Annotated in this window: 90 protein-coding genes, 1 tRNA gene and 5 pseudogenes; 40 read left to right on the top strand and 56 right to left on the bottom strand. The window is 70.9% G+C overall.

The window, feature by feature from the left end; translation table 11 throughout:
* Window positions 1-96 precede the first annotated feature (96 nt).
* Window positions 97-1308: pseudogene (locus tag ABZ135_RS23210) on the top strand (helicase associated domain-containing protein); the annotation flags it as partial.
* Window positions 1309-1371: 63 nt separating this feature from the next.
* Here the strand turns inward: ABZ135_RS23210 and ABZ135_RS23205 are convergent.
* The 3 genes from ABZ135_RS23205 to ABZ135_RS23195 all read right to left on the bottom strand — a co-directional run bounded on the left by ABZ135_RS23205 (window position 1372) and on the right by ABZ135_RS23195 (window position 4226).
* A complete protein-coding gene (locus tag ABZ135_RS23205; RefSeq protein WP_356698135.1) occupies window positions 1372-2763 on the bottom strand; it encodes a TerD family protein in 1392 nt (463 codons plus the stop codon).
* A 131-nt stretch (window positions 2764-2894) separates the two neighbouring features.
* Window positions 2895-3434, bottom strand: coding sequence for a hypothetical protein (locus tag ABZ135_RS23200; RefSeq protein ID WP_356698134.1), 540 nt, complete (start codon window positions 3432-3434; stop codon window positions 2895-2897).
* A 363-nt stretch (window positions 3435-3797) separates the two neighbouring features.
* A complete protein-coding gene (locus ABZ135_RS23195) occupies window positions 3798-4226 on the bottom strand; it encodes a hypothetical protein (RefSeq protein WP_356698133.1) in 429 nt (142 codons plus the stop codon).
* Window positions 4227-4661: 435 nt separating this feature from the next.
* Here ABZ135_RS23195 and ABZ135_RS23190 point away from each other — a divergent pair, with 435 nt between their 5' ends.
* Window positions 4662-5627: a DUF4331 family protein gene (locus ABZ135_RS23190; protein WP_356698132.1), complete on the top strand. Its 966-nt coding sequence runs from the start codon at window positions 4662-4664 to the stop codon at window positions 5625-5627.
* A 62-nt stretch (window positions 5628-5689) separates the two neighbouring features.
* Here ABZ135_RS23190 and ABZ135_RS23185 read toward each other — a convergent pair whose 3' ends face one another.
* Together ABZ135_RS23185 and ABZ135_RS23180 are read right to left on the bottom strand one after the other, a co-directional pair.
* Window positions 5690-7531 (bottom strand): HAMP domain-containing sensor histidine kinase, encoded by a 1842-nt coding sequence (locus ABZ135_RS23185; RefSeq protein ID WP_356698131.1) that lies wholly within the window; start codon window positions 7529-7531, stop codon window positions 5690-5692.
* Window positions 7518-8336 carry a response regulator transcription factor gene (locus tag ABZ135_RS23180; RefSeq protein WP_356698130.1) on the bottom strand — a complete coding sequence of 273 codons (819 nt, stop codon included), beginning with the start codon at window positions 8334-8336 and terminating at the stop codon, window positions 7518-7520. Before ABZ135_RS23180 ends, ABZ135_RS23185 begins: the two co-directional genes overlap by 14 nt.
* Window positions 8337-8469: 133 nt before the next feature.
* Between ABZ135_RS23180 and ABZ135_RS23175 the strand changes: the two genes are divergently transcribed.
* From ABZ135_RS23175 to ABZ135_RS23150, 6 genes are all read left to right on the top strand, one after another.
* Window positions 8470-9594, top strand: coding sequence for an alpha/beta hydrolase (locus tag ABZ135_RS23175; protein ID WP_356698129.1), 1125 nt, complete (start codon window positions 8470-8472; stop codon window positions 9592-9594).
* Window positions 9595-9977: 383 nt separating this feature from the next.
* Window positions 9978-11303, top strand: coding sequence for an alpha/beta hydrolase (locus ABZ135_RS23170; RefSeq protein WP_356698128.1), 1326 nt, complete (start codon window positions 9978-9980; stop codon window positions 11301-11303).
* Between the two features lie 875 nt (window positions 11304-12178).
* Window positions 12179-12436 (top strand): hypothetical protein, encoded by a 258-nt coding sequence (locus ABZ135_RS23165; protein WP_356698127.1) that lies wholly within the window; start codon window positions 12179-12181, stop codon window positions 12434-12436.
* Window positions 12437-12524: 88 nt separating this feature from the next.
* A complete protein-coding gene (locus tag ABZ135_RS23160) occupies window positions 12525-12803 on the top strand; it encodes a hypothetical protein (protein ID WP_356698126.1) in 279 nt (92 codons plus the stop codon).
* A 294-nt stretch (window positions 12804-13097) separates the two neighbouring features.
* The gene (locus tag ABZ135_RS23155; protein ID WP_356698125.1) at window positions 13098-13694 is read left to right on the top strand and encodes a hypothetical protein; all 597 of its coding nucleotides are present in this window, start codon (window positions 13098-13100) and stop codon (window positions 13692-13694) included.
* Window positions 13691-14068 carry a peptidase inhibitor family I36 protein gene (locus ABZ135_RS23150; protein WP_356698124.1) on the top strand — a complete coding sequence of 126 codons (378 nt, stop codon included), beginning with the start codon at window positions 13691-13693 and terminating at the stop codon, window positions 14066-14068. Before ABZ135_RS23155 ends, ABZ135_RS23150 begins: the two co-directional genes overlap by 4 nt.
* A gap of 255 nt (window positions 14069-14323) precedes the next feature.
* On the opposite strand, the gene ABZ135_RS23145 is transcribed toward ABZ135_RS23150, so the two are convergent.
* Window positions 14324-15163: a helix-turn-helix transcriptional regulator gene (locus tag ABZ135_RS23145; protein ID WP_356698139.1), complete on the bottom strand. Its 840-nt coding sequence runs from the start codon at window positions 15161-15163 to the stop codon at window positions 14324-14326.
* A 504-nt stretch (window positions 15164-15667) separates the two neighbouring features.
* On the opposite strand from ABZ135_RS23145, the gene ABZ135_RS23140 reads away from it, so the two are divergent.
* A complete protein-coding gene (locus ABZ135_RS23140) occupies window positions 15668-17470 on the top strand; it encodes a SpoIIE family protein phosphatase (RefSeq protein WP_356698123.1) in 1803 nt (600 codons plus the stop codon).
* Window positions 17471-18219: 749 nt separating this feature from the next.
* On the opposite strand, the gene ABZ135_RS23135 is transcribed toward ABZ135_RS23140, so the two are convergent.
* The 4 genes from ABZ135_RS23135 to ABZ135_RS23120 form a co-directional block, all read right to left on the bottom strand.
* Complete coding sequence (locus tag ABZ135_RS23135; protein WP_356698122.1) at window positions 18220-18675, bottom strand: hypothetical protein; 456 nt, start codon at window positions 18673-18675, stop codon at window positions 18220-18222.
* Window positions 18676-19506: 831 nt separating this feature from the next.
* Window positions 19507-20436, bottom strand: a complete 930-nt coding sequence (locus tag ABZ135_RS23130) for a hypothetical protein (RefSeq protein WP_356698121.1) — start codon at window positions 20434-20436, stop codon at window positions 19507-19509.
* 27 nt (window positions 20437-20463) lie between these two features.
* The gene (locus ABZ135_RS23125) at window positions 20464-20724 is read right to left on the bottom strand and encodes a hypothetical protein (RefSeq protein WP_356698120.1); all 261 of its coding nucleotides are present in this window, start codon (window positions 20722-20724) and stop codon (window positions 20464-20466) included.
* A gap of 1426 nt (window positions 20725-22150) precedes the next feature.
* On the bottom strand, window positions 22151-22315 hold the full coding sequence (locus tag ABZ135_RS23120; RefSeq protein ID WP_356698119.1) for a hypothetical protein: 165 nt from the start codon (window positions 22313-22315) through the stop codon (window positions 22151-22153).
* Window positions 22316-22510: 195 nt separating this feature from the next.
* On the opposite strand from ABZ135_RS23120, the gene ABZ135_RS23115 reads away from it, so the two are divergent.
* Window positions 22511-23032 carry a hypothetical protein gene (locus tag ABZ135_RS23115; protein ID WP_356698118.1) on the top strand — a complete coding sequence of 174 codons (522 nt, stop codon included), beginning with the start codon at window positions 22511-22513 and terminating at the stop codon, window positions 23030-23032.
* A 357-nt stretch (window positions 23033-23389) separates the two neighbouring features.
* Here ABZ135_RS23115 and ABZ135_RS23110 read toward each other — a convergent pair whose 3' ends face one another.
* From ABZ135_RS23110 to ABZ135_RS23090, 5 genes are all read right to left on the bottom strand, one after another.
* The gene (locus ABZ135_RS23110) at window positions 23390-24493 is read right to left on the bottom strand and encodes a hypothetical protein (RefSeq protein ID WP_356698141.1); all 1104 of its coding nucleotides are present in this window, start codon (window positions 24491-24493) and stop codon (window positions 23390-23392) included.
* A gap of 205 nt (window positions 24494-24698) precedes the next feature.
* A complete protein-coding gene (locus ABZ135_RS23105; RefSeq protein ID WP_356698117.1) occupies window positions 24699-24968 on the bottom strand; it encodes a hypothetical protein in 270 nt (89 codons plus the stop codon).
* A gap of 536 nt (window positions 24969-25504) precedes the next feature.
* Complete coding sequence (locus ABZ135_RS23100; RefSeq protein ID WP_356698116.1) at window positions 25505-27025, bottom strand: trypsin-like serine protease; 1521 nt, start codon at window positions 27023-27025, stop codon at window positions 25505-25507.
* 304 nt (window positions 27026-27329) lie between these two features.
* Window positions 27330-28991, bottom strand: a complete 1662-nt coding sequence (locus tag ABZ135_RS23095; protein WP_356698115.1) for a trypsin-like serine protease — start codon at window positions 28989-28991, stop codon at window positions 27330-27332.
* Window positions 28992-29174: 183 nt separating this feature from the next.
* Entirely contained in the window at window positions 29175-29666 is a 492-nt protein-coding gene (locus ABZ135_RS23090; RefSeq protein ID WP_356698114.1) for a hypothetical protein, read from the bottom strand.
* Window positions 29667-30288: 622 nt separating this feature from the next.
* On the opposite strand from ABZ135_RS23090, the gene ABZ135_RS23085 reads away from it, so the two are divergent.
* The 3 genes and pseudogenes from ABZ135_RS23085 to ABZ135_RS23075 all read left to right on the top strand — a co-directional run.
* Entirely contained in the window at window positions 30289-34347 is a 4059-nt protein-coding gene (locus tag ABZ135_RS23085) for a DddA-like double-stranded DNA deaminase toxin (protein WP_356698113.1), read from the top strand.
* Window positions 34344-34829 (top strand): Imm1 family immunity protein, encoded by a 486-nt coding sequence (locus ABZ135_RS23080; protein ID WP_356698112.1) that lies wholly within the window; start codon window positions 34344-34346, stop codon window positions 34827-34829. The genes ABZ135_RS23085 and ABZ135_RS23080 overlap by 4 nt, the downstream gene beginning before the upstream one ends.
* 136 nt (window positions 34830-34965) lie before the next feature.
* A pseudogene (locus ABZ135_RS23075) lies at window positions 34966-35418 on the top strand (DUF1524 domain-containing protein); the annotation flags it as partial.
* A 587-nt stretch (window positions 35419-36005) separates the two neighbouring features.
* On the opposite strand, the pseudogene ABZ135_RS23070 reads toward ABZ135_RS23075, so the two are convergent.
* Both ABZ135_RS23070 and ABZ135_RS23065 read right to left on the bottom strand, forming a co-directional pair.
* A pseudogene (locus ABZ135_RS23070) lies at window positions 36006-36287 on the bottom strand (DNA polymerase III subunit alpha); the annotation flags it as partial.
* A gap of 118 nt (window positions 36288-36405) precedes the next feature.
* Entirely contained in the window at window positions 36406-36627 is a 222-nt protein-coding gene (locus ABZ135_RS23065) for a hypothetical protein (protein WP_356698111.1), read from the bottom strand.
* Between the two features lie 1135 nt (window positions 36628-37762).
* On the opposite strand from ABZ135_RS23065, the gene ABZ135_RS23060 reads away from it, so the two are divergent.
* Both ABZ135_RS23060 and ABZ135_RS23055 read left to right on the top strand, forming a co-directional pair.
* Window positions 37763-38248, top strand: a complete 486-nt coding sequence (locus ABZ135_RS23060) for a DUF2243 domain-containing protein (protein WP_356698110.1) — start codon at window positions 37763-37765, stop codon at window positions 38246-38248.
* The gene (locus ABZ135_RS23055; protein ID WP_356698109.1) at window positions 38245-39120 is read left to right on the top strand and encodes a cytochrome c oxidase assembly protein; all 876 of its coding nucleotides are present in this window, start codon (window positions 38245-38247) and stop codon (window positions 39118-39120) included. Before ABZ135_RS23060 ends, ABZ135_RS23055 begins: the two co-directional genes overlap by 4 nt.
* 323 nt (window positions 39121-39443) lie before the next feature.
* Here ABZ135_RS23055 and ABZ135_RS23050 read toward each other — a convergent pair whose 3' ends face one another.
* Both ABZ135_RS23050 and ABZ135_RS23045 read right to left on the bottom strand, forming a co-directional pair.
* Entirely contained in the window at window positions 39444-40304 is an 861-nt protein-coding gene (locus tag ABZ135_RS23050; protein WP_356698108.1) for a hypothetical protein, read from the bottom strand.
* Window positions 40305-40929: 625 nt separating this feature from the next.
* A complete protein-coding gene (locus ABZ135_RS23045; RefSeq protein ID WP_356698107.1) occupies window positions 40930-41571 on the bottom strand; it encodes a histidine phosphatase family protein in 642 nt (213 codons plus the stop codon).
* A gap of 290 nt (window positions 41572-41861) precedes the next feature.
* Here ABZ135_RS23045 and ABZ135_RS23040 point away from each other — a divergent pair, with 290 nt between their 5' ends.
* Window positions 41862-42437: a Rieske (2Fe-2S) protein gene (locus ABZ135_RS23040; protein ID WP_356698106.1), complete on the top strand. Its 576-nt coding sequence runs from the start codon at window positions 41862-41864 to the stop codon at window positions 42435-42437.
* Window positions 42438-43035: 598 nt separating this feature from the next.
* Here the strand turns inward: ABZ135_RS23040 and ABZ135_RS23035 are convergent.
* The 3 genes from ABZ135_RS23035 to ABZ135_RS23025 form a co-directional block, all read right to left on the bottom strand.
* Window positions 43036-43461: a hypothetical protein gene (locus ABZ135_RS23035; protein ID WP_356698105.1), complete on the bottom strand. Its 426-nt coding sequence runs from the start codon at window positions 43459-43461 to the stop codon at window positions 43036-43038.
* Between the two features lie 5 nt (window positions 43462-43466).
* Window positions 43467-43904: a hypothetical protein gene (locus ABZ135_RS23030; RefSeq protein ID WP_356698104.1), complete on the bottom strand. Its 438-nt coding sequence runs from the start codon at window positions 43902-43904 to the stop codon at window positions 43467-43469.
* Between the two features lie 583 nt (window positions 43905-44487).
* Window positions 44488-45501 carry an AraC family transcriptional regulator gene (locus ABZ135_RS23025; RefSeq protein ID WP_356698103.1) on the bottom strand — a complete coding sequence of 338 codons (1014 nt, stop codon included), beginning with the start codon at window positions 45499-45501 and terminating at the stop codon, window positions 44488-44490.
* 72 nt (window positions 45502-45573) lie between these two features.
* On the opposite strand from ABZ135_RS23025, the gene ABZ135_RS23020 reads away from it, so the two are divergent.
* Entirely contained in the window at window positions 45574-46254 is a 681-nt protein-coding gene (locus ABZ135_RS23020; RefSeq protein ID WP_356698102.1) for an NAD(P)H oxidoreductase, read from the top strand.
* A 405-nt stretch (window positions 46255-46659) separates the two neighbouring features.
* Here the strand turns inward: ABZ135_RS23020 and ABZ135_RS23015 are convergent, their stop codons facing one another.
* Window positions 46660-47163: a hypothetical protein gene (locus ABZ135_RS23015; RefSeq protein ID WP_356698101.1), complete on the bottom strand. Its 504-nt coding sequence runs from the start codon at window positions 47161-47163 to the stop codon at window positions 46660-46662.
* 4 nt (window positions 47164-47167) lie between these two features.
* Window positions 47168-47899 (bottom strand): hypothetical protein, encoded by a 732-nt coding sequence (locus tag ABZ135_RS23010; RefSeq protein WP_356698100.1) that lies wholly within the window; start codon window positions 47897-47899, stop codon window positions 47168-47170.
* 76 nt (window positions 47900-47975) lie between these two features.
* Between ABZ135_RS23010 and ABZ135_RS23005 the strand changes: the two genes are divergently transcribed.
* The gene (locus tag ABZ135_RS23005; protein WP_356698140.1) at window positions 47976-48146 is read left to right on the top strand and encodes a hypothetical protein; all 171 of its coding nucleotides are present in this window, start codon (window positions 47976-47978) and stop codon (window positions 48144-48146) included.
* A 594-nt stretch (window positions 48147-48740) separates the two neighbouring features.
* Here ABZ135_RS23005 and ABZ135_RS23000 read toward each other — a convergent pair.
* The 3 genes and pseudogenes from ABZ135_RS23000 to ABZ135_RS22990 all read right to left on the bottom strand — a co-directional run.
* Window positions 48741-48845: pseudogene (locus ABZ135_RS23000) on the bottom strand (transposase); the annotation flags it as partial.
* Window positions 48846-49340: 495 nt separating this feature from the next.
* Window positions 49341-49826 (bottom strand): RICIN domain-containing protein, encoded by a 486-nt coding sequence (locus ABZ135_RS22995; protein ID WP_356698099.1) that lies wholly within the window; start codon window positions 49824-49826, stop codon window positions 49341-49343.
* A gap of 596 nt (window positions 49827-50422) precedes the next feature.
* Window positions 50423-50509 (bottom strand): annotated as a pseudogene (locus ABZ135_RS22990) (MBL fold metallo-hydrolase); the annotation flags it as partial.
* A 211-nt stretch (window positions 50510-50720) separates the two neighbouring features.
* Between ABZ135_RS22990 and ABZ135_RS22985 the strand changes: the two are divergent.
* A complete protein-coding gene (locus tag ABZ135_RS22985) occupies window positions 50721-50948 on the top strand; it encodes a hypothetical protein (protein ID WP_356698098.1) in 228 nt (75 codons plus the stop codon).
* A 235-nt stretch (window positions 50949-51183) separates the two neighbouring features.
* Here ABZ135_RS22985 and ABZ135_RS22980 read toward each other — a convergent pair whose 3' ends face one another.
* Entirely contained in the window at window positions 51184-52911 is a 1728-nt protein-coding gene (locus ABZ135_RS22980; RefSeq protein ID WP_356698138.1) for a BCCT family transporter, read from the bottom strand.
* A gap of 151 nt (window positions 52912-53062) precedes the next feature.
* Between ABZ135_RS22980 and ABZ135_RS22975 the strand changes: the two genes are divergently transcribed.
* On the top strand, window positions 53063-53992 hold the full coding sequence (locus ABZ135_RS22975) for an ADP-ribosylglycohydrolase family protein (protein ID WP_356698097.1): 930 nt from the start codon (window positions 53063-53065) through the stop codon (window positions 53990-53992).
* Between the two features lie 827 nt (window positions 53993-54819).
* On the opposite strand, the gene ABZ135_RS22970 is transcribed toward ABZ135_RS22975, so the two are convergent.
* On the bottom strand, window positions 54820-55050 hold the full coding sequence (locus ABZ135_RS22970) for a hypothetical protein (RefSeq protein WP_356698096.1): 231 nt from the start codon (window positions 55048-55050) through the stop codon (window positions 54820-54822).
* 532 nt (window positions 55051-55582) lie between these two features.
* Between ABZ135_RS22970 and ABZ135_RS22965 the strand changes: the two genes are divergently transcribed.
* The gene (locus ABZ135_RS22965) at window positions 55583-56188 is read left to right on the top strand and encodes a dihydrofolate reductase family protein (RefSeq protein WP_356698095.1); all 606 of its coding nucleotides are present in this window, start codon (window positions 55583-55585) and stop codon (window positions 56186-56188) included.
* 124 nt (window positions 56189-56312) lie between these two features.
* Window positions 56313-56885, top strand: a complete 573-nt coding sequence (locus ABZ135_RS22960; protein ID WP_356698094.1) for an antibiotic biosynthesis monooxygenase — start codon at window positions 56313-56315, stop codon at window positions 56883-56885.
* An 80-nt stretch (window positions 56886-56965) separates the two neighbouring features.
* Here ABZ135_RS22960 and ABZ135_RS22955 read toward each other — a convergent pair whose 3' ends face one another.
* Both ABZ135_RS22955 and ABZ135_RS22950 read right to left on the bottom strand, forming a co-directional pair.
* A complete protein-coding gene (locus ABZ135_RS22955) occupies window positions 56966-57562 on the bottom strand; it encodes a DUF2165 domain-containing protein (RefSeq protein ID WP_356698093.1) in 597 nt (198 codons plus the stop codon).
* Between the two features lie 368 nt (window positions 57563-57930).
* The gene (locus tag ABZ135_RS22950) at window positions 57931-59187 is read right to left on the bottom strand and encodes an MFS transporter (RefSeq protein ID WP_356698092.1); all 1257 of its coding nucleotides are present in this window, start codon (window positions 59185-59187) and stop codon (window positions 57931-57933) included.
* A 153-nt stretch (window positions 59188-59340) separates the two neighbouring features.
* On the opposite strand from ABZ135_RS22950, the gene ABZ135_RS22945 reads away from it, so the two are divergent.
* Complete coding sequence (locus tag ABZ135_RS22945) at window positions 59341-60222, top strand: winged helix-turn-helix transcriptional regulator (RefSeq protein WP_356698091.1); 882 nt, start codon at window positions 59341-59343, stop codon at window positions 60220-60222.
* Between the two features lie 92 nt (window positions 60223-60314).
* Window positions 60315-60391: transfer RNA gene (locus ABZ135_RS22940), tRNA-Trp, on the top strand.
* Between the two features lie 72 nt (window positions 60392-60463).
* On the opposite strand, the gene ABZ135_RS22935 is transcribed toward ABZ135_RS22940, so the two are convergent.
* On the bottom strand, window positions 60464-60796 hold the full coding sequence (locus ABZ135_RS22935) for a helix-turn-helix domain-containing protein (protein WP_356698090.1): 333 nt from the start codon (window positions 60794-60796) through the stop codon (window positions 60464-60466).
* A 113-nt stretch (window positions 60797-60909) separates the two neighbouring features.
* Here ABZ135_RS22935 and ABZ135_RS22930 point away from each other — a divergent pair, with 113 nt between their 5' ends.
* The 3 genes from ABZ135_RS22930 to ABZ135_RS22920 all read left to right on the top strand — a co-directional run bounded on the left by ABZ135_RS22930 (window position 60910) and on the right by ABZ135_RS22920 (window position 63263).
* Window positions 60910-61314 carry an STAS domain-containing protein gene (locus ABZ135_RS22930; protein WP_356698089.1) on the top strand — a complete coding sequence of 135 codons (405 nt, stop codon included), beginning with the start codon at window positions 60910-60912 and terminating at the stop codon, window positions 61312-61314.
* 95 nt (window positions 61315-61409) lie between these two features.
* On the top strand, window positions 61410-62279 hold the full coding sequence (locus ABZ135_RS22925; protein WP_356698088.1) for an alpha/beta hydrolase: 870 nt from the start codon (window positions 61410-61412) through the stop codon (window positions 62277-62279).
* Between the two features lie 459 nt (window positions 62280-62738).
* A complete protein-coding gene (locus ABZ135_RS22920) occupies window positions 62739-63263 on the top strand; it encodes a peptidoglycan-binding protein (protein ID WP_356698087.1) in 525 nt (174 codons plus the stop codon).
* 174 nt (window positions 63264-63437) lie between these two features.
* Here ABZ135_RS22920 and ABZ135_RS22915 read toward each other — a convergent pair whose 3' ends face one another.
* The 3 genes from ABZ135_RS22915 to ABZ135_RS22905 all read right to left on the bottom strand — a co-directional run bounded on the left by ABZ135_RS22915 (window position 63438) and on the right by ABZ135_RS22905 (window position 68391).
* Window positions 63438-64430, bottom strand: coding sequence for a helix-turn-helix domain-containing protein (locus ABZ135_RS22915; RefSeq protein ID WP_356698086.1), 993 nt, complete (start codon window positions 64428-64430; stop codon window positions 63438-63440).
* A gap of 54 nt (window positions 64431-64484) precedes the next feature.
* Window positions 64485-67511 carry a BTAD domain-containing putative transcriptional regulator gene (locus ABZ135_RS22910; RefSeq protein WP_356698085.1) on the bottom strand — a complete coding sequence of 1009 codons (3027 nt, stop codon included), beginning with the start codon at window positions 67509-67511 and terminating at the stop codon, window positions 64485-64487.
* A gap of 196 nt (window positions 67512-67707) precedes the next feature.
* Window positions 67708-68391 (bottom strand): triacylglycerol lipase, encoded by a 684-nt coding sequence (locus tag ABZ135_RS22905; RefSeq protein ID WP_356698084.1) that lies wholly within the window; start codon window positions 68389-68391, stop codon window positions 67708-67710.
* 200 nt (window positions 68392-68591) lie between these two features.
* Here ABZ135_RS22905 and ABZ135_RS22900 point away from each other — a divergent pair, with 200 nt between their 5' ends.
* The 3 genes from ABZ135_RS22900 to ABZ135_RS22890 all read left to right on the top strand — a co-directional run bounded on the left by ABZ135_RS22900 (window position 68592) and on the right by ABZ135_RS22890 (window position 70557).
* Window positions 68592-69329: a VOC family protein gene (locus ABZ135_RS22900; protein WP_356698083.1), complete on the top strand. Its 738-nt coding sequence runs from the start codon at window positions 68592-68594 to the stop codon at window positions 69327-69329.
* 50 nt (window positions 69330-69379) lie between these two features.
* Complete coding sequence (locus tag ABZ135_RS22895; protein ID WP_356698082.1) at window positions 69380-69967, top strand: hypothetical protein; 588 nt, start codon at window positions 69380-69382, stop codon at window positions 69965-69967.
* 224 nt (window positions 69968-70191) lie between these two features.
* Window positions 70192-70557 carry a peptidase inhibitor family I36 protein gene (locus ABZ135_RS22890; protein ID WP_356698081.1) on the top strand — a complete coding sequence of 122 codons (366 nt, stop codon included), beginning with the start codon at window positions 70192-70194 and terminating at the stop codon, window positions 70555-70557.
* Window positions 70558-70575: 18 nt separating this feature from the next.
* Here ABZ135_RS22890 and ABZ135_RS22885 read toward each other — a convergent pair whose 3' ends face one another.
* The 5 genes from ABZ135_RS22885 to ABZ135_RS22865 all read right to left on the bottom strand — a co-directional run bounded on the left by ABZ135_RS22885 (window position 70576) and on the right by ABZ135_RS22865 (window position 75911).
* Window positions 70576-72135, bottom strand: a complete 1560-nt coding sequence (locus ABZ135_RS22885) for a phosphodiester glycosidase family protein (protein WP_356698080.1) — start codon at window positions 72133-72135, stop codon at window positions 70576-70578.
* Window positions 72132-72845: a peptidase inhibitor family I36 protein gene (locus ABZ135_RS22880; RefSeq protein ID WP_356698079.1), complete on the bottom strand. Its 714-nt coding sequence runs from the start codon at window positions 72843-72845 to the stop codon at window positions 72132-72134. The genes ABZ135_RS22885 and ABZ135_RS22880 overlap by 4 nt, the downstream gene beginning before the upstream one ends.
* Before the next feature lie 98 nt (window positions 72846-72943).
* On the bottom strand, window positions 72944-74167 hold the full coding sequence (locus tag ABZ135_RS22875) for an FAD-dependent monooxygenase (protein ID WP_356698078.1): 1224 nt from the start codon (window positions 74165-74167) through the stop codon (window positions 72944-72946).
* Window positions 74168-74492: 325 nt separating this feature from the next.
* Window positions 74493-74810 carry a hypothetical protein gene (locus ABZ135_RS22870; RefSeq protein WP_356698077.1) on the bottom strand — a complete coding sequence of 106 codons (318 nt, stop codon included), beginning with the start codon at window positions 74808-74810 and terminating at the stop codon, window positions 74493-74495.
* A gap of 81 nt (window positions 74811-74891) precedes the next feature.
* Window positions 74892-75911 carry a helix-turn-helix domain-containing protein gene (locus tag ABZ135_RS22865; protein WP_356698076.1) on the bottom strand — a complete coding sequence of 340 codons (1020 nt, stop codon included), beginning with the start codon at window positions 75909-75911 and terminating at the stop codon, window positions 74892-74894.
* Window positions 75912-76511: 600 nt separating this feature from the next.
* Between ABZ135_RS22865 and ABZ135_RS22860 the strand changes: the two genes are divergently transcribed.
* The 4 genes from ABZ135_RS22860 (at window position 76512) to ABZ135_RS22845 (ending at window position 82489) form a co-directional block, all read left to right on the top strand.
* On the top strand, window positions 76512-79844 hold the full coding sequence (locus ABZ135_RS22860; protein WP_356698075.1) for an ALF repeat-containing protein: 3333 nt from the start codon (window positions 76512-76514) through the stop codon (window positions 79842-79844).
* Window positions 79845-79958: 114 nt separating this feature from the next.
* On the top strand, window positions 79959-80339 hold the full coding sequence (locus tag ABZ135_RS22855; protein WP_356698074.1) for a hypothetical protein: 381 nt from the start codon (window positions 79959-79961) through the stop codon (window positions 80337-80339).
* Between the two features lie 65 nt (window positions 80340-80404).
* A complete protein-coding gene (locus tag ABZ135_RS22850) occupies window positions 80405-80908 on the top strand; it encodes a hypothetical protein (protein ID WP_356698073.1) in 504 nt (167 codons plus the stop codon).
* A gap of 69 nt (window positions 80909-80977) precedes the next feature.
* The gene (locus tag ABZ135_RS22845; protein WP_356698072.1) at window positions 80978-82489 is read left to right on the top strand and encodes a trypsin-like serine protease; all 1512 of its coding nucleotides are present in this window, start codon (window positions 80978-80980) and stop codon (window positions 82487-82489) included.
* Between the two features lie 148 nt (window positions 82490-82637).
* On the opposite strand, the gene ABZ135_RS22840 is transcribed toward ABZ135_RS22845, so the two are convergent.
* The 3 genes from ABZ135_RS22840 to ABZ135_RS22830 form a co-directional block, all read right to left on the bottom strand.
* Complete coding sequence (locus ABZ135_RS22840) at window positions 82638-83837, bottom strand: aromatic acid exporter family protein (protein WP_356698071.1); 1200 nt, start codon at window positions 83835-83837, stop codon at window positions 82638-82640.
* Window positions 83830-84093 carry an N-acetyltransferase gene (locus ABZ135_RS22835; RefSeq protein WP_356698070.1) on the bottom strand — a complete coding sequence of 88 codons (264 nt, stop codon included), beginning with the start codon at window positions 84091-84093 and terminating at the stop codon, window positions 83830-83832. The genes ABZ135_RS22840 and ABZ135_RS22835 overlap by 8 nt, the downstream gene beginning before the upstream one ends.
* Before the next feature lie 316 nt (window positions 84094-84409).
* Window positions 84410-84853, bottom strand: coding sequence for a VOC family protein (locus tag ABZ135_RS22830; protein ID WP_356698069.1), 444 nt, complete (start codon window positions 84851-84853; stop codon window positions 84410-84412).
* Between the two features lie 221 nt (window positions 84854-85074).
* On the opposite strand from ABZ135_RS22830, the gene ABZ135_RS22825 reads away from it, so the two are divergent.
* Window positions 85075-86226 carry a hypothetical protein gene (locus ABZ135_RS22825; RefSeq protein WP_356698068.1) on the top strand — a complete coding sequence of 384 codons (1152 nt, stop codon included), beginning with the start codon at window positions 85075-85077 and terminating at the stop codon, window positions 86224-86226.
* A 164-nt stretch (window positions 86227-86390) separates the two neighbouring features.
* Here ABZ135_RS22825 and ABZ135_RS22820 read toward each other — a convergent pair whose 3' ends face one another.
* Entirely contained in the window at window positions 86391-86735 is a 345-nt protein-coding gene (locus ABZ135_RS22820; protein WP_356698067.1) for a hypothetical protein, read from the bottom strand.
* Window positions 86736-86963: 228 nt separating this feature from the next.
* Between ABZ135_RS22820 and ABZ135_RS22815 the strand changes: the two genes are divergently transcribed.
* The 3 genes from ABZ135_RS22815 (at window position 86964) to paaI (ending at window position 90323) form a co-directional block, all read left to right on the top strand.
* On the top strand, window positions 86964-87179 hold the full coding sequence (locus tag ABZ135_RS22815; RefSeq protein WP_356698066.1) for a hypothetical protein: 216 nt from the start codon (window positions 86964-86966) through the stop codon (window positions 87177-87179).
* A 44-nt stretch (window positions 87180-87223) separates the two neighbouring features.
* Window positions 87224-89767, top strand: a complete 2544-nt coding sequence (locus ABZ135_RS22810; protein ID WP_356698065.1) for an NACHT domain-containing protein — start codon at window positions 87224-87226, stop codon at window positions 89765-89767.
* Window positions 89768-89957: 190 nt separating this feature from the next.
* A complete protein-coding gene (gene paaI, locus ABZ135_RS22805; protein ID WP_356698137.1) occupies window positions 89958-90323 on the top strand; it encodes a hydroxyphenylacetyl-CoA thioesterase PaaI in 366 nt (121 codons plus the stop codon).
* A 32-nt stretch (window positions 90324-90355) separates the two neighbouring features.
* On the opposite strand, the gene ABZ135_RS22800 is transcribed toward paaI, so the two are convergent.
* The 11 genes from ABZ135_RS22800 to ABZ135_RS22750 all read right to left on the bottom strand — a co-directional run bounded on the left by ABZ135_RS22800 (window position 90356) and on the right by ABZ135_RS22750 (window position 104474).
* Window positions 90356-91612, bottom strand: coding sequence for an AMP-binding protein (locus ABZ135_RS22800; RefSeq protein ID WP_356698064.1), 1257 nt, complete (start codon window positions 91610-91612; stop codon window positions 90356-90358).
* Complete coding sequence (locus tag ABZ135_RS22795) at window positions 91612-92484, bottom strand: SDR family oxidoreductase (protein ID WP_356698063.1); 873 nt, start codon at window positions 92482-92484, stop codon at window positions 91612-91614. The genes ABZ135_RS22800 and ABZ135_RS22795 overlap by 1 nt, the downstream gene beginning before the upstream one ends.
* An 83-nt stretch (window positions 92485-92567) precedes the next feature.
* Entirely contained in the window at window positions 92568-93875 is a 1308-nt protein-coding gene (locus ABZ135_RS22790; RefSeq protein ID WP_356698062.1) for an MFS transporter, read from the bottom strand.
* Window positions 93872-95089: an AMP-binding protein gene (locus ABZ135_RS22785; protein WP_356698136.1), complete on the bottom strand. Its 1218-nt coding sequence runs from the start codon at window positions 95087-95089 to the stop codon at window positions 93872-93874. Before ABZ135_RS22785 ends, ABZ135_RS22790 begins: the two co-directional genes overlap by 4 nt.
* A gap of 5 nt (window positions 95090-95094) precedes the next feature.
* Window positions 95095-96138 carry a hypothetical protein gene (locus tag ABZ135_RS22780; RefSeq protein ID WP_356698061.1) on the bottom strand — a complete coding sequence of 348 codons (1044 nt, stop codon included), beginning with the start codon at window positions 96136-96138 and terminating at the stop codon, window positions 95095-95097.
* 23 nt (window positions 96139-96161) lie between these two features.
* Window positions 96162-97574: a lysine 2,3-aminomutase gene (locus ABZ135_RS22775; RefSeq protein WP_356698060.1), complete on the bottom strand. Its 1413-nt coding sequence runs from the start codon at window positions 97572-97574 to the stop codon at window positions 96162-96164.
* Between the two features lie 14 nt (window positions 97575-97588).
* Window positions 97589-99295 carry a class I adenylate-forming enzyme family protein gene (locus ABZ135_RS22770; protein WP_356698059.1) on the bottom strand — a complete coding sequence of 569 codons (1707 nt, stop codon included), beginning with the start codon at window positions 99293-99295 and terminating at the stop codon, window positions 97589-97591.
* Window positions 99296-99627: 332 nt separating this feature from the next.
* Complete coding sequence (locus ABZ135_RS22765; protein WP_356698058.1) at window positions 99628-100938, bottom strand: FAD-dependent oxidoreductase; 1311 nt, start codon at window positions 100936-100938, stop codon at window positions 99628-99630.
* Between the two features lie 101 nt (window positions 100939-101039).
* Entirely contained in the window at window positions 101040-101336 is a 297-nt protein-coding gene (locus ABZ135_RS22760) for an acyl carrier protein (RefSeq protein ID WP_356698057.1), read from the bottom strand.
* A complete protein-coding gene (locus tag ABZ135_RS22755; protein WP_356698056.1) occupies window positions 101336-102928 on the bottom strand; it encodes an AMP-binding protein in 1593 nt (530 codons plus the stop codon). The genes ABZ135_RS22760 and ABZ135_RS22755 overlap by 1 nt, the downstream gene beginning before the upstream one ends.
* 340 nt (window positions 102929-103268) lie before the next feature.
* Window positions 103269-104474 carry a hypothetical protein gene (locus ABZ135_RS22750; protein WP_356698055.1) on the bottom strand — a complete coding sequence of 402 codons (1206 nt, stop codon included), beginning with the start codon at window positions 104472-104474 and terminating at the stop codon, window positions 103269-103271.
* Window positions 104475-104598: 124 nt separating this feature from the next.
* On the opposite strand from ABZ135_RS22750, the gene ABZ135_RS22745 reads away from it, so the two are divergent.
* A complete protein-coding gene (locus tag ABZ135_RS22745) occupies window positions 104599-105129 on the top strand; it encodes a DUF6584 family protein (RefSeq protein ID WP_356698054.1) in 531 nt (176 codons plus the stop codon).
* Between the two features lie 203 nt (window positions 105130-105332).
* Complete coding sequence (locus ABZ135_RS22740; RefSeq protein ID WP_356698053.1) at window positions 105333-106298, top strand: phenylalanine 4-monooxygenase; 966 nt, start codon at window positions 105333-105335, stop codon at window positions 106296-106298.
* 4 nt (window positions 106299-106302) lie between these two features.
* On the opposite strand, the gene ABZ135_RS22735 is transcribed toward ABZ135_RS22740, so the two are convergent.
* Window positions 106303-107666, bottom strand: a 1364-nt coding sequence (locus ABZ135_RS22735; RefSeq protein ID WP_356698052.1) for a hypothetical protein, incomplete at its 5' end; no start/stop codon positions are given.

Here is a 107666-nt window from a genome sequence, read left to right as displayed (position 1 = left end):
CACCCGTGAACACCCACTGACCAGCCCCGCAACACCCATCCCCGGACCAGCGCGACCGACTCTCACCACCACCGACACCAACCCGAGAGATCGCACCTGGTCGACGTCCTCCAAGCTCTGCGCTCGCACTCGGAACGCATGGTGGACCAGCTCGCCTCCCGCGCCCTGACCCGCGGTACCGAACGCCGGCGTATCCACGTCCGGCCCACCGGCGCGGCCGGCCCGGAGAACGGGGACATGCCCGAGGAGACCAGCCAGGCGCAGCAGGAGGTCGACCGGGTCACTGCGGTCGTGGTCAACTTCGCCTCCCCCCGCGACGCCGCCGACATCGCCGCCCTCACCCGCTGCCGCGTCATCCGGCCCCAGTCCCTCGTCTGGCTCGAGGGCTACCAGGCCCTGGTCCGGTGGCGTACCGAGAACAAGATCACCGGGTTGTACGCCGTTGCCTATGACGTCGCGACCGAGGTCGGGACGACGAAGGCGTTTCCGCTTGGGCGATGGGTGCACCAACAGCGAAAAGCACTGCGGGCCGGTGAACTCGACCCCCACCGCAAAGAGCTCCTCGACGAGGCCGGGATGGTGTGGGAGCCCGGCGACGAAGCATGGGAGACCAAACTCGCCGCACTCCGCGCCTACCACCGGGCCACCGGACACCTCGCACCCCGGCAGGACGCCGTATGGGGCGAGGGCGAGGCGATGGTGCCCGTCGGGCAGCACCTGGCCAACCTCCGGCGCAAAGACGGCCTCGGCAAAGACCCGAAGCGGGCCGCCGCACGCGCGGAGCAGCTGGCGGAGATCGACCCGGACTGGAACTGCCCCTGGCCACTCGACTGGCAACGCCACTACCGCGTCCTCGCGGACCTGGTCGACGCCGACGGCGTGCTGCCGGCCATCGCTCCTGGGGTGCTGTTCGAGGGCGACGACATCGGACGATGGCTCCAACAACAGCAGAAGCCAGGCACCTGGAAGCTACTGTCCACCGAGCAGCAGGAACGGCTGACCAGGCTGGGCATCAAGCCCGTTGAGGCGCCCTCTCCCGCCCCGGCGGCCAAGGGTGCGACGAAGGGCCCGAGCAAGGCGCAGCAAGCGTTCCAACGTGGTCTCGCGGCCCTCACCCAGTGGGTAGAGCGGGAAGGTGCTCACCGGCCGGTACCCCGTAGCCACGCTGAGGAGATCGCGGTTGACGGCGAGACGGAACCGGTGGCCGTCAAGCTCGGCGTATGGGTCTCGAACACCAAAACCCGCCGCGACAAACTCACCCAGGAACAGCGCGCCGCGCTGCGGGGGCTCGGCATGGAATGGGCATGATGCTGCATGCAAGGGGGCAGCGTCCGGGCGCTGCCCCCGTAGGGCCTGTCCGATCAGCGCCGCTCAGCGCCTCGCTCGGCGCAGCCAGCCCAGTGCCCCGCGGGGCGCGGGCAGCTTCGCCGGGCCGTCGGCGTCCTGGCCGCTGCTGTGGGGCTGCACGTCCTTCAGACGCGCGTCCCAGGGGCCGTCCGCCGCGGACAGATAGACGAGGAGCGGCCCCTCGGGCAGTGGCAAGGTCTCCCTGCGCGCGCCGATCTCGCTGACAACGGACCCTCCGGGCTTCGGAAGCGTGGTGGGGTCCGTGTGCCCCGCCAGCCTGTAGACGTGGCCGATGAAATTGCTGTCGCCCTTGTAGTGGAAGGTGACGTCGGCCGTACCTCCGGTGTGCAGCAGGACGTCGGGGCCCCAGCTCTCCAGCCGGTCCTTCGACAGGCGTCGGGCCTCCGCCAGCGGCAGGATCCGTACCTGCCAGGAGCCGCTCGCCTCCAGCCGCAGGCGCAGCCGTCCGTGCTCGGGGACGGAGGTGATCACCCGTCCCCGGAAGTCCTTCTCCGTGGTGCTGACGAGATAACGCCCCTTGGCGTTGGATTCGTCGAGGGGCCACAGACCCGTGTAACCGTCGCCCTTCAGGGTCAGTTCGACCATGACGGGGCCATGCGGGAGATCCTTCACGGTGATCACGTCGTTGTCCCGGCCGGTGACGGTGCGCGGCTTGAAGACGGGCCCGCACGTCCAGGCCGACGGGTCGGGCTTCGGCGCGGGCGGGGAGGACGCCGTCAGGGGCGCCTGGTCCGGTGCCTCGGCTCTGGCCTGCTTCTGGGCCAGGGCCAGGGCCCGGATCTGCTCCGGGGTCATGTCCAGGATCTGGTCCCGGGTGAGGCGCAGGCCCTGAGCCGGGGCCTCGGCCGGGGCGGGCGGGGTGGCGGGCGTCGGGATCCGTTCCAGAACCTCCTGTGGATCCTCGTCCACGTCCACCCCGTGGTCCACCGCAAGGCCCGTCAGCCCGTCCACGTACCCCTGACCGACCGCGCGGAACTTCCAGCCGCCGGACCGGCGGTACAGCTCCGCGAGGACCATCGCCGTCTCGCCGCCCGCGTCGGTCACCTCGTACCCCACGACCGTCGCGCCGTCCGGCCCGAAGACCTCCACGGACAGCCCGCGCACGTCCCGCAGCGCGCCCTCCTCCGTCGACGCGACGACGAGGACGCGGGTGATCTCCTCCTCTACCGCAGTGAGGCCTGTCTCCAGCCACACCGTGCCGTCCTCGCCGGCGGACAGCCGTACCGCGCCGGAGGGGTGCGCCGGAGCGCCGTCGAACACGATGTCGGCATCCCCCCGGACCCTGCCCTGTTCCGTCACGAGCAGCGCCGCGACGTCGACGCCGTTCCGGACGGCGACGCGCAGTGCCGCCGTCGGGACGAAGGCGTTGTCTCCCTTGATCAATCCTCTGAGCATGAGCGGATCTTGCGCACGACGAGGGGACATACGCAAGGCCTCAGGTGCGGACACCCGGGGCCTTGTGAAGGGGAACAAGATGAATTCCTGCAGAGCTACCCCGGCGCCGCCGGGTATGAGGACTTCGCGCGTCACCGTGGCCGCTTGACCCACTGCTGCGCCGGGTCTTCAAAGGCGCATTCGACGAGTTCCACGGCCGCGTTCTCCCGCGTAGCCGCCATACACGTCCCCTTCTCGGCACTCCGGTAGACGTACCGGTTTGAACCCACCGCGATCTCGTCCCACCACTTCGCGCCGATGGCGCCGCATGGCTGCATGGAGACGTCGGCCATCATCTCGTTGGGCCACGCGGCGGCACACAGCTCCTCGCCCCCGGACCACTTCCTCAACAGCACCGAGTCAGCTGCGGGCAGCACCTCCCACACCCCGTCCCGCCCACCCTTCCGGTGGTAGGCCCCTACGCCCGCGTTCACACCTCCACCGGTCTCTTCATCGAGAACGACGCCGGCACGGGCGGCATTCTCAAGCTTCACATCCTGCGCTGCTGCCTGCGTGATGTAGTCCTGGTTCTCTCCGAGGGTGACCGGGGAGGGGGACGCCGGGCCTGTGGCAGAGGCTAGACCGAGGAGCGCGACAGAGGTGACGAGGGCGACGCGGGGTGCAATGCGCATGGAGTGGTGCCTTTGTTTCGGGGGACAGCCCTGACACCGCAATGTTACTGATTGAACTTGAGCGATCACGCGCTGTCATTATGTCGTTGACGTGTCGCTGGGTAGCAGCTGGAGTTCCTCACGTCACGCTGGTGGAGCCCGAGCTCGTGGTGGAAGTCGGCGTCGACGCCGCCCGCGTCGCCTCCAGCCCCCAGCGGCACGCCGCACGCTGGCACCGAGCGCGCCCCGACCTCTCCCCTGCCGACGCCCCCCGCTTGCCAGCGAGCTGACATGGTCCCATCCGTCCCGCCCGGTGGCGCGGTGACTTCAGGATCGGTCCCACTGTGCGGCCTGGCGGCTGCCGACCGCACAGCGGGCACGCGATCAGGACCGCCGGCGAAACCAGCCGCGGCCCCGGTCCGGCTCGGGGCCGTCCTGCGGCTCCGGGGGCGCGGCGGCCTCGAGGCGGGCGGCTTCCTCGCGGGCGACGTCGTCGGCGCGGCAAGGGCCGCACACGGACGTGTCCCCGGCACGCACGGCGGTCCGGTGCACGGTGACCTCCTCCCAGCGCTCGTCGGTGAACTTCCGCCCACACCGCCTGCACACCGGCCGCCGCGCCTCCCGCTCAGCGGCACGGCGCCGCTCATCCTCCGCTTCGGCGCGCGCGCACTGGCGGCGGTAGAGGTCCTCGCCGTCGGGATTGTCGAGCGCGTCCGTCAGCGTCTGCTCCCCGGTCCGTCCCAGGCGCCGCCACACCGCCGCACCGGCGCCGTGCTCTTGGAGCTGCTCCAGGGCGGTGACGACGACGGGCACTGCCTGGCGGTAGTCCCACGCGGTGACCGCCTTCGGGTAGAGGGTGTCGTAACGGCGCAGTAGCGGCGGCCGGTTTGCTCAGGGTGGCGCTGGGCTTGTCTGCGCCGGTGTGCTTGGCCGGGGTTTGCCGGATCAGGTCCGTGCGAGCCTGCGCGTCGAGGTCCCACGCTGTCTCACCGCCGCCCGGCGTAGGGGCGGCCGCCCGTCCAGGTGACCGCCCCTCTGGTGTGCCGGACGAGTCGGGCAGGGGCAGAGGAGGACAGGGTGGGGTGGTCGATGTGGTAATGCTCGATCTCGATGTTGTACTCGCGGCTGAGCCGCGAGCAGGTCGAGTGCGCGTCGGTCCTCAGGAGTCGTACGGCATAAGGGTGGACTCGGGGTAGCGAGGCCTTCACCGCAGGTCGTGGGAGAGCCTGTACCGCTGATGCTGGTGGCATGTCTCACCACCTCAGCGGTCCCAATCTCCGCTCCCCTCTGGACGACGCCCGGCTGGACATGACGGACCTGTTCGCCTTCACCGTGCCCGGTGACCGGACCGTACTGATCCTGAACGTCAACCCGATCGCCCCGACCGGCGGCCGGGAGTTCCACCCGGACGCCGTCTACCGCATCAACGTCGACACCGACGGCGACCACCAGGCCGACATCGCGTTCAGCTTCGTCTTCTCCCCGCCCGAGAACGGTCGGCAGACCGTCACCGTCCACCGGGCCACCGGTGACCAGGCCCGGTCCCACGAGGCCGCCGGGCAGCAGATCTTCACGGACGTGCCGGTCGACCTCGGTGCGGAAACAGGCGGACCTACGACGGCGGAGAATGGACCGTACAAGCTTTATGCCGGGCTCCGCAGCGACCCCTTCTTCGCCGACCTCGACGGCATCGTCGCCAAGTTCCAATGGACCGGAGTGGACTGGGGAGCCGACAAGAACGTCTTCGGCATCGTCCTGGAGATGCCGAACACCGAGCTCGGCACCGACCCGGCGATCGGAGTATGGGGACGGGTGAGCCTACGCCAGGACGGACAGCTGAAGTCCGTCGACCGCGGTGCCCACCCCTCCCTGACCGCGTACTTCAACGCGGAGGACGTCAAGGACGCCTACAACGCCGGCGAGCCCGCCGACGACTGGACCACCTACAGCGAACCGTGGGCCGCCGTGCTGGAACACTTCGGCGGCTACGACCGCCAATCGGCCGAGCAGGCCCTGCGGACCGTGCTACCGGACATCCTGCGCTACGACCGCAGCAAGCCCGCCGCCTACCCCAACGGCCGCACCCTCACCGACGACGTCACTTCCGCCCGCCTCACCATGCTGACCGCCGGCAAGGTCCCCACCGACCACATCGGCCCCCACACCGACCTGCTCCCCGACTTCCCCTATCTCGGCACCCCTCACTCGAGCTGAGCGATCGTCCCATCTCCTGACACAGGCCAGGAGAGGGTGCGCTCGAAGCCCGGCTCGGACACTTAGGGACAAGCCCGGAAACCGTCGTACATTCCCGGCAGCCGTAGCTCGAACACGGCCCCCTGCCCCGGTTCGCTGCTCACGTTCACCATCCCTCCGTGCGCCTCGGTGAGTTTGCGCACGATGGAAAGGCCGAGCCCGCTGCCGCCGTACTGACGGGAACGGGATTTGTCCGCGCGCCAGAAGCGGTCGAAGACGTGGGGCAGGTCCTCCTCGGCGATACCGGAGCCGGTGTCACGGACCTCGATACGGATGCTTTCGCGGCCGCCGGTAGCTTCCTCGTCGCTGCCGTCGGAGCTTCCGCTCAGCGTGACCGTGCCGCCCGCAGGGGTGTGCCGGATCGCGTTGGACACCAGGTTGCCGACGATCTGCCGCAGCCGTACGGGGTCTGCGTCGAGCCACAGGTCGTCGTCCGCGTCGATGACGAGCGTGATCCGCGCGGCTTTCGCACGGGCCTGATGGCCTGCCGCGACCTGGTCGAGGAGGAGGCGTACGGGGGTCGGCTCGGGGTGCAGGACCAGGCGGCCGTCGTCCAAGGCGGCGAGATCGCGGAGGTCGTCGATGACGTGCTGGAGAAGGACGGCTTCGTTGTGGAGGGAGTCGATGTACTCGGCGTCCACTGTGGCGACGCCGTCCTGGGCCGCCTCCAGCCAGCCGCGGATGTTGCTGAGCGGGGTCCGCAGCTCGTGGGCGATGTCGCTGATCATGGCCTTGCGTTCGCTCTCAAGCCGCGCCCGGTGTTCGGCGAGTTCGTTGAAGGCGGCGGTGAGCCGGCCGACCTCGTCCTTGCTCCGCACGGGAACAGGTGCGGTGTCGCCGGCGTCCCGCATGAGTCGGGCCGCATGGGTCAGGTGGCGCAGGGGCCGGACGACCCGGGCCGCCACGAGGACGGCGGCACCCACGGAGAGGGCGAACACGAGGGCCGCCAGAGCGACGATCTCGGTCGTGCTCCGGGGCGAGACGCCGAAGGCGGTGCGGCCGGCCGGGCCGGCCGGTCCCAGGGTCAGGTTGGCCGGCGGGGCGACGTGGCTCTTGAGCTGTTCGCGGCGGCTCTGTGCGACGCAGGACGTGATGTCGTCGTCGCTGTTGGACGTCCACGAGCCGCTAGCCGTCCTGGACCAGGAGAAGTCGATGCCGACCCGGATGCCGGAGATGCCCGTACCACTGAGACAACGCGCGACGAGGGAGTCGAGCTCGTCGAGGGCTGTGCGCTCGGTCTTGGTGATGGTCCGTTCCAGGACCCGGTCGCACAGGGGCGCGGGAGCGGGCGCGTCGGAGCGGCCGAGGTGGCGGACGGTGGGGCGGCCGCTCGGGGCGGTGTCGATGACGGACTTCATCCCGCTCTGTGCGAAGCACGCCGCCTCGCGTCGGGCGTAGCGATGGAGGAGAGCGCGTTCGGTCGGGGTGAGGCGGTACGGCCCCACCGCGCGGGGGTCGATCCGGTCTGCGGAGCCGTGGGCGCCGCCGGCGGAGAGCGGGTCCAGCACGGTCACCGAGCGTGTGGCCGGCGGCGGAGTGTGGGGCGCTGAGTCGGCCAGGGGCCTGTGGTCCAGTGCGGTGAGCACGATGTGCCGTCCCGTCTCTCTGGACAGGCGGCGCACCTCGGGATGGACGCCGCTCCAGGTGCTGTGGCCGGCCGCGTAGGCCAGGAGCTGGTCGGTGATCCGGGCGTCGTCGGCGATGATCTGCCCCTGCTCCCGCTCGATCGCCCCCGTCGCGGTTCGGGCGGCGAGCCAGGCCGTGGCCGCGACACTGCACGCTCCGACCACAGCGGAGACCAGGAACAGACGGAACAGGAGTCGCTTGTGCAGAGGGAGCCTGCCGAACGATTCAGGACCTCGCATACGTGACTCCCGGCACGGTCGCTCCGCCCCGCCCCTCGACCTCTTCACCGGTGGGTCCCTTCGGGGTCAGTGGAGCGGGCCCGGATCCACCGGCACCCTCGGCGACGTCGGCCGGGACGAGCTTGTAGCCGACGCCGTAGACGGTGACCAACCGGCGCGGATTGCGGGGATCGGCCTCGGTCTTCCGGCGCAGGTTCATGATGTGCATGTCGACCGCGCGGGGAGTCGTGTAGTGGCTGAAGCCGTGCAGCTCGTCCAGGAGCCGGTCGCGGGTGAAGACCTGACCCGGGCGCGCGGCCATCGCGACGAGCAGCCGGAACTCCCCGGGCGTGCACTCGACGTCCCGGCCGTCCACCGTCACCTCGTGCCGCTCGGGGCTGACCCGGAGGGTTCCCACCTGAAGGTCACCGTCTCCGCTGGAGGGCTGCGGCTCGCTCCGGGCCGTTCGGCGCAGCAGCGTACGGACGCGGGCGACGAGCTCCCGGGGGCTGTAGGGCTTGGTCATGTAGTCGTCGGCGCCCAGGTCGAGGCCGAGCAGCAGGTCGTCCTCGGCGGCGCGAGCGGTCAGCAGCAGGACCGGCATGTCGCGGCCCTCGGCACGCAGGATGCGCAGCACGTCGAGCCCGTCCACCCGGGGCATCATCCAGTCGAGGACGGCGAGGTCGGGCTCCCGCTCGCGTACCTGGTCGAGCGCGGCACGGCCGTCGTGGACGGCCCGGACAGTGTGTCCCTGTCGCTCGAGGTAGCGGGTGACCAGCTCGGCCTGCTTGGGGTCGTCCTCGGCGACCAGGATGTGTGCACACATAGTGACGATCGTATGGGACGACCGATCGGAGGTTCATGCCGCTTGTCCCGCTTTGTCTCTCGTGCGGAGCGGCCAGACAGGAACCCGGCAGAATCCTGACAGCTTCCTGACACGGCTCGACTACGAAGGAGTCATGACTCCCGCTCCTTTGGGCCGACGGCCGCACCGTGCGGCCCGCACCCTGGCACCGGCCCTGCTGCTCGCTCTGGTCTGTCCGCTCACCGGGGCCGGTGCGGCGGCCGCCGCGGCAGTTCAGTCCGGCCCGCAGCGATGGACGGCGGCCGCCTCCACCGCCGTACAGCGCGGCCCTCTCCGGGACGCGGTACCCGTCAACTCCTGCGTGCCGAAGCGGCTGCACGGCAAGGCGATCACCTTCAAGGCCACTGACGGCGTCCGGCTGTCCGGCCTGGTCCTGGGCAGCGGGCCGCGGGGCGTGGTCCTCTCCCACGAGAACGGCTGGAACATCTGTAGCTGGCTGGCGTTCGCCGAGGAGCTCGCCGCGGCCGGTTACCAGGTCCTCGTCTACGACCAGCGCAATGTGTACGAGGGGGCCTCCGAGCAGGGCGGCCGGGCCGCCAACCTGCACTTCGACCGGGACGTCCGGGCCGCCGTCCAACAGCTCAGGGACCGGGGCGCGCGGCACATCCTCGCCGGCGGGGCCTCCATGGGCGGCACCGCGACGGCGACCGTCGCCCCCGAGATCCCCGAACTCGTCGGCCTGCTCATCCTGTCCTCGCCCCGCGAACTCCCGGTGATGAAACCCCTCCCGGGCCTGGCGAAGGTCACGGTGCCCTCCTTCTTCGCCGCGGCCACGGGCGACCAGACCTTCGTCGACGAGGTGCGGGCCCTCCACCGGGCTTCCGGCGCCAAGGACAAGCGGCTCCACATCCTCGACAGCCCCGTGCACGGAGTCGACATGATGGAAGACGGCGAGGCCGGAGCACGCCTTCACGACCAGGCCCTGGCTTTCGTCGACGACGCCTTCCGCAAGGCCGGCGCCGCACCCCCGTCCGACCACGACCGCTCCACGCCCCCGGCCGGCCGCACCGACTCCGCTCCCCCGCCCACGCCGGCCACGTCACCGGCCACGCGCCCTGTGACCGAGTGGCAGACACCCAAGGCAGCGGCCCATGACAGCGAGGAGCCCGGCCGCTCACCGCTCCTCGCCATCGGCACGGCGAGCGCCTTCCTCGTGGCGGCGGTCGCGTGCGTTGTTGCGGTCAGGCGGCGGGGGAAAAGCGCCCGGCACCGCCGTTGAGCGCTCCCACAAGGCCGGAGCGCGGACGGCGGAGCCCCTGGGGGGAGGCACCAGCCGCGTACGGTACCGCCGGTATCCGTCCGCGGGCGGGCCACGAACCGGGACCGGTCAGGGCGCAGGCCGTCCCGGGTGCACTCCACCTAGGTCGTTCCGTGCGGTCGTCCTCGCTGTACGCGTCCTGTGCCCCTCCGTGAGAAGCACGCCGTGAGGCAGAGGGACACGCCCCCTGTGAGCGACGGCTGGCGGCGAACGGTTTCCCTTCATCTTTCTGACAGGTCGCTGACGCGCGGTGACCGCAATGACGAGTCTCCGCCGTCCGGCGCGGGGACGGCCAGGTACCCGCCCGCAGGCGACGGCCGGGACGACCGAAAGGAAGAACATCCATGAGAGTGAAGCACCGCAGGCAGCACTTCTCCGGAAGGGCGGGCCGCGGGGCCCTCACGGCCGGGGCAGTGGCGGCGGTCGTGGCGGCGGCCGTCGTGCCCGTGCAAGCGTCGGCCGGGAAGGCCGCGCCGGACGGGCGGCCCGGCCAGGTGGACCGTCCGGGAACCCCCGCGGTGGGCGAGGTGCGGTACGACCTCGGCGATCAAGCGTTCACGCCACCCGCTCCCTACGAGGGCAAGGTCGAACTCGCCGCTGTCGTCCGCTACCCCAGGAATATGGCGAGCGGCAGGCATCCCCTGATCTTGCTGCAGCACGGGCTGTGGCACACCTGCGCGGACCGCGCGGCGCAGGCCGAACTCGAGGCCGCGCGGAAGGCGCTGGCCGAAGCCGAGAAGGCCGGCGACGAGGACGAGGTGGCCCGTCGGCAGAAGCTCGTCGAACAAGCGAGTGCCCCCTTGTGGTCCTGGCCATGCCGTGACGGAGTCTCACCCCTGCCCAGCAGCTCCGGTTACGACTTCCTGGCCGAGACCCTCGCCCGGGAAGGCTTCATCGTGGTCTCCATGAGCGCCAACGGCATCAACGCGACCAGCTCGGGCCAAGCCCCGTCGGTGTACCAGGCCCGCGCCGCGCTGATCAACAAGCATCTGGACCTGTGGCGGCAACTGGCCGAGGGGAAAGGGCCGTTGCGGGGCAAGCTGATCGACACGCAGACGGGTAGGGAGAGCCGCGCCAGGTTCGCGGGCCATGTGGACCTCGGCCGGGTCGGCACCATCGGCCACTCCATGGGCGGTGGCGGAGTGATGCAACACGTCTCCGACGATCGCCACGACGCCTGGCCGAAAGGCGTCACGGTGAAGGCCGCACTGGGCCTCGCCCCCACCGCCACCTGGGACGCCGAGCCTGTCACCAAGGTTCCGCTCGCCGTACTGTGGGGCACCTGCGACCAGGTCAACACCGGTGAGTACGTCGACTGGAACCGCGGTAAGAACCAGGCTCCCTTGCACCAGGTCACCCTGACCGGCGGCAACCACAACTACTTCAACACCCAGTGGTCCCCGTCGAGTGGACAGGTCGGCGGGAAGAACGATGCCGTCCCCGGCCGGCGCCCCGGACACTGCGTCTCCCAGGACGGCCTGGACCAAGAACACCACGGACTGGACGAGGCCACTCAACGCCGGATCACCACCGCCTACACCACAGCCTTCTTCCGCCGCTACCTCATGGGCGATACCTCCACCGACGGCCTGCTGACAGGGAAGAAGCACCTGCCGTCCGTGCCGCGCGTGGTGAACGTGGAGTACGTCCCCCCACACCGACCAAACTGACCGAGCAACCATCGACCCGGGCGCACGGGGGAACGTCCGCCCAGCACCCCGCACCCCACCTCCTGGCAGCCCACCAGGAACTGCACCCAGACCTCCAAGGGCCTTGGCCGCCCGCGTCCCACACCGTCCAGAAGGGCGGCCCGGGGCGCGGGCGTTGTTCTTGCGTGCCGCTCACTGGTGCCCGGCCGGCTCCCACAGCGGGCGGGCACGTCCCGTCCCGTCGCAGTGGAAGCAGTGGCCGCCCGGGGTGCTGCGGGCAGCGATGGTGCCGGCGGCCTGCCGGAAGAGCCGGGTGAGTCCGGCGATGTGCGCCCGTGGACCGGGAGGTCCTGGCGTCGTCGTGACCGCATCGTGATCAACCCGGATGTCCTCTGACGGTGAACGTGGACCGCCTGCCATTGAAGCTGGACGGATCGAACGGGTACGTGCGCGTGGACCGGGCACCCGGATGACGGGTCGTAATCAGTTACCACGGATGGGACGGGAAACGACATGTCGCACATGCAATTCTTGGCCAAGGGAGCAGGTCAGGGCTCCCCCTCCTTCTGGATCATCGCCATCGTTGTGATCGTTATCGTCGGGGCGGCGTTTCTGGTGACAAGGGCGCGCAGGAGATAGAGCGCGACACTCAAACCGCCCACCTTCGGGGCAATCGGTCCAACTTCGATGGCAAAGGACACCGGAGAGGGAGAGTTCTCCCCCTTTCAGCGACCGGACTCTGTCCACAGACCCGCAGTTCGAGGGTTCCTTCGCGGCCGCCGCGATCAGCGAGGCAGCCGGACGATCAGGAGCACCCAGGCCCGAGAACACCGTCACCGCGCCGCTCGCCCCGATGGAGCCGGACGACATCGCCGCCGCCCGCCTACATCCGGGCGTTGCAGGCCGACCACATCGAAACCGCCTGCGCGGGCGACATCGTCGGCGCGACCTCGGAACTGCACCGGCTGCTCCTGAACGTCGCCGCGCACATCAACGCGATGGTGCAGTCCAGCGCGCACCCCTGGCACACCACCGCACCACCGCACCGCACCGCCGGGCGCCGGCGGTGCGCCCCTCGTGTCGCCGCACCGCACAGGGCACACGCCACGGCCGGGCGGGCTCCTCTGTCACACACCCCCTTGACCGCGACCTGACCGCAAGCCGAAACCGGCAATGTCAAGGAGAAACGTCGCGGTAGCAGAGCTGGACAAGGGGGTGTAACGGAGCCGGACAAGGGGGCCGATGCGCGCCCGGCCGCACCCGAACAAGGGGTCGGTCGACGGCGCGCGCACCGGTGCGGTGCGCACCACGGTGGAGTCCCTCGCCGCCCTGCGCCCCATCGCCGACCGCTACATCGAGCTCAGCACCCAGACCCTGACCCGCTACACCGACCCCATCACCGCCACCACCACCGCCGCCGTCGCCATGAACGGCTTCACCCTGCGCGGCCTCGCCGGCGCCCACACCCCCAGACGCACCGACATCGAGAACACCCTGCGCCGCATCCTGAACCCACACTGACCCCAAAAGCACTCCGAACGGACACATGCGCTCAGCCGTCCGTCCGAGGACACCGCGGTCGCTGCATCCGCCCAGGGTGAGGGAGGCGAGGACGGCGAACGTGGCGGCGCCGGCGCCGGAGGCTGCCGGAGCGCCGGGAAAAAGGATCGCTCCAGCTCCGGCCGGGCGGGCCGGGAGTACGACACCCGCCTGCCCTCCGGCACCCTGCCGTGCCTCGACACTCATGTGATCGTTTGTAGCGGTGTGACGATTAACGCTCCCTCGAGATGGGCGGTCCGGCCTGTGGTGGCCGCCGTGCTGGCGGCGTTGTTCGCCGGGGCCTGTACGGCACGGCCCCACCCGGCCCCGGCACTGCCCGCCTCGGAGCAGGGCCGCACCGACCTCATCGCGACCGCGGAGCAGGTTCTCGTGAACCAGTGCCTGCACGACCGGGGCGCCGCCGGGCCGCCCCCACGGCAAGAGGTGCTGTTCGGGACCGGCCCTGCCGAGCTGTCGATCACGCTCACCACCGGCTACACCGTCCGCGCCCACACCGACGGCTGCCTGGCCGAAGCGCACCGCCACCTCTACGGCGACCAGAAAAGCTGGTTCCGCGCCCAGGTGACCGTCAACAACCTGCGCCCCGAAGCACAGGCCCTGCTCCGTGAGGATCCCGGCTACCGGGCCACTCTGGCCCGCCGGGCCGCCTGCCACGACCACGACGCGGCCTGTATCCGGGCGAGCGGGCTCGAGGCGCTGCGGACCCGGTTGGAGCCGGCCCGGCTCGCACAGGTCCGTGCCGCGCACCGTGACGACCTCACCGCCTACGACCGCCTGCGCGACCGCGCAGTGCGGCGCGCGGCCGGCCTCCTGGCCGACCACCCCCCACAGAAAGGCGACACTCGCTCATGATCCCCCGTAACCTGCTCACCTCGGCCGCCGCGGTCTTCCTCGTCCTCACCGGCAGCATCGCCGCAGCCGCACCCGTCGGCGCAGCCGACTGCCCCAGCGGCCACTTCTGCGCCTGGGAACATGCCGACTACCAGGGCCAGCGGGCGAACTGGCACGGTGACGACGGCTGGTGGGAGAGCCACATCGCCGACAACGACTCCTCCTGGGCCAACCACGGCATCGAAGGCCCCGGGATCCCCGCTTACGTGCAGGTCTTCGAAGACGCGGGCCAGGGCGGCGACATGACCCTCTGCCTCGCCCCCGGCCAGGAAGTCAGCTTCAACGGCGTCGCCAACGACCGCGGCGACTCCCACCGATGGGCCCAGAGCTGCTGAGCACCGACCGCACCTCCCCGGGGCCCTGCCCCGCTGCGGCAGGGCCCCGGCTTCAGAGCACGGCTGGCCTATGACCTTCCGCGCCGGGGGCGAGCTGGGCACCTGGGAGCAGGACATCTCCTTCCGCGGGGACAACAACGACCGCGCGTCGTCGTGGAGGACAAGAGCGCGGCCACCACACGCTCGTCATCTGAGTTGGGTGGCGTCGACATCACCCTCTGGCCTCCGTTCGTCGGCATCTGGCCGGCCCAGTAGTCACGCCACTCCAAGCGAGCACGGACCGGTCGGGCCAGAAGCGCCAGCCGGTCCCGGCTTCACGGCCGACCTCGCACCGGGGCCGGAACATCCAGACCCCGTCCGCAGGAACACTCCTCGGGGCCTCGTCGTACACACGCCGCCGGCCACGACCCGGGGACCCGGGCCACGGCCGCGCTGACGCCGCTCGTGCCCACGAAAAGCCGCACCCGGCACCTCACCGCCGCGGCCACGTCGACGGGCCGCCGTCAGTGCGCGACGAGCGGAACGGTGACGCCGCGGCGGGCGAGCTGGGTGAAGCGGACGCTGGCGGCGGGGTGCCACTCCATCGCGGGTTCGGCGGCCCGGCCGTGCTCGGTGCACCAGTCGGCCGGGGTGAGACCGCCGCAGTCGTGCCGCCGGCAACCGCACTCCGGCCCCGGGACGGCGTAGGGCGTGATCCACGGCCCGATCCGCGGACACCTCCGCGACCAGCTCGTAGGAGTGGAGCGAGGAGGCTGCCGTCTCCAGGCCGATGTAGCCGGCGTACGGGATGTCGCCGCAGGCAGCCCACCAGCCCTGCCGGTCCGATTCGGTGGCCATCTGCATCAACGAGTCGATGACCTGTGGGTCTGTGACTCTGTGGAGGCCGCACAGGTCCCCGACATCGGTGGGCTTGATGGCCCGGCGGCCGTTCTCCAAGTGGCTGATCTTGGGCTGGGAGATCAACAGGCGCTCGGCCACCTGCGTACTGGTCAGGCCACTGGCCTGCCGGAGCTTGGCAAAGGCCGGGGCTGCTTTATGCCAAGGCAGAGTTAAGCCTTCCCCCTTCCCTTCTAGCGCGTGGCCCGCGTGCGACACTTGTCGTGCGACAACAGGTTTTCTTCGGTTGAGTAGAAAAACCGGCACGTATCCGCTGTTCTGCGGCACGGATGAGTGGGGTACGGAGCGATGGCCACATCGGGACCAGGACAGAGAGCGCGCGGCGCCGTCTCCTCACGCACGGTGCCGGACCAGGCGGCCGACACGCTGCTCGATGTGGGGTTGGGCCCGGTGTTTGAGTGCCTTCCCGATGCGGTGACGGTGTCCGTCGCGGTGCGGGATGCCGCGGGCAGAGCAGTGGACATGCGCTTGGAGTACATGAACGCGGCTGCCCGGGCAGGCCAGCCGGGCGGGATCGCCCCATTGGGTGGTCTGTGCAGCGAGCTCTGGCCACAGATGACCCACAACGGGTCTTTTGCAGCGTGTCTGCGCGTTTTGGACACCGGGCGAACGGAGCAGGGCGCGTTCCACTGGACTCAAGCCAGCACCTACCGGGCGGCCGACTACGAGTACCAGGCGACTCGTCTGGGGTCGGATCGCCTCGTGTGGGTACTGCGCGACACCAGCGAGCGCGTACTGAGAGCAGAACTGCTGGCCCAGCTCACCGCCGCCCTGGCCACAGCCGGCACCCTCGCCAGCGTCATGGGGATCCTCACAGAGCAGATCATGCCCGCCATCGGAGCGACCGTGGGAGCTGCGGTCCTCAGCGAGCCAGGCAGCGATCAGTACACCGTGCGGCACATCCACGACGCGGAACAATCGCTTCAGACCCCGGCCCCTTTCAGTGTCACCGCGCCCTACCCCATGGCGTATACCGCCAGAACCGGCCGCGCCCTGTTCTTCACCGACCCGGCCGAACGGGCCGAGGCGTTTCCCCAGGCCGCCGCCTTCTTCACCGAGCGGTACCACTCCACCGCGGTCCTGCCCCTCACGGCGGAGGGCCGTCTCTTCGGCGCGGTCAGTTTCCACTTCGACGTACGCCACGACTTCTCCGAATCCGAACGCGGCTTCCTCACCGCCCTTGTCGGGCAGTGTGCGCAGGCCATCGAACGCGTCCGGCTGCAGCAGGAGGCCGCCTACAAGCAGGCGCAGCTCGAAGCCCTCGCCGAAGTCAGCGCCGTCCTGGCTACGTCCCTGGATTTCGAGCTCGGCGCCACCTTCGACAGCATCGCGGCCGCGGTCGTACCGCGGATCGCCGACGGATGCCTCATCCACACCATCGGCCGCAACGGCCGGCCCGAGCTCGCCGCCCTCAGCCACCGGGACCCTGAGCAGCAGCAGGCACTGCGCGCCATGCTCGAGCAGTTCCCTCCGCAGTTCGATGCCGAGGGCGGGGTCGGCGCGGTCCTCCGCACCGGCCGGCATGAGCTGGTCACCGACGTCGCACGCGAGCTCGACCGCCTCGCCCGCAGTCCGCAGCACCGGGCCGCTCTGCGCGAGCTCACGCCCGCGGCCTCCTGGCTGGCCGTGCCCATGACGCGGTCCGACACCGTCATCGGTGCCATGGTCCTGATCCAGTCCACCCCGGCGAACACCCTGTTCACCGAACGCGACGTCCCCTTCGCACAGGAACTCGCCCACCGGGCGACCCAGGCCGTCGTCCAGGCCCGGCGCTTCGCCGTGCACAGCGAGGTCGCCCACTACCTGCAGCAGAGCCTGCTGCCCCCCGACCTACCGGAGATACCCGGGGTGGAGATCGCCGCCTGCTACCACCCGGGACACCAGGGAACCCTCGTCGGCGGCGACTTCTACGACATCCACCCCACCAGCGCGACGACATGGGCGCTGACCATCGGAGACGTCTGCGGCAAAGGACCGGCGGCCGCAGCACTCACCGGCCTCGTACGACACACCGCACGCGCCGCAGGACAGTGGCACACCCAGCCACACACAGTCCTCCAAGCCGTCAACCGCGCGATCCTCGCCGACCGCTCCACCAACCCCTTCTGCACAGCCGCCTACGCCGAACTCAACGTGGGCACCACGCCGATGCGCCTGCGCCTGACTCTGGGCGGCCACCCCCACCCACTGCTACGCCGGGCAGACGGGACCGTCGTGCGGCTCGGCACACCAGGCGCCTTCCTCGGCGTCCTGGACAACCCCCCGCTGCACACCACCGAAGACGAACTGCACCCCGGCGACCTTCTCCTGCTCTTCACCGACGGCGTCACCGAACGGCGCTCAGACACCTCCATGCTCGGCGAACAAGGCGTCCACAATCTCCTGGCCCGCATGCCCCACGCCTCTGCCACCGAGACCGTAGCCGCCCTCGAAAACAAGACCATCACCTACGCGCCGACACCGCCCGGTGACGACATCGCCATCCTCGCCGTCCGCATCACATGACGCACCCAGCACTCACGTGTGAGGACGGCATGCCCGGCACCATCCCTGCCCGTCCGGTATAATCCGCGGCACGCGGACGATCCTCGGACATCGCGCTCCCGGACTCCCCATCCCGCGGGACGCTCTCACCGTCCTGCAGGGTCGCAGAGACCAGCAGCACGACGAGCAGCAAGCCGGTAATCCTGTCGCAGTCCGTCCCCTCGGCCATGGTGAGTCCCCCTAGTGACCAGCCGACGAGCCCCGCGAGCGCGGCGAGGTCCCTGCACCGGCGCGCGGAAGACCTGGGCCTGCGGCTCCTGATCGTCGGCTGGCAGCCCCCTCACCGAGCCGCGGAGAGGGCAGCAGCGCAGGACGGTCCCGCCCGCGGGCGCCGCGGGCGGGACCGCGCAGGTACCAGCACCTACACAGACGGCATCCGCCTCGCCTGGTGACGATCACTCCGACCCCGATCGCGGTACCAAGGCTTTCGGCGTCGTTGGACGTCTGGCGGTCGAGCGTTCCGCAGTCCAGTCCCGGATCCCGAGGCGGCCCCGACGATGATCCAGATCAGGAAGATCACCTGGATGGCGAGGAAGACCCAGAGGAACATCCGCGGCCTGCGCCTGCGCGGCTGTCCCGCCGCAGGCGCAGGGGTCCCCCACTGGGGCTGAGGTTGTGCATTGCTCATGACACATCACGCTTCGTCTACTGCTCGGTGTCGCTGCCGGTCGCCCGGCGTCGCCGTGGTTGTCCTCCGAAGGACGGCTCGTTCATCCGAGACTGCCTCCGAAGGACCCGCTCATCGCCTCGGACTCACTGATCTGCAGGGTTCCGCGGTGGGTGATCTCCACTTTGTAAAAGCCCTGACCTGTGGGTACGTCAGGGACGATCACCTCGAAGCTGCACGCGGTCCCCGTCTTGGTCGACTCGCCCAGGGCGCCGGTGGCGATGACCGTGCCGGAGGCGTCGTAGACCGTGACCGCCGTGCCTTCGGTGATGTCGTCGAAACCTTCGCTCCCCTCGCCGTCGCCCTCGCCGTCGCTGACCGCATTCCTGGTCAGCAGGAAGGTGCCCGTCAGCTGAAAGACAGTGGGTGTCGGAGAGGGGCTCGGTGTCTGCGTGGTCGGCGACGGCGGAGGGCTGACGGCCTCGGGAGACGGCCCACTGCTGTCTGTCAGAGCCCAGATGGCGCCGGCCCCGCCCGCACCGATGACGATCCCTGCCACGAGGGCCAGGAGCAGGTTCCGGCGCTCACGCGCCGGTCTCCTCGACGCCGCTGCAGCAGGAGGCTCTCCAGACCCGTCCATTACCTCAGAGTGCGTCTCTCCGCTCACCTCCGCATGCCAGGGGCACCCCTGCCCAGATGGCTGAACGTAAGCGTCTGGTCTCGCTCCCCTCTCGGGATGTGGTGGAGAAGGGCTGGCGCTCGCCGCGATGGCGAAGCAAGCCGCGCCGACCTGACCCAAGCCGCTGCTCGTCGACGCCGCCCCATCGGCATGAGGAGGGGCGGCGTCGTGCGAGGTCAGCCGCGGCGGCGGAACAGCCCCCGGAGCTTGCCCGGCTCCTGGCCGTGTTCCGGCCCCAGTTCCGGTGGCGTGACGGGCTCGATGCGGGCAGCTTCGGCGGCGGCTTCCCCGCGGGCGACGTCGTCGGCGCGGCACGGACCGCACACGGATTTGTCCCCCGGCCCGTATGGCGGTCCGGTGCACGGTGATCTCCTCCCAGCACTCGTCCGTGAACTTCCGCCCGCACCGCCGGCACACCGGCCGCCGCGCCTCCCGCTCAGCGGCACGGCGCCGCTCGTCCTCCGCCTCGGCGCGGGCGTAGTGGCGGCGGTAGAGAGCGTCGCCGTTGGGGTTGTCGAGCGCGTCCGTCAACGTCTGCTCCCCGGTCCGCCCCATCAGTCATGCGCTGCCAGGCCAGCTCCGGGGAGACATCCTCGACCCGCCCCGCCCAGGAACACCAGGGCGGAGCGAAAGGCCGTTACGCACCGTACGGCGGTGTGACCGGGGGGCCGGCCGAGGCCGGCATCGTCGCCAGCTGACAGTCTGCACGGATCAGCGGGCCATGCCCCGGCCGGACGTCAGGATTGCCAGAGACGCGATTTCGGCGAGGGCAGCCGGACTGCCAGGGGCGGGCGCTGAGGGGTTTGAAGCCGGGCGTTCCGTGCACGCGCGACAGGTCAGGTCCCGGTCACCAGTCTGCTGTTGTCGATGCATTTCCCAATCCAGGCGGATTCGCAGGTTCTGCCCGCATGACCGGCAGATCACGGACCAGGGCCGCTGATAGCCACGGAAGGGTTCCAGTGGGGCGTACCCGACTTCGTGTGCTGCCTGGAGCGCACTGTGCTCGAGGGCAACCTTGGTCAGGGCCCCACTGTTCTCGGAAGGGGGATGCGTTTTTGTCCCCCGCGCCCGGTCCTCCTGGTACCTGGTGTGTGCTCGATGCCATGCCCGTACGAGGTCACCGTGGTGTTCTGGTGGGATGCCACATCCCACCAGGAATGCCCGCATCTGGTTGAGCGTCGGCCGGGAAGTCTGGCGCGTTCCGATGCGCTGTGCGGTGGAGTGCGGCAGGCGCCCGAACCACTTCCAGTGGGCCAGCGCCCGCCGCTCCATGAGCCGGTATGGAGGGCTGCCCTTCCGTTCGCGTAAGTCGACCAGGAAGACCCCCAGTTCCGCGTAGTTGTGGATCTGTTCGACTCCGACCGGCCTGGCCCGGGGGTCGCGTCGGCGGTGGCGCTCGCTGTGTGCGGCCTTCCACATCCCTCGGGTCGCTTCCAGGTCGAGGTCACATGTACTGGCGAACTCCCGGACTACTTCCCAGGTGGACAGGTGCTTGCCGTCGGCGGCCCGCTGGAGAGTGGTGGCGTGGTATCTGGTGATGGTCGCCAGCTCGCGGTAGCTGAGCCGGCGCAGTGCCATGCCGTCGCGCAGGTGCTGGGCGAGGCGCCCTGTGAGGCTGTTCGGGTTCGGGATCGGGTTCAAGGTACGCCCCATGGCGTGCTGTTCCCGTCACGCCTGGGCAGCGAGGCGGGCGAGCACTGCGAGGGCCTCTCGCTCGGCGACGCGGGCTGAGCGCACGGCGCCGGCGAGGGTCATGGCCGTAACCGTCACGACCGCAGCCCCGGCGGTGCCGCTCATGAGGATCAAGATGTCGTTGACAGGCAGTCCGAGTGCGGCCAGGAGCACTGTCGCGGTGAAGAACACCGTGGTGACGATCAGGATGACGGCCTCTCGCGGTCCGATCCTGGTAGCCGAGTCGTGCGAGGTCATGTCTCCCCCAGAAAATCCTGCTCACGGATTCCGTGACGAGGTGAGACCCCCGGGCGATGTACGCACCGGGGGTCGGGCTTCAGCCGGTAGTTCGCTGCCTGCGGGACGTTTGGCGCCGCCCGAGACAGATGGTGCGGACATATGCTGCCAGTAGCTTGAGCCGATCGGGGGACATTGATGCGCGGTGTCCGGGCAGGGAATTCACCGCTCCCCGTGAGGTCATCGTGACGTTCCGTGCCTGGGACAGCAGAGCATCTATCGCCCGACACCCTCCGCAGCACCCCAGCCAGGGCTGATGCACTCAGGTGCCTCCTGCTCTCGGGAGCGGCGCCGACGGCTGCTCAGGAAAGCCGAGGAGAATCCCGCGAGTCTGTCCCACGGTTCCTTGCTGTGTCGTCACGGCGTCTGTCACCATCCAACCGACCCCTGAAAACGGGCTTCAGCCGCCGAACAGGGTTTACGCACGATCGCGTTGGCGCGCGAGACTGCACAAGAGCCGGTCCTCTGGACCGGCTCTTTTCGTTGCAGAACGCCCTGGGGTGGCGGCCTCTAAGCGCGCCGGGCAGGCAGGTTTGCTTGGCCAGCTTCCGGCGACTCCGGCCCGGCCGCCGGAACGATGGCGGGTGCGGCGCGACGAAACCGGTGACGATCACCCCGCCCTGAGACAACCCCAGACCGCCGTCTTACGCCGTGACCGGACCCTGCTCGGCCAGCAGAACACCTCTGTCTCCGCCGTCCCAGCTCGACCCTTTCGTGCCCTAACCGTAAAACGCCCGGCCCAGGAGAGACCCGGGCGGGGCGAACGGTCTTCAGTAACCACTTAGGCGGCTACCTCGGCCCCCCTCTTCGGCAAGTAGATAACGGTTGCGTCGGAAGCCGCCGGGGGCCTCTCAGTAACTTCAGGGGCCTCGGCCAACAGGTGCTGGAGTGCCTTCCAGATCGAGGAGCCCTCACGTGGTCTGCCGCAGCAAGGCCGCAATGAGGCCCTCGGGCTCCAGTCCGCTGCGGGCACAGGAGCCCGAGGACCGATCCACGACGCAGTCTGCGCATCTGGATTCTCGGCGTGCACTCCAGCCAGTCGAGCGACAGCCGTGGGACCAGACGGCGTCGGTGCGGTTCGAGGACCTGGCTCCGGTGTCCACGTTTTCGGTCGTTCCGGGCCGCCGGTGGGGGCCGGGCTGGTGGTGGTCGGTGCCCACCGGACGGCACACGCGAGTGCTGGCAGCAGACCTCAACTACCTGGAAGGCTCCTGCGGCCACATCCGGCTGGAAGCCTCGCATCCGGACACCATCCGCTCCTGGCTCCGCCACTGCGTGACCGCATGAACACAGCGTCGCTTCCGGGTCCTCGCCGCTTGTCAGCGGCGAGGACCCGGCACGAAGAACACGGACCGCCCTCTCTTCGCGGCCCTGGACCTGGGCAAGGTCATGCGTAGAGCTCGGTGGCCGACCCGGTGTGGTGCCGTCGTGCCGTGGGGGTGGTGTCGGCGAAGTTCAGGACGGTGCGGCGCAGGCCGAGCCGGACGAGTGGGGTGACACGGTGCGTGGTGGTGCCGCCGCCCGCAGGCCGGGCACCACCGGAGTGACGCAAGAACGACGCGCTCCGCGCGGCCACCACAAGAAGCCGGCACCCGGCTCCTCCGGTGCGATGACTGCGCAATGCGGGTTATCTGCGCAGTAGATTCCGTTTTGGGCGCTATATCGCGTGCATGATCGAAACAGGTAAGGGACCGACAGGTGCAGCCGTGCACCACCCCTCGACCGTTGCACGCAAAGGAGCGTTCAGTTGAAGAAGACCACCGTTTGGGCTGCCGGGGCGTGCCTGGTCGCCACCATGCTCGCCGGCACCGGCGCTGCGCAGGCCGAGCCCTCCCCTTACCAGGAGGTGTTCATCGCCCTCGAAGGGGATCCGACGCTGGTGGCCGAGCCCGCGTCCGTGGACGGGCAGGATGCGGTCGTCCTGGCGACCCGCACCGCGGACAAGCGCCAGCGTTGGACTCAGCAGTACGGATACACGGAGGGCCCCAACGGGGAGGAGGTGCGCTTCGAGCAGTACATCAATGTAGAGACGGGCCTGTGTCTGAACGCCCCCCAGATGGAGCGGGGGAGGATGACAACCGCCCCCTGCTACACCGACATGAAGCATCAGACGTTCGTACCGGACCAGTTCACGGACGAGAAGGGCACCCACACTCTGCTGCGGGTCGATAACTTCTGCGTTGAAGCACCCTGGCGAGGACCACTCATCACCGACTTCTGCAAGTACAACGATCGGCAGCGCTGGAGCGTGACTCCCGCCGACGCATGACCGGTGCGGGTCAGACCAGCGCTGCGACCTGCGGTTTTTCCCGCTTCACGTCCAGGGTCTCGGGCGGGGCGCCAAGCCCGCCGAATGCCACGCAGGTGCCCTAGGCCGCCGGGACGTCCGCGGTCCGCCGTACTCGCTCTCGGTCGAGGGGAAGGTGCCCGAGCACCCTAGGGCCCGCACCATGCCTGAGGAGACTGGCTCCCATGACGACTGCCAAGCTAATCCAGGACGCGCCAACCCGCTCACGCAAGCCCTCTGCGCCGTACACGATCTCGGGGTGCGGGTGCCTCCCACGGACATGGTGATCGCATGCATGGGTCACAACTGCGTGGTCCGGGTGGCCGACCACAGCAGCGCTCACCGCGAGGTGATCGAGGGAGCGTTTCCGCGCCGCGTTCCTGGAGGCCGGATGGGAAGTGAACCTGCGCTAGGCGGCGACCTGACGATGCAGCACCCGGTGGGGCTGACCCGGCTGCCGACCGGGAAGGCCGACCGGTCGACCCACACGGCGCGGTAGCACCGCCCCCTGGCACACGCGCCCCGCCCCAGAGGATCCGGGCGGGGCGCGATGTGTTCAGCGAAGGGCCGGCTGTCGGCGGTCGGGGGCAAGTGATGCCGCCCTCGGGGTGCCACTCCATGGCGGGTTCGGCAGCTCGGCCGTGTTCGGTGCACCAGGTGGCCGGGGTCAGGCCGCCGCAGTCGTGCCGCCGGCAGACGCACTCCGGGCCCGGGGTGGCATACGGCACGCCGTGGCGGACCTGGCCGCCTGACGGGCGTGGTGAGGCGGCGCCCCGCAGGCGGGCGGTCCAGGCCAGGCTTGATGCGCAGGCCGCCGGCCCCGGCCCGGTAGCGGTCGACCGCCCGCACCTCACCCGTCACCGCGAGGGGTGCCGTGCCGGGCGCGGTCAGCCGCCTCATCGAGGCGCCGTACTCGTCGGCGGCGAGCTCGGCCAGGGCGTCGGCGTCGTCGTCGGTGGTCCACGCAGTGAGCCGGTCCTCGCCGTCGGCGTCGACGGCCAAGACGAGCCACGGGTCTTCGAGGTGGAACGGGAGCTTGCCGCCGCCGGTTCCGGCCACGAGCAGCGAGGCCACCGGCAGGGTGGCCGGTACCTCGATCCTGCGGTGGGCGAGGAGCCAGTCGACGATCGCGCGGACCTCGAACTCCGGATGCACCTCCGTGCCGCCGACGGGGTCGGGGAAGTCGTCGTGTCGGCGGAGCCAGTTCACCACCGCGGCCCGGCCCACACCGGCGATCCGCCCGACCGCCGTCAACAGCAGCCTGTCGCCGTCCGGCCCGGCCGGCTCCAGGGCGGCGAGCGGGGAGCGGCGGCCCGGTCGAATGGTGCGCAGGGCGCGCCAGTCCACGGCGGGCCGGATGACCGGGAGCAGGACGACATCCTCGGCGCTGATGCCGACGTCGTCCCCCTGCTTACCCCACGCGCCGATGACAGCGCGTGACACACCTACGTCATCAAGCCTGCCATCGCTGTAAGTGGGACGAGGTCGGCTGGAGCAGCTGCGCGCGGTGGAGAAGGGCCGATGCTCTCCCCTCGCGTCGCTGTGCCCGGAACCGGCACCGGCGTAGCCCTCCGGGGTGCTGCTCCCGCCCACGCCCCGCGCCCCCGGAAGGGTGGCCTGGGGCGCGGGCGTTCTCCTCACGTGCCGTTCACGCGTGCCCGGCAGCCGGCTCCCACAGCGGGCGGGCACGTCCCGTCCCGTCGCCGTGGAAACAGCGGCCGCCTCCCGGCGTGCTGCAGGCACCGATAGTGCCGACGGCGTGTGCGTCGCGGACCCGGGTGGCGAGTACCGCCACCGAGGGCCGGGCGTCGTCTATCGCCTCACGCAGCCCGGCCGTCAACTCCCGGGCGCGGGCCGCGGTGAGCGGCGGCCGCGCCAGTTCGGCGCTGTGCTCCTGGTCCTCGCCGTGCTCGCCCATGACTCGTTCGTCCTCCGGGTCTGGGGGCAGGGCGTACGAGTCCTCTGATGGGAGCTGCCGGCATGGGCCAGGAGAACCGGTTGCAGTGCGCCTACCGCCCGGGGTCTGCCGGAGGATGGCAGACCCCGGGCGGCGCGTCGGGTCTGTCAGCAGGCGTGGGCCCACTGGTGAGGGTCGCCGCGGTCGCTGGCCACGCCGTTCCAGTGGCCCTCTTGGCCGGGGCGAGGCAGATAGTCATGTCGCCGCCCTGCCAGGCGTCCTCGAAGACCCGCACAAACGCCGGGACGCCCGGGGCCACGATGCCGTGGTTGGCCCAGGAGGAGTCGGCGTCGGCGGTGGGGAGGGCGGCAGCGGCCCGGTGGGCAGGGCGTGGTGGAGCCGTGGTCGCGGTCCTGCGCTACGGGGTGCGTTCCGCATTGCGCGGACGTGCCGCCGAGCGTAAAGACGCTCCGTGTGCCCGGCCCGTCACAGCGACCAGGCGGGCACGGTGTCGCTGACTGGTGCCCGCCCGCGTCGGTCGAAGCGGCGGTCTACCTTCAGTTACTGGTAGCGGTGGAGGCGATGTCCTTGATGCTGCTGCTGCGGACCGGGGCGAAGGTGCTCCAGCTGCCGTTGGGGTTTCGGTCGGTGGTCCAGATCTGGGTGTCGCTGCCGATTGCGAAGAGGCGGACCTTGTCGCCGATAGCGGTGGCGGTGACGTCCTTGATGCCGCTGCTGGCGATGGTTGCGAACGGCGCCCAGGTTCCGGCCTTGTAGTCGCCGATGGTCGTGTGGATCTTGTCGTCGCTACCGACGGCGAGCAGATGGACCTTGTCGCCGATGGCGGTGGCGGCGATGTTCTTGATGCCGCTGCTGGCGATGGGGTTGAACGCGCTCCAGTTTCCGGTGGTGTAGTCGCCGTTGGCTGAGTAGATGCGCTGGTCGCTGCCGATGGCGAAAAGGCGGACCTTGTCGCCCATCGCTACAGCGGCAACGCGCTGGATGGAGCTGCTGCCCGGGACTGGTGTGAACGGGGTCCAGGTTCCGGCGGTGTAATCGCCGGTGGCAGTGTAGATCTTTCCGTCGGTGCTGAGGGCGAAGAGGCGGACCTTGTCGCCCATCACGACTGCGGCAACCTGCGCGATCGAGCTGTTGCCCGGTACTTGGTTGAAAGCCGTCCAGACGCCGGCTGTGTAGTCGCTGTTGGCACTGCTGATCCGCCCGTCGGCGCCGACGGCGAACAGGCGCAGCTGCGAGCCCATCGTGACCGCGGATATCTGTTTCATGGAGCTGCTGCCGGGGACTGGGGCGAAGGCTGTCCAGTCTCCGGCGGTGTCGTAGGTGCCGGTGGCGGTGTAGATCTGGCTGTCTCCGCCGATGGCGTAGAGCCGGCTGAGGGGGCGGGTGGCTCTGATTTCCTGGAACCAGGGCCTTACGTCGTCGACACGGGTATCGAGAGCGCTAGTGCGTTGCTCGGAAGGATCGGTTCCCAGGCAGCCCCCTTGCCAAGAGCGTGAATTGACGGCCACCAGCTCGGTGGTCCCGTCGATGGTGCGCAAGGTCGGGCTGCCGGCGTCGCCCTGGCAGACAGTCGCCGTGTCAGAACCGTCCAGATGGATGTTCTTGTCCGTGGTGGAGACCACACGGAATGTTCCTGTGTGGAGCCTGGCAGGCACCCACTCGGTTTTGGTTCGCCCGAAGCCGGCCTTGGTCAGCTTCTCACCCGCGGCTGCCGGGACTGTGGCAAGTCGGACGGGCTTGGCGTCGGGCGCTGTGACCGGGTGCGCGAGGCGGATGAGCGCCAGGTCCCGGTCCGGGTGTGCGAAGACTTCCATTGCCTGCTGGACGCTGCCACTGGTCTGGTTCAGATCAGTGCGGCCCACTGTCACGGTGGTGGCGAGAGCCGGTGCTCCAGTGGCTGGTATCCCGGCGGACGTGAAGCAGTTCTTGGCCGTCAGTACCCAGAGAGGGTCGATTAGGGCGCCGGTGCAGGCAATTTTGTCCGCGACGTTGACCTTGGCTGTGAAGCTCAGGTCCGAAGTTGCGGGCTGGTCAGTCAGGGCGGTGGCCGAGGGCATCGGGGCGACCATAGTCAGCGTGACGGCGGCGGCCAGGGGCCACACGCGAGGCGACCGCTTTGCAGGCACGGGTACTCCTAAAAGGATACAAATGGCTCCTGACCTCACAGTTCATGCGAAGGGACAGGACGTGGAATCCGGTCGGCTCATCAGCCGAGGCGTCAAGAACGACGGTGGAAGGCAGCTCGTGGCTGCCTTCCACCGTGCGAGGCAGGTGAACGCAGGACTGATGCGGTGGGCGGTGACTCATACTGGGCACCGCTGTAGGGGCCAGCAGGTGCGGGCCCCTACAGCGCTCAGATGTCTAGTTCCAGCTGCCTGTGATGGCGAGGCTGGTGGGGTTGGCGGGGGCGCCGAGCGGGGTGTCGGCGGGTTCCCAGGCACCGTTGGTATGGCGCATGGTGTGCTTAATCATTCCGCCTGTGATGATTGCGGCGTGAAACTCGTTGTCCACGGTGGCTGCGCCGACGCTGGTTACGGGGTCGGTGCCGAGGACGGGGCCGAGGTTGCCGAAGGCGCTCCAGGTGCCGTTGGCGAGGCGGGCAACATGCTTGATGACGCCGTCGGGCCCGGTCAGGACAGCCTGGAGGTCGTTTCCAGTACCGGCGAAGGCCATGTTGCTGGCCTTGGAAGGAGCTCCGGCGATCTTGGTGATCTCGCCCCATGTGCCCCAGGTGCCGTTACTGTTACGGATGGTGTGGAAGGCCCGGCCTTCGGCTGTGACAACGCCGACGTGGGTGGTGCCGCCGATCTGCGCAACGGTGATCTCGGCGGGCGCGGGGTTGGTACCGGTCAGGGCGCCGACGGCGGTGCTAACGTCGCCCCACTTGGACCACTTGCCGGCGGAGTCGCGGGCCGCGTGGTAGACACGGCTGTTGGTGACGGCAACGAGCCCGAGGCCGGTGCCGGTCGAGGTGACGGAGATCTTCTTGATGCCAGCAAGAGTGCCGAGTTCGCTGGTGAGTGCGCGGAAGGCGACCCAGGTGCCGTTGGGGTTGCGGGTGGCCTGGTAGACGGCGCCGTCGCCACCCAGCGCGAGGACGTGGTTGGTGCCGGAGATCGCCGCGTCGGCGGCGACTTCTACCTCGCCGATGCTGCCAGCGGCCTTCTCGACGTCACCGAAGACCGACCAGTCCCAGTTGCTGTCGCGTACGGAGTGGTAGAGGTCCTTATTGACGGTCGCGACCATCTGCAGGCGCCATGGCGTCAGCGTAGAAGCGGTCGATTGCTTGATCCAACCGGCGAGGCCGTCGACGCGGGTCGCGGCTGCGCCGGTGCGGGTCTCCCCCTCGGGCGCACCGAGGCAGCCGCCCTGCCAGGACGCCGTCACGACGCCCGCGAGCTCACGCACTCCGTCCTTCTCCCGGACGACCGGGGCACCGGTGTCGCCCTTGCACACCGGAGTGCCGTCGATCAGCAGACCCGTTGCTGTGACCTCTCCGGCGGTGAACGCCCCGGTGTGCAGGGTGTTGGGCACCCATGTGTCCTTGGTTCGGCCGTAGCCGGCGCCCGTGAGGCCTTCGCCCTGGACGGGTGCGGCCCCGGCGGCACGCAGGGGCAGAACGCCACGTACCGGGGTGTCGAGCCTGGCGAGCACCAGGTCGCGATCGGTGCGCGGGACGAGCTCGACCACGTTGCGGACCTGACCGTCGGATGAGTCGAGCCGGTTGCGGCCGATCGTCGCGGTCGTCTTCCACTTCGGAGTGCCGGCAGCAACCGTGTATCCGGTTGACGGGTCATCGGCAAAGCAGCGAGCTGCGGTCAGCAGCCACTGGGCGTTGATCAGGGTTCCGGTGCAGGATCGGAGGGTGTCGCCGATGGCGAGCTTCGCGGTGAAGGCGTAGGAGGTGTCGGACGTTGCCGTGCCGTCCAGGGCCTGGACGGGGGTGGCGACTAGAACACCGGACGCGGCCACAACGGCAGCCAGAGCGCCACCGAGGGCGGCGCGCGTACGGGGGTGAGTCATGTGAAGGTGCTCCTGCGGAGACATACGGTTCGATTGACCGAGAAAAAGGCCAGGGGCAGTTGGGCTCCGAGACGGAGCAGTAGCGCTCAGTTGTGTGCTCCGGGGCGTCAGGGCCGACTGGGGAGCAAGCGGCCGGGCGTCTGCGTCTGACTGGCAGCGAGCCCGGTGCCGACGTGCGATGTCTCAGCTGCCGATGCGCAGCTCGACGAGCGTGACGTCGTCAGTCTTGGGGTTGCCGGATTCACCGAAACCGTTGAGCCCGGAGTTGGCCTCGACCATAGCGGTCTGGGTGGTGCCGCTCTTGTGCTGGACGGTGACCTTCACAGGATCGCCGCCAGGGATGATCCCGTAGAACACAGGGATCTTGAGCTCCAGGTAGGCGGGCTTGGCTGTGACGTCGAAGCAGTAGTCCAGCGCAGGCGTGGTGCGGCTGAGGATTCGGATGTCCTCGTTGCCGTCGCAGGTCGCGAGCAGGAGGTGACCGTCTCCGCGCTTGAGGATGGCTCCGGTCTCCACCTCGATCTTCTGCGCGTTTGGGTACGTGAAGTCCTCAATCGCGGGCGGCATGTCGCCGCCCGCCTCGGTTCCTGTGGCCACGATCTCGCCTTGGGCGTGAGCGGCTCCAAGGGTCGTCGTCGCTGTTATTGCAAGGGTCGAGGTCAGTGCGACCAGCATCGCCTTGAGGACACGGGATCTCGCCATGACGGCCTTTCTTGAACCTGTGACGGATATGTCCCTCCGTCACGACCTCGAAGAGTGAAGCATGTCCAAGATCCGCACACGTGTCGTACGTGTGTGTGATTTTCCTCTCGCGAGAGAATCACCTCTCAAGTACAACCATTTCTCTTCTTGAAGGGTCCGCGCCTGCAGCTAAGAGGAGAGATGACTGATGTGCAGATTCGATTTGCGCGAATGGCGATCCTTGCGATAATCTCCGCTTTTTTGCGAGACTTTAGGGTCAGTGATTGAGGCTCCCGGAGGGCCTGTGAGCTGCTCTTTCTCTGTCGGTGCGGGACCCGTCGAGGACTACTGTCTTCTCCTAGACCGGAAGTTCACCGGCTGTACGATCGGTCGACCTAGCCCACCTCAGAGCGTCGCGTATGGCGCCAATTTCCATTGAATGGCACCCGAAACGTGCCACCCTGGAAGGCCCTCGCGATTGGATCGCCGAGAGATTAAAGGGCTGAGGGAACTACGACTTAGGAGGGGGACGCCGATGTTTCGGCGTAAGGCCTTCCGAACCCCTGGTTCGGGAGCATTGGAAAGATTCTCGGCTCGCCGCCGGATACTGAGAGCCGTGTTGTCGGCGGGGCTGCTGGCGGGGCTGCTGGGAGCACCGACAGCCGCCGCGGTGGAGCCGCCTCCTCTTGCCGCGGACGCACGGAAGCAGGTACTCACCGCCTGGGAAACCGGTGGTGCCGGCCTCAGGGACGCCGCGGAGAAGGCGCTGTTGGGCGGCGAAGCCGGAATTCGCAAGTTTCTGGACGAAGCGCCACAAATTGCGCATCTTGACAACAAGGTGGACGCCGCACGGCTGGCCATGCTCGGAGGCCCCGGCACCCGCCAGGCAGCCGCGCAGGCAGTTATCCAGTCGCCGGATGAGCTGGAGACGTTCCTCCTCTACGGCTACGAAGAGCCGCTCGATACCGATCGGAAGGCCGAGATCACCCGGATCGCGGCACTGGGCGGCCGTGCTCTACAAGACGCGGCCGTTAAAGCGGTCAAGGGTACATACGCCGATCGTGAGGACTTCCTGGCCAAGGGCCAGTACGAGGCCCGCCAGCTGGACAACAAGGCCGAGGTCACCCGGCTTGCGGCCAATGGCGGCCCGGCAATGCAGGCCGCAGCCTCGGCGGCCATCAACGGGACGCCCGAGGACATCGTCGAGTTCCTGGAAGTTGGCCAGTTCACTGCCCGTGACAGGGACCAGGAGCACGCGTCGGTCGCCGATCTGATCAGGCAGGCGGAACAGGCCGGCAAGCAGGCCGAGGACGCGCTGGCGCAGGCCAAAGAGTCCAAAGACAAGGCAATCGAGTCCTCCAGACTCGCCAAGGAAGCGGCTCAGAACGCCGCCGCCGAGTTGGCGAAAGCCAACGTCAGCAAGGACCAGGCCGAGAGACACTCCAAGCAGGCTGCAAGCGCCGCCCTCGCGGCGGCAGATGCCGCGCAGGAGGCCATCGGCTCTGCAAACGCCGCGAACCGAGCTGCTCGCAGGGCCGCTCTTGCGGCTGCCCAGACGCACTCGGCAGCCGCTGCCGCAAATGAGGCAGCCAACAGAGCCTTCAACGCAGCCATAGCCACGGCAGGTGACGCCAGCAAGACCGAAGAGGCACGTAAGCTGGCGAAGGAAGCACGCGCAGCAGCAGCAGCAGCCAAGACCTCTGCCGCCGCAGCGGAGAGGGCCGGCCTGGCCTCCGCCGCCGCAGCCGGGGCAGCCAAGTCCGCCAAGAGCGCGACAACCAATGCCAAGGCCGCTGCCGCAGCAGCGGAGGACGCCAACAGGCTTGCCGACGCAGCCGGATTCCACTCCACCGAGGCCCAGCAGGCCGCGGCTGCAGCCCGCCGCCACGCCGCGGCCGCCGACCGCGCCGCAGATCGCTCCGAAGCCCTCGCCCTCCGCGCCGCTGCTGCCGCCACCGCAGCACGGGACGCCGCCAATGACGCGGCCGATCACGCGACCAAGGCCGCCGACTACGCCGAGGACGCCGCAAACCACGCAGGAGACGCCGCCACATACGCCGCCCAGGCACAGAAGAACGCCGATGCGGCCAAGGCTGCGGCCACCGCGGCCACCACCGCGGTGACGAAGGCGAAAGAGGTCTTCGCCCTGGCCCGCGAGACTGAGGCAGCCGACCTGCAGACCCGCACCGAAGCGGCCGTGGAACGAGCCCGCACCCTGAAGACGGCCTCGGACAAGAACGTCTCCGACTCGGCCAAGGCCCGGCTCGAAAGCCTCGCCCTGAACGACACGGCAGCGAACCTGGCCGAGGAAGCCGCCCGCCCCGATGCCGACATCGAGGCGACAGCAGCCAAGGGCCGCCAGCTTGCCATGCAGGCGATGAAGCTGCTCGGCCCCTGGCACCAGGAAGCCGCCGCCCGCGCCTTGACTGGGACCGACCAGGACGTCCTCGACTACCTCCGCACCCGCTGGAAAGAAGCCAACGCCAACGACGTGCGCCAGAGCGTCGTCGACCTGACCACGCAAAGCCCCTACGAGGCTGTCCGTACCGCCGCCACCCAAGCACTCGGCGGAACCCCGGAGCAGATCGAGGCCTTCTACACAAAGGGACAGTACGAGGCCGGCCGTACCGACATGCAAGCCGAGGCATCCCGCCTGGCCTCCCTCGGCGGCCGCGGTGTGAAGGAAGCAGCCGCCGCCGCAGTCAAGGATGGCGACCCGAGGACTCTCGCGAAGTTCCTCCAAGCCGACCAGTACGGCGCGCGCCTCACCGACGAGAAGGCCGAAGCCACCCGCCTGGCCACGGCTGGCGGACCCGAGGTTAAATCGGCTGCCCTTATCGCAGTGCTTAGCTCTGCTGAGCTCCTCCACGACTTCATCACCACGGGCCAGTACATGGCCCAGCGCAAGGACGACCTCGCGGCCAACCATGTGGACCGCGTGAAGCGCCTGCTCGCCGAAGGCAACCTGATTGCGGCGAAGGCCAACACGAACTACTGGCGCGCGGCCGAAGCCGCCGCGAAGGCCAGGCATGCCTCGGCCGAAGCCAGCGCCGCATCGGCCGAGGCACAGAAGTCCGCCGACGCTGCGGCCAAGGCATCGGCGGAAGCCAAGGCATCGGCCGACGCCGCCGAGAAGAGCGCCGTCTCCGCAGCCACCTCAGCCAGGACCGCGCGGAGCGCCGCCAACCAGGCGAGACAGGACGCCATCAACGCCAAGAACTCGGCCTCTGACGCCATGTTCTCGGCCATCTACGCGCGCGACGCCGCCACGCGAGCGAACGAGGCAGCGGACCGAGCCCGTGCATCCGCAGAGGCCGCAGGCAAGAGCGCTGATGAAGCGGATGCAGAAGCCAAGGCCGCCTGGACCACGGTACGGACGCTTGCCGAACGAGAGGTCGCCGAAGCACTCCGACAGGCGGAAGAAGAGCGCAAGGCGCAGGAAGGCAACCAGGGTAATGAACCCGATGTCTTCTGCATGGACATACTCCCCGCCGAATTGCACTCGCCCTACTTCCCCATCAACAGCATCATTTGCGATGACGGGGCACTCGACACAGCTTTCCAGGCAGCGAAGGACCCTCGCACTTACGGGAAGATCGCCTGGGAGTTGTCGGGCCTTGCTGACGTCGAGGCGTGCATCAAGAATCCAACAGCCGTTACCTGCGTGATGGCTGCGGTGAGCGTCACGCCATGGGGAAAGCTCAAGCTCGTCTCCAAGCTTGACAATGCCGCTTCTGCCATTAAGGATTTGCGCGCTACCCGGCGAGCGCTCGGATGCCTCTCCTCAACGGCCGCCAATAGCTTCCCCGCCGGCACCCTGGTCCTCATGGCCGACGGGACCCATCGTCCCATTGAAAAGCTCAAGGCGGGTGACCTTCTCACCGCCACAAACCCAGAAACCCGCGAAACCGGGCCCCGGGCCGTCACGCACACGATTCACACCCCCGACGACCGCAACTTTACGGACGTCACGCTGGGTGATGGGTCGACACTTACCTCAACCGCTAATCACCCTTACTGGGCACACAACGTCCAGGCATGGAAACACGCAAGCAGCCTAAAGGCCGGCGACACCCTTCTCACGCCGGGCAATAGCGCAGCAGAGATCGTCAGGGCGCGGAACTGGGAGGGCCTTCAGGACGCCTGGAATCTCTCCGTAGACGACCTCCACACCTACTACGTCTCCACCGGAACGACCGACGTTCTCGTCCATAACACCAGCACGAGCCTCTGCGAAAAGGTGCAGGGGGTAATTGACAAGCTTCCTACGTACAGCAGGCTGGGGGATAAGACGTACGGAGAAATCCTCGACATGGACGGGAATCCGCTCCCCGCAGCACACGCAGACGGAGTGCATCAGCTTATGAGCGGCGAGCACGACGACCTCTTCAAAAAGGCGGACGAACTGCTGCAATCATCCGGGCACGCCCTGTATCCTCCCAAGAGGATCGGAAACTACAGCATTGCCTCTCATACTGAAGCCAAGTACGCAGCCTGGATGAAGAGCAAGGGCATCAAGCACGCCATTGTCGCAATCAACAACAATAACGGCGTGTGTAATAAGAAGTTGAACTGCACGAACGCCGTGGAGGCGATCCTTCCCGTCGGATGGACGCTCACCGTATACTATCCAGGCGGCAAAAAGATCCTTGAAGGTAGGAGGCTAGCCCCTTGATCCCGGCGGTCCATTTCGACGGAGAAACTCGATACCTCAGTACACCTGACGAGGTGTCCGAATCACTTGATACAGTACTCCGCCCAGGAGTTGGTGACGAAAATCATGTCATCGCCACCTGGTTGGTCTACAACGATGAGAAGACGCAGGCGCCGGTCAGCTTCCTGGATGTCTGTGCAAACCTGGAGAAGGGACTCGGTGGAGTCGTGTGGTTCGCCGGGGGTGAGGAGGCGGCACGAATCGAAAAAGAAACCGGAAGCGACATGGGACACTACTTCTGGGTTTCGGACAGCGGGACACTTCTGGATCCAGATCCAGAAGTTCTCTCGGATCACTACGCTCCCTCATATTTCGACCCGCGCGGTGTGATCTCCATCGAGGCAATCCGCAATGCTGTCGAGTCGTTCTGCCGGTCGAACGGAAAGCGACCCAGCGGCATTGGCTGGGTGGCTGGAAATCAGAACGGAACGAGGTTTGATTGATACTCGCCGACTCTGAATAGGGTAACGAATACGCGTGCACGGGCGGCTCCACGAGCAAATCGTTGGGGCCGCACCTGCGCTTTGGCTGCGCCCCCAGAAGGGTGCCGGGGGCCGGCGTGGGGCGCGCGCCGAGGACGAGGTCCTGCTAGCCCAAGCGACCGAGGCGCTGGCCGTCGCAGCGGGCTGCAAGCTCTCCGAGGGGGAGTGACTGTCGTACTACGACGAGCAGGAGGTCACCAACCCCGCCGCCCTCGACATCGGCCGCATGGTCCCGCTCGCCGAGGCATGGGACTCCGGCGCGAGAGCCTGGACGCCAGCCCGGCGTGAGGCGTACGCCAACGACCAGGACGCCGCTGCATCGCTGGTCGCGGTCACCGCGCGGGCGAACCGTCAAAAGGCCGACCAAGACCCGGCCACGTGGATGCCCCCAGCGCCGGACGCCACGTGCCGCTACCTCGGCGAGTGGGTCGCCACGAAGCTCCGCTGGGGCCTGTCCGCCGACCAGGCCGAGATCGACGCCATCAACGTGTACGCCGGCGGCCCCTGCGAGCAGCAGGGACAGGTCGTCCACTACACCACCGCCCCGTAGCCTCTGCGTCCTGCCGGTGACCGTCCGGCCGCCGGCATGGAGAGCGACCGAGGTGGCGTGTCGGTCCCGCCAGGGAGTGCGCCGGGCGAGGGCGCTGGCGTAGGCCCAATTTCCTGACCTTTCCGCCCGAGAACGCACCTTGAGGAGCTGAAGTGGCTGATGTGCGGACGCACCCATATCACCCACTTCTACCTGCCGGACCACGAACAGTTCTCGCGGTGCTCACCGGACGGCTGCGGGTTCCGTCAGTGGAAGGGGCGGCCCCGGCCGTACTGCGTCCCGTCACGGGGACCGGGGCCTGTCCCGCGCGCTCCATTCCGGCACGGGCCGGAATGGAGCCTAGCCCGTACAGGTGAGTTGAGAGGCCGATTCCGTTGTCCAGGTCACGGCCCCAGTACCGCATGTGGGGCGGGGCAGGCAGGGGTGACGTTCTCGGCCTGCGGCCCCTTCGGCCCCTGAGTGATGTCGAACTGCTCCAATGTAGTCCGGTCAGGTGGTCGGCAGAACCCGGTCGATCACGGAGCGACGGCCCGAGGACAAGGCTGGCGCGGACGAGGCGGGTCTCGTCGTTGGTGCAATCGACGATGTCCGACGGTGTCGGAGTTCTGGATGAGCGTGAAGGCGAATCGCTCATCGAGCGGGACGTGGTCGGGGTTGTCGAGGTCGATGTGCCGGCCGGTGGTGCGGCGGATCTCGGTGACGGCGTGCGCCATGGCGGACTGCATCCTCACCCCCAGGACATCGAGCTTGAGCAGGCCGAGGTCCTCGACGTCGTCCTTGTCGGCCTGCACCATCGGGTACTCGCCGCCCGGGGTCGGCTGCACCGGCAGTCGGTCCAGCAGCGTGACGTTGGAGAGGATGACGCCGCAGTCCGTCTGCGGATCGGCGAGGTCCGAGAACCGGCAGCAGGCGATGTGGCCGGTCTATCTGCTGCCCGAAGGCCGGCTGGGGCCTGGGGCTTCCGTCGGAGTCGCGCGCTGTCCGCGGTCACCACTCGGGGTGGACGTCGTGACTGTCGTAACGGGAACCGGCCTCGGTGATCCAGGGCCGGAAACGACCGGCCCCTGAGTCCTCGTGCGCGTAGACCACCGGCTCCTCCGACTCGTCGGTGACGATGACGGCTCCTGCCTTCTGCGCGCAGCGCAGGGAGTGCGTCCAGTGTCGGCCGCGGTGGTCGGTGCGGTAGTCGGGGATCTTGCATGAAGCCATCGGTCTCACCGCCATGTCTTGGCGTCGTCTGCCCGCCCGCGAAGAACGGACGGTGTCCGGTTGACGCCGAACGTGCGAAAATACCCATTTTGCACACCTTTGAACATCTGGGTTTCGGAGCGCCTCCTCCTGAAGGGCTCGCGGGAAAGTCGGACGGTCTGAGGATCAATGGGTCGGCAGGGCCGATGCTCCGGCTTTTTCGACCGTGTGCTGGGGGAAGTAGACCGCCGCCAACGCCCGATACGTGGGGCGTGGGACGACGAGGGTGAAACGGTGAGGACCGGTCGAGCAGGACGGCGGCGGACGGTCCGGCTCGTCCCCTACGGGCGGCCGGCGGCCGGTGTCTGCGTGAGGCTGCTGCCGACCGCCGGTCTTCGTGCTCACCCCGGCCAGGTGTCGCTGCCGGGTGACGTCCGTGAGGCCGTCCACGAGCGGCTTCGTGGGCGGATGGGTGTGTCATACGAGGTCGAGGTCTACGACGGTGGCGGCAAGGCGGTCATCTGACGGCAAGTCGATGCCGACCCGAGCACCGGGACGGTCAGCGTGCTCACCCCCGGGAGCGGCCCTGTAGGCCGCCTTGGGATGGTGAGCCGCAGGCCGGCAGCACGGTACACGTGGCGTGGGCATCCGACGAGGAGGGCTTCGCCGCCGAGGTAGACCAGCAGGCCCGCACGCACCAGATGCCCGAGGGCGGCCGCCGTCACGCGCGGCCGCCACCACAGCGGCGACCCCAGCGCCACGGTGAGCCGGTCGGCGGCCTCCACCCTGCCCCGCGACACCACAGCACCGGCCCGGCATCGACCGGCGGGATGAGCCCCAAGCCAGTCACCCACGCCGCGCGGCGAGCGGCAGATCAGCGTGTGCATGTTCCCGGGCCGGGGGCGCTGACCTCGCACCGACGGGACTGGGTGAACGTGCTTCCCGAGCGTGTGGTTCCGGAGGCAGGGGCTGATCTGGCCCCAGGAAGGCCGCGTGGAGCGGCTACAGCTCGGCGCCGTGACCTGCCGGTCGGGACGGCTCTATCCGGCTGCCGAGCTGCTCACCCAGATGCCGTGACCGGGTAGGTGCGCCCCGCGTCAAGGGGTAGGCGTACCGAGCAGCAGACCACTTCGAGCACAGCAGAAAGGCAGACCCCATGAGCGCATCGGCCCGGCCGCGCATGGTCCCCGGAATGTGGCCGGAACCGCGCAGGTCGATGGTGGTGTGTGGGGTGATCGGGGTGGCGGTGATGGCCGCGATCGATGAGATCGTCTTCCACCAGATCCTGGGCTGGCACCACTTCTATGACCGTTCAACCCTCAGCGTGGGCCTGCTCTCGGACGGACTGCTGCACACCGCTGAGCTGGTGGCGCTGATCGCCGGGTTCTTCGCCTACGCCGATCTACGCCGCCGCCGCGCCCTGGCCCCGGCCCATGCCTGGGCCGGGTTCTTGCTGGGGCTGGGGATCTTCCAGCTATTCGACGGGATCGTGGATCACAAGCTGCTGCGCCTGCACCAGGTCCGCTACGGCGTGGATGTCACCCCCTACGACTGGGTATGGAACATCGCCGGTCTGGTGCTGCTGCTGTTCGGCTGGGTGCTGGCAATCCGCGCGGCCCGCCGTGGCAGGGCGGCGGCGTGATCCTCGCGCACGTCCACCCGGGCCCGGCCATGGCCCCTGGCCTGCTCGAGCTGGTCACCGTGGCGGCCGTGCTGCTGGTGGCGGTCCTGTATCTGCTGGCAGCGGCCAATCTGTGGCGGCGTGGGGATGTCTGGCCGCGGTGGCGAGGGGCTTCCTTCGCCGCCGGGGGTGCCGGGGTGGCTTGGGCGGTGGTGGGCTCGTTGCCGGGTGGACCATTCACCGCCCACATGATCCAACATCTGATCATCGGCATGGCGGCCCCGCTGCTACTCGTACTGGGCCGCCCCTTCACCCTGGCGTTGCGCGTCCTGTCGCCCGGTGCCACGCGTCGGCGGTTGCTGGTCCTTGCCCACAGCCATGTGGTCGGCTGGTTGATCTTCCCGCCGCCGGCAGCCCTACTCAATGTCGGAGGGCTGTGGCTGCTGTACCGCACGGAACTGTTCTCGGTCATGCGGCACAATCCGTGGCTGCACGCCGTCGTGCACGCGCACGTCCTGGCCGCGGGGCTGCTGTACACCTTCGCTGTCAGCCAGCTCGACCCCGTACGCCGCCGCCGGAGCCCGGTCCTGCGAGGGGCGACCCTGCTGACCGCCGGCGCCGCGCACGCCGTTCTCGCCAAGACCTTGTACGCGGCCGAGCCGCCCGGCACCGCCTTCACCGCCGCCGACCTGCACACCGGTGCACAAGTCATGTACTACGGCGGAGACCTGGTCGAAGCAGCGCTCGCCGCCGTAGTGGCCGCCTCCTGGTACCGGACCACCGGCCGTGCGTGGATGAGAGAGCGACACCCGGCGGCCATGGGCCGGGGGGCTCCCGCCGCGACCGGGTACCGGCCGCCTGCGGAGCCCCGGCTCTCGGCGAGGCGGCCATAGAGGAGGTTGTCGGCGCGGATGTCGCAGCGTAGAAGGGCGTCACCACGCCGTGGTCTGGGGCCGCGTGCGCGACGACCGGGTGGCCGGCGAATGCGGAGCGCCGGGGTACGGGCTGGGGGTGAACTGGCCGTGGACGGCGGGACGGCGTCCACAGCGACCGACAATTCCTGACCGGGGCGTGACGTCCGGGTAGCGGCCCTTGTAGGAAGTCCAGGAAGATCGCCAGCAGCTACCCCCAGACTGGCTCGAACGTCTCCGTAGGGCACCGACGGAACTCGCTCATCAGTGCTCCTGACCACGGTCTGGGGCGGTGCATCCCACGCTCAAGTTGATCGTTTCCCACCACTCGCCGGTTCAGGTCCCGGCAAGTCCTCCATATGCGCGGCTTCCGGTCGTCGCCGCTTCCCCTCCGGGGTGAAGGTGAAACTGTCGGCAAACGGCCCGTCACCACAGCGGATGGCAAGAAGCACCGGCTCCTCCTGCGCGGGAGGCCACGACGGCTCGGTTCCGGGCTCGGCTCCGTTCCACAGGTGGAAGGACAGCATCGGCTCCGAGGGGTCCTCGGTCACGTAACCGAGGGCTTTTCCGTAGAGAGGGTTGCTGCCGCCGAAGAGCACCGATGGAGGACCGAAGGCGGCGAGCACGTCAGCCCACACTCGGTCCTGTAGGCCCCATTGAGGAACGACGTTTCGCATTGACACGTACGCCTCGACATCCAGCACCCGGTCGGGCTTGAGCCATCCCTGCTGCCGTGCGAATTCGGCGTACACGGAGGCCACGCTGTACCCGTGATCGGGCGGTAGGAGAAGACTGAGTGCGCCCTTGACACCCGTCGGGGTCCAAACGCCCTGTTGGCGCCAGACGTGCTTCTGCTCATTCCACACTTCAGACCGTCGCTCTACGACGAGGAGGTGGTCTATCAACATCCATGTGCTGGCCTCCACGTCGCCATACATCCCCGGGCGGCGCAGCACGTGGTTGAGCTGGTCGATGAGGTAGGTGCGTATCTCGTCCGCAGATGCGAGCGCTGTGTGGGCGGTCATCTCGACAGTCTTGCGCAACGCATCGGCTGCCGGAGCTCCGAGGGCGGCGCCCTGGTCGGGGTGGACGTCGGGGTAGTCGGCTTCACCGCCGAGGTAGACCAGCAGGCATGCGCGCACCAGACGCCCGACGGCGGCCGCCATCCTGAACACCGTCGAACGCGGCCTGGAGTCGCTGGAGGCCGCCATCGAGCGGGCCCGGGGGGGGCGACGACAGCTACATGTACTGGCCTCGGCTGCCGAAGCTGTACTCGGCCGAGGAGCTGCGACAGAAAGGCACCAGGAAGCGGCACTGCGCGCTCTCCGGCCCGGACCCGCTGTAACCGCGGGGGCGCGGTCCTCTGTCGTCCAGCCTGGGTGGCAGTTCGTGACCGCCGCTGTCGGCTGGCGTTAGCGCCATCTGCCTCAAGGCAGGGCCTGCGGCGTCTGGTGCGTGCGATCGGAAGGCGGCCGCTGTACGCGCCGGAGTCTGCGAACAGGTCGACGTCCCTGCCTAGGTCAGCGACGAGTGCGGCGAGGTCGCTGTGGCGGTGATGGTGGTGCGACACCAGCAGCCGCACCCTCATCCCGTCGGCTCCTCGGTGCGCCGGGGCCACTCGATCAGGTACGCCAGACACTCGCCGTCGTCGTCGGGTTGGGGCAGTTGACCGTCAAGCCGCAGAGGCTGGTCACGGCTGGCAGAGGCGGCGGCGTACACGGGGAAGCGGAAGGGCCCGCACACCCACGGCGCTGGCGTCGCGAGGCAGGGCCCGGGCTCTCGTGAGGAGAGTCAGTCGACTGCGGCGGGGTCAAGGTGGTGGGTGTCAGCGAGCGCGACGATCTGCCGGTTGTGGAAGAAGTCGTCCTCGTGCAGTGTGGTGATGCTGCCCGCAGGCGCCCGAAGACTGGCGTAGCCGACCGTTGCTTGCGGCATCTTGATCCACGCTGTCACGACGAAGGTCAGGGTGCCGCCGTGAGTCACGATGATCTGGTGTTCGCACGGGCGGCCGAGGATGTCGTCCATGGCGGCGTAGACGCGCCGGACCCAAGCCGCTTTGGTCTCGGCGCCCTTCACGCCCTCGTCGTGTTCCAGCCGCTCGCCGACGGCCGGCGGTGGGACGAACCGCCGGTCCAGCCACTGCTGGGGCCTGCCGCCCGCCTCTCCGTAGGACTTCTCCCGCAGCCTGGGATCCAGCACCGGGGCGACGCCGAACAGCTCGGCCACCGCTTCGGCCGTCTGCCGGGTGCGCCGCAGGTCCGACGCGTACAGCTCCACGTCGGCGCTCCGGGGAATCCGCGCACGCAGCGCTTGGGCGACTGCAGCCGCAGCCCGGATGCCGGCCGGGGTCAACCGCGAATCATGCCAGCCCCCGACGACGTTCTCGACATGGTGTGTGGCCTGCGGGTGAGTGACAACGTAGAGCGTGCGCATGCGACGTGTCCTTCCCTTCGTGGACGGCCGGCCAAAGCCGCGCTTCGGCCGCGCACCGCGGTCCTCCTCGTGAGCTGCGTGACGTGCGGCGCCCCGGGCTAAACGGCGCGCTGAGCTGCCCGGGGGCCGCGACCGCGTACCCCCCCCCCCCCGGTGAGACACATGTTAACCAAATGAGACAAGGACGTCTCACCCGAAGGGACTACTCGGATATCGGTCCTCGCGACGATCCGCTGCCTAGGGCTCCACGGGAACGATGGAGGAACTTGAAGAAGGGTGGTGGCTGCGCCATGTCGCACCGAGGACTCCATTCCCTCCTCGACGAACTGACTCGTCTCACGGCGCTCCCGCTGGAGCTCGGGGAAACGCTCCCGGGAGGGGCCTACAGCAGCGAGGACTTCTACCGCCTGGAGCGGGAGCATGTCTTCCGCTCCGACTGGCTGTGCGCCGGTCATGTGAACCAGGTCGCCCGGCCCGGGGACTACCTGCGCACCGATGTGCTGGGCGAACCCCTCGTCGTCACACGTGACGAGGACGGAGCTCTCCACGCATTGTCCCGGGTGTGCCGGCACCGCTTCATGGACGTGCTTCCACCGGAAACCACCCCGGAGCAGGGGTCCTCGAAGCGGCTGACGTGCCCGTACCACACCTGGACGTACCGGCTGAACGGCGGTGATCGCACGCCCTCCTCCGGGCGGGGCAGCGGCCATACGCTCCCTGGTCCATCCAAGGACGAGATGCGCGGCCTCCGCGGCCCCGGCGTCGCGGTCACCGCCTGCACCAGGCGCCCGGCCGGGACGGGCCGTCCGCGCCGCACGCCGGGCACAACTCCAGCAGGAGCGGCCGGCCGGCGGGGGGCTCCGTAGCCGCGGCAGACACCGCTGTCGGACAGAGTCTTCCCACTCCCTCCCCCGATGACCGGCCGCATCGTACGGTCACCTCTGAACGGTGACCGACGAGCAACACAGGCCACAGGACGATCGCACGTTGGAGGAGAGAACCCCGTGGGCATTCTGGGCAGGCGGCGCAGTACCGGCGGCGCCGGGAGCGCTCCCGCACAGGCCGAGCCGGCCGTCTGACCTGGACGGCGCAGCCGGGTCGACGAGGTGGCCAAGGCAGCCGGTATCGGCGTGATTCGCGTCCGCTGCTACACCACTACCTGGGACTACCTGCAGGATCAGGCGTAGGCGCATCACGAGAGGCGTCTCGGGGCGCGTCCGGAGGCGTTCCGCCCGGCGACCGGTGACGAGATCGCCCTTGGCGCCGAGGGCATCGTCACCGTTCGTCTCGGGAGCGCATCCCTCGCCGCGCTCTTCGATTGGTACTTCGAGCCACAGAGCATCCTGTGCACCGAGGTGGAGCAGGGTGTCGGCCGACGGGTCGGCAGGGCCATCTCCGAGACCTCGAGAACCTGGCGGCCAACCGGGGCGAGGGTGATCCGTCCGCTGTCATCTGGCTGGACGATCAGATCGCGGCCGACCGCTCCACCCCATCAATACCGCCGTACAGAAGAAGGAGACAGCCGCCGTCCGCCAGTTGCGGGACACCGCGCAGCTCCAGGTACCCCGTAGCCGGGTCAGAGCGCCGATCTATACCGGCTCTTCCGGCTTTTCGCTGAGCGGCCGCGGCACCGGCGCCCGCTCCGCGGCGGCACGCGCGGCTTCGACGCACAGGCCGCCGCCGCTCCGAGGTGAGCGCGGACCCGGAGCCGAGGGTGCGCAGCATCACAGCCACGCGGGGCGGGATCGTCTTCTCGCGCGGCGCCCAGGTGATGTGCTCGGGGGACGGCAGACCGAGCGCGGCGCGGAAGGCGGTGATGGCCGCTTCGAGGGACTGCGGGGTGATGGGCGCTGCGCCGATGAACGCCTGGAACAGCTCGCGGTGCGCCACCGCGGTCAGGGGCTGGTCTTCGTCACAGTGCAGGCGTACGACCGCCGGCGGATGCGGATCCGGGTATAGCCGTCCCTCGTGTACGCGGCGTGGTGCCGGCGCAGGTCGGCAACAGGGCGGGCGAGAGGGTGCTCGCCCTGGAACCAGGGGAGGGGGTTATTCACCGCAGGTGACCGCTCGGGGCGGCACAGCCGCGCCAGTCTCCCGTAGAGGCCCTGAGCCCGGTGCAGGACGCCGGATTGGGTCACCAGGACCGTCACCTGCCTGGTGGTGGTGTCGTTGCCCAGCCGGAAGCCCACGGTCAGGATCACGTCTGCGGACGACGGTGTGTTGCGTCTGATGAGCGACGACGCACTGGACCGGGTGAGGACGGGGGTGATGAGCCGGCCGTGCTCGTCCACGGTGCAGTCCGCCAGCTCGAAGTCCCAGTCGGTGCGGGTCATGATGCTCGGCACCGAGCTCCCGCACGTGGGGATCTACCGGGGTGCGCCCCTTCGCTCAGGTCGCCCCCTGCGCGCGCCATACCGCGGCCACAGGCCGGTGCGTGGGCATCGCACCGGACGCCCCCTGCGCACCCGGACCGTACACCGAAACAGCACGACTGCAGAAACGTCCACGACCTCGCCGGCACCTGGTCGGCCTCGGCCGTGTCGAGGAGGCCCTGGCCGTCCTTCAACACACCAGCCCCTCACCACCCCTCGTGCCGACGACGCATTTGTGGTCCGACGAGCCACCATGCTGAAGCCCTGATCGAGTGCTGGCGATGACGGCCCCATCATCCGTATCTGCGAGTTCCTGGCCGAAACGGCGTCCGCTCGCCTGTCCACCGCACTGGTCGGAGCCCGTCCGTGGAGCGCCGTGTCCGCGCCGCCCGTGGTTCCGTGGCCGCGCTCCTGGCCGCTGCGGGCGGCGGGCGCCTGCCGGCTGGTGGACCGGCCGAACCGGCTGTCAGCATCGGCATGCTGCCTTCCCATCCCCGCACGGCACGTTGCCTGTGTCTCCCGCATGCATGCCGCACACCCCCGTCTACGTCGACGCGAGAGAACCGGCCCCGGCGACGGCCAGCGCGGCACGGTAGGTGCTGGGACTTCGGCCCTTGTGGCGTTTGAACGCGGCGCTGAAGCCGAAGGCGTCGGCATAGCCGACGGACCTGGCGATCTGCGCTATGCCGAGGTCGGTGTCGGACAGCAGCGCCTCGGCATCGTCCATGCGGCATTCGGTGACGTAGGCGAGGGGCGGACGGCCCATCAGGTGGGTGAAGCGCTTGGCGAACAGCGCCCGGGAGACGCCGGCCCGCGCAGCCAGGGAGGCCACCGTCCAGGGCTCGGCGGGCCGGTCGTGGAAGGACTGCAGGGCGGGTGCGAGGACCGGGTCGGCGAGGCCCCGGTACCAACCGGGCGCGTCGGCGCCCGCCTTGTCGAACCAGCTTCGCAACGTGCACACCAGGGCCCAGTCGAGGAGCCGGTCCATCAGCGCCTGCGAACCGGCCGAGAGACGGGCGGCGTCGGCGGCGGCCGTCTCCAGCCAGGCACAGACGTCGGCGTCCTCCTCGACCACCAGGACGGGTGGCAGAGCGCGCAGAAGCCGCTCATGGCGGTGGCCCGATGCACGGTAGGCGCCCACGATCAGCGCGGTCGCCTGCTCCGAGTCGGCGCCCCACCGGATACCGCCGAGTTCCTGGCCACCGCATTCGGGGCTCTCGGTGAAACAGGCGATCTCGTACGCGGCGTGGGCGCCGTTCAGAGTGGTGGGCTGGTCCACGAGGTGGAACGGTGCGGGGCCACGCACGATGGCGGTGTCCCCCGCGCCGATCGCCCGTTCCGTTCCGTCGGGCAGCAGCAGGACTCCCCCGCCCCGCAGCACGCTAATCATGGTGAGCGGCGCGGAGTCGGCGAAGCGGACGGCCCAGGGCACCGTGAGTACGGCGTGGCTGACGACCGACCCCTCGGCACGGATACCGCTCAGCAGCGAACTCAAAGGATCCACGGAAGGAACTGTAGACGATCTCCTATGTTTTGGAGCGGTTCTCCCATGGATCATCTACGCCGTAGCGGCTGAACTGGACTCGTACATCGGACCGACCGGGACCGATCGAGAACCCCAGGAGACACCGTGACGCAGAACGACAGCCGTGCCAGGACAGCCCTCGTCGTCGTCGCACACCACCGCACCGATTCCCTCACCGCGCACACCGCCCGCCGTGCCACAGCCCGACTCGAAGCCGCCGGCTACCGCGTCGACCTGCTCGACCTGCACGCCGAGGGCTTCGACCCGCGGATGAACGTGGCGGACCAGCCGGACTGGGGCAACCGGGAGAAGAGGTACTCGGAAGAAGTGCACGCCCACATGCAGCGCATCCTGGACGCCGATGCCGTCGTCGCGGTCTTCCCGGTGTACTGGCAGAGCGTGCCGGCCATTCTCAAGGGCTGGATCGACCGCGTCTGGAACTACGGGTTCGCCTACGGCCGCAGCAAGCCGCGCCTCGCCGGCAAGCGCATCCTGTGGCTGGGCCTGGCCGGCGCCACTGGCGACGATCCGATCGTGGCGGGCATGCAGACCGTCCTCGAAACCAGTCTGAACGAGGGCATCGCCTACTACTGCGGCTTCTCGAGCTCCACCGTCGGTCTGCTCACCGACGCGGAGGAACGCCCTCAGCGCGTCGACGCCGAAGGCAACCTCCTGGTCGGCGACGCGATTACGGGCGCGGAGCGAGAGGCGCAGTACACGGCTTTCGACCGCCGCACACAGGAGTTCGTGGACGCCTTCGTCGCCGAGGAGCTCGCGGCGGTCTGACCCCGCCGCCGGTCGGACCGTGCCGTGCCGTGCCGTGCTGTGCTGTGCTGTGCTGTGCTGACGAGCCTGGCCTGCGTCGGGAGGAGGGTCGGTCGACTGCGTGGGCGAACGGCGGCGGGTGGCGTGCGTCAAGGCAGCGAGCAGCCGGTCGTGCAGGTTCACATGGGTGGCGGCGACCCGCGATCATGCCCACATCTGCTCGACCGGCGTAAGCCCCTCAGCAGCAAGCAGACCGACGCCCGCATGAGCCCGACACCTGGTCCGGACTCCTGCCGGACCAGGCGCACGGCACGGCGCTGTCGACTCGGCAGGGGCCGCTCCACCTCGCCGAGGCCGCGTCGTACCAGATGCTCTCCCCGTATCCGGCGAGGCCGCTGCCCCTGCTGCACGTCGGGTTCAGTGGAGTCACAAACCGGCAGCGATGAGGATCCGATACATCCGGGTCGTCCGCAGCGCAGAGTTGGCAGCGGCGTCGTCGGCTACCTCAGGGTCTGGGTCACCGAGCAGATGCTCCAGCAACTCGTCCGTGATGTTGGGGTGACGGGCGACCCCGCGGCGCAGGAAGGGCTGGGGAGCGGCGGTGAGCTGCTGAAGATACGGCAGGGGGAGTTCCGGGTCCTGCAGGGCGAGGTAGCGCACGTTCGGGCTTGACTCGTCAACGAACGTGCGCAGCGCGTCCCGAGGGAAGTTCGGGTGGTCGACCAGCAGCGGTCGGACGTGCGATACGTCGCCGTGGGTGCGGACCAGTCCTTCCAGAACCTCCGGCGGCGTGTTCGGCCGACGGGCGGCAGCACGACGGACGACGAGTTCCGGGTCGTTGTCCAGCCGACGCCATGCCTCTTCAGGTAGGTCGTGGCAGGACGCCAGTACGCGCCGGAATGTTGTGTGCCGACAGTCCAGGTAGCTCATCCGCTCATCGAGAGGCGCTTCGCGCAGCCAGTCCCGCGACCCGGACGAACGGGTCGTCGATGCCCGGAAGGTGGGCAACCATCTCTGCCGACAGATGAGGGTTATCGGCGACAGCCTGATGGTGCTCTTTTTCCTCGAACCGTATGAGCTGCGCGAACTGCTCCCATGTGAGTGGGACATAGCGCGCCACGTTGACGCGTAGGGCAGGGTCGGAAAGGCAACGCTCCCTCCACTCAGGCGGGACACCTGGATTCCTGCGCTCGGTGGCGGCTGCACGGACCTGTGGATCGGGGTCGGCGAGCAGTTCTACTTGTACGGCGAGCGGCCGGTCGTACCAGGCTCGCGCGACTGCGGCACGCAGGCTCGGACTTGGCGCGTGGGGGAGCATCATCCGAGGCCGGCCATAGGCTTCCTCCAGGAGGTCGATGCCGATCTGCACCTTGCGGTCGACCATGTCGCGGACAAAGTTTGTGAACGCGTCGCGAATCGCCGGATCAGGATGCTCGGCAATCCTTCGGCGCATCTCCGGAGAGATCCGGTCCCCGTGAAGGCCCACCGCGGTGTCACAGTCGCCATGCTTCAGCAAAGCATCGACAACGGCGTCCTCCAGCCGCCCGCGGCGCTGCGATATCCCGTGTCGGCCGGCCTTGTGCGTAGCCAGACGTACCAGGACGTCCTGAGGAGCCGACGGGTTCCGCCCCAGCCCGGAGAGTTGGGGGTGAGCAAGGCTTGTCATGCGCTCAACCTAGTCGGACCTGCGGCGTCGGCGTCGGCTGCGTACAGCCTTCCCTCGGTCCTCAGTCCGGAGGTACGTGGCCGTTGCCGAGGCGATCGCCCGCAAGGTGGGGACCGCATGGGACGGCGAGTACGGCGTCGACATCGAGCACCTCCACATCGACCGCCCGGTCGTGCCCGCCTCCAGTTGCCGGCGTCCCGGCTGCGCCGTCGCCGACGGCCAGAAGGGGCGCCCCGGCGAGAGGTGAGGTGTGAAGTCCGAACGCACGGGAAGAGGCGTGGCAACGCCGCCGTGCACGGACAACCCCCGACCCGTGGACGGCGGCGATGGCTGGTGGCCGGTGGATGGCAGTGCCGCCTGCGGGCCCCATTCCGCAGGCGGCACCGCCGCCCCGCGGAGGCTGCTTAGGCAGTCTTTCACCGCCGCGACCCGGCGGTCTCTTCGCTCTCGTGCGCCGTGCCGAGCGCACCGCCCTCGACACGTGGCTCCCGCGCTTTCGCGCGCTCCGGGAGCGTGCAGGCGATACCGCGGCGTCGTAGGTGGGCCCTGATGATGCGGGCGGAGTGGTCCTTGTCGGCGACCACACGCTCGGGCCGGGTCTGGGTCCTTCCGGCCCCGGCCGGGCAATGCGGACCTCGACCATGACGGGTTCGAACCGGGTGCGGTCGTTGACGTTGCCGCCGGTCAGGGTGAAGCCGAGCGGCTGGCCCCGGCCGCATACTGATGCGCCCGCATGGTGGTCGAGTCGACACAGACGATCGTCCAGTCCACAGCCCCGAGGCGTCGGAATACTGCTGCACATGGGGCGGAGACTGTACCGGGTGCCGTCGGCGGCTTCGTGCCGGAAACGTTCGTAGACCGTCTTCCACGGCCCATAACGTTCGAGCAGGTCACGCCACGCAGCCCCGGTGGACAACTCCCACAGGATCCCGTTGACGACCTGGCGCCGGTGCCACCGCGTGACGGCGGGGCCGCGGCGTCGTTGGACGGTACCGTCCCCGAGCCGGGCCCCGGGGACGTCATGCCTGATTTCCCGAGGCTCGTTGCGTGTTGGGGTCAGCTCTCTTCGGCCGCCGTGGGGGTGCGTCGCCCTCCTGGACGACTGGACGCAGCCTGGGATCGGGGTCCTCGTGAGGCGGCGCCGGCGATCGGGGCGAGCCGCTGCCAAGTGCGGGCGCTGACCCGGACGGGGGACAGTGGCGGATTACTCACGGGCACCGTACGACACGGCCTCGAGGGCGGCGATGGCAGGGAAGCGCTTCGGATCGCCCTCCTACCGGAAGGTCTCCTCGTAGCGGGCGAGGTGCCGCAGCGGTTGTCGTGGTTGGCGGGCCCGGCTAAGAGGCGTGCCTCCTTCCCCGTTTTGCTCCGACTCTTCTCGCGCCGAGGGTGGGAGCCGTGACGGCGGCTCCCACCCCAGAGGGAGCTTCACCAACCGGTCCTATGTGGGGTTGACCTGCCAACGCCGGTAGGCGTTGTAGCTGTCACAATCCCTGTCATAGACATCTGAACCCTGGTTACCGCCGGAGTCCAGGCACGAGTTGTTCGCCTTGTTGTAGATCTGCTGATCGGTGGCACTCGGCTGGATCTGCCACCGTTGGAACTTGTTGTCCAACTGGCAACTGCGGGTGTAGACGACGCCGCCGCGCTCGTCGGCATCCAGGCAGGTTCCGTCCCGCTTGTTCTGGATGTTGTAGAACCCGTCGGCCCGGCCGATCAGACGCCACACCATGGCGTTGTCGTTGTCCGTGCATCGTTCAGTCACGACGACTTTGCCCGGCCCGAGAGCCGTGAGACAGGAAGCGTTTCCCCAACTCTGGAGCAGAAACTCCCCGGATGCCTGCCTGGAGCCCTGCTCTGTCGCCACGGCCGAAGCCGTGATCGCGCCGACGCTGACCGCCGCCAGCGCTGCGAGCGCCACTGTCATACCTCGCATGAACACACCTTCCCTGTCAGCCGACAGAACGTCGGCGCGGATCTCGGCAGATGGATCCCACTACCGGCGGCCCGAAGCGCAAGGGCTGATCAGGTTCACGCTCGCGAGCAATGGGAAACGTTCCTGCATCGGCCATACGCCGTCGTCCAGGCACAGCACGGCGAGTCGGGCGCCGCCCGGTCCTCGCCGTTGGCCTCCACTGACCTCTTCGTCATGCCTGGCGCACGTACGACAGGCCGTCGCATCCTCCACGTCCTGCCTGAGCGCGAGGTCCAGCAGGCAGGGGCCGGGGCGTACTTGTAGGCGTCGGTCATCAGCTCACTAACGACCAGCTCCACGACGCTCATCGCGCGGTCGGAGACCGAAATGGCATGCACACCCTGCACGCCGGCCATGGAAAGCGCGGGCCGCCTCACGAGCGACGGCGATCGGCCAGCCGCCTACGAAGGCACGGGCCAGCAGGGCCGGACGAGCCGACAGCGGCTGGTCCTCGTTTGCGCACAACACTGCGCCCCACCACCCTCCACCCGAGCAGGTTGATTGTCCCTGGGCACGGACCGGGCCCTGTTGTTCGCCGGGGCCGTCGAGGTCGGGTCGGTAAGAAAGCGCGGGCCGCCGTATACGAAGAGGGCAGTCGGGCCGCCGAAGACGCGGACGGGGAACCGGGCGGCCACACGGTCGGGGAAGGCACTCCTCACGGATGGACACAACCCGCACCACGAGAAGGGTGGAAGAGCTCTGAGGGACGAACCCGCCCTGCTGTCGGCAACGGGCGAGGAGGAGCACCCCGCCCTGGCCCTGGCCCTGGCCAATAGTGCCGTCGCACTGCCCGGCGGGCGCTAAGCCGACCTCCTGGGTACCCCGGCGCAGGCCGAGCAGTGGCTGGTGCGGCGCGACCTCGCCCCAGCCGACGCCGGCCTGGCGGACGTATGCGCCACACAACTGCGCTCGCTGCGCGAATACGACAGGTCGCTGCTGGCCTCCCGCATCATCGGACAGCCCGCCCAGCCCGCCGTCACGGCGACCAACGGCGCGATGACCCGCGCCCCTCCACCCCACCACCGAGGTCGTCGAGCACCCTGGCCGTCACCGCCACCGACGCCGCCCGCCTGACCGCTTGCGCCTCCCTGACCTGCAAGCGTCCCCTGCTCAAACACAGCCGCCCAAGGCCAGCCGGTGATGCCGGGGACCAGGCCGCCCAGCGGGTCACCGATCAGTTCGGCGTAGCGCCGGTCGGGTGCCGGGCCGGAGTGGTCGGCGCCGGCGATCGGTGCCTATGGCGAAGACCCAGGTCACCGCCCCGGGCCTCATCCCAACCGAGACCGGCACAGTAGCCCCCCTCTGCCCGTCAGGAGGCCGAAGGCGGGGCGCCCGGCTCCTTGTGGTCGCGGGCGTCCTGTGTTTCCCCTGCGGGGGTCTCGTCCTGCGCCGGGCCGATGCGGATCTCGAAGTCGCCCGCGTACTTCTCGTGGCCCGCGATCACGGCTTCTTCCACCGCCTCTTCGGCGAGTTCGTGGCGGACGATCAGCGGGTCACGGCGGAGGTCCCGCAAGAGGGCCCAGCACATGCCGATCATCACCAGGACGAACGGGGCCGCGACGAGGATGGTCAAGTGCTGCAGGCCCGCGAGGGCGTCGCCCTTGCCCTCGCCGACCAGCAGCATCACGGCCGCCACGCCACCGGTCACCACGCCCCAGAAGACGACGACGAACCGGGCAGGCTCGAACGTGCCCTTCTGGGAGAGGGTGCCCATCACGATCGACGCCGCGTCGGCGCCGGAGACGAAGAAGATGCCGACCAGGATCATCACGAGCAGGCTCATCACGCCGGCGATCGGGAATTCCTGGAGCACGCCGAACAACTGCGCCTCGGGCGTGGTCGCCCCGCCGAGGCTTCCCTGCTCCTTCAGGCGCATGGCCGTACCGCCGAAGACGGCGAACCAGACCAGGCTTACGGTGCTGGGCACCAGGATGACACCGCCGACGAACTGACGGATCGTGCGTCCCCGGCTGATGCGGGCGATGAACATGCCGACGAACGGCGTCCAGGAAATCCACCAGGCCCAGTAGAAGACCGTCCAACTGCTCAGCCAGTCGGCGACGTCACCACCACCGGTGGACGCCTCGGTGCGGCCGACGAGCTGCGGCAGATCGTCGAAGTACGCGGCGAGGGAGGTCGGGATCAGGTCGAGGATCAGAATGGTGGGGCCGACGATGAACACGAAGACCGCGAGAATCACGGCCAGCACCATGTTGGTGTTGGAGAGCCACTGAATGCCCTTCTCCACGCCGGAGACGGCGGAGAAGACGAAACAGACCGTCAGCACGCCGATGATGGCGACGAGCAGCCCCGTCCCCGCCTTGCCCAGCCAGCCCACCTCGTGCATGCCGCTGCCGATCTGGAGCGCACCGAGTCCCAGGGACGTGGCGGAACCGAAGAGCGTGGCGAAGATCGCCAGAATGTCGATCACCCGGCCCGGCGCCCCCTCGGCGCGCCTCCTGCCGATGAGCGGCACGAAGACAGCGCTGATCGTCTGCCGCCTGCGGCGCCGGAAGGTGCTGTACGCGATGGCCAGGCCGACCACCGCGTAGATGGCCCACGGGTGCAGCGTCCAGTGGAAGAGCGTGGTGGCGAGCGCCGTCTGCATGGCGTCCGCCGAGTCCGCGGGGTCGGTGCCCGGCGGCGCAGTGGTGTAGTGCGCAAGGGGTTCACTGACGCCGTAGAACATCAGGCCGATGCCCATGCCGGCGCTGAACATCATGGCGACCCAGGAGACGGTGCTGAACTCCGGCTTCTCGTGCTCCTGGCCCAGCTCGATCCGTCCGTACCGGCTGATGGCGAGCCAGAGCGCGAAGACGACGAATCCGGAGGCGGCCAGGACGAAGGCCCAGCCGCCGTTGTGCATCAGGGCGTTCAGCAGGGTGTCGGAGACGCTCTCCAGGGCGCTGGTGGCCGTGGCTCCCCAGATGACGAAGCCCAAGGTCAGCACGGCCGTCACCCCGAAGACCACCCGGTCGGTGACAGGTGGCTGGTCCTCGTGCGGATGGCGGCCGGGCAGGGCCGCCTTCACCGGCAGCCGCAGCCTTTGGCCCCGTTTGCGTTGCTCCTGAGACACAGGCGCCACCCTTCGCGATCATGGCCCGAATTCGACTTCCTGCTATCCCGTACCACGGCGCGCACACCTGTCCCGGCATCAACAGGCACCGGCCACACTCTTTTGTGCGGTGATGAGCCGCACGGGTGTCGAAGAGGAGCGGCCCGAGAGCCCGCAGCCACTGCCGCCCTCGCCCCACAGGCAGCCCTGCGCCCGCATCGGGGCGTGGGTGGTGTCGCCGGGAATGGTGCACCCCTTGCCGCCGTCCCCGCCCGCGCGCGCCAACGGCGACTCGGTCCGTACCGGCTGGCTGCGCACGCTGCCCTGGCTGTACGCCCGCCGCGCGCCCGGCAACGCCTGCCTGACCGGAGTCGCGGCCGGGCACGTACCCGACCCCTACGCCCCGCCGGGGGAGCCCGGACCGGTCAACCCCCAGTCGAAGGGGTGCGGCACGGTGATGCGGTCCGCGCCGTTCGGGCTGACCGGCGACAGCCCGTCCAGGGCCTTCGCCCTGGCGGCCGCCGCGTCCCGGATCACGCACGGTCACCCGACCGCCGCTCTGGCTTCCGGCACGTTCGCGGCGATCGTGGCGTACCTGCTCCGGGGCGAGTCCAGGGCGGGCGCGGTGCTGCGAGCGATGGAGCTGCTGCGCCGGCACACCGGGCACGAGGAGACCACGGCCGCCCTGCGCGCCGCCGTGGACCTGGCGGACGAGCCCGGCGCGCCGAGCGCCGAGCGGGTGGAGACCCTGGGCGCCGGCTGGGTCGCCGAGGAGGCGTTGGCCATCGCCGTCCACTGCTTCCTCGCCCCGACCGCGTCGGTGGCGGACGCCCTGCTGCTCTCGGTCAACCACTCCGGGGACAGCGACTCCACCGGCTCGATCTGCGGGAACCTGCTGGGCGCCGCGGTGAGCGACGTCCGACTGCCACCGCAGTGGCTGCTGCTGACGGAGGGCCGGACGGCGATGTCCCGACTGGCTGAGGACTTCAGCCTGCAGTTCGAGCACGGGGAGCTCGCGCCCGGGGTGCCGGTGCACTCCTTCGACCCGTCCCGCGAGCACTGAGCACGGCCGCTTTCTCGCATCCGGATACAAGGGCCTGTCGACAGCGATGAGGTCGGGTGGCCGGCTTTTCCGCCAGCCTCTGTGAGAGCGAACGGAACGCCGGCACAAGGAAAGCCCCGATCCGGTGGGATCGGGGCGGGTCGGCGGTGCGGTGGTGCGGGGCCGGTCCGGGGCGGCTGCCATCTCGGTACGGCCCGGCGTACGGGAGCGGCCGCGCGGGCGGTGCGGTATGCACTGCGGTGGGAGGGGGTGTGCTCGCGGCAGGGGCGGTGGCTGCTGCACGCAGACGCCGATTAGCCCTGGAGCACGTCGATCTGCCAGGCCCGCCGGAGGTGGTGGCGTAGCGGCGGTGGGTGTCGGTGGCGCGGCGGGTGATGCGGCCCGAGGTCGGGCCGAACGGGCGTTCGCTCTCGCGCGGGTGGTGGGGGCCCGGTGGGGGGGAGCAGGCTGTGTCGAGGAGTGGGAGGTGGTCTGGCCGGGGGCGCCTGCATCGGGAAGCGGGCGGGGATGCCGGTGGTGGTCTGGGGTGCTGGCGGATCGTGGGGCGGGATGCAGTCTTCACGGTGCGGGTGATCCCGTCCGTGCCCCAGCGCAGCTTCCGCGGTGGTCGTTCGGCTCCTGCCGGCTCCCGCCCGGCCGTCCGGTCCGCGTCCGCCTGAGCTTGCAGCCACTCGAGGGCCACGTCCCGGGCTTGGTGGTCAGCGGCGTGCGGCGCGGTCGATGCATGGTCGTGGTCTCCGGTGGGCCGGCTGCGCCGATACCGGTGCCGCTGCCCGGGGGTCTCTGACCCGGACACCGTGATCAGCGTGTCCGGGTCGATGTGCCCCTTAGCAGATGTCGAGGTTGTTGAAGTCGTACGTCAGGCGGTCTTCGATCGAGTAGGACCTGTCGTCCGCAGGGACCCAGGCGTGGTACTTGGGACCCCAGAAGTGGACTTGGGCTCCGTTGGTCTGGTGGTTACGGACTGCGAGCGCGTCGATGAAGTTCGAGAGCGATCGCGTGTCGCACTTGTACAGGTGGAAGATGCTGTGGGTGCCGTCGCCCTGGCCGATCGACACGCAGGCGATTCCTTCTGCCCGGGAGCACGCGTACAGCCCCCATTCCCGGTCGACCACGCCCCGCTGGACCCACTCGCCCGAGAACAGGGGGTAGATCTGCGGTGTCCACGCGGTCGGTCCGGCCGCAACGCTCGGTGCTGCCTGTGCGGGTGCCTGCGCCGCCAGTGGAACAAGGACTGCGGCGATCATCGCCACGGCCGTTGCCGCCGCCCGTGCTCTGATTCTTCTCAGCCTCATGGGAACTCCTCTGCAGTCGCGACCGATGCGCGAGGCGAGACCGGCCCGGAGGGCTTCGCCTCAGGGCAGGTGGCTCTCCTCGGGGTGGTGTTTGCGGTCCAGATTCTGCGCAAGGGCGGGAAAGGTCCGCCATGTTTTCGAAGTTCGTCGAAAGGTGGCCGGCTCCTCCCCAGCGGAACCATCGATGTGATCTGCTGCAGCTCATGGGTTTTCTGGTGACCGCACGGCGCGGCCGATGAGTTTGTGGGTCCCGGCCGGTCCAAGCTCGTGACACACCAGGAAAGGACACACCTCCATGTCGGAGCTTCTCGTCGACTTCATCACCTCCCTCGACGGTTACGCATCGGGAGAGGGATGGCCCGGGTTCTGGGGCCTCGAGGGCCCGGAGTACCTCGCATGGCTGGGCGAGCAGCCCAAGGCCACCTATCTGATGGGAGCGAACACCTACCGCCTGATGTCGGGCTTCGCCGCGGGCGAGGTTCCGAGTGGCCAGGACGAGTTCCGGCCCGAAGAGGAGGCGTCCGTCGACGAGCTGACGCGAGCGCCCAAGGTGGTGTTCTCCTCCTCCCTGGAGGAGCCGCTGACGTGGGCGAACTCCACGCTGGTCCGTGGCGACGCCGTCGAGGCGGTCCGCACCATGAAGTCGAGTGGGTCGGGGCTCCTCAGCACGATCGGCAGCCTCAGCCTGTGTCGGTCCCTGCTGCGAGCCGGACTCGTCGACCGCTTCCGGGTCGTGATGTTCCCCGTGATCACCGGGGCCACGGGCGAAGAACGCATCTACGACGGCTATCCGGACGTCGCCCTCGAGATGCTCGAGCACCGCACCTTCGACGGCCGCATCCAACTGGTCGAGTACAAGCCCCGCGTCCTCGAGCACCCGCCGCTCCGCGTCCCTGCGTGACCTCGCCCCACCCGGCGCCGGTACGGACGAACGCCAGGCCGGCGCCACCTACCCGATACGGAGGGGCCGCTGGACACCGCGCGTAGAGTGTGACCGGGCGCGGTGAGATGACGAGGAGTCTGTGTTGACCGCGGTCAGCCTTGAGCACACCACCGTTCCCGCCGACGCCGGCGAGGTGACCCTCCTGATAGCCCGCCGGGTGGAGCCCGGCCACGAAGCCTCGTTCCAGCAGTGGGCGAAGGGCATCCTCGACACCGCGGCGGCCTTCCCCGGCCACCTCGGGTACGGGCTCTTCCGCTCTTCCGGCGGCGACGCCCCCTGGTTCCTCGTGCACCGGTTCCGGGATGCGGAAGCGTGCCGGATCTGGCAGGAATCGCCGGAGCGTGCGGCCTGGTTCGCCGACTGCGAAGGTCACCATCACACGGAGATCGCCCGGCGGGAACTGACCGGCATGGAGACGTGGTTCGCGAAGCCGGGCTCCACGCGGCCCGCGCCGCCGCGGTGGAAGATGGCGGTCAGCGCGACTCTGGCGATCTACCCGATCTCCGTGCTCGGCGGCCTCTTCCTGACGCCCCACCTCACCGGACTTCCTCTCCTTCTCGCCAGCGCGGTCACGGCATGCGTCTTCAACGTGTTCATGACGTACGTCTCGATGCCGGTCGTGAGCAAAATCCTGCGCCGCTGGCTCACCCCGTAGCGGCCGTTCTCCCTTGCCCGAGCCCGGCGGGGCCCCTGAGCACAGGGCCGTGGGTCGTCTCGAACCCGGCGCCGGAGGTGTCAGGTCCGTTGGGCATCCGTCCGGCGCACGGCGGGCAGGTGGGTCACGAGGAGTGTGAAGGCGGCCAGCGCGACGTTGCGGGCCGCGGCGTCCAGACCGTTCCAGTCGGACGACTGCCACATGGCGAACCACTCGCCCCCGATCGCGAGGAAGCCCATCCCGAAGAGCAGCAGCACCATCACCAGCCCCACCGTGCTCGCGGCGCGGGCACGGTCGTACGCGTCGCGGCGCAGCCCTGTGATCCAGAACCAGCTTGCGGCGAGGAGGACGAGCGCGGCCAGGGTCTCCCAGACGATGATGGCGACATACGCGGCGTTCTGGAGGGCCGGCGATTCGACCGCTCGCCACATCAGGTCAGGGTCCTTGAACGTGGTGTCCATGCTCAGGACGTGCTGGACGAACTGCTGGTTGGTCCCGAAGTCCGTGATGTTCCCGAAGGCGACCAGCGTCATGTAGAGCGCGACGGTCAGCGTCAGCGCGGTCGCCGCGACGGGCGGCGCGCCCAGCCGGAGTAGCCGGCTCGACCGGCCGGCCGGGGACGTCCCAGGCGAGCGGGCGTCGAAGTCGGTTGCGGCGGACCGATGGGGCTGTGCCATGGACGTGCCCTCCCTCGTCGTCCCGCGGAGGGTTGGACCGCAGGTCGTTGGCGTCAGGTACCACGGGGCGCGGTCGGATGCTTACGGCGCCGGCCCCTCCCCCGGTGCACACGTTCACCCTCATGGCGCCCGCTTGCTCGGGCCGGCGGCCTCGGCCCACAACCAGAAGGCGACCACCTCGGCCGAGTCTGCCGGTGCCACGATAGCCACCCGCGCCCCCTCCAGCCAGACCCGCACGGACCGACCCGCCCCACGGCGTACGGGCACGGGCACCGGCACCGGCACCGGCACCGGCACCGGCACCGGCACGAGGTTCGTCCCGGCCCAGCCCGGCCGTGGATGTGGCGCCCCTCATCGAGCCTGCGGCGTCAGGTGAGGTCGCGGTGGCGGCCCACCCTCGTGGAGAAGAGGTAGAGCGGGGGCAGGAGGGCGGCGGCGCAGACGGTCCAGAGGGCGGTGTGGGCGCCGGTGAAGGTGGCGAGGAGACCGGCGGTGAGCGCGCCGAGCGGCAGCGCGCCCCAGGAGACGAAGCGGACCGTGGCCATCACGCGGGACAGCAGCTCCGGAGGTGACTGGGTCTGCCGGTAGGTGCGGGTGGTGATCGAGCCGATGACGGTGCCGAAGGCGAAGCCGGCGTTGCCCAGGGCGAACCAGTACGCGTCCCCTGCCGACGTGGTCAGCGGGGCGAGCAGGAGCAGCGCGCCGCCGGCCAGGTCGGCCACGATGATGCCGCGAGCGGTGCCCAGGCTCGTGGTCACCCGGACCGCGACGGCGGCACCGGCCAGCGCGCCGACTCCGTCCATGGCGAGGACGAGGCCGAGTTGTACGGGATCGAGGCCGGCCTCGCGGACCAGGTAGAGCGGGGTGAGGGCGACGAGGGCCGCGTTGACGAAGTTGGCGGCGGTCGCCCAGATCATGCAGGGCCGCATGACCGGGTGTCCGGTGACGTACCGCCAGCCCTCGCGCATCAGCCGGAGCGCGCTCTCGCCGGTGCGGGGCGCGGGGCGGCTCTCGGGGAGGGTGCGCAGGAGCACCGCGGAGGCCAGGTAGCTGGCGGCGTCCACGACGAGCGCGCCGACCGGGCCGGTCGCGCTGATCAGGACGCCGCCGAGGGAGGGGCCGCCGGTGTCGGTGACGGCGTGCGTGCCGGACATGACGCTGTTGCGGGCGGCCAACTGCCGGGCGGGGACGACGGCGGGCAGGAAGGTGGAGTTGCCGATGTCGAACAGCACCGTCGCCGCGCCGGTGACGAGCGCCGCGCACAGCAGGTGCGGATACGTGAGGGTGCCGAGCCACCAGGCGAGCGGCAGGGATCCGAGCGCCGTGAAGCGTACGAGGTCGAGGGCGACCTGGAGGCGGCGCAGGGGTACGCGCTGCGCGACGACGCCCGCCGGGAGGCTGAGCAGCAGCCAGGAGACCTCGCCGGCGGCGGCGAGCAGGGCGACCTCGAAGGCGGTGGCGTCGAGGACGGTGAGGGCGACGAGCGGCAGGGCGAGGGCGGTGACGGCGGTGCCCGCGCCGCTGACGGTGGCGGCGGCCCAGAAGCGCCAGAAGACGCCCGGCGGGGACGTCTCCTGTTCCTCGTCGCGTCGGTCGTGCTTCGGGATCGCTCGTGTCCCGCTCATACGGCGCCCACCCCCGGATCTGGTTAGTCTCTATTGGGAACTCACTCACTCCAGGTGAGTTTCTATCGGGAACTGACCTCATGGCGCAAGATGGTTCCGACGAGCGGCCGCCGCGCGCGAGAAGTGGAGACCGCGAGAAGTGGAGACGCTGTGATGAGGTCGGTGCCCGAGAAGGACGCCGCCTGCGCGATCGCGCAGGCGGCGGCGGTGGTCGGCGACTGGTGGAGCCTGCTCCTGATCCGGGAGACCGCACGCGGGCACCACCGGTTCGACGCGCTCCAGGAGGAGCTGGGCATCTCCCGGAAGGTGCTCACCGAGCGCCTGGCGCACCTCGTGGAGACGGGGGTCCTGGAGAAGGTCCCGTACCAGGACAGGCCGGTGCGGCACGAGTACCGGCTGACGGAGAGCGGCCGGGGGCTGCTGCCGGTGCTGCTGTCGATGCAGGACTGGGCCGACCGCTGGGTCTTCGGCGACGGCTCGCTCAGCGGCACCGCCGACGAGGCGAGCGCGGAGGCGCGGCGCGTCGCCGGCCTGAGGGGCGAGCGACTGCCGCGTCTGGAGCTGCCGGGTCACCGCGACGGCGCTCCGGTGGACCCGGTGGGCGGCGGCGCGGCCACCGTCCTGTTCTGCTATCCGGCGACCGGATTCCCCGGCCCTCTGCCCGACGGTTGGTCGGGGATCCCCGGCGCCATCGGCTGCACGCTGGAGAACCGGCTCTTCCGGGACGCGTACGAGGACTTCCGGGCCGCGGGCGCGGAGGTGCGCGGCGTCAGCACGCAACGCTACGACGAGCAGCGGGTGTTCGCCGTCGAGGAGGGCCTGCCCTTCACTCTGCTCTCGGACGTCGACCTGCGCCTCGCCGCCGCCCTGCGGCTGCCGACCTTCCGCGCCGGGCAGGTGCTGCGACTGAAGCGGGCCGTGCTGGTGGTGGACCGCGACCGCGTCGTACGGCACGCGCGCTTTCCGGTGACGGACATTCCGGCAGCGGTGGGCGAGGCACTGACGGAGGTACGGCGCCTGGCGGCGGAGGACTGACGGGCACCCCCGCCGCCCCGATGAGCCCCTGCCCCGCCCGCCGGAAACCCGGTGGTGGCCGGCCCGGCCGGGTGGCATGCTGGCGACCGCGAAGGGGTGTAGCTCAGATGGCCAGAGCGCCGGTCTCCAAAACCGGATGCCGCAGGTTCGACTCCTGTCACCCCTGCCAAGGAGACATGCCGCAGTGCCCCTGCCGGTAGCGGGGGCCTTGTGCGGGCCGGGGGATCGACAGTTACGACCCCTAGGAGGCCACCGACTGCCGGCCCGTCCGCGCCGACTCGTCCTGCACGAGCAAGGACAGGAGAGAGGCCAGGGGGAGGCCCGCTTCCGCGGGGTGGCGCAGCACCTTGCCCGGCTCTATGCGGTACGTGTTGGTCCGCCCCTCCCGGGTGTGGGAGAGGTAGCCGTCCTGTTCGAGGTCGGCGATGATCCGGGACACGGCGCGCTCGGTGAGCCGGCAGCGCGCGGCGATGTCACGGATGCGGACGTTCGGATTGTCCGCGATGGCGGCCAGGACACGCGCGTGGTTCGTGATGAACGTCCATCCGGTGTGGGATTCAGGGACTCCAACCATGACTCCGGATTTTACGCGACCCAGCTTGCCAGAACAGAAATACATGACATAACTTTCCTGCATTCGATGTCGTACCTCCCTCCTGTGGAGGGATCACCGGAGGGAGTCCACGAGTGCCCTGGGATGAGACCGCCGCCGCCGCACTCCTGACCGCGTCCGGCAGCGAGACGCCGACGGGACAGGTGGCCGAGGACGCGTCGCCGCAGAGCGTGGTGCTCCAGTACGAGTACCGCGGCGCGCAGGTCGTCGAAGCCCGCGGCGACTACGACATGCACTCCACCAAGCCCCTGGCCGACGCACTGGAGACGGCGACCGAGACGCACGCGAAGGTGATCCTGGACGCCTCCAGAGTCACCTTCGCGGACTCGTCCTTCCTCAATCTGATGATCCGCGCCCACCAGACAGGGAAGCTGCGCGTGGCGGCGCCGTCGAAGCAGGTCCGGCGGCTGTGCGCGATCACCGGCGTCGACGACGTGCTGCAGATCCGGGACACGATCTCCGACGCCGTCGCCACGTAGCGCCGTCGACAGCCGGCAAGGCGGCGGCGCCCGCACGCGGAGGTCGGGGCGCTGCGCGGCGATGAGTTCTCGGGGCGGGGCCGGTCTGCAGAGGTATGGAGACCTACACACTCGAGACGGCCGGCGCGGATCTCGTCTATGACGTTCGCGGGCCGCTGCCGACCTCGGACGGACGGGCGCCGCTGTTCATGATCGGGCAGCCCATGGACGCCTCCGGCTTCGCCGCGCTCGCCGCGCGATTCCCCGAGCGGACCGTGATCACCTATGACCCGCGCGGGCTCGGTCGCAGTACCCGCAAGGACGGGCGGGTCGACCACACGCCGCAGGACCAGGCCGATGACGTGCACGCCGTCATCGAGGCCGTCGGAGCCGGGCCGGTGGAGATGTTCGCCAGCAGTGGCGGTGCGATCACCGCGCTCGCGGTCGTGGCGAAGTACCCCACGGACGTGACCACGCTGGTCGCGCACGAGCCGCCGCTCATCACCCTCACGCCGGACGGCCCGGCCGCCGTGCGCGCGCGGGCCGAGTTCCGGGACGCCTACGAACAGCGCGGATGGGGAGCCGGGATGGCGGCCTTCGTGGCCATGACCTCGTGGGAGGGAGAGTTCACCGAGGCGTACTTCGCGCAGCCGCAGGCCGATCCCGCCGCGTTCGGGATGCCCACGGAGGATGACGGCTCACGTGACGATCCGCTGCTGTCCGACCGCTCATGGGCGGTCAGCGACTACCGGCCGGACGTCGCCGCGATCGCCGCCGCGCCGACCCGCGTCGTGATCGCCATGGGCGAGGAGTCCGCGCACGTGCAGACCGGACGCACCTCCGTCGCGACCGCCGAGCTGCTCGGACAGGAAGTAACCGTCTTCCCGAGCCACCACGGGGGATTCTGCGACGGAGAGTTCGGATATCCGGGAAAGCCGGACGAGTTCGCGCGGCGACTGCGCGAGGTCCTCGACGGCGCCTCGTAAGCCGGCCGCAGTCCGGGATCCCGTCGTCCGAGGGTCGTCGGTGCCGCCGCACGCGCGGAGGGCGGCGGCGTGACGCCGAGCCACCGCGGCCCTGCCGGAACACAGCCATGAGGGAGGCCGCTTCATGCGGCCACTCCCCCGGTCTGCCTTCCGCCGGCGGTACGGAGGCTCCCACCCCGGGCTCCGCGCGCGCCCGGAACGGCCCCTGTCGCCACGTACGAATGCGTCGGCCCGGTCCGCCCGTCCGTCGGCCCGGTCCGCCCGTCCGTCGGCCCGGTCCGCCCGCTCCCCGTGTGCGGACCTGGCGCTCTGGGGAAAGGCCGTGGCGCCCTGTGCTGAGGACCGGTGACCGGTCGGACGGAAGAGTCGTCTTGTGCCTCCCGGACCACGCGCCCTGCGCGTGGTGGACACCGGAGAGGGCGGCCGGGAAGGTCCCGGCGCAGAGTGGAGGGGGCTTACATGAACTCGTGGAAGCGTGTCCGGGCGGCGGGCGGTGTGGCGGCCGCGGTGACGGCCGCGGTCCTGATCGGTGCCTCGCCGGCCGCGGCCAGCGGTGACTACAGCGGCCTCGCGTTCGTGCGCGGGGGCGCGGGCTTCTCGGACGACTGGAACGACGAGGGGATCCTGTCCACGGGTCGTCACGCCTCGTCGAACGCCACCTGCCTGTGGCAGAAGGTCCTGTGGGCGGACGGTCACCTGGCGTGGAACGAGATCGACGGCGCCTTCGGCGACAAGACCAAGCAGGCCACGATCGCCTGGCAGCGCGCCTACGTGGGTTCGGCGGACGGCGTGGTCGGCAAGGACACGTTCGGCAAGGCCGGTCAGTGGCTGAAGGACACGGACGGGAACGGCTCCGTGGACACGTACGAGGGCACCGGCGGTCGCTCCTTCGCGGTGTCCCGGGACGGGGACGGTGACTACACCTTCTACGACCGCAACGGCGACAAGCGTGTGGCCGGCTACAACTACGAGACCTGCGGCTGACGTCGGTGAAGCCGGGGACCGGGGCGCTTGCCGTCCCGGCCCCCGGGGCGGCACCCTGCCGGAGGCCGGTGACGCCCGGGGTTCGGTTACGGCCCGGGTCCGGTTACGGCGGGGTCCGGTCCGGTTACAGCCGGGTCTGATCACGGCCGGGTCCGAATTACGGCCGGGGTCCGGTTACGCCCGGGGGCCGCGCCGGACCGCCGCGCGGTAGGCGGCCGGGGGCATGCCGACGGCGGCCTTGAAGGCCCGGGTGAAGTCCGATGCCCTCGGATATCCCCACCGGGCTCCGATCGCGCTCACCGGACTGGCGTCGAGCAGCGGATTCTCCAGGTCCCGGCGGCAGTGGCCGATCCGTTCGCGACGGATCGTGTCGCTCACGGTGCTCTCGAAGGACGCGTAGGCCCTGTGCAGGGTACGGAGGGAGACGTGGTGGGCGGCGGCGACGGCGGCCGGATCGAGGTCCGGGTCATGGAGGTGGGCCGCGATGAACTCCCTGGTCTCGTGGTAGAGAGCGGCGGCCCGCGAGGGCGCGGGCAGTTCGCCCGCCCGCTCGACGTGCCCCGCGACGACGGACGCCGCCAACTGCACGAGGGTGCTCGCCATTCTGACCCGGTCGTTGTCGTCGAAGTCGTCCGGCGCCCTGCCCAGCGTGCCGAGGGTCTCCCGCAGCACCCGCCTCAGGCCCCTTGACGCCTTCAGGGACGTCGCGCAGGCGGCGGCGACCGGCTTCTCCGGCAACCGCATCTGGCTCCGCGGAAACTGCAGCAGCACGCATCCGCCCGCATGACCGCCCGGATGTCCGTCCGGTCCCGCCACGACGTCGACCGGGCGGGAACTGTCGTACAGGACGAGGTCCCCCGGACCGCAGACCGCCCGGCGGCCGGCCTGCTCGACGGTGTGGCGGCCGGACGTGATCAAGGCCAGTTGGTACAGCTCGGGATCCGACCGGCGGATGTGCGCGGCCGACCGGTGACAGGTCAGGGGCTGGTAGGTCAGGACGGACAACCGCGCCTGCCCGAGCGCCGTCGCCCGCATGCTGGCGTCGAATCGTTCCGGATCGGGAAACCGAAGACGTGTCGTCAGAAGGGCCCGCGCCGTGGCCGCGGCCCATGCCTCGGTGCGTTCCGGTCGCGGTAAGGACGACGTGTCCAGCACGGTCGTCAGCATGACGGTCCCCCATGAGATGCATGCGACAGGTGGTCGCGTACGGTCAAGGTGCCGTCATCGTGGCCGCCCGGTCTTGGGTGGACCTTGTACGTTTCTGGAATCCGCAGACCCGAGCCGGCGGCGTAGTTCCCGGGCCTCCGGGTGGTCCAGTTCGTCGAGGATCGCCAGGGCCTCGTCGTACGCCGTTCGCGCCGCGGTCAGGTCGCCCGTGGCGCTGAGGCTGTCCGCGAGCCCGGTCAGCGACGTGGCCGTGTTGTAGCGGTCGCCCAGCGCTCGGAAGAGCCGCACGGCCTCGCCGTAGCAGGCGATCGCCTGCTCGTGCCGGCCCAGCCCTCGGTGGGCGTAGGCGAGGCTGTCCCAGGTGTACGCCTGCCCGGTCGTGTTGGCGACCTGTTCGAACAGGCGCAGGGCCCGCCCGCAGGCGGAGAGAGCCTGACGGTGCCGGCCCAACTGGGCCTGGCTCCAGCCGATCACGTTGAGGGCGCTGGCCTGGCCGGGGAGGAAGCCGGCCTGTGTGTAGAAGCGCAGCGTGCGGACGGCGTGGTGGCGGGCGTCCGCGTGCCGGTCCTGGCGCTGGGCGAGCCAGGCCAGGGTGCGGTGGGTGTGGGCCTGCCCGCGCAGGTCGCGGAGCTCGGCGTACTCCGTGAGGGCCGCGGCGAGATGGGCGTCGGCCTCGGCGTGCTGTCCCGCCCAGGCGCAGGCGAGCCCCAGGGCGTGGGTGGCGTGGGCACGGCCGATCGCGTCGCCGGCGCCGGTCGCGGCGGCGAGGGCGACGCGCTGCACCCTCACCCACTCCGTCCAGGCACCCGTGCGCTGGAGGTGCGGGCCGAGGGCCCAGGCGAGCCGCCAGGCATGTCCGGTCGGGCCGCCGCGGGCGGCTTCGTCCACGGCCGCGACCAGGACGGTGTGCTCGGCCGCGAACCACGCCTGGGCCTCCTCCGGGCCGGTGATCTCGCAGGGGCGGGCACCGGGAACAGGGGCGTCCACGGGGATGGGATCGCGGTGCTCGTCAAGGAGCCGGTCGGCGGTGAGTGCCGCGTGCAGATAGTGGTCGAACAACCGCCGGCGGGCCTCCCGGCGGTCGGGATCGGATTCGTCGGCGGCCAGCCGGTCGGCCGCGTAGGCGCGGACCAGGTCGTGCAACTGGAAGCGGTCCGTCGGGTGGCGCTGCAGCAGATGGGCGTTGACGAGTTCGGCCAGCAGCGCGCGGGTCCGGTCGGAGGGCAGTCCGGCCGACGCGGCGGCGGCCGCCGCGGTGGTGTCCGGGCCGGGGTGGTCGGCCAGCAGCCGGAAGAGCCGGGCGGCGCCGGGAGTGAGCGCACGATAGGACCAGGAGAAGACCGACGTCACGTCGGTGTCCCCGCCGTCGCCCGTGGCCAGTGCCGCCAGCCGGTTTCGCCCGTCGCGCAGCTCCGCCACCAGCGCGCTCAGGGGCAGCCCTGGGCTGGTGGCCGTGCGGGCGGCGGCGATGCTGAGCGCGAGCGGCAGGCGGCCGCAGTGCTCGACCAGTTCGGCGAGGGCGTCCGGCTCGGCGTGGGCGTGGTCCGGGCCGAGGCGGGCCGTCAGCAGTTCCCGGGCGGCGTGCGGGCTGAGGACGTCCAGCGCGAGAGGGCGCGCCTCGTGGTGGACGACGAGGCCGGCCAGCCGCCGGCGGCTGGTGACCAGCACGAAACAGTGCGGGGTGCCCGGGAGGAGGGGGCGTACCTGGTCGGTGTCGTGGGCGTTGTCCAGGACCAGGAGCAGACGTCTGCCGTCGACGAGGGTACGGAAGAGGGCGGCGCGGGCCGTGGGGTCGGCCGGGATCGTGCCGGGGCGGGTGCCGAGAGCTTCCAGGAAGCGGTGGACGGCCTCGTCGGGAGGCAGCGGGGAGGCGTCGGGCGCGAAGCCGCGCAGGTCGATGTAGAGCTGCCCGTCGGGGAAGCGGTCCTTGACCCGGTGCGCCCAGTGGAGGGCCAGGGTGGTCTTGCCGACTCCGGCCGGGCCGCTGAGGGTGACGAGCGGCGCGGTGACGAGCGGCGCGGTGACGGGAGCGGAGGGAGCGGTGCCGGGTGCCGTGGAGGGGGTGCCGGGTGCCGCGGGCGTGGTGAGCCGGTCGTCCAGGAAGGCGATCTCCGCACTGCGGCCGATCAGGTGGAGGGAGGTCGGGGGCAGTTGGCGTGGTACGTGGTGCGGTGGCCGGCCCGGCGGGGTGTCGCCCGCTCGTGCTCCCACTCCTGCTCCCGCTCCGTCGGTCGCGGCCGGGTGCGGGCCGTCGCGGTCCGCGGTCGCGCGTCCGGCGCTGCCCGTCCGTCCAGGGCTGCCTGTCCGTCCGGCGCTGCCCATCCGTCCGGGGCTACCCGTCACCGCGGTGGATGCCAGCAGACGCTGGTGCAGGGCGCGGACGGGTTCGCTGGGGGCGATGCCCAGTTCCTCGGCCAAGACGCGGTGGAGGCGGCGGTATTGTGCCAGTGCCTCGGCGGGCCGGCCCGAGTGGTGGAGGGCACGCATGAGCTGGGCGGCGAGTCGCTCGTCCAGGGGGTGTTCTTCGACGCGGACGCTCAGTTCGGCCGCCAGGGCGGTGTGCCGGCCGCAGCGCAGAGCGCGGTCGTTGCGGTCCAGCTCGGCCGCCAGCCGCTCCTGGCGGAGCGCGTCGCGCAGTTGGCGGAACCAGGGACCGTCGACGCTGCCGAAGGGCTCACCGTGCCACAGGCCGAGGGCCCGGCCGTACAGGCTCATGGCCTGCTCGTCGTCGGTGGCGGCCCGAGCACGGGACACCAGGGTGCGGAAGTGGTGGATGTCGATCGTCTCGGGCCGGGCACGGAGCAGATAGCCGTCGCTCCGGCGCTCTATCTCCGTTTCGGTGTCCGGCGCGTGGGCCAGTGCGCGGCGGAGCCGGGACAGATAGCTGTAGAGGGCGTCCCTGGCGCGCTGGGGTGGGCGGTCCGCCCAGACGCGGTCGACCAGCTTGTCCACCGTCACCGGCCGCCCGACGTCGACCAGCAGGACCGCCAGGACGCACCGCTGCCGCGTATGGCCCACGTCGACGGCCCGGCCGTCCGTCAGCACCTCGATGCCGCCCAGTAATCGGAAGTGCACCGGCATCCTCATCCCCCTCGTGTGGTCAGCACGATTGCCTGATCATCCGTACGTTACGGGGGGTCGGCCGGCCGAGTGTGCGACGACGGGCGTGGCGCGGCCGGATGGCCGCTTTCCGCCGGTGACTCCGGAGGTCGGCTCGCCGGCGGGTACCGGCCCGTCGAAGGGGCCCGGTCCGCGCGCTCTCGCGCGCGGGCCTTGGCTAGCCGATGTGGTTCTTGACCTGTTCGTAGACCACCTGGTCGCTGTGCAGGTCACTGTGGCCGAGGCAGGCGGTGGTGGTGTTGACGGCGCCGGAGAGGACCACGCTCTCCGTCGGGCTGATGATCATGTCGCACGGGGAGCGCCAGGTGGCGTAGCGGGCGGAACCCGGGGTCTCGTCGCCGCTGTTGAGCCTGTTCAGGAACTCGGATCCCGGTCGCATCTCGATGCAGGGGGCGCCCCCACACCAGCGTGCGGTGTCGGTGCCGTGATTGGGTCCCGCCAGGGAAACCCACGCGTCGACCTTGGCAGCGCCGCCGAGGTTCTTGAGGTAGTAGCGCGAGGAGAGGCCCCCCATGGAGTGGGTGATGACGTCGACCTTGGCAGCCCCGGTGCGCTCCAGGACCCGGTCGATCTCTTCGGCGAGCCGGGCGGCGGTGGTGGCGTTGGACTGGGTGGCGTCGTACGTCCACCGATCAAGGTGGTCGGCGGGCCACCCGTCGGCCTGGAAGCGGTCGGCCATGGTCCGCCAGGTGGAACCGTCGGAGTTCCAGCCGTGGACGAAGACGACGGGGTCGGGGCGCGGGGCCCGGTGCCGGCCGTCGGCCGCCGATGCGGTGGCGGGGAGAAGAGCGGACAGTAGCGCGAGAAGGAGCAGCAGGCTCCGCGACAGATTCCTGATCACACGCGGTTTGTAACGCGCCGGCGGCCGGACCGGCAGGTCCCGGGGCGAAGTCTCACCCGACCGGCGGCTGTGTTTCACCGCAGAAACGTGACGGCCCGACAGGGCGCTGACGTCGCCGCTGCGTCATCGCCATCCGGCGGCCACGGAGCGACGTGATGCCCCCGGGTGAGGGTTGCCGGGCAGCTTCTAAGATCAGCGGCATGGCAACACGACTCGTCCAGATCAACATGAAGGCCCATGACGACTCCGCGCTCGGCCGGTTCTGGGCGGAGGTACTCGGCTGGGGTGTCGACAGCGAGGCACCCGGGGTCACCAACCTCGAGCCCGTGGGCTTCGCGTACCCCGATCCCGCGGCCGTCTGCATCGACATCATCGCCCGCCCGGAACCCAAGACGGTCAAGAACCGCGTGCATCTCGATCTGGCCACCACCTCCGCCGCCCATCAAGCGGAACTGGTCGCGCGCCTGAAGGATCTCGGTGCGGTGCCGGCGGACATCGGGCAGGGCGACGTCCCCTGGACGGTCATGGCGGACCCGGAGGGCAACGAGTTCTGCGTCCTGGAACCCCACCCGATCCACCAGGACACCGGGCCGATCGCCGCGGTGGTGGTCGACTGCGCCGACCCTCGGGCGATGGCACGGTTCTGGGGCGAGGCGATGGACTGGACGGTGCACGAGGTCACGGACGACCACGCGACCATGCGCTCCGCCCAAGGTGTCGGCCCCTACCTGGAATTCCTCCGGACCCCGGACACCAAGAGCGTGTGGAACCGCGTCCACCTCGACATCTGCCCCTACCCCGGTGACGACCCGGCCGCAGAGGAAGCCCGGCTGCGTGCCTTGGGTGCCACCGACCCCGGAATCGACCAGTCCGCGATCTCCTGGACGGTTCTGGCGGATCCGGAAGGCAATGAGTTCTGCCTGCTGTCGCCTCGCTGACGGGCAGTTCGGCAGGGTGGGTGTTTCGGAGCTGTGGACAACGTGCGGGCATGGTGATGACGGGCAAACGACGGGTGCTGTACCGGCAGGGCAGCGGATTCTGGCGCATGACGGCGAAGTGGGTTCTGGCCTTCGGGGTCCTGTACCTGCTGGACGGCGGGTTGCTTCGGTCGTGGGGCGACGCTGTGGTCTGGCCGCTGATCTGGGTGGTGTTGTGGGTGCCGGTCGGGATCGGTGTCGTCTGGTACCCGAGGAAGGACCAGCGCGTCGAACTGACGACACGTGAGCTGCGGGTACGGCGCAAGCGGCTGCCGATGGAGCAGGTGAACCTGCTGCACGTGGCGAAGCTGTGGCTGGAGGGGCGATCGACCGCGGACGACCAGCCGGTGCGGGAATGGCCCCGGGTCGTCAGGGTGGTGTGGGTGCCCCTGCTGGACGGCCGGGCGTTCGGTGTGGAGTTCCGCGACCCTGCCGCCTTCGCCCAGGTTTTCGGCGACTTCGCGGTCGAGGCGTGCGGCGGACCCGACATCGTCCGCGCCAGGGCCGCGGTGGAGACCTACCCGGACCCGCGCCCCATGCGGTCCCGCTCCGCCGGCGAAGGGGGCTCCTGGGCGGACGTCCTGGACATGCTCGACTGACGGCCGGCGACACACGCCGCCCCCGCACCTCGACCCGCACGACAGTCCTCTCCCTACGTCCGGAGAGGACGTTGTCCGAGGCAGGTGCCGGGGCGTCGTACACCCCGGGCGACATGGGGTAGTTCATCCCACAAATGGCGAGTCCTGGTCACCCTCGCACCAGGCGCGCCGCCTGCGGACATGCTCGGAGGGAAGCTTCCCCGCACGGAACAGGAGGTGGCCTCATGGGCCCTCGCTTGCACCGATCGCTCGCCGCCGCAGTGCTGATCTGCGCCGCGTTGGCACCGACGTCCGCCGCTTCGGCGGCGGACTCGGTCCAGGCTCCCGACGACTGCGCCGCGGAGATGGTGTGCTTCTACACGCAACCGAACTACCAGGGGCGGCGTTTCGACTACCACAACCCTGAATTCGCCACCTGTGGTTATGTCGAGACCATCCACGTCGGAGAGCCGACCCGGTCGGTCTGGAACAACGACGACACCGACTGGGACTTCTTCGCCAGCAGGCATGGCTGCTGGCCCCACGCGGGGTCGTGGAACGTGCGCTCCGGGCAGGGCCAGGCCAGCATGGAGGCGTGGTTCTGGAAGTAGACCCGGCGGGCCGCAGCGCTACGGCAGGGTGCCTCCGGGTATGCCGTAACCGCCGCGCGTGAGGTAGACGGCGTCCGCCACGGGGCGTTCGACCCGCCGATAGGTGCCGTCCGGCTGCTCGGCGATGTCCGTCATGCCTGTCTGTCGCTTGTCCAGGGTGTAGAGGGTGGTCGAACCGCCGCCGTCGAGGTTGACCGCGTCGATCACCCCGAGCTCGGGCAGCCTGAGGATCTCGGCGAACTCGGGCAGGAAGGCGCCGTCGACACCGGTGGTGTCCAAGGTGCTGGTCGGGTGCAGGACCCCGCCCTGGGCGTCGAGCACGTCCCGGCGGCCCGTGATGGTCGCCATCACCGTACGGCCCTTGACGTCGACGCCGAGGGCCGTACGCGAGTCCCTGCAGTGGTCCCCGACCTGCGGGTCGCCCTCCCGCTTGGCGCCGGTCCGGTCGTACGGACGGGCGCAGGTGTCACTGCGGGTGGCCGGCACGCCGTCGTCCAGCAGGCGGTGCGCCAGTCCTGAGACGATGTCCACGGACTCGTCCAGGGCGATGTGGTGGTCGGGGAACTCGAGATCGACGACCTCCTGCTGGAGCCGAAGCGTGCGCCCGGTGGTCAGGTTGTCCTGCAGCCACCGCTTGGCTTCGGCGCCCACCGCCTGCAGCACGAACCCGCCGTTCGCGACGTTCTTCCCGCCCCGCCCCTCGGTCCACTGGCCACCGGTGCCCGTGGGGAGGGTGAACAGGCCGCGGGAGTCGACCGTCACTTCGTACCCGGGGTCGTCGTCCGTGGTGACCTCGGCGTGGCTGTCGCGCCCCGCCGGGGGCGTGGGGAGGTTGTAGGAGTCGTTGAAGGCGACGATCTCGTCCCCGTCGACGAAGACGGTCGTCTTGTCGGCCGGGTCGCTCGGGTCGTACGCGAGGTCCTTGCGCACATCGCCCACCCCGCGCACGCAGCCCACACCGCGGCCCGGATCGCGGTTGACGTCGTCGAGGAGCCGCTCGGCGACGACGGCACCGGAGGCGTCGACGGCCTGGAGCGTCACCGTCGCCCGGAGCTTGGAGATGTACGGCAGTCCGTGCTGGAGCACGACCGCCTGGTTTCCGTTCAGGCAGCCCGTGCCGTTGACCTGGCCGTCACGGACCGCGGTTCCCCCGAACACGATGCTCCCCTTGTGCGGAGGCTCCGGCGCGAAGAAGCTGCCGTTGATGCCGGCGAGGGGCCGTTCCGGTCTGACGGCGGCGAGCTGGCCGCCGACGGTCTCCGCCCGGGCGGCGGCACCGCCCACGGTGCTTTCGAGGCGGGTGGCACCCAGGGCCGGGTCGGCGACGACCACGTTCAGCTCGCGCTTGGCGACGCGGCCCTCGGTCACGGCCCGCTCTGTGTAGCGCACGTACGTCACACCGGCGGCCAACGTGAAACGGCCGCTCTCCACCCAGGCGTCGAGCAGCGACGGCTCCTGCGTCGTGGCGCTGGTCGCCCCGGGCGAGGCGACCAGCAGGCCGGCGCTCAGGGTGAGGGCCGCGGCGACGGAGCCGCGGCGGCGCGGGCGGGCAGGGCGTCCGGAGGCGCGGGTCGTCATGAGCAGTCCGCCTTGTCGGTGAGCTTGTGGGAGCGGAAGGTCTTGGCGAAGGGGGCGGGGAGGGTGGTGCTGTCGCCCGGCATCACCTTGTACGCGCCGTAGGAGGTGCCGTCGGCGTCCCTCCACCCGCCGCGATGGCCGGCCGCCGAGTAGAAGCAGGCGGACGAGGTGGTGTTGTTGACGACCGAGTGGACACGGTCGTGCCAGACCGGCGCGTAGCCGTTGTGGGGGAACGTGGTCGCGTACATGCCGCCGCGGGCCCGCTCCTCCGCGAAGATGCAGAGCTTGCCCTGCTCGCAGCGCTCGAACCCGGTGAAGCAGTGCCCCTTGGACAGGGTCAGCTTGTACGAGCTGACGCGGCCCTGGAGCTCACCGGAGAGGTCGGGGAGGTTGGCCTCGGTCTTCGGTGCGACCGCCACGAGCGTGCCGCCGTAGTAGGCGTCCGCGTACAGGCACACCCAGGAGGTGGTGTTGTTGTGCAGGGAACGGACTGCCGAGTTCCCCCGGTTGCTCGACTGGGGGATGGAGAGGACGGTCCGGGTGGTGGTCTTCTCCAGCGCGCCCGTGCCGTTGTCCTGGTCGTAGAAGCAGAGCGTGTTCGTGTCGCAGTTCTCGTACGCCGCCGCGGTCGTCGGGACGACGAACAGCAGGGAGCAGAGCAGCGCCAGGGCTCCCAGGACGAGGGAGCCTCGGAATAGGGTGATCTTCACGGCGGGCAAGTCTGACAGACGTCTCGAACAGCAGGCCGCCGGCCCGGGGCGCGGCCGGTTCGACCGGTTCATCCGGTTCAACCGGTCGCCGCAGGGCGTCAGTGCCCCGGCCGGGCCGGGAGGCCGAAACCGTTGAAGAGGTCGTCCATGCCCCGAAGGGCCAGCCGGGCGGGGGTGGCGCGGGCGGCGAGGTCGCGGGCCGTCGTGGCCAGCGGGTGCCGCAGGGCGCCCAGGCGGCCGACGCGGCGGGCCCGGAGTCGTACGGCGTCGGTACGGTCGCGGCGGGCGAGGGTGTACGCGGCGAGGGCCGCCGGGACGCCGTCCGTGCCGTCACCGTCTCTGCTGTCACCGTCCGTGCCGCCTCCGCCTGTTCCGTCGGGCAGCAGGTGCGCCAGGACGACGGCGTCCTCGATGGCCTGGCAGCCGCCCTGGCCGAGGTTCGGGGCCATGGCGTGGGCCGCGTCGCCGATCCAGGCGATCCGGCCGTGGTGCAGCCGTGGGAGCGGGGCGGCCAGCTCGTAGAGATCGTGGCGCAGGACGTCGGCGGGGGCGAGGCGGTCGACGCGGTCCAGCAGCGCCGGGATCGGGTCGTGCCACGCGCCGAAGCGGCGGCGCAGTTCCGTACGCTCGTCGGCACACCGCGCGCCGGCCGGCAGGACAGCGGTGGCGTAGAGGTAGACGCGCCCGTCGGCCAGCGGCGTGACACCGAAGCGCTCGCCCCGGCCCCAGGTCTCGCTCATGGCCGGTATCCCGGGTTCCGGCGCTTCCACCAGGGCCCGCCAGGCGGTTTCGCCGAGGTAGCGCAGTCCCGGGTGGGTGGGGAAGTACGTCCGGCGCAGCGGGCTGTGGATCCCGTCGGCGACGACGACCAGATCGGCCGGCAGGTCGGCACCGGTTTCGGTACGGACGACCGGGCGGCCCGCGATGTCGTCGACGGCGGTCACGGTGGTGCCGTAGTGCAGCGTCTCCGCCGACAGGGCGGCGGCCAGAAGTCCGGTGAGCGCCGGGCGCGGGACGGCGATCGGCGGCACCCCGTAACGCGCGGCCAGGTCGGCGGTGGCAATCCGGGTGAGCCACCCGCCGTCGGGGCGGCGCACTCCCATCGTGGTGGGCACGGCGCTGCCGGTGGACCGGGTGACGTCGACGTCGAGGGTGTGCAGGGCGCGCAGTGCGTTGGGGGCGAGGCCGATGCCGGCGCCGGTGGCGGGTGGTGCGGGGGCGCTTTCGCAGACGATGACGTCCCAGCGCCTGCGCCGCAGTGCCACGGCGGCCGTGAGGCCGCCGATTCCGGCCCCGACCACGACCGCACGACGTCTCGGCATGGCGCCGCTCCCCTCGGTTCAGGCACGGCTGTCGCCGCGTCAGGCCGCTCCCCCACGCGTGCGGCCTCGCCTGTCGCATCGTACGCAGGTGCCGCGCGGTGGGGCTTCACCTGGGCCTCGGTCTTCACCCGCGCCTTCCGTGCCGCGACCCGCCTCACTCCGAGCGCGCATACCGAAGCGCGGCGCTCCTGACGGCGGGCGTGCGCACCGCCGAGACGGGGCGTCCCCGGCCCGCGGGATCGCGGGCCGGGGACGCACACAGCAGGTCGGCACCGGGTGAGCACCGGGTCGGCACCGGTTCCTCGGCCGACCCGGTGCCGCGCGGTCAGCTCCGGGTGCGGTAGGAACCGGAGCTGGAGTCCACGCCGTACGGGCACTCCGCCTTGGCGTACTCCCAGCGCCAGGAGCTGGTAGCGGTGCTGCCGTTGGCACAGCGCACCGTGGCCTTGACGTACTTGCCCGAGCCCGCGCACTTGGCGTGGTAGCGACCGGCTCCGCCGGGCCCGCCGTTGTCGTGCCAGGTCTGGCAGGCGGCGGCCGCGCGCTCGCTGGGCGCGCTGGGCGCGCTCGCCACGGCGGGTGCCGCCATGAGGACCGACGACATCAGTGCCGCCGCGGCCAGACCCGAGTAGATCTTCTTCATACTTCCCCCTGCATAACAGAGTCGAGCGGTCAGGTGGAACGAACTGCACGACGATCCTGTCCCGCCTCGCCGGCTCCGTCTTTAACGCACGGCGCCAGGCGTTTGGCGTTCAGCGCCATCACGCGGGCCGCTGTGCTCGGCCGGCGAGCCGGGCCGTCGCAGCGCGGTGGTGGTGTGGCCGGTCCAGCGGCGGACGGCCCGTCGCAGGGCGCGTGCGTCGGCGTAGCCGCTCGCTTCGGCGATGGAGTCGAGCGTCAGGTCGGTGGCCTGGAGGAGGTCCAGGGCCCGGGTGCGGCGCAGCAGTTCTACTTCGCGGGTCCAGGTGGTGCCGTGCTCGCCGAGACGGCGCTGCAGGGTGCGGGCGCTCAGGGACAGGAGTTGAGCGGTCGCCGGCAGGGTGGGCGTGCCGGCGGACCAGGCACGGTGCAGGGCGGCGCGGAACGAGTCGAGCCAGTCGCCCAGCGGGATGGCGGAGGCGAGGTTCTGCTCGGCGTGTCTTCGCAGCAGGGCGGACAGGCCGGGTTGGGTGGAGGGCTGGGGAGCGTGCAGGTCGGCGGACCGGAACGTGATCGAGCTGACCTGTGTCTCGAAGTCGACGGCTCGGGTGCCGTAGAGCCCGACCAGGCTCTGATGGTGGCGGGGTGCTCGCGCCGTGAGCGTCACGTGGACGGGTCGGACGGGGCGCCGTGCGGCTTCCGTCAGCCGTTGGACCAGCAGGCCGAGGGAGTAGGCACGGATGGCGGAGGCGGTCTCGTACGTCAGATCGGCGGTGTTCACGTGGCTGAGGGTGACGTGCTGTCCGTCGTCGGCGAGCACCAGGGCCTCCGTCCCGGGGTCGGCGACCGTGGGCAGAAAGGCCACGGCGTCCCGGAGGCCCTCGAGCGGGGTCCGTGCGGAGGTGATCAGGTAGTCCCAGACGCCGAGCGTCCCGAGGCCGGATTGCGCGGTCATCAGCGAGGCCAGCTCGGGCCAGGCGGCCTTCGTCGTCATCAGCTCCCAGATGCGCACGTCGGTGGCGGCGGGCGTCCGGTACCGGTCGTCGTTCAGATACCGGGGATCCGTTCCCGGCAGGCCCGCCAGGGCGCCCGGCTCCACCCCCACCCGACGCGCCGTTGCGACGTTGAGCCGGGTGAACACCGACGGTGTCGTGCCGTCGAGTGCGCGGGGCCCCCGGGGCGTCGTACTCCCTCGGGGGCTTGGGAGAGCGCTCATGGGCACGGCCGACCGGCGGTCCCCGCCGTCGCGCCGTAACGCCTCGGTGGCGCGAGAAGTCCTGAGGACGGCGCGCTCGGTCCTCGGCGGTGCGGGGCTCGTACGCCTAGTTTCTTGATCGTTCCTGTGCGAGCGGTTCAGTGAGACCTCTGGGTGTCGGTGACCCGGGCGCGAGGACCACATGGCAGGACACGCGCGTACGAGTCAGGGGGAGGGAGGCGGGCGGTCGCCGTGAGCCGATGGTCGATACGGGGGAACCGGCCCTGCTCTCCACCTCTTCGCGTGCTGTTCGCTCGGGATCCCGAGACGGCCTGGTGGCCGAACTGCCACACGCTACCGGGCATGGGACCGCCGAAGGCGGCGTCCCGTCGGACTTCGTCAGGTCGAGAAGGACGGCCGGAGTCACCCTTTCCGTCCTTGTAGATCGTTCCGTTCCTGTGGGGGGAATACATGAGAGAAGTACCGCCGGCGTTCTGGAGTCGGCGCCGGATGATCACCGTTCTGGCCGGGGCGGCGGCCGCTCCGGCCCTGCCCTCGCTCGTCGGTCTCGGCGTCCGGCCCGCCTACGCCGCCGAGGCGCAGGGGGCGGGCACGGGCAGCCTGCCGGAGACCGATCGCGGAAGGGCGGTGTGGGCGTACAAGACCGGTGGCCGTGCCGTCCGCGAGGCCGCCGCCGTCGCCCTCGTCGGCTCGGCGCAAGCCGTGTCGCACTTCCTGAGCAGCGAGCTGCCGGTCGCCAAGGCCGACGACAACCGCTTCGCCGTGCTCTCCGCGCTTCCCTACGCGGACAAGTCGGTTCGGGACTCGGCCGGCGCGGCCCTGTCCGCCGGCGACGAGGCGATCGCGGCCTACCTTCGTGACGGTTTCGCGCAGCCCGCCGCGACGGACCTGCGCGCCGCGGTCTTCACGGTGATGAACAACAGCGGACCGGGCGTGCGGCGCGAGGCCCAGAAGGCCCTGGACACCGGTACCGACGTGGCGTTGCGGAGGTTCCTCACGCAGACGCAGTTCACGGCCCAGCAGGAGGACGAGAGGGTCACCGTCTTCACCATCCTCTCCACCGCTTCGCCCGAGGTGAAGAAGTACGCCGAGCGCGCGTTGGGCGACGGATCGCCCGAGGCGATCCATCGGTTCCTGGTGTCCGGGCAGTTCATCGCCCGCGCCCGGGACGAGGAGACCGCGACGATCGACCAACTGGTCGAGATCGTGCAGCGTGAGGGCAGGCGCGCGAAGCTCCAGACGGAGCAGGCAGTCGCGGCCTCCAACCGCGCGAAGCAGGCCGCCGAGCAGGCGAAGGCGGCGGCGTTGAAGGCGGCGGCGGAAGCCACCGCCGCGCAGAACGACGTCCGGAAGGCGGCGCGTGCCGCCAACGACGCCGCGAGCGCGGCGCAGGGCGCGGCGAGCGCCGCCAACACCGCCATCTCGGCCTCCCGGACGGCCCAGTCCGCCTCGAGCCGGGCCGCGCAGGCTTCTCAGGCCGCGGCAGCGGCGGCGGCAGCGGCCGGTAACGCCGCCTCTCGTGCGTACAACGCCGCGATCGCCGCTTCCAGGGACGCTTCGAAGGCGTCGGCCGCGCGGCAGGCGGCGCAGGGCGCGCGTGACGCCGCCGGACGTGCGCGTACGGCTGCCGCAGCCGCCGACCAGGCGGCGACGGCCTCGCAGCAGGCGTCCGCGGCCGGCTCCGCCGCCGCCAGTGCGGCACAGAACGCCGCCGCCGCGGCGAACGCGGCCGCCTCCGCCGCCAGTTCCGCCGGTGTCGCGCAGACCCAGGCCGCCAAGGCGAGGCAGGCTGCCGCCGAGGCGGACGCCGCCGCCGCTCGGGCGAGCAGGGCGGCGGCCACGGCCAGGACGCTGGCCGACCGGGCCGCCGGTGCCGCGCGCACGGCGCGTGACGCCGCCAACAGTGCGGCGGCTCACGCGGACAAGGCCGCCGCCGCGGCCGAGGACGCCGCCGCGCACGCGGGTCAGGCGATCGAGTACGCGCAGCGTTCCACCGCGTACGCCGAGGCCGCCGTGGCCGCCGCGACCACCGCTTCCCAGGCGGTCAAGGAGGCCCAGGCCGTCGAGGAGGCGGCTCGTGCGGCGGAGACGGCGCGCCTGGCGGAGGACACGGAGCTCGGCGTCCTCGAGGCCCGGCTGAGGTCCCAGGCCGAGACGGAGGAGATCAACCGCGTCGCGCGCGAGCGCACCCAGGCCGACAGGACCGCCACCGAGATCAAGGATCTCCTGTCCGCGGCCGGTACGGCGCTGAAGGCGGGGGACGCGGCCACCGCCGTCGAGAAGGGGCGCAGGGCCGCCATCGGGCTGCTCGGCTCACAGGGTTCCTGGACCAGGCAGGCCGCCGAGTTCGCGCTGTCCGGCACCGAACACGACGTGCTCAACTGGATCGACGCCGACCGTCTGCTGGCCGAGCAGCAGGACGACCGCGAGACGGTTCTGGCCATGGCGCAGTCGGGCTCGGCCGCCGTCGCCGAGGCGGCGCACCGGGCGCTGGCCGGCGACGACCCGAACGCGGCCCGCGACTTCCTCACCACGGGCGTCATCGAGGCGGCGGCCACGCAGAACCGCGTCGCGGTGTTCGAGATCCTGAACCAGAACCCCGGCAAGGCCGTGAAGGCCAAGGCGGAGGCGGCTCTGGCGGACGGCAGCGCCATGGCGTTGCACCGCTTCCTCGGTGTGGAGCTCGCGGAGGCGGTGAAGGAGGACGACCGGACCGAGATCTTCGTCCTCCTCGAGTCCGGTGGCCCGTACATGAAGTCGGCCGCTGAGATCGTTCTGGAGGGCACAGCCCTCATGCGGCGGAACTTCGTCATCCGTGACCAGTTCCACATCGCCCGGCTTGACGCCGACCACGCCACGCATGTGTCGGCCATCCGGGCCGCCATCGCCCACGCGGCCCGGGTCGCGGCGCAGGCGCTCGTGGACGCGGCGCTCGCGTCCAAGGCCGCCGCCGACGCCCGCCAGGCCGCAGCCGACGCGTCGGCCTGGGCGGCCAAGGCGACCGCGTACGCGCAGGACGCCTCGGATGCCGCGGCTCGCGCGGCGAGTCATGCCGACGCGGCCGACGCCTCGGCGGCCGCGGCCGCCGAGTCCGCCGCGAAGGCCGGCAAGGCCGCCACCATCGCGCAGGGCGCGGCCCGCTCGGCCAACCACTCGATGCGCCGTGCCATGTCCTCGGCGGTGCAGGCGGTCTCCTCGGCGTCCTCCGCGCAGTCGTCCGCCACCCAGGCGCAGGCGTCGGCCGTCCAGGCCGGGCGGGACGCGAAGGCCGCGGCGGACGCGGCGAGCGGTGCGCACCGGATCGTGGTGGCCAAGCGCCGGGCCGAGGCGGCCGAAGCCGCCAGGAAGGCTGCCGAGCAGGCGAAGAAGGACCAGCAGAGCGGCACGAATCCCTCGCAGACGGCCGCGAACGACGAGCCGTGGTACGTGGACTGGGGTCTGTGGCCGGGCGATGTCAGCAGCGACGCGGACTGGGCCACCGTCACGGGGCACTGGAGCGTGCTGGCCGGCACGGCCGCCCTGGCCCTGGGTGCCGCCGCCCTGCTCCCGACGCCCTTCTCCCCCGTCCTCGGAGCGGCTTCCGTCGTGCTCGGCGGCGTCTCCGTCGTGTTGCAGGGGGCGAGCGCCTACTTCAACTACCAGGCGTACGGCTGGGACGATCACCGGTTCCACACCGCGCTGGGCCTGACGGTCCTCGGTGGAGGCTTCTTCGGGAAGGCGCGTCTCTTCAGCAAGTTCGGCATCGCCGAGACGGTCGGCGGCAAGATCTCCAACGTCGCCGAAGACGTGACCACCACCGTCATCGGCTGGCTCACCTGGTAGCTCGCCCCCCGGTCCGCGGTGAGGTGGGGAGGCACCATGTACTCCCCGCCTCACCCGCCCGGGACACGAGCCGACACGATCCGACACGATTCGACACGAGAACGGCCGTGCGCCATGTCGACCTCTGATCTCACCGTTCACGGGTGGTGGGTGATCGCCGTTCTCGCCGGGATCGCGCTCGCCCTGTCAGCGGCTTCCCTCGTCACGACCTGGCCGCAACGCGCGGCGGCGATGGCCGTCCCCGCGGTCACCGCGCCGGGCATCGCCGGGCAGTCGGCCGCGCGCGACTACGGCACCAGGGAAGCACTCTTCCTCTTCACGCTGCTCGCCCTGACGTTCTCCGTCCTGCGGCTCGTCTTCGCCCGGTGGATCTCTCTCCAGCAGGCGCGCCGGCGGGCCGGGGCGCCGGTGGACGCGAACGTCGGCAGGCAGACAGCCGTCTTCCTCACCACGTTCGTCGTCGTGCTGGTCGCGGTCGCGTTCCTGCTCGGTTGATCCGCGGTTCCACCTCCTCCCGTCCTCCTCTGCTCTCGTCCTCCTCTGATCATCGAAGGAAGAAAATGAAACTCATCCATCGTGTCATCGCCCTGGGTGCGGTGGCCGCGGCCTTCATCGGCGGCGGCGTCGTCACCGTCGCGAGCGCCGCGGAAACGGGCACCTCCTCGGCCTCCGTCGCCGGCGAACTCCCGCCGCTCGCCGTCGAGAACTTCGCGTACCCGGACGCGGCCAGGATCCAGAGCGAACTCGGTCTGGTGGTCAAGAGCGGTGACGGGCACATCATGCTCGCCGACTGTTCCTCCGCGACGGGCCTGCTGGAGGTGTATTCGCGGACCAAGGGAAAGATCTGCTTCACCACCACCGGAACCAATGGCCGCCTCGTCCTCGAGATACCCACGGTCTACGGGATGAAGGGCAGCTCCTCGCACCAGACGACCGTGACCCTCACGGCCGAGAACAGCGAGCAGAGCATCACCGCGGCGCGGGACGAGTGGAAGGCCGTGGGCGAGAGCGCGGATCCGGAGCGCCGGGACCACGTCCTCGTCGGGATCGTCACCTCCCCGTAACCCCTTCCCCGCGGCCGGTTCCCGGCCCGACACCAGCCTCGTCGCACCCTTTCCCGTAAGGAACCTCCGATGACCTCAAAGCGCTCGCGCCTGATATGGACCCTCGGCGCCGTCACCCTGCTCGCCGGTGCCACCGTCACCACGCCCGCCCAAGCCCTCGAGGGGCCCGACGCGCCCGCCACGGCCGGCTTCACCGCCAAGATCAACGTCGGGGAGCAGGCCGCCTGCACCGGCACGCTCGTCTCCCAGCGCTGGGTCCTGACCGCCGCGACCTGCTTCTCGGCCGACGGCAAGCCCGCCGCCGGCAAGCCGGCCGTCGCCACCACCGTCACCGTCGGACGCACCGACCTGTCCCAGCGCACGGTCGGGGCCAGCCGCACCGCCATCGAGCTCGTCCCGCACGCCGATCGCGACCTGGTGCTGGTGAAGCTGAGCACCGGCGTCGCCGGCGTGAAGCCGGTCGCCCTGGCCGCGGCCCCCGTGGCCGCCGGTGAGGCGGTCCAGGCGGCCGGGTTCGGCCGTACGAAGACGGCCTGGGTTCCCGACAAGCTGCACACCGGCTCCTTCACCGCGACCGGTGACGCGACGGCGAACGTCGCTCTGACCGCCGCCGGCGACTCGGTGATCTGCCAGGGAGACGCGGGCGGCCCCGTCCTGCGCGCCAACGGCACGACCCAGGAGCTGGTCGCCGTCGTCAGCAGGTCGTGGCAGGGCGGATGCCTCGGAACGCCGGCCACGGAGACCCGCACGGGCGCCGTCGCGACCCGTGTCGACGACATCCGCTCCTGGATCGCCAGGACCGCGTTCCCCGTGCCCGGTGACCTGAGCGGCGACAACAAGCCCGACCTCGTCGCGCTCGACGACACCGGCAAGCTCTTCCTCTACCCCGGCACCGGAACCGGCGCGCTGGGCCCGAGGATCCAGATCGGTTCCGGAGGATGGGGCGGCGCTTCGGTGACCCACCGCGGCGACTGGACCGGTGACGGCATGGAGGACGTCGTCGGCGTCTTCGGCGGCGATCTGCGCGTCTACCCCAACCGCGGCGACGGCACCCTGGCCGCTGCGATCAAGATCGGCACGCTGCCCACCACCGCCCGCATCGTCGGCATCGGCGACACCACGCTCGACGGGCAGCCGGACCTCCTCGCCGTCTACAACGACAAGCTCTACCGCTACGCGGGCGTCTCCGCCCCGACCCCGTCCGTGGGCGCGCCCCTGCTCATCGGCACGGGCGGCTGGAACGTCATGACCGTGACCGCCCCCGGTGACGCCAACAAGGACGGTCGTGTGGACCTCCTCGCCCGCGACACCCGCGACGGCATCCTGTACAGCTACCTCGGCCAGCCCAACGGCACCTTCGGCGACCGCACCGAGTTCGGCCGGAACTACACGAGCACCAACCGGCCCCTGCTCGCCGGCGCCGCCGACGCCGACCGCAACGGGGTCGCCGACATGTGGGCCACCGCGGGTGACGGCACCCTGAAGTTCTACAAGGGCGGCTCCGACATCCACGGCCCGATCGACGGCCCGAGCATCGAGGTCGGCACCGGCGGATGGGACGCCATGGCGTCCATCAACTGAGGTACGCCCTGTCATCGACGTCAGCACGGGCTGATCGGCTCGTCAGCGCCTCCGTCTCCGGCCTCTCGCCGGGACGGAGGCGCGCCTGCGGGATCAGCTCGTCGCGGACCCTTGCCCGCGACTGCGGGAGGTCGTGAGCGGTGGGGCGTCACTCGGACCGGCAGGGCTCGGAGGTGCGGTTGCCGAGGTGTTCGATCTCTTCGAGGATGCGGACGGCCTCGGTGAGGGCGGTGCCGTAGACCGGCCATGCGCCCGGAGTGTCGAGGCGGTCCTGGCGTACCGCCGTGGTCGCGTCGTGGTAGCGGTGCATGGCGTCTTCGATGTGACCGCGCAGCCGGTCGGCGTCCTGCGGGCCTTGGGGCAGCCGGAGGCACTCCAGGGCGTCGGCGGCGCCGTCGAGCATGCGCGCGTACGAGGTGAGGACCTTGCCCGTCTCCGGAGCGCGGCGGGCGTGGGTCAGGGCCCGGGCGGTGGACCGGATGTGGGTGCCGAGGCGCTCGATCATGCTGATCGCCTCGTGGCAGCGGTGCAGCGGTTCCCCGGCGCTGCTCCAGGGGCGGCGGGGGTTGAGCCGGGTGTTCTCCTGCTCCCGGTCCACCGCGGCGCGGACCCGTACCGCCCGGGTGGCCAGCTCCTCGCTGCGGCGGGCCCAGTCCTCCTGGGCGTTCTCTTCGGCGGTCTCCCCTTCCGCCGTGCGGGCCAGTGCGCGCAGGAGGCTCTGGGCGTACGCCGCGAGGTCGGCGGTCATGTGCTGCGCCGTCTCCGTGTGGGGGGAGGGCGCGACGGCGAAATGAGCGACGAGTCCGCAGCACACGCCGATGGACGCGGCCGCCACGAGATGGCCGATGTAGTCGATTTCACCGCCGCCGCCGGCGAACGCGAACAGGGCGACCACGGGGACCTGGGCGCCCTGCCGTCCCAGGAGCTGGGAGCGTGCTCCTATCAGGGCGATGAAGGCGAGTGCTCCCACGCTCCACACGTGGACGCCGACGGTGCTGCCGAAGGCCGCCGCTCCCGCCGTCCCCAGTGCCATGGCACCCAGGTACTGCACGGAGTCCCACAGCGACCGGTAGACCGTGGACTGCAGGGCCAGCAGCGCGGTGAACGGGGCGAAGGCCCTGACCGTCGGCGGCAGCAGCCAGGCCGCCACGCACCAGGCGACCGCCGCGGCAGCGGCTCCCTTGCACTGCAGCAGCAGCCCGTCGCGCTCCTCGCCGGGGCCCCGTACCGCCCGGCACACAAACTGCCACCGGGCCTGGACCTGCCGCCGGCACCACGCACCGGCCGAGCCGATCCGGTGCGCGACCTCGCCGCCTCCGCTCACGGCCCGCACGTCCCGCTCAGCCACCGGCAGGAGCGGAGGCGGGGACGGCGGACCACACGTGGGTGCAGTTCCCCCCGGCGCGCGCCATGGGGACCCGCATCCGCCGCAGCAGGTCACGCGTGAAGCGACGGTCGAGGGTCGTGCGCCAGGTGAAGCCGGGGTACCGCGCGCGCAGATGCGACAGCGCTCGGGTGCCCAGCCCGGTGCCGTGGTAGGGCTCGTCGAGGACCACGTCGGTGATGACCCCCTCGGCGCATCGGTCACAGGCGCGGTACGTCACCCTTCCGACCACCTTGCGCACGTGTACCAGGAGCAGGGACGCCTCGCCCCTCCCCTCCGGAGGGGGGCAGGGCAGCAGCGCGATCTCCCGATAGGCCACGAGCCGGCGATGCCACCGGCCCGAGCGGCGCCCGGAGCGCCGGTGCCGCCCTCCGGTCCGCCGGTGCGCGGGGGCGTCCCGCCGCGCCGGCGACCGGCTGTCCGTGGTGGTCCTGCCGGACGTCTGGATTCCCATGCACACCCGCGTGCCCCGGCATACCGAACCAATGCCTGCCCGTCCCGCCGGCGTGGCGGTACGGCGCGCCGCGAGGCGCGCCTCAGGAGCCGATCCGTTCCGCCAGGGCGAGGATGATGCCGGAGGGGCCGCGGAGGTAGCAGAGGCGGTAGAGGTCCTTGTAGCGCGCCACCTCGCCGAGCAGTTCGGCGCCGTGCGGGCGGAGGCGGGCGAGGGTGTCGTCGAGGTCGTCGACGGCGAACATCACACGGTGCATGCCCAGCGTGTTCGGCGGCGGGTGGTGCGGCCCGGTGCCGAGCGCCGCGGGGGTGTCGTACCGCGCCAGTTCCAGCTTGCCGTGGCCGTCCGGGGTCCGCATCATCGCGATCTCGCTGCGGACTCCGTCGAGTCCGACGGCCTGGTCCGCGAAGGTGCCCTCGATCCGCGCCCTGCCTTCGAGCCTCATGCCCAGTTCGGTGAAGAAGGCGACGGCGGCGTCCAGGTCCTCGACGACGATGCCGACGTTGTCCATCCGCTGAAGCGTCATGGTGGTTCTTCCTTCGCGTCGCGCGGCCCGTGTGGTGCCACCGGTATACCGAGGGCGGGGCCGGCGGCCCCGTCACGACACCGTGAAGGGGCCGAGTTCCGGAGACCTCCGGGGGCGTCCTCCCGAAAGCGTGTCCGACGGGGTGGGTGGAGCCCGGTGAACCCGGTCGCCCGGGCCGCGGACCATACTGGTCGGACCCCTGATCACCACTGGACGGTTCCATGGCCAAGAGAAACCCTTCATCGACCACTGTCCCCGACACCGCGTGGCTCGGGAGTGGGCGTCACCTCGGGTCCGACGCCGAGCGGGATGTCCGCCGCAATCTGATCGCCCTGAAGGCCGCCGGGGTGATCGACGACTTTCTGGACCTCGACCCGGTCGAGGCGGCCCGTTCGACCGATCTGTTCCCTCGGGACGAGTCCGCCGACCCGGGCCCGAACGCCCGCCGTCTCTTCGAGGCCCGCTGGCGGCCGGCCGACGGTGTCACGGTGCGTGCCCAACTGACCACGTACGAGGCGGAGCAGCGGCGCGGCGAGAGCGAGGGCGTCACGTGGGTGCTCGCCGCCGAGGCGGAGCGGGCGTGGGAGGCGGGCTGGCCCTCCCCCGCGACCGTGTTCTGGCCCGACAGCGACCAGGTCGCGTGGGACCACGAGAAGGTGCCGGGCGTGCGTCTGCGGACGACGAACCATCTGCCGAAGGACGACGGGGAGCTGCGGCGGCTGCTGCGGGAGTGCAGCCGGCAGAGCTGGTTCGTCCATGTCGTGGTGCACGAGGCGATGACGCCGGACGCGCTGGGGCGGCGGCCGATCACGGCGTTCCTGCCTCCGAGCCTGCGGCACCGGGTGGTCGAGCACCGGGCCACGCCGGAGCAGGCGCTGATCGCCGACTTCGCGCTGAAGCGCGAGCTGGGCGTCGGGCTGCCGCGCGGCGGCGCCGTCGTCCTGCCCCCGACGCCGCAGCCCCCGGGCTACGAGCCGGAGCGCTTCACCGTACGGGCTGTCTTCCTGGACGGCACGGAGCCGGTCGAACTCCTCGGGAAGATCGTGGAGTTCGCGTCCCTGCCGCAACCGATGCGGGCCGATGCCGAGCGAGCCCTGACACGGCTGCGCCAGGGCTGGCACCTGCTCACCCCGGAGGAGGAACTCGTCCACGCGCGGGCCATGGTCACGAGGTACGCCAAGGCGCTCGAGGCAATGACGGCATCCTGCGACCTGTACCGCGAGGCGGCCGAGTCGGCGGTCGCCGCGCTCGCCGAGGCGACGGGCGGCGCCCCGGCGGTCCCGAGGCCCGCGCCGGCCGCGGCCGAGCCGGAGTCCTCGCCGCTGAAGGCCCTGACGAAGACGCTCTCCCTCTTCCGCGGCCCGAACCGCTAGGACCGGACGGGCCGTCCGCCGGCGGGGCCGGCAGGGTCCGGGTGGGCCGGCGGCCCCACCCGGGCCGGTGCTCGGGGTGGCGCGCGGGCGACGAGCCGGGGCGGCCGGTCACGACCGGCCGATCACCGAGGTGTCCCCCGGCTCGTGGGCGCGTCGCCCCCGCGTCAGATCCCTCGGGTGATCCACCGCCTCAGCGCCACGTGCGTGGCGTCGTCCAGGTCGCACAGGGCCTCGATGGCGTCCAGGTCGCCCGGCAGGGGTGCGATGCCCGCGGCCGTGAGGACGGAGTGCAGCTCCAGACGGCGGCGGTCTGCCGGGTCCAGAGGAGAGGACAGACGGCTCTCCGGGGCGGGCGCGGGCAGAAGGTAGTCGTCGAACTCGCCGGCGCCTCGGGACGCCGGCGTGCGCTCGGGGTGCTCGTCGACGAACGCGGCGGGGAAGCGGTAGGGGTCGAGGTCCTGCAGCGCCACGGTGCCGCCGGCGGTGGTGAAAGCCTGAAACCCGGTCACGAGTGCCTCCTTGGTCGTCGTACCACTGTGGGACACGACGGCAACGCCCACGAGCGAGGTTGCGGAGCGCGGCCGGCTTCACCTGAACGCCCCCTACAACATCTCTTCACAAGACAGATGAACCCACGGGCACCCACCGGGTACCGTTCAGGTGACACCTCTCCGCGCCGGTTCCAACTCCCTTGACGGGGCTGGCGTTTGAGAGGGAGGACGGGGGACGGAGGACTCATGGAAGCGATCACGGCCGAGCTCCTCACGACGCCGGCCAGTGGCGCGCCCGAGGAGACGTTCCGCGAGGAACCGGCGGGCTGGCGGAGCACCGCGGAGGAAGCCGCGGCACGGACCGGTGCGGGCGATGTCGACAACCGCGTCACGGGCGGCAGGCGGGACACCGTCGTCATGGGGCGGGATTTCGACGGCCCGATCACCTTCCACCGGCCATGACGCGGCGCTGTCGCGGACCGCGGAGAGGGACGGGGTGAGCGGCCATGTCGGAGCAGGCACGGGGCGACGTGCACAACGTGTTCTCGGGCAACGCGACGTATGTGATCCAGGGCCGGGACTTCAGTGCCGTACACCTGCATCTGCCGGCGCCGCAGACCTCGCAGGACCGCGCCGCCGGCGAGTTGGCGCGTGTGGTGCTCGCCCAGTGGCGGGACGAGGCGGGGGCGCTCGGCCTGGCCGGGAGCGCCAGGCTCGCGGTGGGCTGGCGGGCCGACTGGACGGTCGCCGATCACCGTGAGCACATCGGGGCGGACGTGGCCGGAAGCACGGCGGGCCTCGCCGAACTCGCCGCCGCCTTCCAGGCGCTGCCCGCCCGGCGCCTGGTGATCATCGGCGGTCCGGGTACGGGCAAGACGTCCCTGGCGATCCTGCTCACGCTGGAGTTGCTGAGCCTGCACGACGTGACGCGGCCCGTCCCCGTACCGCTCCTGGTCTCCTCCTGGGACGCGGGCAGGGAGCACTTCGACGTCTGGCTCGCGCGCCGTATCCACGAGGAGTACGTCGGCCTGAGCAGGGATCTCGACCGGTCCCGGATCCGCGCCCTGGTACGCGACCGGCGGGTCCTTCCGGTTCTCGACGGCCTGGACGAACTCCCGCGTCCGCTGCGGTCCGCGGCGCTGGCCGGGCTCAACAAGGCGGGCGCCGACGGCGCGCCGCTCATCCTCACCTCCCGCGCGGCGGAGTACGCCGAACTCGTCGAGGAGGAGGCCGTGCTGCAGGCGGCGGCCGTGATCAGGGCGCAGCCGGTGGAGGGAGCCGAGGCGGCGGCGTATCTGCGCGGCTCCGCGCACCCCCGGCGCACCGGGCGCTGGCAGGTGCTCCTGGACCACATCACCCACCAGCCCGGATCCGTGGCGGCCAGAGCCCTCTCCTCCCCGCTCATGCTGTGGCTGGCCCGCACGGTGTACGCCCGCGCGGACGCCGACCCCGGCGAGCTCGCCGACGCGTCCCGCTTCCCCGACGTCGGGGCCATCGAACGGCACCTGCTGGACTCCATCGTTCCGGCGGCCTTCCCCTCCGGGCCGCCCTCGCCCCACCAGCCGCATCCGGTACGCGAATGGGGGCACGCGCAGGCGCAGCGTGCCCTCGTCTTCCTGGCCACCCGTCTCACCGCGGCGAGGACCAAGGAGTTCGCCTGGTGGGAGCTGCACCGAGCGAAGGCACCGACCTTCCTCAAGGCGCCGGCGCTGCTGGCCGGCTACATCCTGCTGATGACGGTCTCCTCGTGGTTCCACGACTGGATCACCGGAGGCGACCCGTTCCGGACCATCCAGGTGGCCCTGGGAGCGTGGGCCGCCACGATGTTCGGGATCATGGGAGGCATACTCCTGCTGCTGTCGCAGTTGTGGAAGGCGCCTCTCCCCCGTCGGCTCGCCCTGTTCGGCAGACACCGCTCCCGTATCCCGGGGCTTTTCTGGCTTCTCCTCTTCCTGGCGCCCATCGTCCTGCTCCTGGCCCGGGACGAGCCGTTCATGGCACTCGGCTTCGTCGTTCCGCCGCTGCTCATGATGGTCCTCGGCGCGCCGGCCGACACCGCACAGGCCGTCGGACCGCGGGCCCTGCTGAACGGTGAGCGGGCCAGCACCGTCCTCATGGTGCTCGTCGTCGCGCCCGTGATCGGAGCCATCGGTACCCTGACCATCGTCCACGTCCCCGACCGGACCGTACTGCTCGGCAGTTGGATCTCCGGGAGCGCGGGAGCGGCCGCGGTGATCGTGGCGCTCAGCCCCTGGACGCAGTGGCTGCTCGCGAAGGTGACGCTCGCGGGCCTGGGAAGGCTGCCGTGGTCGACCATGGCGTTCCTCGAGGACGCGCGCCGGGTGGGCCTGCTGCGCCAGGTCGGCGGCGTCTACCAGTTCCGGCACGCCCAGATCCAGGCGGGTCTCGCGGTCCCCGAGCGCGGCGGCGCCCCGGCGCGCCGGCGGCGCGCCGCCACCCGCGCGCCCTGGCCGATCCGCCCGCTGCCCGCCGCGAGCAGCACCCCCGAGGCCGTCCGTATCCACGGCTACGTGGGGCTGCGGCGCACCAGGGGGGAGCCTGCGCTCTACGTGATGATGTGGACGTTCGCCCTGCTGTGGGCCGGCCTCATCACCGTGGACGACAACTGGCACGATCCCGAGGCATGGCAGCTCGTGGGCTTCTTCGTACTGCTTCCCCCTGCCCTCGATCTGCTGATCCCACCTCTCACCTGGCGGCGCGCCGAGTTACGCGTGGACGGGGGCGGGATCGAGTTCGCGTCGGGCAGACGCAGGATCCGCTTCGAGTGGCGGGATATCGCGGACGTCGCACCGCGTCTGTTCGAACCGCCGTTCGGCCCGAACGACGACGGTGTCGTCATGCTCCACCTGCGGCTCACCGCCGAGGCCACCCCCGGGCCGCGGATCCGGGTCAACGGCTCGGGCTGGGTGGCCCTGTGGCCGCTCGACTGCCCCACCGGCGACCCGGAGGACGCGACGGTCGGACCCGAGTTGGAGGACGCGCTCGTCCGCTTCGCGGGCGAACGCTGGCGGCCCGCGGGGAGGGGCTGAGGGCCGGCACACCGCCGTTGACAGGTGTCGGCCCGGGTGGATCTAATGCGCACGCGCAGGACGAGGACTCGGGCCCCTTCGGTCCGGTCGCGGGGGAGGAAGGGGCCAGGCCGTGGGGACGCACACCGCCGTGCCGGACGGCGCGCCGGACGGGATCGCGGAACTGTACGAGCGGGACCGCACGTGCCGGATGCTGGGCATCACCCTGGAGGAGGTCACCCCGGGCCGGGCGCTGATGCGCATGCGGGTGGGCGAGGACATGGTCAACGGCCATGGCATGGCCCATGGCGGGTTCCTGTTCCTCTTCGCCGACGCGGCGTTCGCCTACGCCTGCAATGGCTACGGGCCGGTCACCGTGGCGCAGTCCGCGCAGGTCACCTTCCTGCTGCCGGCCGCGGTGGACGACGAGCTGCTCGCCGAGGCCGTGGAACGGACGCGCTCGGGCCGCACCGGGATCTACGACGTGACGGTGCGGCGCGTGGACGGCACGGTGGTCGCGGAATTCCGCGGGCAGAGCGTGATGCTCGCCGGCAGGGCGCAGCCCCGGCGCGACTGAACGCCGGTCCGAGGCCGCGTCCGCCCGTGCGGTCAGGTGGCCGGGCGCTCGTCCACGACCTGCTGGAGTTTGCCCGTGCGCGGGTTGGTGGTGAGTTCGGAGCGCGGGACCCACTCGATGCCGAGCTCGTGGATGGCGCCGTCCGCGACCTCCGCCGGGAAGAGGGGGCGGGCCGCGTAGACGGCCTCGACGAGCCGGGCGCTCAGGTCGGCCGGCGGCTCCTCGACGTAGCCCAGGCGCAGGATCAGGCCGTCCTTGCCGTCCCAGCGGCGCTGCACCATCTGCATGCCGGCGATGTACCGGTCGGGGTCGGCCTCCACGAGGACCGCGCGGACGTCCTCGATGGGCATCGACACCGTACCGACGCGTCCGCCCTCCATGGAGCGGCCGAGGAGCCGGAAGCGGCGGCACTCGGCGTCGACCCACTCGGCGCGGTCGCCCGTCGGGAACCTGAGGACCGGCATCAGGGTGCGGAACAGATTGGTGACCAGGACCCGGCCCGGCACGCCGGGCGTGGTGATCGGCTCGCCGGTGGCGTCGTCGACCAGTTCCACGACCGTGCGGTGCGGGAACGCCTCGTGCACCCGTACGTCGTCGCCGGGGACGGGCCGTCCGACGAGTCCCGCGTCGATGGAGGCGTAGCCGACCGAGGCGATCGCCGCCTTGGGGAAGGCCCGCTGGAGGATCGGCCGCAGGTCGGTGAAGAGCAGATCGCCGCCGAAGAGGAGCAGTTCCACCGAGTCGGCGCTCTGGCCGCGCCGGACGAGGCATTCCGCGACGGCGGCCAGCTTCATGGGGACCCCGGCGAGGACGTTCACGCCGAAGTCGCCGATCAGGTCGGCGACGGATTCGTTGGGGGCGCCGGCGCCGACCGGCAACCGGACGTTCTCCACGGGGGCGGCGTGCAGGGCGTGTTCGATGTAGAGCATCCCGCCGTACAGTTCGCCGGCCCAGAAGAGGTTGGCGACCCGGTGCCCCGGTTTCAGTCCGGCCCGCACGATGCCGGCGCCGAACGCGGTGACCGAGTCGGCGTGTTCCGAACGGGACCAGACCGACAGCTTGGGTACGCCGGTGGTGCCACCGGTCCTGTAGACCCCGGCGTCGGTGAGCGGTCCGGTCAGTACGCGGTTGTCGGGCCAGGTGTTCGCCGCCCAGAACGCGGTGTGGTCGATGACGGGAAGCTGGGTGAGGTGCGAGACCGTCCCGGGCACGTCCCGGTACGCCTCCGCGTAGAAGGGCGAGTGGGTGCGGACGAAGTCGACCAGGTCCTGAAGGGATTTGGCGGGCACTACCTCTCCTGCTCTGTGTCGTCGGATTCCTGCCGGAGACCGATCCAGGTGCGTGCGCGTTCCTGTACGGCGGAGCCGTCGCGGTCGGTCAGTTTGTTCGCCAGGTAGGCGGCCGCCCAGGCGTTGGTGGGGACGCGGAAGCCCGGCCGTTCGGCCCGCAGGGTCCGCACGACGACGTCCGCCACCTCGGACGCGGTCTGTCCGGCGCCTTCCCATCCCTGGGTGGTGAGCCAGTGGATGTAGTCGGCGAAGGTGCCGGCGTAGGGGCCGGAGGCGGCCTCGATGGTCTTGCGGTTGATGTCGGGGAAGATCCCGAAGGAGGTGTCCCTGACGAAGCCGGGGACCACGACGGACACCTTCACCCCGTGTGCCTCCGCGACCGGCGCCAGGCTCTCCAGGAACCCTTCGACGGCGAACTTGGCCGCGCAGTACGCCTCGTTGAAGGGCTGTCCGACGATCCCGTGGACGCTGCCGATGGTGACGAGGCGGCCCCGGGCGGCGCGGAGCAGCGGCATCGCGGCCCGGCTCACCTCGACCACGCCGAAGAAGTTCACCTCCAGGTTCGCCCGCAGCGCTTCCGTGGTGGACATCTCCAGGGTCGGGTCGAAGTTGGAGATGCCTGCGTTGTTGACCACGGCGTCCAGTCGTCCGTACGTCTCCCGGACGCCGTCGACGCAGCGGGCCACGGAGGCGGGGTCGGTGACATCCAGGCGGCGGACGTCCAGCCGGACGCCGGCCCGGTCCGCGCTCTCCCGGAGCCTCCCCGCCCGGGCGGGATCGCGCAGGGTGGCGACCGTGGCGTAGCCCGCCCGTGCGGTGGCGATCGCCGTGGCCAGTCCGATGCCGGAGGAGGTTCCGGTGATCAGCACCACCGGCCGCCCCCCTTCCGCCCCTTGGTCTCCTGCGGGTGTCCGCGCGGGCTCCGGCCGCTCCCCCGGTGTCCCGTGTGGCGCGGTCATGAGGCGCCCTCGGCCAGGGCCGGTTCGGCGCCGCCGCCGTCCGCCTCGGCCTCCGCCGCCCTCCGCCGTTCCGCCCCGTCCAGCAGGGGCTGGATCCGCAGCGCCGGCAGGAAGGAGCAGGCCGCGAGGAGCGTCCCGCCGACCATGGTGACCCGGGCCGCGTCCAGCACGCCCAGCGGGCCGGTGAGCAGGCTGACCGCCACGCCGCCGGCCAGGGCGGCCAGCGGGATGACACCCCAGGTGGCCGTCCGGAAGGCCGCGTGCATGACGCCCTGGTTCCGCGCGGTCATCCGCGACTGCCGGATGGGCGCGCTGCTCACATTGATGCAGGACATGAAGAAGCCGTACAGGCCCATGGTCACGGCGATCACCACGCCGGCCGGGAGGGCGGGCGCGGCCAGGATGCCGAGGCCCACCAGGCAGTGCAGCAGCAGCGCCCAGGCGAGCATCCGCCCGGTCCCGAGCCGTTCGCCGGCCTTCGGTGCGACGGCCGCGCCCACGAGGGCGCCGACGGCCGCCACGGACATGGCGGCGCCGAAGACCCCGACGGAGACGCCGAGTCCCTGATAGGCCAGGATCGGGAGGACGGTGACGAAGACGGGGCCGCCGCAGTTGAGGGTCACGGCCGCCACGACGACGCGGCGCAGCACCGGGTCGGACCAGTTGAGGCGGAAGCCCGCCGTGAGGCGCTGCCACACCGAGCCCTCGGCGGCGGTCCGCTCGCCCCAGGGCCGCATGGACCGGATGGACAGGGCGGAGACCAGATAGCTGGCGGCGTCGACGAGCAGGGCGGCGACGCCCAGCGCGCTGTAGAGGCCGGCGGCCAGGGAGGGGCCGGAGACCTCGGAGACCGAGCGGGTGCCTTCCAGGCGGGAGTAGGCGCGGACGAGGTGGTCCTTGGGCACGACGGCGGGCACGGCGACCAGGTAGCCGATGGTGAAGAAGATGGTCGCGCCGCTGATCACCGCGACACAGACGAACAGCAGCGGGGTGGAGAGCCACCCCTGCCAGTACGCCAGGGGAATGACGGCCACCGCGGCCAGGCGGGCGAGGTCGCAGACGAGCAGGGTGCGGCGGTTGTCCCACCGGTCGACCAGCACGCCGGCGAGCGGGCCGAGGAGGGGGATGCCCAGGTACTGGGCCATGGCCACGATGCCCACCTGGAAGGCCGACGCGTCCAGGAGGAAGATCATGACGGTGGGGACCACGAAGACGGTGATGCGGTCCCCGATCGTGCTCACCGACTGGCCGATCCAGAAGCGGTTGAACTCGGGGCCCAGCGACACCGGAAGCCGGGGTCTCACCGTTCCTCCCGCATCACGAGTCCGGCGGTCTTGCCGGTCCGGTCGTTGCTGATCAGCTCGGTGACGGGCAGCACGCGGAAGTTCTCCGGATCGTGCTGGAAGGCGGTGCTCAGGGTGAAGGTCTCGGCGAGGAGTTCCTTGCGGAGCCGCTCGGCGTCCACCGTCGCGCCCGGATCGGTCAGCAACAGCACCTCGACAGCGCCGGCGCGCCCGCCGGTCTCGGTGATCACCACCTGGGCGCGCGAGACGCCCGGTTCCCGTTCGACGCGCGTGATCATCTCGTCGATGTGCAGGCCGAGGCCCCGGACCTGGACCACGCTGTCGCGGCGGCCGAGAACGCGCATGGCCCGGCCGGGCCGGCCGCAGGGGCAGTTCTCCAGTCGTCCCGCGTCGCCGGTGCGGTAGCGCAGCACGGGGTTGAGCATCTCCGGGTCGAGGGTGGTGAAGTCCAGGAGCTGGTCCTCGCCGACGTGGACCAGTTGGTGGGGCAGGGTGTGGAAGGTGTCGGCCGGGCAGTCGGGCGTGTTGGTGCCGACCACCCAGGTCTCGGTGCTGCCGAACATGCCCCAGCGCCGGGCCGCGGGTGCGACCGCCGCCATGTCCTCCTCCAGTTGTGGCTGCCATGCCTCGCCGAGCCAGAGCACCTTGCGCAGGGCGGGCAGTTCCACGCCGGCGGCGCGGGCGTGGGCGAACCAGAGCCTGAGCACGCTCGGTGTGCCGCCGATCGCCGTGACCTCGCGCGCCGCGAAGAAGGCCAGCCACTCGGCGTACTCGTCCTTGGTGACCGAGCCCAGGGCGATCACCTGGCAGCCGGACAGGTCGGCCAGGGCGGCGGCCAGGAAGTGCGCGCCCCACATGCGGCCGGCACCCCAGGCGTTGACGAAGACGTCGTCCCGGTCGAGCGGCTGCCAGTGGGCGTGCACGCCGGCCATGTAGAAGCCGGTGGGCGCGTGGCCCAGTTTGGGCGCGCCGGTGCTGCCGCCGCTCTGGAAGAGCCAGGTGGCGCCGTGCTCGGCGCGCGGCCCGAGGTGGGCCAGGGCGACGTTGAGGTCGTCCTTGAGCAGCGGCGGGAGCGCGGCGATGTCGCCGAGGGTGCGGACGCCCGGGTGGTCGCGGTAGCGGGGCGCCAGTTCCGGCACCTGCCGCAGGTGCTCCAGTGTCCTGCGGGCGACCGGCAGTCGCGGCTCGGCCGCCTCCGGGGTGAGCGAGAACATCGTGGTCAACTCGTTTCCGTCGGGGAGATGTGCAGGGGCGCCCGGTCGCCGGCGGCGGCGACGTGCCGGGCGTGGGCGTCCCGGTAGGCGGTGAACCGGGCGCGGGTGATGTCCCGTTGGACCGTCCGGTGCGGATCGCCGGGGACTGCGGGGATGACGCCGTCGGGCTCCAGCTCGGAGAACCAGAACCGCTGCCCGTCGTGGAGGAAGTCGACACAGAAGAAGGGGATGCGCAGGCGTTCGGCGAAGTAGGCGGTGGCCTTGGCGAGTTCCTCGGGCACCGGCTCGTACTCCAGTCGGCCGCCGTGGCTGGCGTTGGAGACCGCCGAGCCGGGCTCCGGGGTCCGCTTCAGGACCGTGTGGGGCGAGCCGTCGATCACGTACACCCGGTAGTCGACCGTGCCGTCGCCGAGGTACGGCTGGACCACGAGGGTGGTGTCCCCGCCCTGGGCGAGACTGGTCAGGCCACGGATGTCTCCCGCGCTCCGCGCCAGGTTGATGCCGCCGCCGCCGCACCAGCCGGCCGGTTTGACGACGGCCGGGTAGGTCATGTTCCCGAGGGCCACCTCGTACAGGTGCCGGCTCACGTCGCGCCCGGTGCCGACGCGGACGGTGGGGATCGGCGGGATGGGTGAGCCGCCGAGGTGGAGCAGGGTGGCGGTCTTGTCGTTGCCGATGAGGGAGATCGCGGGCGGGAAGGGCAGGTAGAAGCCCGCTTCCTGGAGCACCGCGCTCAGGGCGTACTGGTTGAAGACGTCCATCTGCTGGTAGGGCAGCGAGTAGAGGGCGGTGATGAAGAGGGTGTCCTCGGGCGTGACCGGTTCGTCGTCCACGTAGACGCGGGGGCGGCCGGGTGTCGTGCCGTCCACCGTCACCGCGTCGGGTGAGTGGCGGGTCCAGCTCATGCCGAGCTCCTCGGCGACCTCCGCGTAGAGGTCCCAGAACATGGCGTGCCAGCTCGCGGTCGACCGGGTGGACTCCCGGTCGGGGAAGATCCAGCACATGCGGCGCAGCGGGCCGGTGGCGGGGCGGGTCGGGGTGGGGTCCATGGAGTGTCCTCGGGCGGAGGGGTTCACGGGGTGTCCTCGGGTGCGGTGGGGAGGGGGTCCGGGGCCGGGGCTCGCTCCGCCCACCAGCGGCGGCCGGCGGCGGGGAGGGTGTCCACCGGGTCGTAGTACGGGTGGCGCCGGGCCAGAGCGGCCTCCGGGTCCTCGTCGGGCGACTGCCGGACCTCGAGCTCGGTGCGGTAGTTCTTCGTCCAGTACGAGATGCCGCGCTCGCGGTCGTAGGCGACGGCCTGGTGCACCCAGCGTTTGCCGACGTGCGGGACGTCGCAGACGATCCGCGGGGTGGCGTAGCCGGGGAGGTATCCCATGATCGCCTCCTGGAGCCACTGGGCCTCGTGGAGCGGGGTCCGCCAGTGTTCGGCGTGGGGGATCAGGTCGCAGAGGTAGAAGTAGTACGGGAGGATGTTCGCCTCGCCCTGGAGGGCGAAGCACAGGTCGAGCAGGTCCTCGGGGGTGGCGTTGACCCCGCGCATGAGCACCCCCTGGTTGCGGACGTCGCGGACGCCCGCGTCGAGGAGGGCCCGGGCCGCCTCGGCGACCAGGGGGGTGACGGACTGCGCGTGGTTGGCGTGGGTGTGCACCGCGAGGTTGACCGCCCGCCGCGCGGCGACCGCCGCGACCCGGCGCACGCCCTCGACCACCTCGGGCTTGAGCCAGTGCTGGGGCAGGCCCACCACGGCCTTGCTCGCCAGGCGGATGTCGCGTACGGAGCCCAGGTCCAGCAGTCGCAGGAGGAACGCCTCCAACTGGGGCCAGGGGACGTTGGCGACGTCTCCGCCGGACACCACCACGTCGCGCACGGTCGGCGTGCGCTTGAGGTAGTCGAGCATCTGCTCCTGCCGGTCCCGGGGGCGGAGCGCGAGCCTGGCTTTGGTGATCTGGGGGGTGGAGGTGCCGACCAGGTCCATCCTGGTGCAGTGGCCGCAGTACTGCGGGCAGGTGGCGACCAGCTCGGCCAGGACCTTGTTCGGGTAGCGGTGGGTGAGCCCCTCCACCACCCACATGTCGGCCTCGTGCAGCGAGTCCCGTCCCGCCTTCGGGTGGCTCGGCCACCGGGGGTGCCGGTCCGAGCGCACCGGCAGCATGTACCGGCGGACCGGGTCGGCGAGGAACGCCTCGGTGAACGCCTCCGCCTCCAGGGCGGCCCGGGGCGCCATGGTGTTGAGCATCTGCGGGGTGAGCAGCAACGCCATGGTGGCGAACTGGGCCCGGTCGGCGGCGAGATCGCTCAGGAACCGGTCGGTGAGCAGGGGGCCGAGGACGGCCTTGAGCTGGCGCGGGTTCTTCACGCAGTGGGCCCGCTGCCACTGGGCGTCGCGCCATTCGCGTTCCGTGACATGGCGCCAGCCCGGCAGCCGGCGCCAGTCCGGCTCGGTCAGCAGGGTCCGCGCGTACGGGTACGGCTGCCGGATCGTCATCGGGCGTCCCTGGTCTAGCGGCCGGACAGGAGGGTGGCGAACCGGGTCCGGAGCTCGCGCTTGAGCACCTTGCCGGTGGGGCCGAGCGGGAAGTCCTCCGGCGTGCGGGTGATGCTCACGGCCGCCAGCGGGGTCAGCCCGGCGGTGGTCAGGGCCTTGTTGGCGGCCTCCCGGACCTCCTCGGCGGTGCTGTCGGCGGCCTCGGCCTGCAACCGGAGGACTGCTATGGGGAGTTGGGCCTGCCCCGGTCCGGCGGGCACGCCGACCACCGAGCAGTCCTGTACGAGCGTGTCGCAGTCGGCGAGCAGGACCTCCTCGATCGGCAGGCTGTACGCCGGTCCGTGCGCGGTGTCGATGACGTCCACCGTGCGGTCGAGGTGGTAGAAGCGGCCCTCGGCGTCGCGTCGGGCCACGTCGCCGGTGAGCCAGTAGCCGTTCAGTTCGAAGGTGCCGGTGAGCCGGTCGTCGTTCCAGTAGCCGGGGGTGCGGGAGGGCGTTTTCACGCCGAGCATCCCCACCGTGCCGTCGGGGACCTCCTCGCCGTCGGCGTCGAGCACGGCGGCCTTCTCCACGACCTCCAGGGGCTTGCCGACGCAGCGGTCGTCGCGCTCGGTCTCCGGCGTCGTCATCTGCCCGAACAGGGCCATGCCCATCTCGGACGAGCCCAGTCCGTCGACGAACTGCGAGCCGGGCAGGGCGGGCTGCTCCTCCTTCTCCCGGGGCAGCAGCCAGGGCCTGATCAGGCCGGCGGGCCGCTCGCCGAGGCGCACCAGGCGGCGGATGTGCCCGTAGTGGGCGCTGTCGCCGGTGTTGAACCAGGAGTGCACCTTCGCGGCGCCCTTGACGGGGAGTTCGCCGGTGGCCAGTTCCACGAAGGTGCGCGGGAAGGAGGCCACCATGGTGGGCTGGAACGCCTCCATCACCGGCTCGACGACCGTGCGCCGCCAGTCGGACATGACCACGGTCGGCAGGCCGAGCAGGGTGGCGGTGAGGAAGTAGCTGAGGCCGCCGGCGTGGGTGTGCGGCATGAGCGACATCAGCCGGTCGTACGGCTCCGCGGGGAAGCGGACCATGCGCGGCTGCTTGCCCTCCCAGAACTGGCGGTGCGCCAGCTTGGTGGACTTCGGTGTGCCGGTGGTGCCGGAGGAGTGGATGAGGGCGACCACGTCGTCGGCCTCGTGCCGGTAGGGATAGACCTCGGGGAGTTCGACGGCTTCGGCGTCGAAGGCGTGGATCTCGGCGGCCATCGCGATGAAGCGGGGGCGGCGGTGGGGCGTCTCGCGGTAGGCGGCGGCCAGTCGGGTGGGGTCGTCCGCGACCACTCCGACGACGCCCACGTGGTGGAGGTAGCGCACCATCACCTCGTGTCGCATGGCGTCGTTGATGAGGGCCGGTACGGCTCCCAGCGCGGAGAGCGCGAGGAAGTGGAGCAGGGGTTCCATGCCCTCGCCGACGACCACGCCGACCGGGTCGCCGGGCCGGACACCGTTGGCCCGGTACCACTTCGCGTAGTGGTCGCGCAGGGCCGCGAGGTCGAGCAGGCTGTGGCCGCGCAGTTCGACGGCGCCGCGGTGGTCGACGCGGTGCGTGTAGGCGTAGGGGACGGCGCGGTTCGGGTTGACGGCGATGGCGTGGTCGAGGAAGTTGCCGGCACCGAGCGTGGGTTCGGTCATCAGCCGCTGTCTGGCTTCGAGGGGGGCGATGGACGTGTGGTCGCTCATGATGTCTCCCGTTGGGCGTCGCCGGGCCGGATTCCTCGTGGGACCGGGGCCCGGCGACGGGTCGAAGGCTGCGCTGTACTCGGACGAACGTGTGGTTCGGGTGCCGCGTCCGTGCGGTCGTGGGGCACGCGGGACGTCCCGTGCCGGGGCGCGTCGGGGACGCGCCCCGAGGGGCGGGAACGGTGGGTACGGGCCCGGTGGTACGGGTCGGGCGGGGCGGGTTCCGGCGGTACGGGTCGGGCCGGGCGGGTTCCGGCGGTACGGGATGGGCCGGGCTGTACGGGTGGGGCCGGGCGGTACGGGTGGGGCCGGCCCGGGTCCGGGCCGTGGCTCTACGGGCGGGCGAGGACCTCCGCCGCCACCCGGCGGCCGGAGCGGATCGCCCCTTCGAGCAGTCCGAAGAACGCGGTGCTGGTCTCCGTGCCGGCCCAGTGCACGCGCAGGTGCGGTTCCGTCAGCGTCGGGCCGTGCCGCACCCAGTCGCCGGGGCCGAAGAGGGACGCGTAACACCCCTTGCTGTACGGCTCGTTGACCCAGTCCGTGACGTGGAAGCCCACGGGTTCGGGCAGCATCGGGAACAGCCGGGCCGCCTGCCCGACCGCCGACGCGCGCTGCTCCCCCGGATCGAGCGCCGCGAAGCGATGGGCCTCGTCGCCGGTGACGAAGCCGGTGAGGACGCCGACTCCGGCTCCGGCGGGCGAGTCGTCCACGGTGGACAGCAGGGGTCCCTCGGCGTTCACCGACCACCCCGACAGTCCGTGGTCCCGCCACACCGGTGCCGGATACACGAGGTGCACCTTGACCGCGCACCCCCGGGCGGTGCGGTCGCTCGCCCGGCGCGCCGGGAGCCCGGGCCGGTACGCGACGGCGTCGGCGAGCAGCGGCGGCAGGGCCATCACCGCGACGTCGGCGCGGTGTTCCCCGCTCGCGCCGTGGACCGTGACCCCGTCGTCGTCCTGGTCCACGGCGCGGACCGGCTCGCCGAGTCGCACCCTCGCTCCCAGCCGGGCGGCCAGCCGCTCGCACACCTGGTGGGCGCCTCCGTCGATCCGGTCCTGCTGGGCGCCGCCCTCGAAGGCGTTCAGATAGCGCAGACCACCGCCCGACCGCAGATAGAAGGCGACGTGCAGGAGGGACACCCTGGCCGGGTCGGCCGCCATCATCTCGCCCAGGAAGAGCGGGAAGAAGAGCCGCGCGTCCGGATGGGTGAGGTGCCGCTCGGCCCACGCCTCGGCGGTCAGCGCGTCCAGTTCCTCGGCGCCGGGGGTGAGCCACGGCGCGTCGGGGCGTACGGTCGCGGTGAGTTCGTCGAGCTTTTCGAAGAGGTCCCCGAGGGCCACCGCGTTGAGCGGGGGAAACCGCCCGTCCCGGGTGGTCGCGTCGCTCCCCAGGGCGAAGCGGCTGGCGCCCCGCATGGTGGTGGGTGTCGTCTTCAGGTCCAAGTCGGCGAGCAGGGCGTGGAGTTCGCTGTGTCGGTCCCCCAGGTAGGCGGCCCCCGCGTCCACCCACGCCTCGGGAGCGACCTGGATTCCACGGGCCCGGCCACCGACGTGGTCGCGTGCCTCCAGTACAGTCACGTCGACCCCGGCGGCGGCCAGTTCGGTCGCGGCCGTCAGTCCGGCGAATCCGGCTCCGATCACCACGGCGCTGGTGACGCCTCGGGAACGCCGGGAGCCGCCGGCGGATCTGTCGTGGGCGGATCCGGCGTGGGCGGATCTGTCGTGGGCGGGTCCGTCGTGGGCGGTCACCGGGCGGCCGCGATCTTCTCGGCGAGCCGTTCGGGGGTCGGGGCGTCGAGGAAGTCCTCGAAGGTCAGCTCCACCCCGTAGGAGCGGGCGACGGCGCTGAGCACGCGGGTGGCGACCAGGGAGTCGCCGCCGAGGAGGAAGAAGTCGGAGTCCGCCGAGACGTCCTCGATCTCCAGGACGCGCCGGAACATCGCCACCACGCCCTCGGTGTCGGCACCGGCTGGGGAGCCGGTGGGGGCGCCCGGGCCTGCGGGCGGGCTCCCGGCGGCGGAGGCGGTGGTGTCAACGCTCATCAACGGTCTCCTTTGACCTGTTCACGGTGCGTGTCGGTGGCGTAGCGCCGGTGGGAGGCTTTCCTGTCGACCTTGCCGCTCGTGGTCATCACGAGCTGCGGGACGACGGTGATCCGGTTCGGCACGAGGTGGGCGGGCACCCGCTCGCGCAGATGGGACCGCAGATCGGTGTCGAGGTTCCGCGTCTCGGTGTGCGGCCGGGGCACCACATAGGCGACCAGTGCGGCGCGGCCGAGGGTGGTGGTGGCGGTGACGGCCGCCGCGTGCACCGCGGGGTGGACGACGAGGTGGGCCTCCACCTCGGCCGGGTCGACGCGGATGCCACGGATCTTGATCTCGTCGTTCAGCCGGCCCTCGTGGACGAGGAGACCGTCGGGCGTCCTGCGGACCCGGTCGCCGGTGCGGAACCGGCGCTGGCCGCCCTCGCCCACGTAGGCCGCCTCGGTGGCGGCGGGCATGCCCAGGTAGCCAAGGGACACCGCCGGGCCGCCGATCAGCAGCTCGCCCCGGTCGCCGATCTCCTCGACGACGTGGGGCAGGGCCCGGCCGATCGGGGCCTTGACGCCGCTGTCCCGGTCCCAGCCCCGGGCCGGGGGCGGTGCGCCGGGGCCGTGCAGATCGACGGCGTGGGTGATCAGGGTGGTCTCGGTGCACCCGTAGGTGTTGAGCAGTCGGATGTGCGAGGTGTCGAGGCGGCTCCAGTCGGCCATCCGGGCGGGGCTGACGGCCTCCCCGCCGATCACCAACAGCCGGACGCAGCCGGGGAGGGGCGTCCCCTCCTCGGCGAGGTGGAGGACGAGTTCGTGCCAGAAGGCCGTGGGGAGGTCGAGGACGCTGACGCGTTCGCGCTCGACCATGCGCAGGAAGCGCGGGAAGGAGCCCGAGAACGCCTCGCGGTCGAACACCAGGGTGGCGCCCGCGGTCAGCGTGGGGAGGATCTCCTCCAGAGAGGTGTCCCAGTTGAGCGAGGCGAACTGGAGCACCCGGTCCTCTTCGGTGAGGGCGAAGAGATCACGGAGCGAGCGTACGGTGGCCGCTATGGCCCGGCGCGGGGTGACCACCGGCTTCGGCCGGCCGGTGGAACCGGAGGTGAAGAGGATGTACGCGGCGGCTTCGGGACTCGTCGTCCCGACGAGGCCACCGGCCCCCTCCGTCCCCGCGACCCCTGCCGTCCCCGCGGTCTCCGCCGTCCCCGCGGTCTCCGCCTCCTCCCGGCCGAGGCCGATGACGGGTAAGCCGAGGCCGGGGTCGGGCACGGCCTCGGTGGCGAGGGCGGTGCGGCACTCGGCGGCGGACGCCATGTCCTTCCGCCGCGCCGGCGGAAAGGCCGGGTCGACGGGACAGTAGACGCCGCCGGCCGCCAACACGCCGAGCAGGGCGACCACGGTGTCGGGGGTGTGCGTCGCCGGCACGGCGACGGCTCCGGGCCGGGGCCCGAGCCGCCCGGCGAGGCCGTGCACGAGCTCGTACAGCCGGCCGTACGTCGTGACGCGCCCTTCGTGGACGAGGGCCGCCCGCTCCGGGTGGCGAAGCGCGGCTTGGGTGAATGCCTCGATGAGGTCCGGGGTCGTGTGATGGGTCTCGCACTGCATCGACTTGTCCGCCCCAAGGAAGCTTGAAAGCGCCTGTCCGTGCCCGACGAACGGGGACTCTACCCGCGAACATCTGTCGCCACAACGGAAGTTGAGGAGAAACGGGTGATCACTGCGGACACGGCGTGAGGTGTCACGCTCCAGCAGGTCAGAGCCCCTGCGAAGGTTCCGCTTCCGCTTCGGCGGAGGCTTCGGTTCCGAGCCGCGGGCCGCCCCGCGAGGCGACGACGACGGCGCGCCTCCCCGAGGGGGCGCGCCGGGTCGGGGGCCGCGAGGGCGGCTGAAAGAGGCGGGTCCGGGGCGCGGGGGCGGGGCGCCTTCGCCGTCCCGCCCTCCGCGGTCAGTCCTGCCAGTAGAAGAGCAGTGTGTCGACGTCGCGGGGACCGCGATGGCCGAAGTAGTAGACCCACAGATCGGTGACCTCCGTGTCCGCGGTCTCCCGCTCGATCCAGCGGAAGCCGGCCTCCTGGAGCGGGAGCCGGGCCGGGTGGTCGTCGTCGTGGCTCATGACGAAGCGGCCGAGGGTGCTCACGAGGACGTCCTCGCCGTCGCACTCGATCACGTGGTAGGTGCCGTCGCCCTGCTGGTGGTGCTCCCCGCAGGAGACCGGCGGCTTCGGCGCGAGGCCGGCCGCGGCCAGGACGGCCGCCGCCCGGGCCGGCTGTGCGACCGGGTCGGGGCGGGCGGGCGGCTCGGTGCACAGGGCTTCCAGGCGCCACCGGGGGTCGCTCGGCCGCTCGCAGCCGGGCGCGTACTCGTGGACGATGGCGCGGCGCAGCTCCTCGTCGAGGCCGTCCACCTCGACGCGCGGGCTGCCGAGGCGCTCGTCGAGCCCGCGGGTCTCCTCGGAGTCCTCGGTGATCCGGTGCAGCGCGCAGACGGCCCAGACCGCCGCCTCGGTCGTCGGCGCCTCGTCGACGTACGCGCGGAGCCGGTCGGGATCCACGGCGAGTTCGTGGGCCGCGTGGGCGACCCTCCGGTCGGGGTCGGCGAGGTACGGGGTGACGTCCCCGTCCTCCCGGTACCGCATCCACGCCGCGAACGCGCGGTCCTCGGGCCGGTCGTCGCCGAGGTCGGCCACGACGGCGTCGGCCCCGTACCGCTCGACCAGGGCCTCGAGACCGGCCTCGCCGAGCTGTTGCCGGTGCCGCCAGAGCGAGAAGGCGAGCGTGGCCAGCTCGGGCGCGGCCGTCCGGTCACCGAGCAGTCCCCTTGCCTTCAGGACCACGTCGGGCATGCCGTACGAGGGGTCGGCGCTCCGGTCCTCGTGGCGCAGCCAGGGCAGGAGCTCGGTCCGGTCGGAGAGGAGGTCGAGGAGGGCGATGCGGATCTCGCCGGTCTCCTCGTCGTCCTTGATCCGGTCGAGCAGGGCGGCGACCCGTGCTTCGGGGACCCGGCCGGCGAGTGCCCCGACACAGGTCCGGCGGCGCCACCAGGCGTTGCGGCCGTCCAGCACGTAGCCGGCCAGGGCGTCGGGGTCGTAGGCGGACAGGGCGGCGGCGTCGTGCGGGCCGCGCTCCGGTATGAGGGTGTCGATCGTCGGCATCGCCCGATGCTAAGCGCTGTCCCGTACGGGAGGGTGCCCTGTTTTCGGCGGGCCCTCGGGAGCAGGCACGTGCCGGGCGACAACCGGGTCGACGGGGATCGGTGCGCTGTCCGATCATGTGCTCATGCCCGTGAGAGAAACCCTTGCCCGAGTCGACGCGGATCTGGCCGCCGGCCGGGTTCCCGTCGCGCGCCAGCGTCTGCGCGGTCTGGTCTCGTCCTTCCCGCACGATCTGACGCTCCGCCGGCGTCTGGCCGAGGTGTACCGGCTCTATGGCGATGCCGCCGAGGCGGGTCGGTGGATGTATCTCGATGAGGACCGCGACGCCGACGAGACCCTCGCCTTCGAGGCGCGGTACGGATCTCCCGCGTGGCGGATGAAGGCCCTGGCCTGGCGCGGCCCCGAGTCGATGGCCGCCACCCCCTTCGCGGAGCGGCAGTTGGCCGCCGTGCGGACCGCCTGCGCCGAGGAGCTGGGGCACCCGGTCGACTGGGACAATCCCGCCTCTTACTGGGACGGCCTGGAGGACGCGGACAGGGAGGCGCCCTCCGAGCCGTGGACGGTCGGCAGTGTGCTGGCCGTCGGCGGCTGCCTGGTGGGAGTCCTCGCGTTCCTCGCGGTCTGGGTGGTCGGAGTCGTGGCCCTCTTCGACTGAGCCGGGTCACCGGGGGGCGGGTGGGACTCCGGCGACCCGGTGACGGGTTCAGCGGGCTCCCCCGCCCCGCCGCGGAGCGGGGCCGCGCCGGAGGGGGAGGTGTAGAGCCGGCCGAGGGCGGCGGGATCGCTGGTGCGGGTGACCGGGAGCGGGGGCGGTGTGTGGTCGGCGGTGTGCGGCCGCGGCCGGTCCACGATGGCGTCATGATCGACTGGATGAGACTGACCCCGCTGGACCCGGACGGGACCACGGTCGGCCGTGCCGACGACCACCCGGGCTTCGCCGATCCGGACTACGTCCGCCGCAGGAACCGGATCGCCGCCCTGGCCGAGGGGCACCGGGTGGGCGAGCCGTCGCCCGAGGTGCGCTACACCGAGGGCGAACACGCCACCTGGCGCGCCGTGTACGGTGCGCTGCGCGGGGCGCAGGACGCGTGGGCGTGCCCGGAGGTTCTGCGGGCCCGGGAGGCCGCCGCGATCCCCGCCGACGGCGTCCCGCAGCACGAGTCGGTCTCGGACGGGCTGGAGGCCAGGACCGGTTTCCGGTTCACCCTGGCGGGCGGGATCGTGCCGAACAAGCGTTTCCTGGGCGCGATGGCGGACGGCTACTTCCACGCCGTCCAGTACGTGCGGCATCCGTCGATGCCGCTCTACACGCCGGAGCCGGACGTGCTGCACGACGTCTTCGGGCACGGCATCCACCTGTCCGACCCGTTCTTCGCCGACCTGTACCGCACCGTGGGCCGGGCCGCGGCGCGGGTGGAGTCGGACGACGCCCTGGATCTGATCAGCCGCGTGTACTGGTTCACCCTCGAATACGGGGCCGTCCTCACCGCGCGCGGGCCCCGGGCGTACGGGGCGGCCCTGTTGTCGTCCTCCGGCGAGCTGGGGCGCTTCGCCCGAGCCGAGCTGCTGCCCTTCGACCTCTTCGAGCTGGCCCGGCTTCCGTACCAGGTTGCCGGCTACCAGCCGGTCCTGTTCACCGTCGACTCGCTGACCCGGCTCGCCGATCTGCTCCACGGTTTCCTCGACGACTTCGACGAGACCACCCGCGACCGCCACGGCCTGCCCGCCCTGCCCGAGCGCGGTTTCATGACCCGCCCGGGCTCCGCGCCGACGTCGCCGTCCCGGCCCGCGCCGGCGCCCGGTGGGGAGGCCGCCGGGCCGTGACCCGTCAGGCCGTGGTGTGCGGGACGTACGAACGGAGCGTCGTCTGCCACATCTCGCACCACAGGACGCCCTGGACGACGCCCAGCGCCATGGTCCGGCAGGTCTCGGCGGAGGTCTTCGGCAGCCACGTCTCGACCTGGGGCAGCAGGTCGTGGGCGAAGTCGGAGCCCGGGTGGTAGGTGAGGTATCTGCTGCTGCGCTCGGCCGGTGCCACGGCGAACATGTCCGCATGGCGGTTGCGCAGGGTGGGGTCCGTCGACCGCAGCAATCGCCGCGCGTGGTCGGCGGTCACCTCCCGCAGGCCGCAGGCCGCCGCCGTGTCCTCGTCGCCGTGGTCGAGGGTGGGGCAGCGGGCGCGCAGGGTGTCGGCCAGCAGCGTGGCCGGGTCGACGGCGAGTGCCTCCCGCACGTACGCGTCGAAGGGATGCGGTGTGCCCGCGACGACGAAGGGTTCCACATGGAGCAGCAGGTCCTGCAGCGCGAAGAGGAGGCCGGGGCCGCCCTCCTTCACGCGTCGGGACCGCTCGTCGAGGAGCTCGGCCATCAGGTCCCTGAGCGGGGCGAGGGCGGCCACCTGCCGGGTGACCTGCGGGAACGGTGTGAGGCTGTGGCGGGTGATCGTGTAGCCGAGGCTGCCCCGCACCGCGCCGGTCAGCTCGGCGCGTATCGGCGCCCGGAAGGCGGGGTCGGCGAGCACCGTCTCGACGCCGGCGCCGCCCTCCCGCTGAAGCCACTGGAGGGCGAAGACCCGCCGGTCGGCGCCCGGTTCGCCGAACGGCATGCCGGCCTGCCGCATCAGCGCGTGCAGCGCGAGGTCGACGCCCACGTTCGCGAAGTCGCCTCCGAGCGACCGGGTCTTCAGCCCGAGCAGCGGTTCACGCGTCTCGCCCGCCTCGCGCAGCCGCGCCGCGATCGCCGCCAGCACCGGCTCCAGGCCGGCGACGGGCTGCCGCATGCCCGCGTACCGGTCCAGGAAGCGCGTCAGCCACGCGTCCGCGCACCGCGCCGACTCGGTGGTGCCCGGTCCCGGCCCGCCCGTGAACCGCTCCAGCAGGCCGACGCGGGCCAGCAGGGCGAGCCATTCCTGCGCGGTCTTCGTCTTCGCGGCGGCCGAGGACCCCGTCGGCTGCGGCATGTGGTGCGCCAGCAGGTCCGCGGTGTCGGGGTGTTCGGCCAGGTCCCGCTCCAGGGGGGCCGTCCACGCCTCCCAGAGGGACATCGTCGCGTTCTCGAACGCCCGGCCACGCAGCAGCAGATGGAAGATCTCGGTGTGGACTCCCAGGAGCCCGAGGGCCCCCTTCCCGGCGGCGGCGCCACCCCGCAGGAGCCCGCGCCCGAGGCCGTGCCCGCCGTCGACAGCCGGCTGAT

Source organism: Streptomyces sp. NPDC006339, from assembly GCF_040612775.1.
In the GTDB taxonomy this organism is placed as follows: Bacteria; Actinomycetota; Actinomycetes; order Streptomycetales; family Streptomycetaceae; genus Streptomyces.
Note: the sequence above shows the minus strand (reverse complement) of the source record. Positions and strands in the feature narration are given on the sequence as shown.

Coding starts and splice junctions, on each gene's coding strand:
- ABZ135_RS23205 (WP_356698135.1), bottom strand. CDS start 2,763: ATGCTCAGAGGATTGATCAAGGGAGACAACGCCTTCGTCCCGACGGCG.
- ABZ135_RS23200 (WP_356698134.1), bottom strand. CDS start 3,434: ATGCGCATTGCACCCCGCGTCGCCCTCGTCACCTCTGTCGCGCTCCTC.
- ABZ135_RS23190 (WP_356698132.1), top strand. CDS start 4,662: ATGTCTCACCACCTCAGCGGTCCCAATCTCCGCTCCCCTCTGGACGAC.
- ABZ135_RS23185 (WP_356698131.1), bottom strand. CDS start 7,531: ATGCGAGGTCCTGAATCGTTCGGCAGGCTCCCTCTGCACAAGCGACTC.
- ABZ135_RS23180 (WP_356698130.1), bottom strand. CDS start 8,336: ATGTGTGCACACATCCTGGTCGCCGAGGACGACCCCAAGCAGGCCGAG.
- ABZ135_RS23175 (WP_356698129.1), top strand. CDS start 8,470: ATGACTCCCGCTCCTTTGGGCCGACGGCCGCACCGTGCGGCCCGCACC.
- ABZ135_RS23170 (WP_356698128.1), top strand. CDS start 9,978: ATGAGAGTGAAGCACCGCAGGCAGCACTTCTCCGGAAGGGCGGGCCGC.
- ABZ135_RS23160 (WP_356698126.1), top strand. CDS start 12,525: ATGCGCGCCCGGCCGCACCCGAACAAGGGGTCGGTCGACGGCGCGCGC.
- ABZ135_RS23150 (WP_356698124.1), top strand. CDS start 13,691: ATGATCCCCCGTAACCTGCTCACCTCGGCCGCCGCGGTCTTCCTCGTC.
- ABZ135_RS23125 (WP_356698120.1), bottom strand. CDS start 20,724: ATGACCTCGCACGACTCGGCTACCAGGATCGGACCGCGAGAGGCCGTC.
- ABZ135_RS23105 (WP_356698117.1), bottom strand. CDS start 24,968: ATGGGCGAGCACGGCGAGGACCAGGAGCACAGCGCCGAACTGGCGCGG.
- ABZ135_RS23100 (WP_356698116.1), bottom strand. CDS start 27,025: ATGCCCTCGGCCACCGCCCTGACTGACCAGCCCGCAACTTCGGACCTG.
- ABZ135_RS23095 (WP_356698115.1), bottom strand. CDS start 28,991: ATGACTCACCCCCGTACGCGCGCCGCCCTCGGTGGCGCTCTGGCTGCC.
- ABZ135_RS23090 (WP_356698114.1), bottom strand. CDS start 29,666: ATGCTGGTCGCACTGACCTCGACCCTTGCAATAACAGCGACGACGACC.
- ABZ135_RS23065 (WP_356698111.1), bottom strand. CDS start 36,627: ATGGCTTCATGCAAGATCCCCGACTACCGCACCGACCACCGCGGCCGA.
- ABZ135_RS23060 (WP_356698110.1), top strand. CDS start 37,763: ATGAGCGCATCGGCCCGGCCGCGCATGGTCCCCGGAATGTGGCCGGAA.
- ABZ135_RS23050 (WP_356698108.1), bottom strand. CDS start 40,304: ATGGCGGCCGCCGTCGGGCGTCTGGTGCGCGCATGCCTGCTGGTCTAC.
- ABZ135_RS23045 (WP_356698107.1), bottom strand. CDS start 41,571: ATGCGCACGCTCTACGTTGTCACTCACCCGCAGGCCACACACCATGTC.
- ABZ135_RS23040 (WP_356698106.1), top strand. CDS start 41,862: ATGTCGCACCGAGGACTCCATTCCCTCCTCGACGAACTGACTCGTCTC.
- ABZ135_RS23030 (WP_356698104.1), bottom strand. CDS start 43,904: ATGACCCGCACCGACTGGGACTTCGAGCTGGCGGACTGCACCGTGGAC.
- ABZ135_RS23025 (WP_356698103.1), bottom strand. CDS start 45,501: ATGATCCATGGGAGAACCGCTCCAAAACATAGGAGATCGTCTACAGTT.
- ABZ135_RS23015 (WP_356698101.1), bottom strand. CDS start 47,163: ATGAGCTACCTGGACTGTCGGCACACAACATTCCGGCGCGTACTGGCG.
- ABZ135_RS23010 (WP_356698100.1), bottom strand. CDS start 47,899: ATGACAAGCCTTGCTCACCCCCAACTCTCCGGGCTGGGGCGGAACCCG.
- ABZ135_RS22995 (WP_356698099.1), bottom strand. CDS start 49,826: ATGACAGTGGCGCTCGCAGCGCTGGCGGCGGTCAGCGTCGGCGCGATC.
- ABZ135_RS22975 (WP_356698097.1), top strand. CDS start 53,063: ATGAGCCGCACGGGTGTCGAAGAGGAGCGGCCCGAGAGCCCGCAGCCA.
- ABZ135_RS22965 (WP_356698095.1), top strand. CDS start 55,583: ATGTCGGAGCTTCTCGTCGACTTCATCACCTCCCTCGACGGTTACGCA.
- ABZ135_RS22955 (WP_356698093.1), bottom strand. CDS start 57,562: ATGGCACAGCCCCATCGGTCCGCCGCAACCGACTTCGACGCCCGCTCG.
- ABZ135_RS22950 (WP_356698092.1), bottom strand. CDS start 59,187: ATGAGCGGGACACGAGCGATCCCGAAGCACGACCGACGCGACGAGGAA.
- ABZ135_RS22945 (WP_356698091.1), top strand. CDS start 59,341: ATGAGGTCGGTGCCCGAGAAGGACGCCGCCTGCGCGATCGCGCAGGCG.
- ABZ135_RS22935 (WP_356698090.1), bottom strand. CDS start 60,796: ATGGTTGGAGTCCCTGAATCCCACACCGGATGGACGTTCATCACGAAC.
- ABZ135_RS22925 (WP_356698088.1), top strand. CDS start 61,410: ATGGAGACCTACACACTCGAGACGGCCGGCGCGGATCTCGTCTATGAC.
- ABZ135_RS22920 (WP_356698087.1), top strand. CDS start 62,739: ATGAACTCGTGGAAGCGTGTCCGGGCGGCGGGCGGTGTGGCGGCCGCG.
- ABZ135_RS22915 (WP_356698086.1), bottom strand. CDS start 64,430: ATGCTGACGACCGTGCTGGACACGTCGTCCTTACCGCGACCGGAACGC.
- ABZ135_RS22910 (WP_356698085.1), bottom strand. CDS start 67,511: ATGCCGGTGCACTTCCGATTACTGGGCGGCATCGAGGTGCTGACGGAC.
- ABZ135_RS22900 (WP_356698083.1), top strand. CDS start 68,592: ATGGCAACACGACTCGTCCAGATCAACATGAAGGCCCATGACGACTCC.
- ABZ135_RS22895 (WP_356698082.1), top strand. CDS start 69,380: ATGGTGATGACGGGCAAACGACGGGTGCTGTACCGGCAGGGCAGCGGA.
- ABZ135_RS22890 (WP_356698081.1), top strand. CDS start 70,192: ATGGGCCCTCGCTTGCACCGATCGCTCGCCGCCGCAGTGCTGATCTGC.
- ABZ135_RS22885 (WP_356698080.1), bottom strand. CDS start 72,135: ATGACGACCCGCGCCTCCGGACGCCCTGCCCGCCCGCGCCGCCGCGGC.
- ABZ135_RS22875 (WP_356698078.1), bottom strand. CDS start 74,167: ATGCCGAGACGTCGTGCGGTCGTGGTCGGGGCCGGAATCGGCGGCCTC.
- ABZ135_RS22870 (WP_356698077.1), bottom strand. CDS start 74,810: ATGAAGAAGATCTACTCGGGTCTGGCCGCGGCGGCACTGATGTCGTCG.
- ABZ135_RS22860 (WP_356698075.1), top strand. CDS start 76,512: ATGATCACCGTTCTGGCCGGGGCGGCGGCCGCTCCGGCCCTGCCCTCG.
- ABZ135_RS22855 (WP_356698074.1), top strand. CDS start 79,959: ATGTCGACCTCTGATCTCACCGTTCACGGGTGGTGGGTGATCGCCGTT.
- ABZ135_RS22850 (WP_356698073.1), top strand. CDS start 80,405: ATGAAACTCATCCATCGTGTCATCGCCCTGGGTGCGGTGGCCGCGGCC.
- ABZ135_RS22845 (WP_356698072.1), top strand. CDS start 80,978: ATGACCTCAAAGCGCTCGCGCCTGATATGGACCCTCGGCGCCGTCACC.
- ABZ135_RS22830 (WP_356698069.1), bottom strand. CDS start 84,853: ATGACGCTTCAGCGGATGGACAACGTCGGCATCGTCGTCGAGGACCTG.
- ABZ135_RS22825 (WP_356698068.1), top strand. CDS start 85,075: ATGGCCAAGAGAAACCCTTCATCGACCACTGTCCCCGACACCGCGTGG.
- ABZ135_RS22815 (WP_356698066.1), top strand. CDS start 86,964: ATGGAAGCGATCACGGCCGAGCTCCTCACGACGCCGGCCAGTGGCGCG.
- ABZ135_RS22810 (WP_356698065.1), top strand. CDS start 87,224: ATGTCGGAGCAGGCACGGGGCGACGTGCACAACGTGTTCTCGGGCAAC.
- paaI (WP_356698137.1), top strand. CDS start 89,958: ATGCTGGGCATCACCCTGGAGGAGGTCACCCCGGGCCGGGCGCTGATG.
- ABZ135_RS22785 (WP_356698136.1), bottom strand. CDS start 95,089: ATGTTCTCGCTCACCCCGGAGGCGGCCGAGCCGCGACTGCCGGTCGCC.
- ABZ135_RS22780 (WP_356698061.1), bottom strand. CDS start 96,138: ATGGACCCCACCCCGACCCGCCCCGCCACCGGCCCGCTGCGCCGCATG.
- ABZ135_RS22775 (WP_356698060.1), bottom strand. CDS start 97,574: ATGACGATCCGGCAGCCGTACCCGTACGCGCGGACCCTGCTGACCGAG.
- ABZ135_RS22770 (WP_356698059.1), bottom strand. CDS start 99,295: ATGAGCGACCACACGTCCATCGCCCCCCTCGAAGCCAGACAGCGGCTG.
- ABZ135_RS22760 (WP_356698057.1), bottom strand. CDS start 101,336: ATGAGCGTTGACACCACCGCCTCCGCCGCCGGGAGCCCGCCCGCAGGC.
- ABZ135_RS22755 (WP_356698056.1), bottom strand. CDS start 102,928: ATGCAGTGCGAGACCCATCACACGACCCCGGACCTCATCGAGGCATTC.
- ABZ135_RS22750 (WP_356698055.1), bottom strand. CDS start 104,474: ATGCCGACGATCGACACCCTCATACCGGAGCGCGGCCCGCACGACGCC.
- ABZ135_RS22745 (WP_356698054.1), top strand. CDS start 104,599: ATGCCCGTGAGAGAAACCCTTGCCCGAGTCGACGCGGATCTGGCCGCC.
- ABZ135_RS22740 (WP_356698053.1), top strand. CDS start 105,333: ATGATCGACTGGATGAGACTGACCCCGCTGGACCCGGACGGGACCACG.